This window comes from Psychrobacter nivimaris (assembly GCF_043419765.1).
Lineage (GTDB): Bacteria > Pseudomonadota > Gammaproteobacteria > Pseudomonadales > Moraxellaceae > Psychrobacter.
In genome coordinates, this window is record NZ_JBHOFX010000002.1 from 288,356 (window position 1) to 403,698 (window position 115,343).

92 protein-coding genes (2 of these 92 running past the window's edge) are annotated in these 115,343 nt (G+C 43.6%); 48 read left to right on the forward strand and 44 right to left on the reverse strand.

Annotation, left to right across the window (positions count from 1 at the left end; genetic code table 11):
* From ACHEVO_RS04605 to ACHEVO_RS04615, 3 genes are all read left to right on the forward strand, one after another.
* Positions 1–2,284 carry the 3' portion of a membrane-bound PQQ-dependent dehydrogenase, glucose/quinate/shikimate family gene (locus tag ACHEVO_RS04605; protein WP_394124108.1) on the forward strand. Its footprint begins 251 nt before the window's first position, so 2,284 of the gene's 2,535 nt are visible here — the last part of the coding sequence; its start codon lies beyond the left edge, outside the window; the stop codon is at positions 2,282–2,284.
* 347 nt (positions 2,285–2,631) lie between these two features.
* The gene (locus ACHEVO_RS04610; protein ID WP_394124109.1) at positions 2,632–3,633 is read left to right on the forward strand and encodes an LLM class flavin-dependent oxidoreductase; all 1,002 of its coding nucleotides are present in this window, start codon (positions 2,632–2,634) and stop codon (positions 3,631–3,633) included.
* Between the two features lie 48 nt (positions 3,634–3,681).
* Positions 3,682–3,846: a hypothetical protein gene (locus ACHEVO_RS04615; RefSeq protein ID WP_160021934.1), complete on the forward strand. Its 165-nt coding sequence runs from the start codon at positions 3,682–3,684 to the stop codon at positions 3,844–3,846.
* A 110-nt stretch (positions 3,847–3,956) separates the two neighbouring features.
* Here ACHEVO_RS04615 and ACHEVO_RS04620 read toward each other — a convergent pair whose 3' ends face one another.
* The 5 genes from ACHEVO_RS04620 to ispF form a co-directional block, all read right to left on the reverse strand.
* Positions 3,957–4,916 carry an AEC family transporter gene (locus ACHEVO_RS04620; RefSeq protein WP_290175859.1) on the reverse strand — a complete coding sequence of 320 codons (960 nt, stop codon included), beginning with the start codon at positions 4,914–4,916 and terminating at the stop codon, positions 3,957–3,959.
* 239 nt (positions 4,917–5,155) lie between these two features.
* On the reverse strand, positions 5,156–7,051 hold the full coding sequence (mnmG, locus tag ACHEVO_RS04625; protein WP_179797299.1) for a tRNA uridine-5-carboxymethylaminomethyl(34) synthesis enzyme MnmG: 1,896 nt from the start codon (positions 7,049–7,051) through the stop codon (positions 5,156–5,158).
* 259 nt (positions 7,052–7,310) lie between these two features.
* The gene (locus ACHEVO_RS04630) at positions 7,311–7,850 is read right to left on the reverse strand and encodes a hypothetical protein (protein ID WP_394124110.1); all 540 of its coding nucleotides are present in this window, start codon (positions 7,848–7,850) and stop codon (positions 7,311–7,313) included.
* Positions 7,851–8,116: 266 nt separating this feature from the next.
* Positions 8,117–8,467 (reverse strand): Grx4 family monothiol glutaredoxin, encoded by a 351-nt coding sequence (gene grxD, locus ACHEVO_RS04635; RefSeq protein ID WP_394124111.1) that lies wholly within the window; start codon positions 8,465–8,467, stop codon positions 8,117–8,119.
* A 117-nt stretch (positions 8,468–8,584) separates the two neighbouring features.
* Positions 8,585–9,088 carry a 2-C-methyl-D-erythritol 2,4-cyclodiphosphate synthase gene (gene ispF, locus ACHEVO_RS04640; protein WP_394124112.1) on the reverse strand — a complete coding sequence of 168 codons (504 nt, stop codon included), beginning with the start codon at positions 9,086–9,088 and terminating at the stop codon, positions 8,585–8,587.
* Positions 9,089–9,462: 374 nt separating this feature from the next.
* Between ispF and mnmA the strand changes: the two genes are divergently transcribed.
* Both mnmA and purB read left to right on the forward strand, forming a co-directional pair.
* The gene (gene mnmA / locus ACHEVO_RS04645) at positions 9,463–10,575 is read left to right on the forward strand and encodes a tRNA 2-thiouridine(34) synthase MnmA (RefSeq protein ID WP_449301499.1); all 1,113 of its coding nucleotides are present in this window, start codon (positions 9,463–9,465) and stop codon (positions 10,573–10,575) included.
* A 212-nt stretch (positions 10,576–10,787) separates the two neighbouring features.
* Positions 10,788–12,179, forward strand: coding sequence for an adenylosuccinate lyase (gene purB, locus ACHEVO_RS04650; protein ID WP_394124114.1), 1,392 nt, complete (start codon positions 10,788–10,790; stop codon positions 12,177–12,179).
* Between the two features lie 212 nt (positions 12,180–12,391).
* On the opposite strand, the gene ACHEVO_RS04655 is transcribed toward purB, so the two are convergent.
* The gene (locus ACHEVO_RS04655) at positions 12,392–12,577 is read right to left on the reverse strand and encodes an NF038104 family lipoprotein (RefSeq protein WP_057759633.1); all 186 of its coding nucleotides are present in this window, start codon (positions 12,575–12,577) and stop codon (positions 12,392–12,394) included.
* Between the two features lie 190 nt (positions 12,578–12,767).
* Between ACHEVO_RS04655 and ACHEVO_RS04660 the strand changes: the two genes are divergently transcribed.
* Entirely contained in the window at positions 12,768–13,940 is a 1,173-nt protein-coding gene (locus tag ACHEVO_RS04660) for a JmjC domain-containing protein (RefSeq protein WP_394124115.1), read from the forward strand.
* Between the two features lie 191 nt (positions 13,941–14,131).
* Here ACHEVO_RS04660 and ACHEVO_RS04665 read toward each other — a convergent pair whose 3' ends face one another.
* From ACHEVO_RS04665 to ACHEVO_RS04675, 3 genes are all read right to left on the reverse strand, one after another.
* A complete protein-coding gene (locus ACHEVO_RS04665; protein WP_394124116.1) occupies positions 14,132–14,824 on the reverse strand; it encodes a 1-pyrroline-5-carboxylate dehydrogenase in 693 nt (230 codons plus the stop codon).
* A gap of 11 nt (positions 14,825–14,835) precedes the next feature.
* Positions 14,836–18,099, reverse strand: a complete 3,264-nt coding sequence (gene putA, locus ACHEVO_RS04670; RefSeq protein ID WP_394124117.1) for a bifunctional proline dehydrogenase/L-glutamate gamma-semialdehyde dehydrogenase PutA — start codon at positions 18,097–18,099, stop codon at positions 14,836–14,838.
* A 738-nt stretch (positions 18,100–18,837) separates the two neighbouring features.
* Complete coding sequence (locus ACHEVO_RS04675; protein WP_101204806.1) at positions 18,838–20,133, reverse strand: NCS2 family permease; 1,296 nt, start codon at positions 20,131–20,133, stop codon at positions 18,838–18,840.
* A 628-nt stretch (positions 20,134–20,761) separates the two neighbouring features.
* On the opposite strand from ACHEVO_RS04675, the gene tolQ reads away from it, so the two are divergent.
* The 5 genes from tolQ (at position 20,762) to ACHEVO_RS04700 (ending at position 26,381) form a co-directional block, all read left to right on the forward strand.
* Positions 20,762–21,484: a protein TolQ gene (tolQ, locus tag ACHEVO_RS04680; RefSeq protein WP_057759620.1), complete on the forward strand. Its 723-nt coding sequence runs from the start codon at positions 20,762–20,764 to the stop codon at positions 21,482–21,484.
* A complete protein-coding gene (gene tolR, locus ACHEVO_RS04685) occupies positions 21,481–21,939 on the forward strand; it encodes a protein TolR (protein ID WP_191115155.1) in 459 nt (152 codons plus the stop codon). Before tolQ ends, tolR begins: the two co-directional genes overlap by 4 nt.
* 73 nt (positions 21,940–22,012) lie before the next feature.
* Positions 22,013–23,035, forward strand: a complete 1,023-nt coding sequence (locus ACHEVO_RS04690) for a cell envelope integrity protein TolA (RefSeq protein ID WP_394124118.1) — start codon at positions 22,013–22,015, stop codon at positions 23,033–23,035.
* A gap of 136 nt (positions 23,036–23,171) precedes the next feature.
* Positions 23,172–24,464: a translocation protein TolB gene (locus tag ACHEVO_RS04695; RefSeq protein WP_394124119.1), complete on the forward strand. Its 1,293-nt coding sequence runs from the start codon at positions 23,172–23,174 to the stop codon at positions 24,462–24,464.
* A gap of 510 nt (positions 24,465–24,974) precedes the next feature.
* Positions 24,975–26,381, forward strand: a complete 1,407-nt coding sequence (locus tag ACHEVO_RS04700; protein ID WP_394124120.1) for a nucleobase:cation symporter-2 family protein — start codon at positions 24,975–24,977, stop codon at positions 26,379–26,381.
* A 158-nt stretch (positions 26,382–26,539) separates the two neighbouring features.
* Here ACHEVO_RS04700 and ACHEVO_RS04705 read toward each other — a convergent pair whose 3' ends face one another.
* Positions 26,540–27,205, reverse strand: coding sequence for a TetR family transcriptional regulator C-terminal domain-containing protein (locus tag ACHEVO_RS04705; protein WP_298807721.1), 666 nt, complete (start codon positions 27,203–27,205; stop codon positions 26,540–26,542).
* A gap of 523 nt (positions 27,206–27,728) precedes the next feature.
* On the opposite strand from ACHEVO_RS04705, the gene uraD reads away from it, so the two are divergent.
* From uraD to ACHEVO_RS04740, 7 genes are all read left to right on the forward strand, one after another.
* The gene (gene uraD, locus ACHEVO_RS04710; protein ID WP_394124121.1) at positions 27,729–28,262 is read left to right on the forward strand and encodes a 2-oxo-4-hydroxy-4-carboxy-5-ureidoimidazoline decarboxylase; all 534 of its coding nucleotides are present in this window, start codon (positions 27,729–27,731) and stop codon (positions 28,260–28,262) included.
* 65 nt (positions 28,263–28,327) lie between these two features.
* Positions 28,328–28,696, forward strand: coding sequence for a hydroxyisourate hydrolase (uraH, locus tag ACHEVO_RS04715; RefSeq protein ID WP_394124122.1), 369 nt, complete (start codon positions 28,328–28,330; stop codon positions 28,694–28,696).
* A gap of 100 nt (positions 28,697–28,796) precedes the next feature.
* Positions 28,797–30,164, forward strand: coding sequence for a urate hydroxylase PuuD (locus ACHEVO_RS04720; protein ID WP_394124123.1), 1,368 nt, complete (start codon positions 28,797–28,799; stop codon positions 30,162–30,164).
* An 81-nt stretch (positions 30,165–30,245) separates the two neighbouring features.
* Positions 30,246–31,226: an allantoinase PuuE gene (gene puuE, locus ACHEVO_RS04725; protein ID WP_394124124.1), complete on the forward strand. Its 981-nt coding sequence runs from the start codon at positions 30,246–30,248 to the stop codon at positions 31,224–31,226.
* Positions 31,227–31,376: 150 nt separating this feature from the next.
* Positions 31,377–32,477: an allantoicase gene (gene alc, locus ACHEVO_RS04730; RefSeq protein WP_394124391.1), complete on the forward strand. Its 1,101-nt coding sequence runs from the start codon at positions 31,377–31,379 to the stop codon at positions 32,475–32,477.
* Positions 32,477–33,007 (forward strand): ureidoglycolate lyase, encoded by a 531-nt coding sequence (locus tag ACHEVO_RS04735; RefSeq protein ID WP_341609056.1) that lies wholly within the window; start codon positions 32,477–32,479, stop codon positions 33,005–33,007. The genes alc and ACHEVO_RS04735 overlap by 1 nt, the downstream gene beginning before the upstream one ends.
* A 613-nt stretch (positions 33,008–33,620) precedes the next feature.
* Entirely contained in the window at positions 33,621–34,301 is a 681-nt protein-coding gene (locus ACHEVO_RS04740; RefSeq protein ID WP_394124125.1) for a DUF5020 family protein, read from the forward strand.
* 125 nt (positions 34,302–34,426) lie between these two features.
* Here ACHEVO_RS04740 and guaD read toward each other — a convergent pair whose 3' ends face one another.
* From guaD to ACHEVO_RS04765, 5 genes are all read right to left on the reverse strand, one after another.
* Positions 34,427–35,833, reverse strand: coding sequence for a guanine deaminase (guaD, locus tag ACHEVO_RS04745; protein WP_394124126.1), 1,407 nt, complete (start codon positions 35,831–35,833; stop codon positions 34,427–34,429).
* A gap of 104 nt (positions 35,834–35,937) precedes the next feature.
* The gene (locus ACHEVO_RS04750) at positions 35,938–36,909 is read right to left on the reverse strand and encodes an XdhC family protein (protein WP_394124127.1); all 972 of its coding nucleotides are present in this window, start codon (positions 36,907–36,909) and stop codon (positions 35,938–35,940) included.
* A complete protein-coding gene (gene xdhB, locus ACHEVO_RS04755) occupies positions 36,902–39,475 on the reverse strand; it encodes a xanthine dehydrogenase molybdopterin binding subunit (RefSeq protein ID WP_394124128.1) in 2,574 nt (857 codons plus the stop codon). Before xdhB ends, ACHEVO_RS04750 begins: the two co-directional genes overlap by 8 nt.
* Before the next feature lie 95 nt (positions 39,476–39,570).
* The gene (locus ACHEVO_RS04760; RefSeq protein ID WP_394124129.1) at positions 39,571–41,289 is read right to left on the reverse strand and encodes a xanthine dehydrogenase small subunit; all 1,719 of its coding nucleotides are present in this window, start codon (positions 41,287–41,289) and stop codon (positions 39,571–39,573) included.
* Positions 41,290–42,198: 909 nt separating this feature from the next.
* Positions 42,199–42,816 (reverse strand): flavodoxin family protein, encoded by a 618-nt coding sequence (locus ACHEVO_RS04765; protein WP_394124130.1) that lies wholly within the window; start codon positions 42,814–42,816, stop codon positions 42,199–42,201.
* 719 nt (positions 42,817–43,535) lie between these two features.
* Here ACHEVO_RS04765 and ACHEVO_RS04770 point away from each other — a divergent pair.
* Positions 43,536–44,789, forward strand: coding sequence for a YeeE/YedE family protein (locus ACHEVO_RS04770; RefSeq protein WP_394124131.1), 1,254 nt, complete (start codon positions 43,536–43,538; stop codon positions 44,787–44,789).
* Positions 44,790–45,022: 233 nt separating this feature from the next.
* On the opposite strand, the gene ACHEVO_RS04775 is transcribed toward ACHEVO_RS04770, so the two are convergent.
* Together ACHEVO_RS04775 and ACHEVO_RS04780 are read right to left on the reverse strand one after the other, a co-directional pair.
* Positions 45,023–45,901: a polyphenol oxidase family protein gene (locus tag ACHEVO_RS04775; RefSeq protein ID WP_394124132.1), complete on the reverse strand. Its 879-nt coding sequence runs from the start codon at positions 45,899–45,901 to the stop codon at positions 45,023–45,025.
* Positions 45,902–45,941: 40 nt separating this feature from the next.
* The gene (locus ACHEVO_RS04780; RefSeq protein ID WP_394124133.1) at positions 45,942–47,165 is read right to left on the reverse strand and encodes an RluA family pseudouridine synthase; all 1,224 of its coding nucleotides are present in this window, start codon (positions 47,163–47,165) and stop codon (positions 45,942–45,944) included.
* A gap of 742 nt (positions 47,166–47,907) precedes the next feature.
* Here ACHEVO_RS04780 and ACHEVO_RS04785 point away from each other — a divergent pair.
* From ACHEVO_RS04785 to ACHEVO_RS04815, 7 genes are all read left to right on the forward strand, one after another.
* Complete coding sequence (locus tag ACHEVO_RS04785; RefSeq protein ID WP_102094802.1) at positions 47,908–49,089, forward strand: outer membrane protein assembly factor BamD; 1,182 nt, start codon at positions 47,908–47,910, stop codon at positions 49,087–49,089.
* 139 nt (positions 49,090–49,228) lie between these two features.
* Positions 49,229–51,436: a DNA primase gene (locus tag ACHEVO_RS04790; RefSeq protein WP_394124134.1), complete on the forward strand. Its 2,208-nt coding sequence runs from the start codon at positions 49,229–49,231 to the stop codon at positions 51,434–51,436.
* Between the two features lie 530 nt (positions 51,437–51,966).
* The gene (gene rpoD / locus ACHEVO_RS04795; RefSeq protein ID WP_394124135.1) at positions 51,967–53,889 is read left to right on the forward strand and encodes an RNA polymerase sigma factor RpoD; all 1,923 of its coding nucleotides are present in this window, start codon (positions 51,967–51,969) and stop codon (positions 53,887–53,889) included.
* Positions 53,890–54,270: 381 nt separating this feature from the next.
* A complete protein-coding gene (locus ACHEVO_RS04800; RefSeq protein ID WP_394124136.1) occupies positions 54,271–54,714 on the forward strand; it encodes a MarR family winged helix-turn-helix transcriptional regulator in 444 nt (147 codons plus the stop codon).
* Between the two features lie 16 nt (positions 54,715–54,730).
* Complete coding sequence (locus ACHEVO_RS04805) at positions 54,731–55,525, forward strand: siderophore-interacting protein (RefSeq protein ID WP_394124137.1); 795 nt, start codon at positions 54,731–54,733, stop codon at positions 55,523–55,525.
* A gap of 33 nt (positions 55,526–55,558) precedes the next feature.
* The gene (locus tag ACHEVO_RS04810; protein ID WP_394124138.1) at positions 55,559–56,089 is read left to right on the forward strand and encodes a DUF2798 domain-containing protein; all 531 of its coding nucleotides are present in this window, start codon (positions 55,559–55,561) and stop codon (positions 56,087–56,089) included.
* 542 nt (positions 56,090–56,631) lie between these two features.
* Positions 56,632–56,940: an ArsR/SmtB family transcription factor gene (locus tag ACHEVO_RS04815; protein ID WP_101204781.1), complete on the forward strand. Its 309-nt coding sequence runs from the start codon at positions 56,632–56,634 to the stop codon at positions 56,938–56,940.
* Between the two features lie 275 nt (positions 56,941–57,215).
* Here ACHEVO_RS04815 and ACHEVO_RS04820 read toward each other — a convergent pair whose 3' ends face one another.
* A complete protein-coding gene (locus ACHEVO_RS04820) occupies positions 57,216–58,715 on the reverse strand; it encodes a SulP family inorganic anion transporter (protein ID WP_394124139.1) in 1,500 nt (499 codons plus the stop codon).
* Between the two features lie 705 nt (positions 58,716–59,420).
* Between ACHEVO_RS04820 and ACHEVO_RS04825 the strand changes: the two genes are divergently transcribed.
* From ACHEVO_RS04825 to yfaE, 7 genes are all read left to right on the forward strand, one after another.
* On the forward strand, positions 59,421–60,380 hold the full coding sequence (locus tag ACHEVO_RS04825) for a bestrophin family protein (RefSeq protein ID WP_394124140.1): 960 nt from the start codon (positions 59,421–59,423) through the stop codon (positions 60,378–60,380).
* 537 nt (positions 60,381–60,917) lie between these two features.
* A complete protein-coding gene (locus ACHEVO_RS04830; protein ID WP_057762424.1) occupies positions 60,918–61,208 on the forward strand; it encodes a YbeD family protein in 291 nt (96 codons plus the stop codon).
* A gap of 490 nt (positions 61,209–61,698) precedes the next feature.
* Positions 61,699–63,975 carry a class 1a ribonucleoside-diphosphate reductase subunit alpha gene (gene nrdA, locus ACHEVO_RS04835; protein ID WP_102090443.1) on the forward strand — a complete coding sequence of 759 codons (2,277 nt, stop codon included), beginning with the start codon at positions 61,699–61,701 and terminating at the stop codon, positions 63,973–63,975.
* Positions 63,976–64,177: 202 nt separating this feature from the next.
* Entirely contained in the window at positions 64,178–64,903 is a 726-nt protein-coding gene (locus ACHEVO_RS04840) for a hypothetical protein (protein WP_394124141.1), read from the forward strand.
* Positions 64,904–65,468: 565 nt separating this feature from the next.
* Positions 65,469–65,840: a hypothetical protein gene (locus ACHEVO_RS04845; RefSeq protein ID WP_394124142.1), complete on the forward strand. Its 372-nt coding sequence runs from the start codon at positions 65,469–65,471 to the stop codon at positions 65,838–65,840.
* Positions 65,841–65,937: 97 nt separating this feature from the next.
* Positions 65,938–67,071, forward strand: a complete 1,134-nt coding sequence (gene nrdB / locus ACHEVO_RS04850) for a class Ia ribonucleoside-diphosphate reductase subunit beta (protein WP_057759544.1) — start codon at positions 65,938–65,940, stop codon at positions 67,069–67,071.
* A 170-nt stretch (positions 67,072–67,241) separates the two neighbouring features.
* Positions 67,242–67,511: a class I ribonucleotide reductase maintenance protein YfaE gene (gene yfaE, locus ACHEVO_RS04855; RefSeq protein WP_057759542.1), complete on the forward strand. Its 270-nt coding sequence runs from the start codon at positions 67,242–67,244 to the stop codon at positions 67,509–67,511.
* 169 nt (positions 67,512–67,680) lie between these two features.
* Here yfaE and ACHEVO_RS04860 read toward each other — a convergent pair whose 3' ends face one another.
* Positions 67,681–69,006: a S1C family serine protease gene (locus tag ACHEVO_RS04860; protein ID WP_394124143.1), complete on the reverse strand. Its 1,326-nt coding sequence runs from the start codon at positions 69,004–69,006 to the stop codon at positions 67,681–67,683.
* A gap of 380 nt (positions 69,007–69,386) precedes the next feature.
* Between ACHEVO_RS04860 and ACHEVO_RS04865 the strand changes: the two genes are divergently transcribed.
* Complete coding sequence (locus tag ACHEVO_RS04865; protein WP_394124144.1) at positions 69,387–70,211, forward strand: Nif3-like dinuclear metal center hexameric protein; 825 nt, start codon at positions 69,387–69,389, stop codon at positions 70,209–70,211.
* Positions 70,212–71,291: 1,080 nt separating this feature from the next.
* Positions 71,292–72,500 carry a transglycosylase SLT domain-containing protein gene (locus ACHEVO_RS04870; protein WP_102094788.1) on the forward strand — a complete coding sequence of 403 codons (1,209 nt, stop codon included), beginning with the start codon at positions 71,292–71,294 and terminating at the stop codon, positions 72,498–72,500.
* Between the two features lie 164 nt (positions 72,501–72,664).
* Here ACHEVO_RS04870 and ACHEVO_RS04875 read toward each other — a convergent pair whose 3' ends face one another.
* The 3 genes from ACHEVO_RS04875 to ACHEVO_RS04885 form a co-directional block, all read right to left on the reverse strand.
* Complete coding sequence (locus tag ACHEVO_RS04875; protein WP_394124145.1) at positions 72,665–75,655, reverse strand: LysM peptidoglycan-binding domain-containing protein; 2,991 nt, start codon at positions 75,653–75,655, stop codon at positions 72,665–72,667.
* A 245-nt stretch (positions 75,656–75,900) separates the two neighbouring features.
* A complete protein-coding gene (locus tag ACHEVO_RS04880; protein WP_394124146.1) occupies positions 75,901–76,395 on the reverse strand; it encodes a hypothetical protein in 495 nt (164 codons plus the stop codon).
* Positions 76,396–76,769: 374 nt separating this feature from the next.
* Positions 76,770–78,068, reverse strand: a complete 1,299-nt coding sequence (locus ACHEVO_RS04885; protein WP_165597340.1) for a CNNM domain-containing protein — start codon at positions 78,066–78,068, stop codon at positions 76,770–76,772.
* Between the two features lie 547 nt (positions 78,069–78,615).
* On the opposite strand from ACHEVO_RS04885, the gene yajC reads away from it, so the two are divergent.
* From yajC to ACHEVO_RS04915, 6 genes are all read left to right on the forward strand, one after another.
* Positions 78,616–78,945: a preprotein translocase subunit YajC gene (gene yajC / locus ACHEVO_RS04890; RefSeq protein WP_057759529.1), complete on the forward strand. Its 330-nt coding sequence runs from the start codon at positions 78,616–78,618 to the stop codon at positions 78,943–78,945.
* Between the two features lie 392 nt (positions 78,946–79,337).
* A complete protein-coding gene (gene secD / locus ACHEVO_RS04895; RefSeq protein WP_394124147.1) occupies positions 79,338–81,215 on the forward strand; it encodes a protein translocase subunit SecD in 1,878 nt (625 codons plus the stop codon).
* A 9-nt stretch (positions 81,216–81,224) separates the two neighbouring features.
* A complete protein-coding gene (secF, locus tag ACHEVO_RS04900; RefSeq protein WP_394124148.1) occupies positions 81,225–82,487 on the forward strand; it encodes a protein translocase subunit SecF in 1,263 nt (420 codons plus the stop codon).
* 231 nt (positions 82,488–82,718) lie between these two features.
* Positions 82,719–84,125, forward strand: coding sequence for an MATE family efflux transporter (locus tag ACHEVO_RS04905; protein ID WP_394124149.1), 1,407 nt, complete (start codon positions 82,719–82,721; stop codon positions 84,123–84,125).
* Between the two features lie 118 nt (positions 84,126–84,243).
* Positions 84,244–84,975, forward strand: a complete 732-nt coding sequence (locus tag ACHEVO_RS04910; protein WP_394124150.1) for an AzlC family ABC transporter permease — start codon at positions 84,244–84,246, stop codon at positions 84,973–84,975.
* Positions 84,965–85,324: an AzlD domain-containing protein gene (locus tag ACHEVO_RS04915; protein ID WP_394124151.1), complete on the forward strand. Its 360-nt coding sequence runs from the start codon at positions 84,965–84,967 to the stop codon at positions 85,322–85,324. Before ACHEVO_RS04910 ends, ACHEVO_RS04915 begins: the two co-directional genes overlap by 11 nt.
* 118 nt (positions 85,325–85,442) lie before the next feature.
* Here the strand turns inward: ACHEVO_RS04915 and purF are convergent, their stop codons facing one another.
* The 11 genes from purF to ACHEVO_RS04970 form a co-directional block, all read right to left on the reverse strand.
* A complete protein-coding gene (gene purF / locus ACHEVO_RS04920) occupies positions 85,443–86,978 on the reverse strand; it encodes an amidophosphoribosyltransferase (RefSeq protein WP_102094783.1) in 1,536 nt (511 codons plus the stop codon).
* 236 nt (positions 86,979–87,214) lie between these two features.
* Positions 87,215–87,712 carry a CvpA family protein gene (locus ACHEVO_RS04925; RefSeq protein WP_102090972.1) on the reverse strand — a complete coding sequence of 166 codons (498 nt, stop codon included), beginning with the start codon at positions 87,710–87,712 and terminating at the stop codon, positions 87,215–87,217.
* A 30-nt stretch (positions 87,713–87,742) separates the two neighbouring features.
* Positions 87,743–88,777, reverse strand: coding sequence for a quinone-dependent dihydroorotate dehydrogenase (locus ACHEVO_RS04930; RefSeq protein ID WP_114700991.1), 1,035 nt, complete (start codon positions 88,775–88,777; stop codon positions 87,743–87,745).
* Between the two features lie 214 nt (positions 88,778–88,991).
* Positions 88,992–89,393: a DUF4870 family protein gene (locus ACHEVO_RS04935; protein ID WP_228707043.1), complete on the reverse strand. Its 402-nt coding sequence runs from the start codon at positions 89,391–89,393 to the stop codon at positions 88,992–88,994.
* Positions 89,394–89,595: 202 nt separating this feature from the next.
* Complete coding sequence (gspM, locus tag ACHEVO_RS04940) at positions 89,596–90,165, reverse strand: type II secretion system protein GspM (RefSeq protein ID WP_394124152.1); 570 nt, start codon at positions 90,163–90,165, stop codon at positions 89,596–89,598.
* A 32-nt stretch (positions 90,166–90,197) separates the two neighbouring features.
* A complete protein-coding gene (gene gspL, locus ACHEVO_RS04945; protein ID WP_394124153.1) occupies positions 90,198–91,469 on the reverse strand; it encodes a type II secretion system protein GspL in 1,272 nt (423 codons plus the stop codon).
* 189 nt (positions 91,470–91,658) lie between these two features.
* Entirely contained in the window at positions 91,659–92,117 is a 459-nt protein-coding gene (locus tag ACHEVO_RS04950) for a SixA phosphatase family protein (protein ID WP_165597312.1), read from the reverse strand.
* A gap of 57 nt (positions 92,118–92,174) precedes the next feature.
* Positions 92,175–93,467 carry an NAD(P)H-dependent glycerol-3-phosphate dehydrogenase gene (locus ACHEVO_RS04955; protein ID WP_290177809.1) on the reverse strand — a complete coding sequence of 431 codons (1,293 nt, stop codon included), beginning with the start codon at positions 93,465–93,467 and terminating at the stop codon, positions 92,175–92,177.
* Between the two features lie 126 nt (positions 93,468–93,593).
* Complete coding sequence (locus tag ACHEVO_RS04960) at positions 93,594–94,262, reverse strand: nitroreductase family protein (RefSeq protein ID WP_394124154.1); 669 nt, start codon at positions 94,260–94,262, stop codon at positions 93,594–93,596.
* Positions 94,263–94,384: 122 nt separating this feature from the next.
* On the reverse strand, positions 94,385–95,485 hold the full coding sequence (gene zapE / locus ACHEVO_RS04965) for a cell division protein ZapE (protein ID WP_394124155.1): 1,101 nt from the start codon (positions 95,483–95,485) through the stop codon (positions 94,385–94,387).
* 134 nt (positions 95,486–95,619) lie between these two features.
* Positions 95,620–96,279 carry an alpha/beta hydrolase gene (locus ACHEVO_RS04970; protein ID WP_114700983.1) on the reverse strand — a complete coding sequence of 220 codons (660 nt, stop codon included), beginning with the start codon at positions 96,277–96,279 and terminating at the stop codon, positions 95,620–95,622.
* 302 nt (positions 96,280–96,581) lie between these two features.
* On the opposite strand from ACHEVO_RS04970, the gene ACHEVO_RS04975 reads away from it, so the two are divergent.
* The 3 genes from ACHEVO_RS04975 (at position 96,582) to xseB (ending at position 99,157) form a co-directional block, all read left to right on the forward strand.
* Positions 96,582–96,950 (forward strand): hypothetical protein, encoded by a 369-nt coding sequence (locus tag ACHEVO_RS04975; RefSeq protein WP_394124156.1) that lies wholly within the window; start codon positions 96,582–96,584, stop codon positions 96,948–96,950.
* Positions 96,951–97,320: 370 nt separating this feature from the next.
* Positions 97,321–98,853 (forward strand): exodeoxyribonuclease VII large subunit, encoded by a 1,533-nt coding sequence (gene xseA / locus ACHEVO_RS04980; protein ID WP_394124157.1) that lies wholly within the window; start codon positions 97,321–97,323, stop codon positions 98,851–98,853.
* Positions 98,854–98,911: 58 nt separating this feature from the next.
* Entirely contained in the window at positions 98,912–99,157 is a 246-nt protein-coding gene (gene xseB, locus ACHEVO_RS04985; protein WP_296210982.1) for an exodeoxyribonuclease VII small subunit, read from the forward strand.
* 82 nt (positions 99,158–99,239) lie between these two features.
* Here xseB and pncB read toward each other — a convergent pair whose 3' ends face one another.
* The 4 genes from pncB to ACHEVO_RS05005 all read right to left on the reverse strand — a co-directional run bounded on the left by pncB (position 99,240) and on the right by ACHEVO_RS05005 (position 105,542).
* The gene (gene pncB, locus ACHEVO_RS04990; protein ID WP_394124158.1) at positions 99,240–100,466 is read right to left on the reverse strand and encodes a nicotinate phosphoribosyltransferase; all 1,227 of its coding nucleotides are present in this window, start codon (positions 100,464–100,466) and stop codon (positions 99,240–99,242) included.
* Positions 100,467–100,738: 272 nt separating this feature from the next.
* The gene (locus tag ACHEVO_RS04995; protein ID WP_394124159.1) at positions 100,739–101,650 is read right to left on the reverse strand and encodes an ATP-binding cassette domain-containing protein; all 912 of its coding nucleotides are present in this window, start codon (positions 101,648–101,650) and stop codon (positions 100,739–100,741) included.
* Between the two features lie 85 nt (positions 101,651–101,735).
* Positions 101,736–103,664, reverse strand: coding sequence for a glycine betaine ABC transporter substrate-binding protein (locus ACHEVO_RS05000; RefSeq protein WP_394124160.1), 1,929 nt, complete (start codon positions 103,662–103,664; stop codon positions 101,736–101,738).
* Positions 103,665–104,057: 393 nt separating this feature from the next.
* The gene (locus ACHEVO_RS05005; RefSeq protein WP_394124161.1) at positions 104,058–105,542 is read right to left on the reverse strand and encodes a coniferyl aldehyde dehydrogenase; all 1,485 of its coding nucleotides are present in this window, start codon (positions 105,540–105,542) and stop codon (positions 104,058–104,060) included.
* Between the two features lie 406 nt (positions 105,543–105,948).
* Between ACHEVO_RS05005 and lipB the strand changes: the two genes are divergently transcribed.
* From lipB to ACHEVO_RS05020, 3 genes are all read left to right on the forward strand, one after another.
* Positions 105,949–106,788: a lipoyl(octanoyl) transferase LipB gene (gene lipB / locus ACHEVO_RS05010; protein ID WP_394124162.1), complete on the forward strand. Its 840-nt coding sequence runs from the start codon at positions 105,949–105,951 to the stop codon at positions 106,786–106,788.
* Positions 106,789–106,982: 194 nt separating this feature from the next.
* Positions 106,983–107,513, forward strand: a complete 531-nt coding sequence (locus tag ACHEVO_RS05015) for an inorganic diphosphatase (RefSeq protein ID WP_057759479.1) — start codon at positions 106,983–106,985, stop codon at positions 107,511–107,513.
* A 157-nt stretch (positions 107,514–107,670) separates the two neighbouring features.
* Positions 107,671–108,135, forward strand: coding sequence for a hypothetical protein (locus ACHEVO_RS05020; protein WP_101205393.1), 465 nt, complete (start codon positions 107,671–107,673; stop codon positions 108,133–108,135).
* A 145-nt stretch (positions 108,136–108,280) separates the two neighbouring features.
* Here the strand turns inward: ACHEVO_RS05020 and ACHEVO_RS05025 are convergent, their stop codons facing one another.
* From ACHEVO_RS05025 to ACHEVO_RS05045, 5 genes are all read right to left on the reverse strand, one after another.
* On the reverse strand, positions 108,281–109,096 hold the full coding sequence (locus ACHEVO_RS05025; RefSeq protein WP_394124163.1) for a sulfite exporter TauE/SafE family protein: 816 nt from the start codon (positions 109,094–109,096) through the stop codon (positions 108,281–108,283).
* A gap of 127 nt (positions 109,097–109,223) precedes the next feature.
* Entirely contained in the window at positions 109,224–109,739 is a 516-nt protein-coding gene (locus ACHEVO_RS05030; RefSeq protein WP_394124164.1) for a flavin reductase, read from the reverse strand.
* 105 nt (positions 109,740–109,844) lie between these two features.
* Positions 109,845–110,873 (reverse strand): methionine synthase, encoded by a 1,029-nt coding sequence (locus ACHEVO_RS05035; protein ID WP_102090954.1) that lies wholly within the window; start codon positions 110,871–110,873, stop codon positions 109,845–109,847.
* A gap of 54 nt (positions 110,874–110,927) precedes the next feature.
* A complete protein-coding gene (locus tag ACHEVO_RS05040) occupies positions 110,928–111,965 on the reverse strand; it encodes a DUF1852 domain-containing protein (protein ID WP_394124165.1) in 1,038 nt (345 codons plus the stop codon).
* A 309-nt stretch (positions 111,966–112,274) separates the two neighbouring features.
* Positions 112,275–113,162: an SDR family NAD(P)-dependent oxidoreductase gene (locus ACHEVO_RS05045; RefSeq protein ID WP_057759469.1), complete on the reverse strand. Its 888-nt coding sequence runs from the start codon at positions 113,160–113,162 to the stop codon at positions 112,275–112,277.
* 217 nt (positions 113,163–113,379) lie between these two features.
* Here ACHEVO_RS05045 and ACHEVO_RS05050 point away from each other — a divergent pair, with 217 nt between their 5' ends.
* Positions 113,380–113,781: a DUF1622 domain-containing protein gene (locus ACHEVO_RS05050; RefSeq protein ID WP_298807801.1), complete on the forward strand. Its 402-nt coding sequence runs from the start codon at positions 113,380–113,382 to the stop codon at positions 113,779–113,781.
* Positions 113,782–113,883: 102 nt separating this feature from the next.
* Here ACHEVO_RS05050 and dusB read toward each other — a convergent pair whose 3' ends face one another.
* Both dusB and ACHEVO_RS05060 read right to left on the reverse strand, forming a co-directional pair.
* A complete protein-coding gene (dusB, locus tag ACHEVO_RS05055; protein ID WP_394124166.1) occupies positions 113,884–114,915 on the reverse strand; it encodes a tRNA dihydrouridine synthase DusB in 1,032 nt (343 codons plus the stop codon).
* Between the two features lie 120 nt (positions 114,916–115,035).
* On the reverse strand, positions 115,036–115,343 hold the 3' portion of the coding sequence (locus ACHEVO_RS05060; RefSeq protein ID WP_394124167.1) for a BCCT family transporter. 1,738 nt of this gene lie beyond the right edge of the window; 308 of the gene's 2,046 nt are visible here — the last part of the coding sequence; its start codon lies beyond the right edge, outside the window; it ends in the stop codon at positions 115,036–115,038.

A 115,343-nucleotide genomic window follows, 5' to 3' on the forward strand; every position in this document is an offset into this window, starting at 1 on the left:
CTTCCCGCTCATCTTCGGTTTGCTCATGCTATTGCCATGGGTATCCAACAAAATGCGTGGGCCTAAAACTCAAGTAGCTTCAAATAGCACACCAACCACAAGCAATGTTAAGAAAAGCCCTCTGTATTATTGGGGTCTGCTCGTAAGCGTAATCGTAGGTGCACTACTCTCTTTTGGTAGTCTAGCCAATAATGCCACTGACAAACTCGGTGAGCTTGATTTGACTGCTGCAAATGATGACGAGCAAAACGTCAGCTCAGATGAGACCTCAGCTAACCTTGGTGACCCATTATCAAACGGTCAGCAAACGCCAGATGGCGAGTGGAGCGCGTATGGTCGTACTGATTATGGTCAGCGCTACTCGCCTCTAGATAAAATCAATACTGATAATGTCAAAGATCTAGAGCTAGCATGGCAAATCCAAACAGGTGATGTCAAAGGGCCTAACGATGTCGGTGAGACCACTTATCAGGCAACGCCATTAAAAATCGGTAACGGTTTATACCTATGTACCCCTCACAACTGGGTACTAGCGCTAGATGCCGACTCTGGTGAGACGCTGTGGAAGTTTGATCCTCAAGTAGAGGAAAACTTACAACGTCAGCACCAAACCTGTCGCGGTGTGTCTTATTATGCTGGTCAAGCAACCAGTCCTGACCCTATCTCTACCGCTGCTAATAATTCAGCAGAGAATAGCAACAGTACAGCTAGCCCCGTGCAAGTACAGAAAATTGCTGGCAATACCTTTGAAAACGCATCTAAGCAATGCGATGCCAAGATATTTATCCCAACTTCTGATGCGAAACTATATGCACTCGATCCAAATACTGGGCAACGCTGCCAAGATTTTGGTGATGATGGTGCACTAGACTTGATGCATAACATGCCGTTCAATCAAGCAGGTTACTATTATTCTACGTCACCACCAGTTATCGCGGGTGATACCATTATCGTCGCTGGTGCTGTCAATGATAACTATGATGTTAACTCGCCATCTGGTGTGATCCGTGCGTATGATGTCAATACTGGTGAGCTTCTTTGGAACTGGGACTCAGGCGATCCTGATAATACAGCGCCTTTCGATGTCAATGATCCAACCCAAACTTATAAGACCAGTTCGCCAAATTCATGGTCAGTCGCTACTGCCGACGAAGAGCTTGGATTGGCATATTTCCCTATGGGTAACCGTACGCCGGATCAGCTAGGCAGTTATCGAAATGCCGCTGAAGAAAAATATGCAACGTCTGTTGTCGCTCTAGATATCGAGACTGGTGAAGCACGCTGGGTTCAGCAGTTTGTCCATCATGACCTTTGGGACATGGACACGCCTGCTCAGCCAACCTTACTTGATCTAGATACGGCCGACGGTGTACAGCCTGCGCTGGTTGTACCAACCAAACAAGGCGATGTATACGTCTTGAACCGCGCAACGGGTGAGCCTATTGTACCGATTAAGGAGCGTCCTGCACCGCAAGGCTATCTCATAGCAGGAGAGCACGCAGCGCCAACTCAGCCTTATTCTGGCTTGAGCTTTGAGCCTGAACCACTGACTGAAAAAGACATGTGGGGTGCCAGTCTCGTTGATCAAATGATGTGCCGTATTGAGTTCAATCAGCTCAACTATGATGGTCGTTATACTCCACCATCAACCAATGGTAGCTTGGTCTATCCTGGTAACTTTGGTACCTTTAATTGGGGTGGTATCGCAGTCGATCCTGAGAATGGCGTGATGTTCGGTATGCCAACATATTTGGCATTTACCTCAAAACTCATTCCTAGAGACACGTTGGGCGATGCAGAGACCAATAAAGGCGAGCAAGGCGTCAACGCCAATGAAGGTGCAGATTATGCAGTAGAATTGGGGCCCTTCTTGTCACCATTAGGCGTACCTTGTCAGCAGCCACCATGGGGCACAATCGCTGGTGCTGACCTAGCCACAGGTGATATCGCTTATCAACGCAAAAATGGTACGGTACAAGACTTGTCTCCTATTCCTATCAAACTGGAATTGGGCGTACCTGGTATCGGTGGACCTATCATCACTAAAGGCGGCGTCGCGTTCTTGTCAGCGGCGACAGAAAACAATTTCCGAGCTTATGACTTGAAAAATGGCGACGTACTATGGAATGTCCGTATTCCAGCAGGTGGTCAAGCCACGCCAATGACTTACTTAAACTCTAAAGGTGAGCAAATGGTCGTATTGGTCGCAGGTGGTCATGGTTCAGTTGGAACAACCATTGGTGATTATGTCTTAGCTTATAAGCTTGGTGACCAAGATAAATAATGTTGCACTTGGTGCTTAAGATAATGATAAATTAAATAACCATTATCTTATAATCGACTAATTAGACAAGCAGGTAACCTAGGTTGCCTGCTTTTTTTAATGCCATCTTTTTTTAATGCCATAGTGTAATGCTGCTAAATCCTTTTATGACCTCACTTATGGTTTATTTATCGCTTATTTTGACCAACGACAACCTTTATAAATACACCTTAATAATTGTTAAGCGAGTTTAAAAACAGAGTTAGCTGGCTTTGTTATGATTCATTAACAGTGACTAGCGGCACTTGAAACTACCACTGTCTATAAGCATATCAGTAGAAAATAACTCACACACTACTGGAAAATTTATGAGTAACAAAATCCCTTTATCTTTTTTAGATCTTGCGCCTGTACCTCAAGGCAAAACCATCGCTGAAGGCATCGCCCAAACGGTGGAAACCGCGCAGCAAGCAGAAAAATCAGGCTTAAATCGCTACTGGATGGCAGAGCATCACAATATGCCCGGTATCGCCAGTGCAGCCACTTCAGTACTACTATCGCATATCGGTAGTCAAACCAGCCGTATCCGTATTGGTGCTGGCGGCGTTATGCTACCTAACCATGCTCCTCTTGTGATTGCTGAGCAGTTTGGTACTTTGCAGGCCCTATATGGCGACCGTGTAGACTTAGGGTTAGGACGCGCACCTGGCACTGATGGCGCTACATTTCAGGCACTGCGCCGCCAGATGAAAGACGCCGAGCGTTTTCCACAAGATGTACAAGAGCTGATGTACTTCTTGGGCAATGATACAGATGGCAGCCCTGTACAGGCATTTCCTGGCGCAAAATCAGGCATACCGATTTGGATATTAGGATCTTCTCTATTTGGTGCGACTTTAGCTGCACATTTAGGACTACCTTATGTGTTTGCCTCTCACTTTGCCCCGCAAATGCTTGGGCAAGCAATTGAGGCTTACCGTGAGCAATTTAAACCGTCTGTCTATCTAGATAAGCCTTATGTGATGTTGGCTGCAAACTTATTGCTGGCTGATGATGATGCGACCGCTCAATATCACTTTACCTCAGCACAGCAAAGCTTTGTACGTCTGCGCCGTGGCGAAACAGGTCAAATGCCTAAGCCTACCCACGATATGGACAGTATCTGGAGTCAAGCAGAGAAAATGATGGTAGATAACGCATTGTCAGTATCATTCATTGGCTCAGTCGAAACGGTCAAACCAAGACTCGCTGCGTTTTTGGCAACTTATCAGCCAGATGAGCTGATTGTGACGGCCAATATTTATGACCAAGCCGCCCGTATCCGTTCACTTGAACTTACACCGGAGCTAAACTTATTTACTTTACAATGAAATGAGACACTTGCATAATTATTGATGAACCTTAACTGGATTTTTGACATGGAAGCAACTCCCATTATCGGTGCATCGCTCATGATTGGCTCGTCAATATTTATGTATATCATTGCCTTTCTTGCAGTTATGGCTATCGGTGGTTATTTAACCTACCGTACTAGCCCAAAGCGCAAGCAGCGCCGTGAAGACAAGCGTAATAGTGAACGCTAGATTAATACCAAAAGCCCTCTTTTCTTATTTGAAAAGAGGGCTTTTTTAAGGCTATCAAAGTTAGATAAAGCGAAAGTACTTACTTATTTAAAAATAGTACAAAATCTGCATTACATTAACCCAAGTGCACGTAACGACGCTGCCCCAATCGCCATACCAAACATGCCGACAACGGTAGTAAAGGCAAGTATATTGGCAGCGAGTACATCATTGCCACCCATTGCTTTTGCCATGACATAGCTGGCTGCAGCTGTTGGTGATGCGACCATCAAAAACAACACCCCCATATGCACGCCTGATAGCCCAAATCCGAGCCCAACAGCGATAGCAATTAATGGTGCAATGACAATTCGTCCAATACTCGCCTGCATGGATAAGCCCGAAGGATGCAACATAGATTTTAGGTTAATACTAGCACCCGCACAGATCAGTGCTAGCGGCAGAGCCACCGCTGCCAGTAAGTCGCCAGTCGTATGAATCACCCCAGTAAGCGGTGGTAGCGGCAATGCTTTATAGACGAATGCCCCAACCAATGCCAAAATTAAAGGATTGGTCAGTAACTTTTTCACAATCATCGTGCCGCGACTAACCCATGTGTCATCCACGCTTTTGGATACACGACTCAAGGTAATGACCGCTAAGATATTAAACAGTATCGTCACCACGCCCATATAGACAGCACCGATACTTAACCCTTGCGCGCCGTAAGCGTTGGCCACGGTTGCAAGGCCAATGATGGCCATGTTGCTACGGAATACGCCTTGTACAAACACACCTTGGTCTTCAGGACGCTTGACGAAGCGTTTGGCATAAAACTCTGCACCAATAAATAATATAAACGTCACCAAGATACCAACAAGGATAAGCGTAATTTGCTTACCATAATCGACGTCGCTATCGACCACGCTAAAAAATAATAAACACGGCAAGCAATAATTAAAGACAAAACTTGATGCCTGGTCGATAAAAGTTTGGCTTGCTTCACCACGTCGTTGCATAAAAAAACCCAACCACATTAAGGCAAGGTTGGGTAAGACAATGGTAATAGCAAAAACAATAGCATCAATCATAAGTAGACTCAGTTCGGTGACAAGCCCATGAATATATGGACATCAGCGAGACAAATTAACAAGTAGTAAGAAAATTTACTGACCTAGTATAGAGACAAAGTAGCAAGTAGGACAAGGTTACATGTGATTTTCTTTTAAAACTGACTGTTTTTTTGACAAACAAAAGCCCGTAAAGAAATATCGTTACGGGCTTTTTATACTATAAGTGCTTTATAATAAAAGGCTTTATTGCATAGCTATTATGAGTCCAATGCAGCTTTTGCTTTTTTATGCTTTTTAACAGTCATTGCCAACAACTGAATAGCAGCAGGGGTTACACCGCTTACGCGTCCCGCTTGGGCTAGCGTCGCAGGACGAACTTGCGTAAGTTTTTGTACTATCTCGTTCGATAGACCTGACACGATACTATAATCAAAATCTAACGGTAGCGCTGTATTTTCTAGTCGCTTCATTTGATCGATATCTTCTTGTTGACGATCGATATAGCCAGCATATTTAACAGAAATCTCTATCTGCTCGCCCACTTGCGCATCAACGGTTGAGTCCGTGATAGCGGCGATATCAGCAAAATGTATTTGCGGACGCTTTAGCAAATCAAAGGCAGTCGACTCTTTAGACAGCACTTCACCTGTTTGCTCGGTCACTTGCTTACCTAATGCATTAGCAGGCGTGGCCCACATATCTTTTAGGCGTGAAGTTTCTGTGGCGATGGCTTCCATTTTTTCTTGATAGGCCTGCCAGCGTACATCGTCTACTAGACCCAGCTTACGACCAGTCTCCGTCAAACGCTGATCTGCATTGTCTTCACGTAAGAGCAAGCGATATTCTGCACGGCTCGTAAACATACGATACGGCTCGGTAGTACCGTGGGTAATCAAGTCATCGACAAGCACACCAAGATACGCTTCATCGCGGCGCGGGGTCCACGTGTCAAACTCGCTATTGTTAGTAGTGACCAATGCCGCATTGGTACCTGCAAGCAAGCCTTGTACACCCGCTTCTTCATAGCCTGTCGTACCATTAATCTGACCCGCAAAGTACAGACGATCAATCGACTTGGTTTCAAGAGTTGGCTTTAGGTTTTGTGGATCGAAGTAATCATACTCAATCGCATAACCTGGACGAGTAATATGGGCGTTTTCTAAGCCTTTCATACTATGAATAAAGTCTAACTGCACATCGAATGGCAAACTGGTTGAGATACCATTCGGATATAGCTCATGTGTGGTCAGACCTTCTGGCTCGATGAAGATCTGATGGCTGTCTTTATCCGCAAAACGATGAATCTTATCTTCGATAGATGGGCAATAACGTGGGCCTACGCCTTCGATTTTCCCAGAGAACATTGGTGAACGGTCAAGATTTTCACGAATGATGTCATGAGTACGCGCATTGGTATGGGTGATATAGCAATTGACTTGCTCAGGATGCATAGAGACATCACCCATATAGCTCATCACTGGCAATGGCGTATCGCCCGGCTGTACCGTCATTACACTAAAGTCAACACTACGCGCATCGATACGTGCTGGCGTACCTGTCTTTAGACGACCAACTGGCAGCTTAAGCTCACGTAGACGATCTGCCAACTTGATAGAAGGCTGATCCCCTGCACGGCCACCCTTTGAGTTCTCTAAACCAATATGAATGACACCGCCCAAGAAAGTTCCTGAGGTCAATACCACTGTTTCGGTCTTAAAGACAATACCTGTAGAAGTCACAACAGCCGTTGCGCGGCCATTTTCGACTAAGATATCATCAGCAGCTTGCTGGAATATATCTAGGTTTGGCTGGTTTTCTAGCGTATGGCGGATAGCTGCTTTATACAAGATGCGATCTGCTTGCGCACGCGTGGCACGAACGGCAGCCCCTTTACGGCTGTTCAATACGCGGAACTGGATACCTGCTTTATCCGTTGCCAATGCCATTGCACCGCCCAACGCATCAATCTCACGTACTAGATGCGATTTACCGATACCGCCAATCGCAGGGTTACAACTCATCTGCCCGAGCGTCTCAATATTATGCGTCAACAATAAGGTCTGTGCGCCCATACGTGCAGCCGCCAGAGCAGCTTCTGTACCAGCATGACCACCGCCGATCACTATCACGTCGTAATGTTTTGGGTATTGCATGTGTGCCTCACTTGACTCATAACGCTGCTGATTGCCATATCTTATGTTCAAATAAGAAAACAGTCAGCAAATAAACGTCAGTCGAATTTATAAAAAGATAACGACTTAGATAAGTCGTTCATAATTGGTTGAATAACCTATCATTATAACAATTTTTTCACGCTTAAAAAACGCTAGGACAAAAACTATTATAATTAAGCGCAAAGATATTTATGCCCTCATCACTTTGGTTGCTAGCTTTTGAGTTCGTGATGATGTCTTAGTTATTACTGTTTCCACGGCTAAGCGGTACGATCTGATCTGATTGACCACTAGACAGCATATGATGGCTACCATACCCTTCTGGATTGATCTGTAGATAGGCGTTCATTTGACCAATTGCCTCACCATCATCACTGGCCAAAATCTGCTCTTTGATAAGCTCAACCGGCGGTAATGGTAAGTTTTTAAGCAATGCCAAGCGTTGATGGTTATCACCCTTGTTGACTACCAACTCGATAAGCTGACGAGCATCAATTGGCAAATCTGGTGTGTTCTGTGCTAAAAGTGCCAAATGATAGGCACCCGCAGGATCTTGGTCTACAACGATGCGCTGCTCGATAGCCACATATGTCGCTTCAGTTGCACCGCCTGCCACACTAAGCTGATGAATACATTTAAGTGCTGAGTATGACTCATTATTAGCAATCTCAATAATGCGTGTCGATTCATTTTTTAAACGTTCACGGCGTTTTTCAATCGCCGCCTGCTCAGCCGCTTCTCTTTGCTCATTTAACTGTTCGCTGGTTTGGTTATTCATAAAGCTCTCTTACTCATCTGATAATTGTTATTTATATCGCTGGTATCTTGGACACTATATGGGGGTAAATCCTATAAAAACAATGAAGTCTAATAACATAGGCGCATGGAAATACTAATGGAAACAACAATAAATACAGTACTAGTAACACTAATAGCGACAATAAAAAAACCCAAATAGCCATTAATGACTACTTGGGTTTGCTATGCTCGTATCTTGCAAAGGCTAATTGGACATTAAAGACATCCAATTCACACTTTTAAGTATTAAGCAGCAGGGCTGTTTGCTTCAACCAATGGCTTTAGCTCGCCTGATTGATACATTTGCAAGATGATGTCTGATCCACCCATCAACTCGCCATCAATCCATAATTGCGGGAACGTTGGCCAGTTAGCGATTTTTGGCAACGTTGCACGGATTTCTGGATTTTCTAAAATGTTTACAAACGCAAATGGACGACCAATCTGAGTCAACACTTCGATAGAGCGCGCTGAAAAGCCACACTGTGGAAATTGCGGTGTGCCTTTCATGTAGATAATAACTTTATTGTCACGGATTTGATCACGGATCAATTGTTCAACGTCGTTTGCAGCAGTGTTTGGGTTTTGCTCACTCATAAAAGCTCCTATTGATAAAGCGGTTCATTAAAATGATTATTTATATAAAATAATTGTGTAAAGACGTGGCTAATACATGGGGCGACTGCCGCTGTATTACAAGCACGAATTTTCGATCTATGTAGGTTCGACAGCATTAGGGACTAATAATACCACGGCATTGGCCATGATGCCCTCTTGACGACCCGTAAATCCCAATTTTTCAGTCGTGGTGGCTTTCACACTGATATTGCTAATATCCGTTTGCAGGTCACTAGCGATATTGGCGCGCATGGCTAGATTATGCGGCGCTAACTTTGGACGTTCACACATCACCGTAATATCAGCGTTGCCTAGGCTATAACCAGCCTCTTGCACTTTACTATAAACATAACGCAGCAATACTCGTGAATCCAATCCAGCATGTGCCGCATCGGTATCGGGAAAATGCTGCCCGATATCACCAAATGCCAATGCACCAAGTAGCGCATCAGCCAATGCATGCAAGACCACGTCCCCATCAGAGTGTGCGAGCAAACTGTGAGTATGCTCAATAGGCACGCCCGCTAGAATGACATATTGCTGCTGCTGACCATTATTATGAAAAGCGTGAACGTCGATACCTTGACCAATTTTTATCATTATTATTCCAAGATGAGTTAAAGGTGATTAAAATAATTCAAAACCACTATCTGAATTTTCAAAGTGGTTTTACTAGTAGCCAGACACCATCGGTCGCCACCAGTTTCAATTAACTGGTATAATATGATGTTTATTTTATCATAATACCAGATCCAAAAGACAAGCTGATGTTGTTGTGCTGAGACTACGTATTGTAGTTATTGCATGATACTTGGCGTCGGCATGTACTTTGGATAACGTATAAATAGTTGAGCCGTTTTATGTCAGCCATACAAAATACCTCAAGCACAATCGTTTCTGAGTCTTTTAATGCTCATCGCCCTTTAACACTTGCTGATGTCGAAAATCCTAGCACCAAGCATGTAATCGTCGGTATGTCAGGTGGGGTCGATTCTTCTGTATCAGCCGTATTACTTCAGCAGGCAGGCTTCAAAGTCGAAGGCTTGTTTATGAAGAACTGGGAAGAAGATGACGGCACCGAATACTGTACGGCGATGGATGATCTAGCAGACGCGCAAGCCGTATGTGACAAAATCGGTATGAAGCTGCACACGGCTAACTTTGCTATGGAATATTGGGATCGCGTATTCGAGCACTTTTTGGCGGAATATAAAGCAGGACGCACCCCAAACCCTGATATCTTGTGCAACAAAGAAATTAAGTTTAAGGCGTTTTTGGACTATGCGTTGACCCTTGGTGCAGATTATATCGCTACAGGTCACTATACGCGTCGCAGTGTGAACTATACCAATGCCGAAGGTGATGAGGTTGCACAGCTCTTACGCGGTCTTGATAATAATAAAGACCAAAGCTATTTCTTGCATGCGGTTGGCGGTGACAAAATCGCCAAAACGCTATTCCCAGTTGGTGAGCTTGAAAAGCCAGTGGTACGTCAGATCGCTGAAGAGCATGACCTAGCGACGGCTAAAAAGAAAGACTCTACGGGTATTTGCTTTATTGGTGAGCGCCGTTTTAAAGACTTCTTGCAGCAATATCTGCCTGCTCAAAAAGGCGAGATACTTACTGATGATAATAAAGTCATCGGTACTCATGATGGCCTCATGTATTACACGTTAGGTCAACGCGGCGGCATCGGCATTGGCGGTGTTAAAGACCGTGTAGAGGCACCGTGGTTTGTATTGGCAAAAGACTTAGAGAAAAACCGTTTAATCGTCGGTCAAGGGCATGAACATCCCATGCTAATGAGCAACGAGCTAAAAGCCTATAAGCTTGATTGGATTGATGGTTTACCACCTGCGGATGTGTTTAGCGACGAAGGTCTAACCTGTATGGAAAAGTCTCGCTATCGCCAGCCAGATCAAGCGTGTCGCGTATTTGCGACCAATGCTGATGGCAGCGAAGTGCGCGTGGTATTTGATGAGCCACAGCGCGCCGTCACCCCTGGTCAGTCAGCAGTATTTTATATCGATGAAGTATGTCTGGGCGGTGGCGTTATTGAATCTATTGATGCACCTTGCGGATTTTAATTACTTCTTAAGACCCAACCTAAAGCACAGATGTTGACGCAGTGAATAGATTGATTTTAACGAGCTCCAACATCGCTTTATTTGCATAGACCGCTTTTTTAATATCATATTTCTGCTATATTACGCGCAACGATTTTGACGTCGTTTTTTATATGGTAATTTTTTATCTAGACTCTTGCAGTTTTTTATTTCATAACTACTGAGGCATAACCATGACCCCACTTACCGCTCTCTCTCCAATTGATGGTCGTTACGCATCAAAGGCTGACAGCTTACGTCCTTATTTATCTGAATTTGGTCTAATCAAAGCCCGCGTTACGGTAGAGATTCGCTGGTTGCAGTCTTTAGCTGACAACAGCGCAATTGGTGAATTAGCAGCATTTGATGACCAGACTAACGCTTTTTTGAATGCAATCGTTGATGACTTTAGCGAAGCAGATGCTCAAGCTATCAAAGACATTGAAGCGACGACCAATCATGATGTAAAAGCGGTTGAGTACTTTATCAAAGACAAGTTCCGTGGTCAGGATGCCTTGATTGACTCACTTGAGTTTATTCACTTTGCCTGTACCAGTGAAGACATCAATAACTTATCGTATGCATTGATGCTCAAAGACAGCCGCGAGCTAGTCGTTGCCAAAATGCAGCAAGTGACTGATAGCATCGTCGACTTATCTATTGCTCACGCTGATCAGCCAATGCTATCACGTACCCACGGTCAGACAGCCAGTCCAACGACATTGGGTAAAGAGATGGCCAACGTAGCCTACCGCCTAGCCCGTCAAATCAAGCAAATCAATCAAGTAGAGCTATTAGGTAAAATCAACGGCGCAGTCGGTAACTATAATGCGCATTTTTCAGCGTACCCTGATGTCGACTGGCAGAGCCATGCTGAAGCGTTTATCAATCAGCGTTTAGAGCTAACATTTAACCCTTACACCACTCAAATTGAGCCACACGACTATATCGCTGAATTGTTTGATGCCGTTAAGCGCTTCAACACAATCTTGATCGATTTTAACCGTGATATTTGGCAATATATTAGCTTAGGCTATTTCAAACAGCGCCTAAAAGACGGTGAAGTTGGCTCTTCTACCATGCCGCATAAAGTTAATCCAATTGACTTTGAAAACTCTGAAGGTAACTTGGGCGTTGCCAATGCGATGCTGGCCCATTTGGGTGAGAAGTTACCAATTTCACGTATGCAGCGTGATCTATCGGACTCAACGGTGCTGCGTAATATCGGTGTTGGCCTAGCACAGAGCATGATTGCGTTTGATGCTTGTCTAAAAGGCGTGGGTAAACTTGAGCTAAATGCACAGCGTTTAAATGATGATTTGAATCAAGCGCAAGAAGTGTTGGCAGAGCCCATTCAAACGGTCATGCGTCGCTACCGTGTTGAAAACCCGTATGAGAAACTAAAAGCCTTGACTCGTGGTAATGCCATGACTCGTGAAGCCATGCTAACGTTTGTCGAAAGCGATGAGCTATCGGCAGTTAGTGATGCGGACAAAGAACGCCTACGTGCATTGACGCCTGCTACTTATATCGGTAATGCCACTGAGCAAGCACGCGCTATTAAAGAATGGATTGCCAAGCTTTAATAACTGATAAGAGCATACTGATAATAAGATCGGACTAGAAAGGTAGGAGCGCTTAGTATTATTTACTCGCTCCTACTTGATAGTATTTTTATCTTATTCAGTTGTTATCTTAATAGCTATTATCTGAATAAACAGTAACCTTACTTTGAACGCTATGATTGGTTTTGATTCGATTGCTTTTGATTCAAAACCCATAGTCGATAAGTAAGGTTTTATTTTTTATCATCATCGTCATCACTGTCGCCCGGTATGATGGCTTTACCTACAGCAACGGTTCCTTTGACCACGCCTTTGGTAGTTTTATAAGCGATTTTTGCGGGTACTGTGACGATTTTATGGACACAGGCTTGTAGCAAAAACACGCTAGCGATGATGACAACAAAATGCAGCTTTTTCATAACGTTCCTACGATTGAGTGGATGCTCTGCTGACAGCTATTATTTTGATAATCGTTATTGCTTATATGTACTATATAAACGTCACCAAAATAATAGACATCAAATAGATGACAATCTTAAACTATTAAAACCTTCCTATAAAGCATCCCTTATTATTAATCTTGTACACCGCCAAAATATGGATTTATCAATGACTTCTATTCCTCTTTGTTTACCCGACTCTATCACGCCTGAGCAATTCCTAACTGAATACTGGCAAAAGAAGCCACTGCTTATCAAGCAAGGGTTGCCACAGCTAGTTAATATGTTTGAGCCAGATGACATGATTGGTCTTGCGCTTGAAGAAGATGCTAGCGCAAGACTGCTGACTCAAGCAGCCAGTAAAAAAGAAGGTCAGGCACAGTGGCAACTCAAAAAAAGCCCACTGAATGAAACGGATTTTGAAAACTTACCAGAGCAATGGACCGTACTGGTGCAGAATCTTGAACAATGGTCGCCAGAGCTTGGCCAGTTGTGGCAAGCATTTGACTTTATTCCGCAATGGCAGCGCGACGATATCATGGTCTCTTATGCGCCAGCAGGTGGATCGGTCGGTAAGCATTATGACGACTACGATGTATTTTTGGCACAAGGCTACGGCTCTAGACGTTGGCAGTTAGGCAAATTCTGTGATGACCAGACAGAGTTTGTTGCTGATGAGCCGCTTCGTTTATTTGACGACATGGGCGAGCTTATTTTTGATGAGATACTAGAAGCGGGTGATGTCCTTTATGTACCGCCGAAATTATCACATTTCGGTGTGGCACAAAATGACTGTTTGACTTTCTCGTTTGGTTGCCGCCGTCCAAACCTGATGCAAATCATCGATAGTGTGGCCGATATTGCGACTAACGACAGCAAGCTGTTTATCCCGATGCTACTACCGCAAGCGCTACAAGCGTCAGGTGAATTGCAAGTAGATAGTATTGCGGCTATCAAGGCGCAATTGCTAGAGATGCTACAATCTGATCGCGGTGATGATATGATTCGCCAAGCAGTTTCTGAAGTGGTTAGTAAACGCCAATATGATGCGCTGATGCCAGAAGAGACGTTAGATACTGATGAGCTTATGCAAGCGCTATCAGAAGGGGCCACATTACAGGCGGACTATAGCAACCGCCTACTCTATAGCCAGACCACTGATGGCACCGTGCTGTATGCCAATGGTCAACGTATCGACGGGCTTGATGAAGCGGCGATAGTAGTACTAGTACGCTTGGCCAATGGTGAAGCATTACAACATAGCGACGTCACCGATGTTGATGCAGATGATTTGAGCGAATGGCTAGAGAACGGTTGGGTATGGGTGGATGTGGCTGAATAAAATCTCATAATCAAACTTCAGCCAAACAACGCAAACAAAAAAACCGCTATCTGATAATTACGCAGATAGCGGTTTTTTCTTATACATCTTATGCAATCACTAGTTTGGTAGTTATAGCGCTACCAAACACCGCTTAGCCTTTATAAAAGTTAATATAAAAGCTAAGCAGATTCGTAATTACTGCATTGACTCTACTCTGTACCAAGCTCAAGCAAGCTCGCGTTACCACCGATTGCTGTGGTATTGATAGTCTTGACTCGCTCAGTGACAAAACGATGCAGATAATCAGGTGTTAGCATTTCTGACAAGCCTTCCATATCAGTGACACTGATAACCTGTGTCAAAATACCGTCAGTATTGGCAAGCTCTTGACTGATAGCTTGCACCTCGCTGCGGCTACCAGAGACAGCCACTTGTGCTAGACGATCGATGTATAAAAGCGTGACCGTTTGCGAATCGTTAGCCACACTTAATACATCTTCGCTGATACCTGTGTCGTGCAGTATCTTAGCAGCTTCATTACACATCTCATCTTGGCTTGGACAATGCAATATAACTTCATTACCTGTTAGTAGTGCCGCGATAAGCTGACCTAATACTGCCATGGCTCTAGCAGTTTCGCCACCGACGACCATGGTTTTACCACGACCAGTCACATACAAGTCATTAGACTCGCCTGTTGCTCCTGTCATACGATGCATCTCATCCAAGCTAGGCGCAGCGCTCAACAAATGGTTGAATAAACGCTTTGCTTTATTGGCATCACCAGTGAGCAATGCCAGTTTTGGAATGGCTGCTTGTAGATACGTTGCGCGGTTGACTGCGCCGAGTAATCGCCAAGATTCACAAACCTGGGCATGATTTTTTTTGAATTCAGTCGCCATGTTGCTACTCCTTATGCGAGTTCTGTTTGAGTGGTAGTTTGGGTTTCAGTCGCTGTCATATGAGCAGCTGACTGTTCAGCGTTGACTGTTTCTGAGCTAAGTTGCATCAGACGCGCGACATAGTGCGGGCCACCAGCTTTAGGGCCAGTACCTGACAGACCACAACCACCGAATGGCTGTACGTTTACGACCGCGCCGATTTGGTTACGGTTAATGTAAGTGTTACCGACAAATGCACGGCGCTCAATGTGCTCGACAGTATTCTCAATACGGCTATGGATACCTAATGTCAAACCAAAGCCTGTGTTGTTAATGGCATCAATCAGCTTATTCAAATCACGTGCTTGATAACGAAGTACGTGTAGAATTGGGCCAAAGTGCTCACCACCGATCACATCAATGCTCTTTACTTCGATCGCTGTTGGCAGTACAAAAGTAGACTTCTCTTGACTGACGACTGAGCTTGAGCTCATCGGCGTCTGTGCCAAAATAGTAGCAGTCGGCTCAGCACCCATACGTTCGATGTGCGCCTCTAAACCATGCTTAGCATCCGCATCAATTACTGGACCTACATCTGTGGCAGCATATAGAGGATTACCTACAGACAACTCAGCCATATTACCTTGCAATAGCTCGATTAAATCATCCGCCATTTCTTCTTGTACACACAATATGCGACAAGCTGAACAACGCTGACCTGCTGAACCAAATGCTGATAGTACTGCATCTCTAACGACTTGCTCTGGCAATGCTGTTGAGTCAACGATCATCGCGTTTTGACCGCCAGTCTCAGCGATAAATACAGGCAATTCGCCACTGGTTTGTGCATGGTCGTTTAGGCTTTGGTTGATACGTTGGGCTGTTTGAGTCGAACCTGTAAATATCACACCTGCGATATTATCAGCAGCCGTCAAAGCACCACCTACGTCGCCTGCACCAATGACCAATTGCAATGCTTCTGCAGGTATACCCGCTTTATACATCAACTGTGCACCAAAGTGAGCTACCAAACTGGTTTGTTCAGCAGGTTTCGCTACTACCGTGTTACCTGCAGCAAGTGCAGCTACAATCTGTCCCGTATAGATAGCCAATGGGAAGTTCCATGGACTGATACAAACGAAAGTACCGCGTGCTTTATACACTTGACGAGACTGCTTGCCAACCAAGTCTGTGAACTCATGTACGACGTCATCTAGACGCTCTGCTTCGTCAGCATAGAAACGACAGAAATCAACGGCTTCTTTGATTTCATCGATGCCATCTTGCATGGTTTTACCTGCTTCAACTTGGCATAGTGCCATTAGTTCAGCGTAGTTTTCTTCGTATAGCTCAGCAATCTTACGTAATATCTCAGCACGCTTAGCAGCTGGTACATTTTTCCATACATCTTGACCAGCAACAGCAACATCAATCGCTTGGCGAGCCACTTCAGCGTTAGCATAAGTTACTTTACCAGCACTAACTTCGTGGTTCCAAGGCGCAAGTACAGTCTGCGTATCAAGTTGATTCGTTTGACCGTCTACTTCATAGGTATCAACAGCTTTACCATTAATGATAGAGGTTGCTGACCATGTTTTGTGTAGATGGCTATCAATCGCTGATTTGAACGGCAACCATTGTGACTCTATAAAGATATTAGGGCCAAAACTTGCACGACGTTCACCGTAAATCTCTAACGGTAACGGGATGTCTGGATTGTGCAATGTTGCATTACCAAGCAGCTTGTCGTATGGATGCACTGTTAGCTTTTCGATTGGGTAAGACTTGTCTAGCAACTGATGAACAAACGAGCTGTTGGCGCCGTTTTCTAACAAGCGGCGTACCAAGTATGGTAGCAAATCTTTGTGTGCACCTACTGGCGCATAGATACGTACAGGAATCTCATAAGCTTGCAAAATATGATCATAAAGCGCATCGCCCATGCCGTGCAGACGTTGGAATTCAAAGTCTCTATGTGCACTCATGGTCATGATTGATGACAGTGTATGCGCATTATGCGTCGCAAACTGTGGCCAGATTAGCCCGCGCAGATGGTCTGACAATAAGAAGCGCGCACAAGCAAGGTATGCAGTATCCGTACCTTCTTTACGTGTCCAAACGGGATAGCCTGATAGACCTTTTTGCTGAGCAAGTTTGATCTCAGTATCCCAGTAAGCACCTTTTACTAGACGTACTGGAATACGATCACCGACTTCAGTAGACAAACGAGCAAGCCATGCTAATACAGCGATAGCACGTTTAGAGTACCCTTGTACAACGATACCTAAACCATCCCAGTCCGCTGTCAAATTATCACGGTACAAAGACTCAAACAGTTTTAGAGAAATCTCAAGGCGATCTGCTTCTTCAGCATCAATACTGATATCGACATTGACTTCACGTGCCGCTTCAATCAATAGCAGGCAGCGCTGACGCAATAAGCCCATTACTTGTGCTTCTTGCGTAGCTTCATAGCGAGGATGCAGTGCTGATAATTTGATAGACACTGACGGCTTTGGCATGCCTTCTTTAACTTTTACGTTCGCCGTAGCTCTGATCGCATGTAGATAGTCGTTGAAGTATTTTTCCGCATCTTTATGCGTGATCGCCGCTTCGCCTAACATATCAAATGAATAGGTATAGCCTCTATTACGATATGGTTGGCTGTTTTTATTGGCGTCTTCGATGGTTTCGCCCAATACAAACTGATGGCCCATGATACGCATGGCTTTTTGCATCGCACTACGAATGACAGGCTCACCCATCTTCTTAGTCATGCGATCCAAGAAACCTGATGCAGTGGTGCTGCTGTCAATACTGACAACGCGACCAGTCATCATCATGCCCCAAGTAGAGGCATTGACCATAAAGCCATTGTCATTTTTAATGTGCTTTTTCCAGTCAGCCACACTCATTTTGTCATGAATCAATGCATCAGCCGTATAGTTGTCTGGCACACGAATCAAGGCTTCTGCCAAGCTCATTAGCAAGATACCTTCTTGGGTATCAAGGCTATACTCAAGCAATAATGAGTCAACCATCTTGACGGCTTTACCATCATTACGTACGTGCTCGACCAGTTTGCGCGTTTGCTCAGCAGCAGCATCGCGTTCTTCTATACTGGGTTTGGCAAGTGGCAATAACTCAGACAACCAACGTTCTTCATCGGCGCTATATAGCGGCGAAATACGCTTATTTAGCGCTTCTGCTGACTGGGCGAGATACTCAGGCGACAGCATATCAACAGGATTAAACAAGATCGGCTCTTGCGGGGTAAACTGGTCTACTGGGTTCATAATAACTCCATAACTATCGTTTAAAAACCATAATAAATGGTGCTTTAGGAAGTCTGATCGTCCTGTATAACTGCTCATAACCGCTATCAAAAAATAGGGGTTATTGACGGATATTCACAGCAATAATCAAAAGACCAAACGGCGCCATCACAAAACTAAAAATCCAGCATAGGCTGGAGACGGTTAAGTAGGTCGTTCGACTGTTAAACGGGCTACGTTAACAATACAAAGGCAACAACGAAAAGCTAAGCGGCATTAGTGCCTTCTTCTTGTTAGTAGTGAAAGGAGTGTGATGACCAAATATCGCCTTATTGAACCGAAAAATCGCTCTAATAATCACAAATCCGTCATCTTTGGTGATGCTAATTCACTGTAAGAAAAACCTCTACGGCGTTGATTGAGGTGATGCGCTTAACTCGGCTATAATATCACGAAAGTTTTTTTCAAACTAACGAAATTTATTATTTTCATAAATTAATATATATCTAAATAACAATAACTTACAAGCACTTTATTGGACATGACGCTTTGGTTACGTTTTTTTGTTTACTATTGCCCATAGTTTGGCATCACCCTACTTAATACTGGTATCAGAAATACTAAACATTAACCATAAGAATATCGGGATTAAATTAAGACGATAGGCTTATAATGCTGACAAAAAAAAACCTCCTTATCATCAGCTGGTAAGGAGGTTTTTTTGTTTAAGATGCTATTAATGTCTTACTACACGTTGCATTATAAGAAAATAATCTTGAACAACAATATAGCAGTCAAAATCCAGACAGCGATACTGATATCTGCAAACTTGCCTGCAATTGCTTTTACAGCTGTAAAGGTAATAAAACCAAGTGCGATACCGTCAGCGATAGAGTATGTAAGTGGTGTGAATAGCAATACCACGACCACTGGTGCCGCTTCTGTTAAGTCGCTCCAGTTAATGTCCTTTAGGGTACCCATCATAAGTACGGCTACATAAAAGATAGCGCCAGCCGTTGCATAAGCTGGAATCATACCTGCTAGTGGTGAGAAGAAAATACTGAATAGGAATAGCACACCTACCGTAACAGCCATTAAGCCTGTACGGCCACCTGAGGCGATACCAGAGATACTCTCAATATAGCTAGTCGTCGATGAAGTACCCAGTAAAGAACCCGCTACTGTCGCGGTTGAATCAGCGAGTAGTGCTTTGCCCATGTTCGGGATATTGCCATCTTTGTCCGTTAGCTTTGCTTGGCTAGTGGTAGCAATCAAAGTACCAGCAGTATCAAACAAATCGACAAATAAGAAAGCAAAGATAACACTGATCATGCCCACATCAAATGCACCAGCAATGTCTAACTGCATAAGCGTCGGTGCAATAGAAGGCGGTGAAGAGATGATACCTGTGAACTGCGTATAGCCCATTAATAAGCTAATCAGTGCAACCAATAAAATACCAATGGTTACCGCACCTGGGACTCTCTTATAAGACAGGCCAATGATAACAACAAAACCTAATGAAGCCATGACAGGACCAAATGACGTCATGTCACCAAGGCCAACTAGGGTTGCATCATGATTGACGATGATACCTGCGCTTTGCAATGCAATAAACGCCAAGAACGCACCAATACCAGCAACTACGCCGTTTTTGAGAGACGTTGGAATGGCATTAATGATTGCTTCACGAATCTTGAATAGACTCAATAGTACGAAGATACAACCAGACAAGAACACCGCACCTAACGCTGTCTGCCACGCGTAGCCCATACCAAGCACCACACCATAGGTAAAGAAAGCATTAAGCCCCATACCTGGTGCAAGTGCAACTGGTAGTCGGGCGTAGATACCCATGATGAAACAACCTACTGCTGCTGCTATACAGGTCGCTACAAATACGGCCCCCTTATCCATACCCGCATCGGCTAAGACGTTAGGGTTGACAAAGATAATATAGGCCATCGTCAAGAACGTGGTTATACCAGCGATGATTTCTGTTTTGATCGTGGTATTTTCACCATTAATCCCAAAATAGCGTTCAATTGCATTCATAAGTGTCGCCCCCGACTGGCTAATAAAAAGTCATCATTACCTAAAATTAAACATGACCTCAGCGAAAAAATAACGATGCCACAATAAGAATAATGTAGTAACAAAGCGTAACATATTAGACCAGTTATCTTACAAACTCAATCATTGATAATGTCTATCTCGTACAAAATGCGATTTTGAAAGACTTCAAGACTATTGGTCAGAAAAGCCATATGAAAAGCCACATACAGCCATGTTGCCCTACGCTATTCGAAAAACTACTTTCTATTCGTCATTAAGATAATATTCGGTTTGAGTCAATAATTTTAGATGATAAGTATTTGCTCGGTCATTATTCATGTTATCCAACTAACTATTGAATGAATCAGTAGCAGCCCAACTAAATAGTCGTTTAACACATTAATAATGACCTTTCTCTCATTTAGAAGTAAACTAGGGGGTTATTATACCGATACCTAAATCGCGATACTTACTGTTGCAGCATTTTTCTAAGCACAGTTACAAATTTTTAGTGAAGAATCGTGCTGCGTGTTAAATAATAAAAAGTAAATAGTGTTTGTTTAGAGGTTGTCTGGTTCGGATATCACTATTCCAGCCAGCTGTTATCAATTATTCGTGAGTCCATTACATGCCTGAATCATTAAATATTGTCGATCTTATTACCCAAGCCAGTCTATTGGTGCAGATTGTGATGGCACTATTGTTATTAGCCTCTTTACTCAGTTGGGTTATTATTTTTCGCATGAGTGCGCGACTTGGTACAGCCAAAAACTTTGATCAACAGTTTGAGACTTGGTTTTGGTCAGGCGAAGACTTGGCCAAGCTATATCAAGGCATTCAGGGCTCTCCTGACCGTCAGGGACTTGAGCAAATTTTTTATGTAGGCTTTTCAGAATACCTAAGAATGCATAAGAAACGTCAACCTAAAGACGATATTATCGATGGTGTTGAACGCAAGCTACGTGTCGGCCTAGGTCGTCAGCAGCAATTGCTTGAGTCAGGACTGACGACGCTAGCCAGCATTGGCTCCGTTGCTCCGTATATCGGATTGTTCGGTACCGTGTGGGGTATCATGAATGCATTCTTGGGACTGTCTCAAACTGAGCAAGCTACCCTCGCCTCTGTAGCACCCGGTATTGCCGAAGCACTGATTGCTACAGCCATGGGTTTGTTTGCCGCTATCCCTGCAGTATTGGCATACAATCACTTCACAGCAAAATCGAGCCGACTATATGACTCGCGTGCCTTATTTTGTGATGAGATGACGGGCATGCTGCAGCGTGAGACAAGCGTACAAGCGCCTATTAGCAAAGAAACCCAAGTTAATGCAGGTCAGGTGACAGGGCTATGAAACCAAACCCCTACGGCCGTGAAAAAAAAGCCCTTAATGCAGAAATGAACGTCGTACCTTATATTGACGTCATGCTAGTGCTACTGGTGATATTTATGGTCACAGCGCCAATGCTGATTACAGGTGTCGATGTTGATCTGCCAAAAGAACAAACTAATACCATGAGTCAAAGCCAATTACCTGTGATTGTTTCTTTGACTGACAAGGGTGATATTTTCATCAGTTATGAAAGCAATGTCGATGTGCCAGTAAGTGAGCCTGAGCTGATTAATACATTATCTAACCTGCAGTCTCAGAGCGATAATAGTAACACTGAGCCAGTACAGGTAATGATCAATGCCGATCAAAACAATCAGTATGGTGCCATCATGACGCTCATGGCAACTTTGCAACAAGCAGGTATCGAGAAAGTTGGGTTACTGACTGGTGCGCCACTACCCACACCTTCTTTATAGTGATAAGCGTCCTTTAGTAAATGTCTTATATCATAATAGCCAATTCTAGTAGTCAATCTGACAAATCACGTTCATGAGTATCCTTACCATGCATAATGCTCCTGCCGTCTATGTACCTACCGAACCAGAAAGCAACGGGTTAACACTGCCGACGTTGCTAAGCTTACTGGCGCATGGCCTTATCATCGGCATACTGGTTTATAACTATCAAACCACTGAAGTTGAGACTGCTGGTAGTATTGAGACGGTCATGGTATCTCCTGAGCAACTTGCTGAAATGCAAGGACAAATACTGGCCAACCGTGCAGCAGCCAGCGCAATGCAGATGGATAGCAGCACTAGCGATTCGTCCAGTAGTGCTCAGCCAGAAGTGTCTGGTAGTAGCGTCAGTGCACAAAATCCAAGTCAGTCAAGCTCTCAGCGCGTGCCTGTATTTACACGATCTGAGGAGCTAGCTGGTCAACCCATACTGATGAGCGAAGACCATCAACAACGTCTGCTTGAGCAGAATCAAGAGTATGAGCGCAAAATGGCTGAGTGGGCAGCACAACTAGACGAATCAGCTGTGGAAGAGCTCGATCAAGTCGATCAAAGCAAACGCGATCAGATCATAGAAGAACAAAAAAGGCTGGGAGAGTTTCGTCAAAAGCAGAACAATCCACCAAAGATAAAACGTCCTACTGCTACTGATCGCAATATTGAGATTGATACTGCCGGCTCTGGCAATGCAGGCAAAACCTTTAGCCTGTCAGATGGGCAGTCTACTGTGTCTGGTGATACGTCAACCTCTAGTACGTCCAAGGGTAGTAGTCGTTCTGCATCCAGTGGCAGTCGCGGTGCCAGCAACAGCGAAATCATCAATTTAATCAAGCGTAACTATACGCCGCCTACTGCTGCGCGAGGCTCTACTCAACGTGCCACCCTAACCATCACTGTCAATGCAAATGGCGATGTGATCAATGTGACCGCCTCTGGACCTGATAGCACGGTCAACGAAGCGGCAAGACAAGCGGTACTCAATACTGGCAGTCTCCCGATTGATGCTGATGACCCTAAATACCCGACTTTTACCATACAGTTTAAAGGCAGCAATTAATCAGTTGCTAGGTTCTTATAATATTGGTAACGTGACGTTAAGCGGCTTGTCTCGCATAGGTTGCTGCCTCATCTAGATGCTTGTCTCATTAAATAAAAAATGAATATCATACTAATTTTAGGAGCTCCATTTACTCATGCGTACCCACAAAAAATTACTAGTCTCATTACTCGCCAGTACCTCAGCATTGCTGATATCGCAAAGCGTGCTCGCTGCACCTATTGTACTAGAATTGGACTATGAGATTCCTGTTCAGCAAAACCAAGTCGCGTTTGTGCCGTTTGCAGGTGACTCTGTCTTATCACCGATTATATTAAATGACTTGAGTAAAACTGAGCTAAAAGTAACCAATCAAGATCTACCGCAGCAGCCGCACAGTAGTAAAGAGCTGACAGGTACATTACCTGTTTGGCAAAGCATGGGCATACCGTATCTGGTCGTCGGTAGCACGCGTACCAATCGTGGCAAAATAATCACTGATTATGAAGTCATCGATGTCAAATCTGGTCGCGTGATAGAAGGCAAGCAAAGCCTAACCGTTGACAACAATAGAGAAAGTATGCGTTATGCCGGTCATGTCATCGCAGACAAAGTATACGAGCTGATTACTGGTATTCCAGGAGACTTCTCAGGGCGCATTGCTTATATTGAAGAAACAGGAACAGGCAAGCAAAAGATCTCGCGTCTCAAAGTGATGGATGCTGATGGCGAAAATGCTAGAACCATTACTGAAGTCGCAGGCTCTATCTTCTCACCAGCGTGGTCACCTGATGGCAACCGTATCGCCTACTCAGTACAACGTGAAAAATCGTATCCTGTCATTTACGTGCAAAACGTCAGTGGCGGCGGCGCAACTGCCCTGACGCCTTTTTCAGGTAGCAACCTAAGCCCCTCGTTCTCTCCTGATGGCAGCAAGATATTATTCTCTAGTAGTTTTGAAGGCAGTGCTGATATCTATGAGATGAGCGCCAGCGGCGGTACGCCTAGAAGGCTCACCAACTTACCAAGCAGTGAAGTGCAGCCAAGCTATGCACCAGACGGCAAATCTTTTGTGTTTGTCAGTGATAAAACTGGCTTTAACAAGCCGCAAGTCTATCGCTACGAGTTTGCCACAGGACAAACGACTAAAGTGTCAAACGGTGGTTATGCAACCAGCCCGCAGTTTAGCAGTGACGGTACACAAATTGCCTTTTTGAGTGGACGCTCAGCAGCTATTATGAATAGCAATGGCGCTATCACTACCAATCTTGGCAATACGGGTATCGATGAAGCACCAAGCTTCTCACCAAACGGTAAACGCGTGGTCTACGCATCGACCCAAGGCGGCAAAGGCGTACTGACCATCAAATCTCTCAACGGTGGCGAAGCGTTTGGTAAATCAGGACAAGGCGTTATCCGCTCACCCGTATGGTCATCAAGCCCAAAATAACTGGTCGTCCACCAAAGTAGTAATTTTGGTTATAGTAGAATAAATATCAACCGTTAAGCAAAATTGAAATGCCCCAATCATAGTCGTTATGGTTGGGCTTTTTTTTGTTTAAAAAACAGCAATAGAGCTGCCGATAGATCTTAGTACTTATTCGTTCTCAATGGTCAGTCAGTACTCCTCGTTTTTTCGATCTACTTTTCAATGTTACCTAACCCTCCCTCCTTCGTAACAAACCTGTAAACGCACTAGTACCAAAAAAAACATTGCAATGACTTGTATTTTACCTATACCCTAAATATACCTGACTAATTGGTCAGGTTGTTCAAATATTAGCCAACATATATTAGCTATTTTCATTATTTATCTTACAGACGGATGCGTACCCCTATTGTTTACATCGATAAAAAACAAGTCAAAGATTGGGTTAAAACTTTGATCTCGTGATTTACCACATTGTCTGATATCTACAGTTAAGCGGGTGCTAAGCAGTTATTTTAGGAGGAAACCACCATGAGTGAAAACGTTCCAGCGAATACCGATTTACTGTATAGACTGCATGACCGTCCTACCCCCATTAAAGCATTTTTAGGTGCTATACAGCACGTACTTGCAGCGTTTGTAGGTATCATCACACCCTCTCTTATCATAGGTGGCACATTAGGTTTAGGAGAGCATATCCCCTACCTTCTCAGTATGTCATTGATAGTATCTGGCGTCGCAACCTTTATTCAGACCCGTAAAGTAGGTCCTGTTGGCTCTGGTCTCATGGCGTTACAAGGTACTAGCTTTGGATTTTTAGCAGCGGTACTGACAGCAGGTTTTGTGGTAAAAAACCGTGGCGGTGGTCCAGAAGAGATTTTATCCGTTATTTTTGGTGTTTCCTTTCTCGGTGCATTTGTTGAGATATTTTTGAGTCAATTTATCACCAAACTCAAATCTTTTATGAGTCCTATTGTTACAGGCTGCGTAATTGTCACGATTGGTTTGTCACTAACCAAGGTAGGTCTGACTGACTTAGCGGGCGGGTTTGGTGCTGAGGATTTTGGTAGTATTCCAAACTTACTCTTGGGCGGTGGTGTGCTGGCAAGTGTCGTACTGATTAGCATCATCAACAATAAAGTCATTCGCTCAAGCGCCATCTTTATCGGTTTGATGCTCGGCCTTATCGCGGCCGTATTTATGGGACGTATCGATTTTTCACTGGTTTCTGAAGCGGCTTTTTTTACGGTGCCAATCCCCTTTAAGTATGGCTTTGGTTTTGATTGGCAGGCTTTTATTCCTATTGCCTTTATGTACATCATTACCAGTATCGAGACCTCAGGCGATTTGACAGCTACCTCGATGATATCGGGTGAACCAATCAAAGGCCCTCTCTATGAGAAACGCATCAAGGGCGGCGTACTAGGAGATGGTGTTAACTCTCTGATTGCTGCAGTATTCAATACCTTCCCTGTGACGACCTTTAGCCAAAACAATGGTGTGATCCAAATGACGGGTATTGCCAGTCGCTATGTGGGTTTCTATGTGGGCGGCATCCTATGCCTGATGGGACTGTTCCCTGTGCTTGGTGCTGTTTTTACGCAATTACCGAAGCCTGTCGTTGGCGGCGTCACGCTACTGATGTTTGCGACTGTGGCGACTGCTGGTATTCGTATCTTATCTACCGTGCAATTTACGCATCGTAATGTCTTAATCATTGCCACTTCACTAGGTCTGGCAACGGGTATCGCCTTCGTCCCTGATGTGCTGTCACAAACGCCGCAGTTCTTTCAGAATATCTTTGGCTCAGCAGTAACGATGGCAGGGATTGTGGCAATCACGCTTGATATGATTTTACCCAAAAACTATGGCATCGAGTTTGATACCAAAGCACAGCATGCTGACGACGGTTTAGAACCAACGCAAGAAGTAGCGTAAAGGTAAGAAAAAGCTAGGGTTAAATATATCGAAGTGTTTCGCCGTAAACGAGGTGCACAGAAAAATAGAAACAATCTGTGCACTTCGCTGATTAAGCACCTGACTTATTAAATAGGCATCCTGTCAAATAGGAACCTTGTCGAATAGCTATCTTGTCATTATTCAAGGCCACAGCCCCTTAGAATAAAAGGCACCAGAAAGTCTGCCGCACGTGCTTCATCTGCTGCGTCATATGCCGTCTTATCCATTAATCCAACGATTTCAATCTCAAATTCAGCATAACGTTGGGTAGTCGCCCAAATCAAAATCAGTAGCTGTAGAGGATCAGTAATCCCAATTTTGCCTTGCTTGTGCCACTCTTTCATTACCTGTGCTTTATCGTGTACCCACTCCTTCATCGTGGTGGACATAAATTCATGCAGATGCGGTGCGCCGCCGATGACTTCAATCGCAAACAGTTTATGGCGACTTGGATTGACAAAGGCTTGATGTAGCTTGGTACGGACGAATTTTTCAATGACCGTTTTTGGGTCGCTATCTACTGTCATGGTTACCAAGCCTTCATTCCATTCTTGAATGATCGAGCGCAGCACTGCCATGTAGAGGTTTTTTTTATTTTTAAAGTAGTAGTGAACATTGGCTTTAGGTAAGCCTGCTCTATCGGCAATGCCCTGCATCGTAGCGCCGCGATAGCTTTGGAGCACAAACTCTTCTTCGGCTGCCGCTAAGATAAGCGCTTGATTCTGTGCGCGAATGGCTTGTTGGCTACGGTGCGAGGGCGTATCAGTCACTGAGGTTTCTTCCTTTTGATTGTTTTGAGTCATAGCAGTGGTATCTCACTCTAAGAGACAGGTTCGACAAAATAGTCGCTATATTTTGCTGTGTATTCTTATATAAACATATAGATTTGATCAGCATAACCTGTTAAATAAAAATATTTCGCATAAAACAGTTGACCAATTAGTCAGGTTTTAGCAAAATGGGAACTGTAAATCAATTACGCCGTCATTAATTACCTTTTGCCAGACGTTTTGGACGGTCAAAATATCAGTGTTTCCTTAGCAAATCTGTTTCATATTGTCAGTTCACTATAACTTGAAATTATGCAAAGCGTATATAAGCGCCAAAGCTCTGACTACGAACACATAGATTATCGACTTTTGATTTTAAGAAAATTAGTAGCGATTAGATTAATCAAATCATCCATAAAGCTGAAGCAACCGCTACTTATCAAAATTACTGCTTGTACCTATAAGTTTATGCAAATAATCATAAGGTATAAACCTCTATCAAACATTTATCACCCAATACAGATAACGGGTTGTCATATTAGAAAAGGATGTCATCGTGAGCTTAACCTTAGCGCAATTCAACGATTTATCACAAGAAGTCGCCATCGCTCAGCTATTGACTTGCTGCACCAGTAAAAGCTGGGCCTATAAACTTGCAGACGCCCGCCCTTTTACAGACGTTGATGCACTGCTAGCAAGTAGCGACGCTATCTGGAACAAAGTAAAAAAAGATGAGGCTAACTTATTAGAAGCATTTGATGGGCATCCGCAAATCGGTAACGTGGCATCTCTAAAAGAAAAATACCGCAACACACAAAGAAGCGCTGCACACGAACAGTCAGGCGCTAACGATGCAGCAGACGAAGTCCTCGAAGCACTTGCCAAAGGCAATCGAGACTATCTTGATAAATTTGGTTTTATTTTTATTGTCTTTGCGACCGGTAAAAGCGCGCAGCAAATGCTGGATCTGTTATTGGCGCGCCTGCCTAATGATCGCGCTACTGAACTAGCTAACGCAGCCGCTGAGCAAAATAAAATTACGCGTCTACGTTTAAACAAATTACTAGGTAATGCTGAGACAGGCAAATAGTAGTCGCAGAGTTAGACTAGCATTTTCACCCTATTTATATTTTTCACGAATACAAAGGAAGCATTATGTCTGCCACCCTATCATCACATATCTTAGACACTCATCTTGGCAAACCTGCCGCTGATGTCTCCGTTACTTTACACCGCGTACAAGACAATGGTGTCGCCACATTACTAGCGCATGGTACAACCAATAGTGATGGCCGTGTCACACCAGACGCTTGGCAGTTTGATACAGCCATCGATAGCACAGAGCGTCAGCTAGATATTGGCCGCTATACCGTAACGTTCGATACTCAGTCTTATTTTGATGCTCAGCAGCTGACAGCATTTTACCCGCAAGTGGTTATCGACTTTGTGGTAAACGACGCCAGTCATTATCACGTGCCACTTCTGCTTAGTGCGCACGGTTATAGCACTTATCGCGGATCATAGCTCTAGCGTTGTTTAGCTCTCTGCTTTGTTATTAGTTTTCAAGAAATACTATCAAAAGACATTTTATTAAGACACTGTCATATTAAAGGACATTTATTACATGGGCGCCTATCTTCTCGAATGGTTGAGTTTATTTTTCCGCTGGTTTCATGTTATCGCTGGAGTAGCATGGATTGGTGCATCGTTTTATTTTGTGTGGCTAGATCTAAGCCTACGCAAGCCGCCACAGTGGAAAACAGACAAAGGCATTTCGGGTGATCTTTGGGCCGTCCATGGCGGCGGGTTTTATGAGATTGCCAAATACAAACTCGAACCAGAAGAGATGCCAAAGACGCTACATTGGTTTAAATGGGAAGCTTATACCACTTGGCTGACGGGTGCGGCGATGATGTCTATCGTCTATTATGCCAATGCAACTGCCTACCTAATTGACCCAAGCAAAGTGCCTTTTACCAGTATCGGTGCCATTGCGACTAGCTTGCTGTTTTTATTTGGTAGTTACTTTATTTATGAAGTCATTGTGCGCAGTCATTTAGGTAAAAATGCCTTTATCTTTAGCACCTTGATTTTTATCTTACTGGTCATCGCGAGCTGGGGCTCTTATCAGCTGTTTAGTGATCGCGCCTCGTTCATTCATATCGGTGCTATCTTGGGCACAGTGATGGTAGGTAATGTCTTTTTCGGTATTATGCCAGCGCAGCGCGCCCTCGTTGATTGTGTGCGGCGCGGTGAAAAGCCGGGTAAAGAAGTTGCTGAATTGGCATTACAAGCCAAAAATCGCTCACTGATGAATAACTACTTTACCCTACCGCTTATCTTTACCATGATCAGCAACCATTACCCAATGATGTATGCTCATGAGAAAGGTTGGTTGGTATTGGTCTTCGTCGGTATCATTACCGCGACTGCGCGTCATTACTTTAACCAAAAGCATTTGGGTCATAAAAAACCACGCTACTTGGTTATTCCAACCATATTGACAGTGTTGTTAATTATTTGGATGCGACCTGAACCGATCGAGCCAGCGCCTGCAACGCCTGCTACTGCCTCAGTAACACCTACGACGACTGATAGCACGCCGCCAGCTACAAGCGCGACTACTGACTCAAGCACTGATACCGTTGCTAATGCTAATAACAGTTCTAATAGCAATGCTAATAATAGTGCTAACAACAGTATTAGCACTGATACTGCCACTGCTCAATCCGTACCCGTGAGCGCATCAGCAGATGACGCTATGATGGATGTTGTGCATACGCGCTGTAGCACCTGTCATGCTGTGCAGCCAACACAGCAAGGCTTCGCCGCACCGCCAGCAGGAATCATTTTGCAAACACCAGAAGACCTAAAAATCCATAAAGCTAAAATCGTCACTGCGGTACAAACTGGCTATATGCCGCTTGGTAATATTACTCAGTTGACAGATGCGGAGCGCCAACAGCTCGTGGCCTATGCATCATCACTTTAATTTTTGATAAAAAATAACTGTCCTTTACGAGCAACATTTTAATAAACATTTAAGGCTCTAAGCGATATAGGAATATAGATAATGAGCAAAAAAATTACCAGTGACTTTGATCTGAGCACATATCCCCGCGACCTAAAAGGCTATGCTGGCAATCCACCAAAAGCGAAATGGCCAGGTGGCGCAAAAATCGCCGTACAGTTTGTATTAAATATCGAAGAAGGGGCAGAAAATAGCGTCATCCATGGCGATGGTCAATCAGAGCGTTTTTTGTCTGATATCTTAGGCACGCCAGAATTTAACAACCGTCACCAGTCTATTGAATCTGCATTCGAATATGGTAGCCGTGTCGGTGTATGGCGTGTGCTAGATGTCTTTAAAGATTATGGTATTCCTATCACCACGTTTACCTGTGCCGCCGCTGCTGAAAAGACCCCGCATATTATCGAGCGTGTATTAGAAGATGGTCATGAAATTGCCAGTCATGGTCTACGCTGGATTACCTATCAGGACATGTACCGTGAAACGGAGCGCGAACACATTCGCTGTGCCACCCAAATATTTAAACGTATGCTAGGCGGCCAACCTCTCGGTTGGTATACAGGACGTGATAGTCCAAATACTCGTGAACTGGTCGCCGAACAAGGTGGCTATACCTATGACTCTGACTCGTACGGTGATGAGTTACCGTATTGGCTCAACGTAAAGGTTCAAGACGGCAATATGATTACGCGCAAACCACATTTGGTTATACCTTATAGCCTCGAGACCAATGACATGCGTTTTTCTTCTAGCCCAGGATTCACCCATGCTGAACCATTTTACCAATATCTAAAAGACAGCTTTGACACCTTATACGAAGAAGGCGCACATACCCCTAAAATGCTGACCATTGGCTTGCATTGCCGCATTATTGGGCGTGCAGGACGCATCAAAGCGCTAAAGCAGTTTTTGCAATATATCACCAATAAGCCCGACGTATGGATATGCCGCCGTGATGATATCGCCAAGCACTGGTACGAAAACCATCCTGCTACGTCAGACAACACGGCTAACTGGATGTAAGCTTAGGCTATCGTCCTAGTACTCGTTATACTTGGCTAAGCGAGTGCGAATTGGCATAGATGAATAAATAAGATAGTACCCACACTATCAACACACACCATTATTAAAAAAGGAATCATTGTGAGTCAAAACACTTCAGAAGTTGGACAAATTATTTCCGCAAACAATCTACCTGATACCCTGCCAGCATTTACCAAAAAATCAAACGTCGCTGACAGTCGCTTGGGGGCAAAATCACTGTTCGCCACCGATGATTTTTTTGCGGATAAAAGCCGTATTCTAAATCCTGATTCACCTATTTTTGTCGTGGGTAAATTCGATGACAACGGTAAGTGGATGGACGGCTGGGAAACTCGTCGCAAGCGCCATTTGGGTTACGATTATTTAGTTATCCAGCTTGCTCGCCCAACCAAAATTTCTGGTCTTGATATTGATACCAGTCACTTTACGGGTAACTTCCCCTCTTCCGCCAGTGTCGATGCTTTATACGCGCCCGAGCTGCTGCAGCAAGATGAAGCTGAACTTACCAGTCTAAGCAAAGAAGACTGGGACAATAAAAACTGGCAGGCGCTAGTAGGTATGACCCCGCTTCAAGGTCACAATCATGAGCTTGTCGAGATTGATCATGAGCAAACGGTCACCCATATTCGTTTGAATATTTATCCAGATGGCGGCGTTGCCCGACTACGTGTCTATGGTGATATCCAACTTGATGCCAGCCTAAACATACAAGGCGAGATGCTTGACTTGGCGGGCGCGTTAAACGGTGGTCGCGCCATTGCCAGTAACGATGCGCACTTTGGTGCAGCTAGTAATTTACTGCTACCAACTAAAGCGCCTAACATGGGCGATGGTTGGGAGACCCGTCGTCGCCGTGAGCCAGGCAATGACTGGTGCATCATCGCGCTAGGTCAAGCAGGTATCGTTGACGCTATCGAGATAGATACTGCCCACTTTAAAGGCAATTACCCTGATAAAGTCTCGATCCAAGCCGTCTACTCACCGAATACACCAGAGCAAACTTTAGTGACTCAAAGTATGTTTTGGGATACCTTGCTTGAGCCGCAAAAAACCAATGCTGACGACGTTCATACTTTTAGTAAAGACAAGCTTCAGATAGACCAGCCTATCACTCATATTCGGGTTAATATTTTTCCAGATGGTGGTATCAGCCGTGTACGCGTGTATGGAAAAATTGCTGAGGCTAATACTGACACTGGTACTGATATTGATAGCAAAGAGGCAAAATAATGAGTGTCACTCTAACGGCCAAGCCTTTGACTAAGGCAAACTTTGCCCCCTATGGCTCGGTCATCCAGCGCTATAGTATTGATGAGCAAACCGCTGACAATACTTATGAGATCAACAATGGCTATGCGGTTCGTCATCATGCACTTGCCGAAAGTAAACTAGACGGTGGCTCAGTTGGCATGAGTATCTTTCGCGCCAAAAAGCGTGAGAATCCGATTGCCCTTTCGGTCATGGAATACCATCCGCTTGGGACACAGGCGTTTGTATCTATGGAAGGCCAAGACTATATCATCGTAGTTGCCAAAGCTGGTGTGCCGCCGCAATCGCCTGATGACCTAGTAGTGTTTTATGCGAAATCTCACCAAGGTGTACAGTACGATGCTAATGTCTGGCATCACCCTCTACTCGCGCTTGGCCGTGACAGTGATTTCTTAGTTATAGATCGTATCAATGGCGAGGGTAATAACTGCCATGAGATTGATATCACAGATTGGCATGTGTCTATTGAGTTAAAAGGCGAATGCAGTTAACTGAATAAAAAATAGTCGCATCCAACAAGTACAAACTTAACGCCAGCTAATGTCTATTAGCTGGCTTTTTTATGTTCATTGAGTTATTAAATCATATGCCTATCAATTGATTAAAGCCTGTCAGACGACCCAATTTGGGGCACATAGATATCCATTTTGGTGCTTTTATGGCGGATCTGATACTTCGAAAAACATTGTTTGCCACATATATATAAATGCACGGAAATTGGCTCTCTCATTTGAGAACAGTTAAAGACTATTTTGCTTATTTCTACCCTAATTAGTGGTTAATAAGACTAAAAGTTATATGACTCTGTAGATGACAGTTCTCTAGGTCATTTGTGGCACAGTTATTGAATGCTCTTTAGTAGTAAGCATTTAAGCGCTATCAACCAACCGTTGTCTAACGAGCATTGGATTAATAATTTGTTTGCTAGCAAATAATAACGATGCAGTTTTGGGGCAATCAACAATCAATTGTACATAAAGGGGTCATATTTTGCGTTTTGATTTATTAACGAGCTTATCCTGTCATACCAATTCATCTAGCCAAAAGCTAGCTTTACTCAAACCATTATCAATAGCAGCTGTTGCTATCGCTGCTTTAGGTAGTATGTCTAGCATCCATGCTAAGACCTTCTTTACTGATACGAGTGTCTCCGTACTTTACGGTGATGACTATGAACTTGTAGAAGACGGAGAGCTGACGACCGTCACATTAGAGCATGCTTCCGCGCATGACTGGGGCGGCGTGTTCTTCTTTGTCGATCGAAACCAAGGTGCCGATGACATTGAAAACAATAGATTTAGAGAAACTTATGGTGAGCTGTCTCCTACATTCAAAATAGCAACTTTTAATGACAGTTTTATCAAGCAGGTTAATTTAGCCGCTACTTATGAATTTGGTTCGAACAGCACTGGCTTTGACCAAGATAATTATCTGGTTGGTATTGGTGCAGATCTCAATGTACCTATTCCAGGAATGAAGTTTGCGTCGGCTACTCTATATCATGCGTTTAATGACAATACTGACGATGATCAGCAAATTACCTTAACCTATGGTTGGGAACGCAATAATTTCGTCGTAGATGGTTTTATTGATTATTCATTTAATAATGATGATATTGAAGATAATATTCATATTAATCCACAAATTAAATACAACTTACAAGAAGTGCTCGGTATTGATAACCGCTTAGAAGTCGGTATGGAGTATAGCTATTGGAAAAATAAATACGGTGTCGATGGTGTGAATCAAAACTCTCCTAGTGCATTGGTAAAATTCCATTTTTAATACTCAATAGAAACTCTCTTGGCAGAAATAAACCCTTGTTCCTATATAGTTGGAACAAGGGTTTATTTTTTATATCTGAAAGCAGTCTCACTTGTTCCTGATTTAGGTACAGCGTTTATTTACGCCTATAAAGTCGATTTACGATAGCGACTCACGCCAGCGATGACTGTCTGATCAATTACTCTATCATCGCCTAGCATCATTAGTACAAACAACTGCTCTTCCAGTGTTTTGGTCTGCGCCATACGTCGCTCAAGCAATTCCGTTGCACCCATATCGATAACCACAAAATCTGCTTCTTTATTGGGCATAAAGTTACCGATTTTATTGTCCAATAATAGCGACTGGGCATTACCCAACGTAATTTGGTACAGCCCTTGATGAGCGGATAGTTGATTGCTTTGTAGTTGTTGGATTTTATACGCTTCTGACAGAGTCGTCAGCATCGACAGACTTGTCCCTGCTCCAACGTCAGTGGCGATACTGACACCAGTATAACTTAACGTCTTGGGTAAATCGAACAATCCACTACCCAAAAACAGGTTGGACGTCGGACAGTGTGATATCTGCGTACCAGTATCGCGTAAGCGTTCATACTCCGATTTTTCAAGGTGAATACCATGTGCCAAAGTGGTGCGGCGACCCAGTAATCCCATCGTATCATAGACGTCTAGATAACCTTTATGATTGGGATACAATTGTTTTACAAAGGCAATCTCATCATGATTTTCTGCCAAATGCGTCTGCAGATAAACATTCTCGTAACTGGCATACAGCTCACCTGCCATTTGTAGTTGCTTGGGTGACGAGGTAATGGCAAATCTTGGCGTAATAGCCACATGTTGGCGGCCGCGCTCATGCCAATTATCAATGATGTTTTGGGTATCTCGAATGCCCTGCTCAGCAGGTACACACAAATTATCAGGCGCATTTTGATCCATCAAGACATTGCCTGTGATCATACGGGTGTTGAGCCTTTGACTTTCCGTAAAAAATGCGTTTACTGATTCAGAGTGGCTGGTAGAAAATACCATGGCGCTCGTCGTACCATTGGCTAGCAACTGCTTTAAAAAGAACTGTGCCGTATCATGTGCTACTTTCGGATCGCCAAAATTGGCCTCGGTGACGAAAGTATAATTATTAAGCCAATCAAGTAATTGCTCACCGTAAGCAGCAATCATATCTATTTGCGGATAATGTACATGAGTGTCAATAAAGCCTGGCATGATTAACTTATCGCGATAGTCATGCACCTTGACTACTAACTGACCTGCTTGCTCAGAGATATTAGTATATTTCGCTAATATTGTCTCATTATGCCCATACTCTACAATGCGCCCTGTCACATCATCTACGACAAGCGCACCATCAGCGATGTATTCAGGATAAACCTGTACACCTTCAATCACTGGTAGTAACGTTACGTCTCGTTCCACAGCTAATGTCTGTGAATGATCAGAGGTTGCACGCTCAGTACGATCGCTTTCGGTCAAGTAGTGCAGCAGTCGAGCTTGATAAATATGTAGGGTCATTCGTAGATCTCACAATGGCTTGGTAGTCCTGAGCGTTTTAATAAATAGTACTGAGCGCTTTAATAATTTGATAAAAAGTATAAAAGTTATATGGAGTGAACCGTTCAAGAAATAGCTTGATGATACTGCTGTAAGAGCTGTGCCACGATAGAAACCGCCACCGCCATCGGCTCTTTCCCACCAACTTGCAATCCGATTGGCATGACCAACTGATTGACCAGTTGCTCACTGTAGCCACGCTGCATCAAGCGATCTCTAAAACGCTTGGCTTTGGTTGCTGAGGCAATGCAGCCTATGTAAGGTGCTGAAATATCTGAACATTGATCCTCAGACGAGCTAGTATCATAAATAGTATCTAATGCCGCCCGCACTAACTCAAAATCAACACTATGGTCATGAGTCATAACCAGAATAAAACGCTGACCACCCTGCTCGATAAATGGGCGCACAAAATCTACAGGCTCATCATCGATATGCGGACGGATATGCGCTGGTAAGTTATAAAGTTTGGATTGATTAGTAGTAGATTCATCAACTAAGTAACGCTTAAACATCTCTGGGCGACTGTCCACCCAATCTACCTGACAAGGTAGCTCAGCGAGGATGGTCATTAGCGCTGATGCTACATGCCCTGCACCAAACACTAGTACTGACATCGGCGGCGTTACATTGAAGCATTCGAACATAACGGTGACGCTACCGCCGCAACACTGTGCCAATTTCGCACCTAGCGGGTAGTGCTTGGTGTAGACAGCATCACGGCGCACTGCTTTAGAAGGTATTAACGTGCTTTCACCGTCAGTTTCAGCGACTTTTGGTTTTACTTCTTTTGATACCGTTGATGCTATTTCACCATTCAATAGCTGCCGTGCCGTGTTGATAACATCGTGCTCTAGACCGCCGCCGCCCAGCGTATCCACGATATTGTCTTGCGTGATGATCATCTTCGCCTGTAGCGCTCGAGGAGCAGATCCATTCACAGCCACGACCGTCGCCAATACGTGAGCAATGCCGCGCTGCTGATATCGCGCTAGACCTTCATACCAGACGACTGGCGGTGTTAACGACTCATTCACTGTGCGCAGGACCTCTTGCCCCTGCTACATTCGGATGCTCTATCGCATTAGGCTGATCATCGGTTTGTTTGCCTTCGACTTCTTTTGGATCGATATCTTTGGCATGACGTACGTCTTGCGGCATTACCTTCTCGTTGTAAAGGTCACTGTTCTCTTCTGCACCTTTGACTAAACTATCAACCGTATCTGTATCTACTTTAGTTGTTAAATCCCACGATGTGCCTTGCATGCGCATGACTGCTTTTAATACCGCTTCTGGCGTCGCAGGCATGGTCAGCTCTGGATTCTTCTTATAATCACCAAGGCTCGCGACCGCATTATTGAGTGCGCACCAAACACTGGCTGCCAACATAAACGGCGGCTCGCCAACGGCTTTAGAGTTATAGATAGTTTGTTCTTCGTTTTTGCGATCGTACAGTTTGACATTCCACTGCTTAGGCAAGTCATGCGCGGTTGGAATTTTATAATTGGCAGGACTGTCGGATGCCAGCTTACCTTTGTCATTCCAGATCAGCTCTTCTGCCGTAAGCCAACCCATACCTTGCACAAAACCACCTTCAATTTGCCCAATATCAATGGCAGGGTTGATCGATTGTCCTGCGTCATGTAACACATCACAGCGTAATACTTTGTACTCACCTGTCAATGTATCAATCTCAACCTCAGCACAAGCTGCACCCAAAGCAAAGTAGAAGAACGGACGTCCCCATGCTTTGGAGCGATCATAGAATATCTTAGGCGTTTTATAGTAGCCAGTAGACGACAGACTGATACGGTTCTGGTACGACAGTTGAATCATCTCAGCAAAAGTCAGTGTTTCTTTATCGCCAATATAGACATGGTTCTTTTCAAAACGTATGTCTTCTTGCGCCACTTCGAAATGCTCAGCGGCAAATTCAAGTATGCGAGATTTAATGCATAGACAAGCGTTCTGTGCCGCCTTACCATTGATATCGGTACCTGATGACGCGGCAGTTGGTGAGGTATTAGGCACTTTGTCGGTACGTGTCGCTGATACTTTGACCGTGTCCAAATCAACATCAAATTCATTGGCAACAATCTGGGCAATTTTAATATACAGTCCTTGCCCCATCTCTGTACCGCCGTGATTGAGATGGATACTGCCATCAGTATAAATATGTACCAATGCACCTGCCTGATTAAGCGTCTGCACCGTAAATGAAATACCGAATTTTACTGGCGTTAGAGCAAGACCCAAGCGTTTGTCACTGCCTTTAGCGGCAGCTTTTTGATTGGCTTCTAGGATTTGTTGACGACGATTGTCATAATCACAATCGTCTGCCAACTTGGTCATGATGGTCGCTAAATCAAAATGCTCAATCGTCTGACCGTAATGGGTACTTTGACCATCTTGATATAAGTTTGCTAAGCGTACTTGCAGCGGATCCTGCCCTAATGTATAGGCAATATGATCCATCATATATTCAGCAGTCATCAAACCTTGTGGACCACCAAATCCTCGATAGGCAGTATTGGATACGGTATGCGTTTTGCAGCGATGACCCGCAACATGGGCAGCTGGATAATAGTAGGCATTATCACAGTGGAACATCGCTCTATCAACGATGGCATCAGACAAATCTGGTGCGTAACCACACAAACCAGCCAGTTGCATGTCCACGCCCAATATACAACCAGACTCGTCTAAACCGACTTCGTAGCGGTTGGCAAACTCATGGCGCTTACCCGTCACCACCATGTCATCTTGGCGATCTAGACGCATACTGACAGGGACGTTATGGCGTTTGGCGATAATACCGCACAGACATGCCCATGCAGCGGCTTGCGTTTCTTTACCACCAAACCCGCCACCCATACGGCGCACGACTGTGTTTACCGCATGAAATGGCAAATCCGTTACTTCAGCGACGAGCTGCTGTACTTCGCTTGGATGCTGTGACGACGTGTATACTTCTAGCCCGCCATCGTCACAAGGCACGACATAAGACACTTGGCCTTCGAGATAAAAGTGCTCTTGCCCGCGCATATGAATATGACCTTCAATGCGAATCGGTGCGTTCTCAAGTGCAGTCGCCGCGTCACCACGCTTCATAAAGTGACTCGGACGTACAAAGAACTCTTGCTCTAACGCTTTATCAATACTAAGTACTGCTGGCAATGGCTCATACTCCACCACTGCCTTGGTAGCCGCTTTTTTGGCAGCGCGATGACTGCTCGCTACTACTACAAATAACGTCTGACCCACATACTCTGTGATGTCATCCACCATCAGTGGCTCACCGTCGAACACCGCACCGATATCCGTCTGCGCAGGCAAATCTTTAAAACTTAAGACATCTACCACCCCATCCGCATCTCTAACAGCGCTTAAATCCATACTCAGTACACGTGCATGAGCATGGCTGCTTTTACCTACTGCCAGATGTAGCGTGCCTTGCGGTTTTGCAATATCATCCACATAAGTCGCCGTCCCCATGACATGACTAATCGCACTATCATGCTTAGCCGAGGTACCAATTTTGTTTTTTGGCGGACGCACGCGGCGGATACTATAACTGTCAAATAAGGACGAATGATGGCTCATGGCGGATCTCTTCTATTAGGACGCTTTAATTAATGCTTTTTTATTTCTGGCAAATATAACGATAAGGCGGTATTAGCAAACAACAACTCTGCTAGTTAAGCGGTCTCGGTCTGTCTACCTGCTACCAATTGCTTACCGCACTTCACCAGTAGACGCTGTACCACATGTGAGCGATATTCACGGCTGGCTCTAACATCAGTCATAGGCGTAACGTCTACAGACAAGACTTGTGCTGCTTGCTCAAAACTCGCAACTTCAGCCGCTTGCCCAATGAGCGCTTGCTGACAGGTTGTGGCTAACAATGGTATGGCAGCCATTCCGCCAAGCCCAAGCTTTGCATTCTCTATCGTCATGCCATCTGCTGATACATCGATTCGCGCAGCCAATAGACACGCTGAAATATCATCTTCGTAGCGTTTGCTAATTTTATGAATAAATAAGTGCTGATTGTCATGCATCAGAGGAATATGAATAGCGACTACGTAACTGCCTGCTTGCAGTTTGGTCTTTTTATAATCTAAGAAAAATTCTGATAAAGGTATGATCTCATCCGTATAAACCGAATCACTATTATCTAAATCGTTACCTGATTCTTCATGATTATCCGCGCAATGACGCAGATGAATTGACGCATCTAACGCTAATAAAATCGGTGGTAAATCACCAATTGGAGAAGCGTTGGCTATATTGCCGCCGATGGTACCCATATTACGAATTTGCGGAGAGGCAATGCGCTCAAATACTTGCGCAAAACTTGGAAAATACTGCTCAAGTACAGGCAACATCTGCTGATAGCTCATGCCAGCACCTAATACTAGTGATTGGCTAGGAGCTTGCTTGTCATCCGACTCTTCATTGCTTGAGTCATACTTTGCGTCAAATAATGACCATGATTTTAATGCCTCAATACCCGAAAGTTGGATAATGACCTCGTGATCAACCAAATGCTGGGTTACACTCAATCCCAAATCCGTACCGCCTGCCCAAATCGTTGCATGCGGATAGGCCGCTAATACTTGGTTAAGCTCATCTAGTGACTTGGGCATATATAATTGTCGCCCAGCATCACTGATTACAGGGGCAATCGCTTTCGACTCTTCATTCTTTAATTCGACGTTATCTAGCACGTTTTCAGATACTGCTGATTCTTTTGTACTACGAATCGCGTCTGTGGCTAGACTGATAGTCAAGTCTTTCACCGCTGAATGCTCTGCTTCTCTCTGCTGACCGATATCACTCATCAGTAGGCCCGCCTCGATAATCGGTCGATAACCTGTACAGCGGCATAGATTGCCAGAGATTGAAGCAACCACTTCATCATAGCTTAGTTGCTTGGCATCGTTCTGACTTGCTGTCTCTTGACTTGTCTGCATACGATTGTTTTCGTAAACACAAGCCAGCGACATCACAAACCCAGGTGTACAAAAACCGCACTGCGATCCGTGACATTCAACCATGGCTTGCTGTGCTGGATGCAGCAAAGCACGTTCTGGGTGATGTTCTGGATTATCTGCTAAATAAGAAGCCGTCATCAGATGATGACCATCCATAAGCGACACTAGCGTAATGCAAGAGTTAATCGTATAGAACGGTGGCGTAGCATTTTTTTCGTCGCCATTTTCATCATTAAGCACTTGCTGGCTAGCGTTAGGCAGGCGCTGAACCATCACAGTACAGGCACCGCAATCACCACTACCACAGCCTTCCTTCGTATCCGTTTGGCCTTCATGCAATCGTAGATACTCAAGCACCGTCGTATTAGGGTTAAGCTGGGTTAGCTCGTGGCGTTTCCCATTTAAGTAAAAACTAATCATAGCAAGACTCGGCTAAAATAAAATAATGAAGATAAGCATAAGGCTTAAGGCTTAAGGAATTTAACGGCTTAAATGCTGAACGTAAGCACTTGGTTTACATCATGCTGCAACCGTTCAAGTACGGTTATTCTGTTTTATAACTTTTAAAGTATTCGCTGTTTTGTTTGCTAACACATTCTTAAGAGATAGAAAAAATCAGCAAGCATCGAACAATATTGTTAGAAAACTCGTACTATAGGATACTTGACTATTTGGTCAGCTTTCAACATATTATCACTATTCTTATTTATAACACAACCCGTTAAAATGCCTATAGATACTATCAAACAGTTGGCGAATAATTGGTGAATAACTTAAATCTAAGTAAATACCTATACGTTTTATAGACTTTATTCACTGCTCAGCCACTCAAAACCAGACACTGTTTTTATAAATATTTCTAATTTTATACATAGTGAATAATAAAGCTGAGCGTTAGATGAGTCATACTATAAACAGCGAGATAGCCTGCGTAAAAACAGTACTGAATACATATATCGCCTTTAAACTGCTATGAACAGCTGATTTTTATATATAATGTCTGCAAATAAGCCCGACTCTTCACTACTATTATTTCTAATGATGGTTAGTCGTGAGATGTCGTTGGGCTAGAATCGTTTTTGAGATATTACTATGAAGTCATTTGCCTTTACCCATTTGCTAGTAGCAACGATGCTGTTAGGAGGTTGTCAATCATTTCAATTCGTTGACAGTCCTATCCCCGTGAAGCCCGCCCCTACTAAGCTTGTTGCTCCATAAAAAGCCTAGCACTTAATAGAACTTACCGCTCAATAAAAATTGGCACAAAAAAAAGCAGACATCAATAATGTCTGCTTTTTTATTCGATCGCTCTGTCGGTTCTAGCTGTTTTTAACGCTTAGCATCAGCTGGTTGATGCTTAATAATCGTTTTGGCCAGATGATCACCAAACCAAATAGCAGTATCAATATCACCCGAACCTGGTGTCTCTTCAGGTGGCCCATCAAGCGACTGAGTCATCAACCCCAAAAAGCTAGACAGACGGTTTAAGTCGTGAGCCTCATGACCTGTCGGCATCAATGGCAGACCAATCCAGTTCATACCATGTTGCATCGCATATAGAGAAATCTGCTGCAATACGGCAAGTTTATCACCGCTCAGGCCGCCCGAATTGGCAAACGCTGCTGCCCATTTACCCTCCCACTTACGATGATACCAACGCTTAGATGTCTCATCCATAAAGGTCTTAAACTCAGCCGTCACGCTACCCATATACACTGCACTACCAAAAACCAGCAAGTCTGCCTGATCTAAATAATCCCAATCAACATCATAAACATCGACAGCTTTGGCTTGTGCTTCTGGCAATTGCTGATGCGCACCTTGTACTATCGCCTCAGCGACACGCTTGGTATGACCATAATTACTATGGAAGATAACAGCGATTGAGACATTAGGCGCGTTATCAGTAGATGTAGAGGTGTTAGACGATTTAGCAGGTGTATTCATACGTACTCTAATAATAAATAATTGGTTGAATATAAAACTTACAAAATATTGGATACTTAGCCACAATCGATAGTTGGTGACTTCACTTTCACTGATAAGTACTTATCGATAGCTCAAACTTTCGAACTATCAGGCGATATAACAGAATCAAGCAACGCTTCTTTGAGTCAATTTAACTGGTAGAAACATCAATAATGATAGAGCAATCGCATAGTCTTTAACTGCACAGTCCTTAATTACATAGTCTCTATACGTCAGCGTATACATACCAGTATATATGCGACGACCTTCATTGAATTCAAGCCCATTGTATCAGACGTATTTTCGTTTTTAAGTTATTTATTAAAGTCTGACTAATCAGATCATATATCCTTTTAATATATTTTGTATAAATGGGTAAGTCGCGTTAACTGATAATATGACACAAACAACTTCCCGATACCTGATAAACCTATAATTATCAGAACTATAGGCAACTATTAATATCAAATAATATATACAGCAGTTTATTTATTCCATATCATCATATACTCATTCTATTTTTTCTAATCTCTCCGTATTTACATTAATGACAATAGGATTATGATGTAACGCTTGTTACTGCTTAACCAAATTAACAGAAATACAGTTTCCAATTCTGCAAACCTGCGCAACTATACTCATATAAATTCTTATAAAAATGATATCTGATAACATCATCGGATAAGGAAGCTATTACCTTGACTACTCTCGTTCAACCTGTAAACGACACAAAAGATCCTATCGTCAGAGATGATCTGGCATTAAATGCACCGCAAAAACCCTTAATTATGGGAGGCGGCATCGTAGGATTGATGGTGCTTGCGTATCTACTAGCCACTCAACATATCTCTCAATCATTGCTGCTTGGGATAGGTCTTTTGTTAGGCTATACCCTTTTTCATGCCCGCTTTGGCTTTACCTCTGCCTTTAGACGTATGATGTCAGTGGGTAACGGTCAGGCGATGCGTTCACACATGCTGATGCTGGCAGTTGCTGTTACGCTATTTGCGCCAATCCTTGCTTATGGCACGACTCTATTTGGCGGTCCTGTCGCAGGTTATGTCGCGCCATTAGGGGTCAGTCTAGTCGTAGGTGCATTTGTATTTGGTATCGGCATGCAACTGGGCGGCGGCTGTGCCTCTGGTACGCTCTATGCAGTAGGCGGTGGACGCTCTGTTATGTTCATCACCTTTATTTTCTTCATAGTAGGTGCCACGATTGGGGCTTATCATTTACCATTCTGGACAGAAGAAATGCCCGCTTATGCGCCTTTCTCTTTAGCAACCTCTACAAGTCTTGGTTATACAGGTGCATGGCTGGTGTCGCTAGCCATATTCGGCATTATCGCATGGGTGACGTTAGTCGTTGAGAAAAAAAGAAACGCACCGAAGATGGCGCCCGTACCTTCTGAGTCTGGTTGGAAACGGATCTTTCGTGGTTCTTGGCCGCTATTTGCTGCTGCAATCGTTTTGGCTTTACTTAACGGTCTGACATTACTCACACGTGGTCAACCGTGGGGTATTACGTCAGCATTCACATTATGGGGCTCTAAAATTGCAAGCGGCTTTGGCATGGATGTGGCTAGTTGGGGCTATTGGCAAGGCGCTAATGCAGCAGCACTTGAGGCCTCTATCTTTGCAGATTCGACCACTGTATTAAATATCGGCATTATCATTGGCGCGTTTATCGCCTCTGCTGCAGGTGGTTTGTTTAAGTTTACTAAGATTACTGCCGGTAACTTTGCAGCATCGGTCATCGGCGGATTGATGATGGGATATGGCGCCCGTCTCGCGTTCGGTTGTAATATCGGCGCTTACTTTGGTGGTATCGCCTCTTTCAGCTTACATGGTTATATCTGGGGCATACTGGCAATGGCAGGTACGTTCTTGGCACTATATTTACGTCCTCTATTTGGCCTATCAGTGCCAAAATCTAGCGACTCCGTTTGTTAATACAGATTTTGTATTAATACAGACCTTATGTTAATACGAATGTAGCTCTCAAATAAAAAACAGCAGAATAATCTGCTGTTTTTTGTTGTTTATCACTTCCTTGCCACTACTCATTATTATATAGCCAAAGAAATCTAAAACAGCTACAAGGCAGCCGACCGTAGATTGTACATATAGTACATCTAGGGAGGGTAACACCGTAGCGGTTTAGTAGTTCGCTGGCTATAAAGCTGCTAAAAACGAACGATGACCAGTGCCATCCGACCTGTTGCAGGCTGGTGCATATGAGTCTGACGGCGATACGAGTAATAGTGAGTATTTGCGTAACTACAGTCAACAGGCAAATCATTCATAACTGTAGCACCAGCAGCTTCTAACTGCATGGCAGCAAGCTTGGGTAAATCCAACTTTATCTTGTCATCATGAGACGATATGGAAAATAGCGACACAAAGTCATCGATATGCTTCTTTGACAACGTCTGGTTGGCTATACACCCAGCCAATAGCTTATCGCGAACGTCTACACTTACTTCATAATTTTCCTGACTGATACAAACGCCTATCCAAGCTTGTATAGGACCTGAATCGGTAAAGCGGTTGACAGCCTCTTGTATCACACCACAGGCCAATCCTTGCCAGCCTGCATGAATCGCTGCGATTTTGCCACTGGTAGGCTGATATAAGACAATCGGTACACAGTCTGCCGTCATGATCGCCAGACCACAACCACTTTGTTGACTGACCATCGCATCAGCAGACATTGGCGCCATATTCAGCGTAGTAGCATCGACATCATGAATATGTTTACCATGAACCTGACTGACCCAATGTAAGCGATTAATGGCCGCATGCTGCTCGTTTTGTGCAGACTTATCTGTCAGCTGCTCATTGATAGCAGCCAATAGATTCATGCGGTTATCTAATACTTGCAGTGCATTATCATTGACATGCAGACCTAAATTCAGCTCGCCGTAATTTGACTGACCCTCAAACCCTGTACGCTGGTTTTTAGCAGCAGAGTCATCAATATCACCATGCACAAAAGCAGCCGTCTGAAAAACAGCCACATCATCAATTTGCGCAATCATTGTCATCGGGAACGTGTTCATCATGGCTGCTCGCTCTCACCTCTCATCTAGTAAACGTTAGCGTTTACTCTTCATAATAACCGTCGCTTAGTACTGCCATGAGTTTTTGCATATCTTCAGGTAGTGGTGTCGTGACTTCAATGTCTTCACCTGTCGTCGGATGCACAAACCCTAGCGTATAGGCATGCAATGCTTGACGTGGGAAATTATTAATTGCTTGGCGCTGAGCTTCTGTCAATCCAGAACGCAACTGACGACGGCCACCATAGACACGGTCACCGACTAGAGGATAAGTAATGTGACTTAAATGCACACGAATTTGATGCGTACGTCCAGTCTCAAGCCCGACATCTAGCAGACAGTAGTTTTCGTTCAATGGTGTGACATTTAGTAGATGCGTTACCGCTTCGCGGCCAGCGGTCATTACCGTCATTTTAGTACGCTGATTGCGATGTCGACCAATCGGCGCATCGATACGACGATGACGAGATAAACTTGCTTGGTCCCCTGCCACCACACACTTATAGTGACGATAAACAGACTTGTCTTTTAGCTGTTCCATCAGTGCCATCTGAGCAGGTTTGGTTTTGCCAATCAATAGCAATCCAGAGGTGTCTTTATCAATACGGTGTACGAGACCTGCACGCGGTAAATGATGCTGCTGAGGATAATGATATAGCAATGCATTGACCAAAGTGCCGTTTTGATTACCCGCGCCTGGGTGAACCACCATACCAACAGGTTTATTAATTACCAATACGTCGTCATCTTCATAGACGACATCGATATCTATGTTTTCTGGTTGGTCTTCGCCATGCTGCTGTAACGTCGTTGATAGATGCAATACGTCATCTGCTTTGACACGGACTTTCGGTTTTTGAACACTGCCGTTATAGAGCAGACTGCCGTCAGTGATCCAGTTTTGTAGTTGTACCCGCGAAAAGTCTGAAAACGCTTGTGAGGCGACCTTGTCAATACGCAGACCAGCCTGATCTTCTGTGACCACATGCGTCATATCTACAATCACTGGTACAGCTTGACCCGCTACTGGGGCTTCATCATCGTCGCCGTCCATATCGCTGTCATCAATATCACTATCATCAATGTCGCTATCGTTCAGATCATTACCATCATCGATGAGCATTTCTTCATTATCAAGCACTTGCTCACTCATCATTGGTTGATTATCAGGTAACTCATTATTGTTCAAAACATCATTTGGCATTGGTGACTCTTGTGCTGATGAATCAGTATCTAGCGATTGATTCGGTGATAAATTGGTAGTCATGGCATCATTATTCATAGCGGATTGATACATTGATACATGGCAAAGTCCCTGACAGTGTTTTGTGAGGTGACTTCGAAGATAGTATTATAAATAGCAGTATAAAAAATTGTCGTTTTTTGCCTATAAATGGCAATAACAACCTTTAAGGTACAAAAAAGCGAAGACAATACCGCTCTAGTGTATCATGTTGCAGGCATAAGCCATATAGAAGCTGCATGCTATCTGTTAATTTTTGAGCATACCTTTGGGCTGTAAGATGCTTCGCTTAACTCTCTAGAACATGACATTGCTGTAATTTACTGTATATTTACTCATGCTAGCGACATTCGATATCGCTCGTGACAGCCGCTCATGTTAAACTGCCTATACAATATAGATGGCGAAAAAATAGACGTAGCAAATGTTATTCTATAAAGTATAGCCATGTTTTGCTGTATGCTATGGCACTGTATGCGAATGCCGTATTTAGATACAGTATGAAAATAGCATTGGGGCTTGTTGACCGTGATTGCCATTTAAACCTTTTGATTATGGCTAAATGCATGTGGTCTATGACAGGCTTACTATACAAGCGCTATGCATCAAACCCAATCTATCAGTACAATACGTCATAACAAAAACTGCATTCGATAAAAAATTTTGCTGGTGGATCGCTGACTATTTAGCGTCGTTTTTTATCACTAACCTTTTATATAGCATGATAGCGCCGCTGCTATTATGCGTCTTGTGTCGGAGAAGAAGTATGCAAGCTGTTGGCAATACGTTTATCAAACTGTCCTCAATAACCCTACTGGCGCTTAGCGTCAATCTAGTGGGTTGCCAGACTTTTAAAAATCTAACTGGCGCCAAAGATGGTGAGGCAGTAGAAACAGCTGAAAAATCAGAGCAAGGGTATTATAACGAGGCCGTCAATCAGATTGACAAAGGTCACTATATCCAAGGTATCGAAGAGCTGACCAATCTGCGCACATTCTACCCAACCGGACAGTACGCTGAACAAGCTTTGCTTGACATGATGTATGCACAATACGAAGGCGACAAGTATGAGATGGCGGCAGCAAGTGCTGAGCAGTTTATCCGTCTGTATCCGTCTAACCCACAAGTCAGCTATGCCTACTATGTGCGCGGCGTTGCCAATATGGAAGGTTCATCTGAGAGCCTAAAGCTCTTTAAACTGAACCAAGCTGAGCGTGATACCGCGTATTTGCGTATTGCCTTTGCCAATTTCCAAGAGCTTATCAATAAATATCCAAACAGCCCGTATGCACCAGATGCCGCTCAGCGTATGACGTTCATCTATAATCAGTTTGCTGAGAGCGAAATGAGCGCCGCAAATTGGTATATCGAGCGTGAAGCTTATGTAGCAGCGGTTAACCGTGCCAAATGGGTATTTCAGTACTACCCGCTGAGTGAGTCAACCCCAGATGCTCTTGCGGTATTAGCTTATAGCCATGAAAAACTTGGTCTAAACGATTTGGCCAATGAGTACAAAACGCTGTTGCAGATCAACTACCCAGAAATGCTAACCAGCAACGGTAGTGTGAAATTAAGCACCAAACGTGACCGTACTTGGCTCAATAAGATTACCTTTGGCAAGCTTGGTCGTTCGAACACGACTGACAAATCAGTCGCATCTGGCGAGTATAATGGCGCAACCAAGACACAAATGATTCGTAATGCAGCCCAGTTGAGACTAGCAGGGACTAACACTACGCCTGCTAATACTCCAGTCGCCAATAATGCTGCTGCGCGTAATGGTATTAGCGTAGGCTTAGGTCTGCCTGAAGCGTCAGCTGAGCGTGTAACCAGTCAATCAAGTACTGGCTCAACTGCAAGAGAAGCCAACGTCGATCCACTAAATACCAATCCGACACGTCGCACTACGTTAAATGACGACAGTGTGAGTGATATGGATAATAATTGATTACGTGAAGTCTTTTAGCCTAGCTAACACAGTCTGTATTCATTGATAATAAGGTCAACATTATGTTGGCCTTATTTTTCTAGCAGTATCTTATTACCTCTGCCCCAATATAATCGACCTATGGTAAACTGTTTTTTGTATGAGCATTCCTAACCATATTCTTGAACAATTAAATAGCCAAGCTGACCTGATCAGCATCATTGGCAAACACACCACGCTCAAACGCGCTGGTAGTGAATATAAAGGCTGTTGCCCTTTTCACGGTGAAAAATCGCCTTCCTTTTATGTCAATCCACAAAAAAACATCTATCACTGCTTTGGCTGTAGCGTCGGTGGCAATGCCATCAGTTTTTTGCGTGATTATGAAAATTTGACATTCATTGAAGCGGTCAATGAACTATCAAAGCAAACAGGCATTGAAGTACCAAAAGAAGAACAGCAAAACGTTAGTTATCAACGTCGCGCACCCAAACCTATTGCACCGCCGCCTGTGCACAATGTGCCTAGCCCAACTGTAGAACATAGCAAAGTAAGCCAAGACGGTACAAATCAAGACAACCATCAAAATAATCGTCAAGACAGTCATCAAAACAATGTCGTCCAAAGTGACCAAAACTACATCGACCAGCCCATTTATGATGACAATCAGGGCTATGAGAATTTCCCGCCGTTAGAGGCGTATGATTCAGCGTCATATTCGATGGACTCCTATTCCTCAGAGCCGTATTTGCCAAACCATTCAGCTGACAGTGGCTATCCGCCAGCATGGCTGACAGATACCGATACTAGCGCTGGTATGCAGGGCGCTCATGACATTGGCCAAAACGATGATAAAGATGGCAATCTATATGAGCTACTAGAGCAAATCCAACAATTCTATCAGCACAACCTAACCACGCATCCCCATGCCAAGCACTACTTTTTATCGCGCGGTATCACTGAAGACATCTTTGAGACCTTCGGTCTTGGCTATGCACCGTTTGGTTGGCAGCATCTTGAGCATCAATTTCCGCAGGATATTGAGGGTCTAAAAGCTTTAGGATTGGTACGTCAGTCAGAGTCTGGCCGCGACTACGATCTATTGCGCGACCGAGTCATCTTCCCAATCCGTGACAATCAAGGCCGCACTATTGGTTTTGGCGGTCGGGCGCTCGATGACGAAGTAAAGCCTAAATATATCAACTCCTCAGACTCGCCCGTCTTTCATAAGCAGCATGTACTATACGGCTATTATGAATCACGTCAGCAGCGCGCAGACAGCTGGCTGGTGGTCGAAGGCTATATGGATGTGATCGCCCTGTATCAAGCAGGTATCTATGGGGCAATCGCCTCGATGGGTACAGCGATTAATGAAAGCCAAATATCGCGTCTACTGACACTTAATCCAACGCTTACTTTGAGCTTTGATGGGGATAGTGCAGGACAAAAAGCCGCTTGGCGTACACTTGAAGTTGCGCTGCCTGTACTGGCCGATGACAAAGAGCTGCGGTTTTTAACCCTGCCTAACAATCATGATCCTGATACTTTTATTAAGAGTCAGGGCAGCGATGCCATGCGTGAGCAAATCGCTAATGCCATGCCGCTATCACAGTATATTTTTGCGTATTTGAGTGAACGTTATGATATGAGTCTGGCTGAAGGCAAAGCCAAGCTCATGTCCCAAGTACGCTCGTTGACGACCGCCTTGCCCAAAGGCAGTAGCTTTCGCTATTTGCTCAACAATGACGTTTATCAAAAGCTTGGCGGTAAACGCAGTCAGAATGTCGAGGCTAAAGATGCGCTGCTAGATTTTGATGGTGATATGACCATCAGTCAGCAATTGCAGCTTTGCTTTTTGTTTCAGCCGCGCGCGTTAATCGACGACCCTATTGAGTCGATTTGGCAACAGTCAGGGATTAATGGTTTACACCTACCTGCTCATATCAAACAAAAAGCATCGCCTGATACGCTACGTCCGCTTGCGTGGGAAGACTTGCAAGATGCTGCTCTGCTAGACATCGTAAGTACTATTAAGCGCTGTCTTAATTACCTACCAAAAGATGTCAATGCAGCGGCGCATTTTATCTTATCAAACGTAAAACCTGCGACCCAAGACATGCTCAGCCGTAATTGGGGCGGCTTCTATAAAGCGCTAACCGCACGCAATATTTTGGGGCTTGATGGCCTAATCGAAGAGCTAGTCAGTCAGCTGCTTGAGCGCAACATGAAGAAAAAAATACAAGAGCTGATACAGAACCCAGATCATATTAAGCTTGCGATCGTCCGTAAACAAACCCAATTATTGAATGATTGGCTACGGGCACAGCAGGCAGAGCAATCCGCACAGATGGTCACGGTGCAGTCTTAATGTTTAATTTCAAATGTTGACCCTTTAAAAGTCTAGCAGCTGCCCCCACTACTAATGATTATGCCCAGTAGCATGAGTCGCTTCTAAATCATTTAGCTGATGGCAAATAATCAGTAAAAAATGGTCGGTAGCTATCACTAGCTCGTGCTTGACGACTGTGGTCTGTGTTAAACTGTGTCGCTGTATATTGACAGCACTGCTTGGTGAATGATTGTGAGCATGCATTGTTAAGCACAAATTTTAGGTATTATTTTTACGTATCAGCTTTTAGATACTATTTTTGAGTATTAAATTTTAAGTACTGTATTTTTTTAAGTACCATATTGAAGTCTTTTTAGCTTTTCTAATTTTTAGCTGTTTATCAGCATTGTTATTGTAGTGTTTTGAGCCTTTATTCATATCAACTCATTTTTGATATTATTGACAACCTCTACGCCATATTTTGATCAATCGATTGATAAGATCAACGCAAAGAGCGAGCGATAGCGAGTCACAATATAAAAATGTCCGATGCAAGTAAGCGAGTATTTATGAACGATAAGTCAGTTTCTAAGTCCACATCTCAACTGGCCACCTTAATCCAAATGGGCAAAGAGCAAGGGTATCTTACCTACGCTGAGGTGAATGACCAGCTGCCCGACTCTATTACCGAAAGCGATCAGATCGAAGACATTGTGCAAATGCTGACCGATGTCGGTATCAAAATCTTTGAATCAGCTCCTGATGCCGATGACATCTTGATGAACGATGATTCAAGCGATGATGATATGGCAGCAGATGAGGCAGCGGCAGTACTCGCCTCTGTTGAAACTGAGCCTGGTCGTACCACTGACCCTGTACGTATGTATATGCGTGAAATGGGTACGGTTGACCTACTGACTCGCGAAGGCGAGATTGCCATTGCTAAGCGTATCGAAGAAGGTATTCGTGATGTGCAGCATGCCATGTCTTACTGGCCTGGTACCGTACAGTTTGTCCTTGACGAGTATCAAAAAGTCCAAGACGGCGAAAAAAAGCTATCTGACGTTATCACTGGTTTCTTAGACCCTGAAACCGAAGAAGACAAAATCGCTGCCCAAGAAGCAAAAGAAGCGGCGAAAGAAGAACGTGAGCGCATTAAAGAAGAAAAAGAAAACCCACCAGTTATCAAAGCCAAGGTCAATGCGAAAGCAGCCGCGCTTGATGATGACGACGAAGACGAAGATGATGTTGAAGACGAAGCTGAAGAAGAAACCAGCGGTCTTGATCCAGAAGAAGTTCGTTTGCGTCTAGAAGAGATCGAGCATCTATTTATCAAAGCTAAGCAAGCATTGATTGATTATGGTCGTGGTAGCGTACAGGCTGATACAGCGTATGCCCTACTTGCTGAACGCTTTATGATGCTAAAGCTAAACAATCGCTTGTCAGACCAAGTCATGGCTATTATGCATGACGTCTACGACGACGTACGTAAGCAAGAGCGTCAAATCATGCGTTTGGTGATTCGCCGTGGTCGTATGCCGCGTGAAGAGTTCCGTAAGACCTTCCCTAGCAATGAAACCAATGTTGATTGGTTGATTGAACGTATCAAAGGTAAGCCTGCATTTGCTGGTACGCTAGAAAAAGTCACTGATGACGTTATTTTACTTCAACGTCGTATTCGTGATTACGAGCAGCAGCTCGACATGAAAATTCACGACATGAAAGATGTGGCACGTCGTATGGCAGTTGGTGAAGCAAAAGCTCGCCGCGCGAAAAAAGAAATGGTTGAAGCTAACCTACGTCTGGTTATCTCTATCGCGAAGAAATATACCAACCGTGGCCTACAGTTCTTGGATCTTATCCAAGAAGGTAACATCGGTCTGATGAAAGCCGTTGATAAGTTTGAATATCGCCGTGGTTATAAGTTCTCGACGTACGCCACATGGTGGATTCGTCAGGCGATTACCCGCTCTATCGCTGACCAAGCGCGCACCATCCGTATTCCTGTGCATATGATTGAGACGATCAACAAGATAAACCGCGTTTCACGTCAATTGCTACAGGAAATGGGTCGCGAGCCAACACCTGAGGAATTAGGCGAACGCTTAGAGATGGACGAAGTTAAAGTCCGTAAAGTGCTGAAAATTGCTAAAGAGCCTATCTCTATGGAAACCCCGATCGGTGATGATGAAGATTCGCATCTAGGTGATTTCATTGAAGATGGTACGATCTCAAGCCCTGTTGATGATGCGACTGCTGCCGGTCTGCAAGAAGCGACGCGTGATGTATTGGGGAACCTGACGGAGCGTGAAGCGCGTGTCCTAAAAATGCGTTTCGGTATCGATATGCCAACCGATCATACTTTGGAAGAAGTCGGTAAGCAGTTCGATGTAACGCGTGAGCGTATTCGTCAGATTGAGGCAAAAGCATTGCGTAAATTGCGTCATCCATCACGTTCTGAGCACTTGCGCTCTTTCCTTGAAAATGACTAATTTCTCAGAGAAATACTGAGCCTAGCTAATAGGCTTTTGATAATCGCCAAAAATAAAAAAGCTGAGTATGTCTCAGCTTTTTTTGTGCCTGCTTTTTAATTCTAGAACTTACTAATCACTGTGTTTATTAATTACAATTTTTTTAATTGCAAAGCTGTTCAATTATAAAGCTCCTTAATTACAAAGCCTCCTAGTCATAAAACCCTTCAATCTAAGAGCTCCTCGTTCAATATATCCCTATTTTCTTGACCCTCTACTCTCTTCTCTTATTCACAACTATCCAAGTTTAGATAGACACACTCCTTCAAAAACCACTTTATAGTTGACACTATCAACCTTATTCTATATAGTTGCTTCTATCAACTATACCAAAGAGTTTTTATGTCTAACAATTCATTGAGCGAAACACTACATCAATTGATGCATACCTATACCAACCTGCTGCTAGAAGGCATTCGTCAGCAAGGTGTCGAGTTGTCCGTGACCAATATTAGAACCTTAAAAGGCGTTTGTTATAACCCGAATAGCACTGCGCTATCTATCTCTAAGCATATGCAGCGAGACAAAGCGCAAATCACCCGTGCCTTAAATGACCTATTGGCGGCTGAGCTAATATTAAAGACAGATAACCCGCTTGATGGTCGCAGCCAATTACTACAGCTGACCCCTAAAGGTGAAGAGGTTATGACAAAGCTTGATGCAGCAGAAGAATGGACAAGACAGCGATTAACGAAAGATTTAAGTCTCGTAGAGCTTGCGTTATTCTTCCGTGTCAGTCGCACCATGATAGACAACGTTAGCAACAGCAAGACTACCGATAAATAAGTAAGGACAGATCCGTATGAATAACACAATAAATCAGAAACCAGTGCGCGAAATCATGACCGTTGCTCACAAGCAAATGATTACTCCGCACTACATCCGTATATACCTCACAGGCCAAGCAGATACTATTGCCAATATCGCGACCATGACAGTTGGCGCAAATAACAAAGTGCTTATTCCTGTCGATAAAGCTCAGCCAATTGACCTAAATGACAATGCTACTTTCATTGTCCGCACGTATACTCATCGCGGCGCTGATGTAGCAAAACAACAGATTTGGATTGATTTTGTCGCTCATGGTGACGAGGCGCCCGCTTCAGGCTGGGCCACTCATGCTGAGGTTGGCGACGAGATTGGTATCTTAATGAAGCCTAAAACCAAAGCGCTTTGTCCCGATGCAGATAACTTCCTACTGATTGGCGATGCCACAGCGATACCAGTGCTCGGCTCAATATTAGAAAGCTTGCCTGCCAGTGCGACTGGTCAATGCATCATCGAAGTGCACGGTGCAGAAGATGAGCAAGAATTGCCGACAGCAGCCAATATCACCATGACATGGTTACATAACCCAAATCCAACGCAAGGCAGTCAATTAATCGACACAGTAAAATCTCTCGATTTGCCAACTGTAGAGCAGAGCCGTTTTGCTTATATCGCTAGCGAATTCTCATCTGTCAAAGCCCTTCGTCATTACCTAAAGGTCGAGCAACAGTGGTCTAAGGATGAGCTATATGCCTTTTCTTACTGGAAAGCAGGTGTTGCAGAAGATCAATCTGTAAGCGATCGACAGGCAGAAAAAAACACCGACTAATTAAACGCTCTTTATGATGATAGGAAAATGACTATGGCTCCAAATACTATGCCGGCAAATACCGAGACCCTGCTCATTGATGGCAATAAAAATAGTGGCGTTAATAATGATGGCACTAAAAAAACACCGTTGCTCTACAAAGTGTTGTTAATACTTGCCTTAATGACTGTCATAGGTGGTCTCTTAACAGGTGTGATGACCTATATGAATGTCGGATACTCCGATACATTTTTTATAGACTGGTCTAGAGCGCTACTGGCAGCGTATGCGATCATGCCGATTGGCTTCTTACTGATGGGTCTGGTCACAAAATTTATTAATCACAAGCTACCTAATACCAAAGCGTACAAGCGTAATCTCATCACAGGCATATTAATGGCTTGCATAATGGAGTCTATGTTGGCCTTTAGTACTGCCTCAAAGACGATTGGTTTTGCCAACCAAACGGCATTTTTAAATGGCTGGTTAGAAGGGTTTCTAGTTGCATTACCAGTAGGATTGACGTTAATGGTCATCGTTTCTATGACTATTAAACCAAAAATTGAGGCATTTCTAAAAAGCTAAAATATCACAACGATGCTTATTAGGTTTTTCGGTACTCTACCGTGATGCTAACTAAATTAATAAAAAAGCTTAATAAAATTTAAGAACATAAAGCATCAAGGGCTTGTTGAATATACAACCCGCCCTTGTCATGTCAGAAGCTTTCTAATACTATTTTACTGCTGGTTTGGCAAAGAACTAACGTGTATTTAATAAGTCAATCGTAACAACGTTTAGTGTTAAGTTCGATTTGAAACAGTCTTTTTTGTCCATCATATATTGTGACTATTCGACAATATTCCGATGACTATACAGTACAACTGTCATAATTAATCTGGTTTTGGCTGTATACTCTACTGTTATAGAAACGTATAGTCAGAATATAAACGCTAGTTATAAGCTGTATGCTACTAGTAGCCGTTTATTTGTATATAGTTGACACATTGGCAGTAAATAGATTCTACTCCGCTTTAGTGTTTATACTCATAATGAGTAAACTAAAAATCTAATGTTCCACTCTGACAGTTGTTGATTATTAACTAGGTATCGATATCACACATTTTATGAATACAGAAAACATAATATCTGCACTTAACAACCCCATGCGTCGTCAAATCATAAAGTGGTTGAAGGACAGGTCGAACTTTCCAGCGTCATTACCAGAGCATGCTAATCTGGATGGTGTATGCGTCAGTTACATTCAAGAAAAAGCTGGATTGTCGCAATCAACCATTTCAAACTATATGGGTGTGTTAAAAAAAGCAGGATTGGTTACGTCCGAACGCCATGGACAATGGACGTTTTATCAGCGTCATGAAGCTAACATCGAAGCATTTCTCAATGAAGTTGAAAAAGAGCTGTTAAAGCTTTAAAAATTTCTCATAATCTTTAGAGCTATTTTGTTTCACTACACAACATCTAAATATTTCAATATAACGATTAACTATCTCAATATCACACCATTTTCTAAATTATCATCCTCTTCTCTTCTAGCTATCTTGTCCCTTCTGATTATCTATTGCCTCCTAAAATATTTATCCATAATAGAATATAGTCTTCTAATCAGTTTTTAATTTGCACAAAAAAAGCCGAGGTACACTCAGCTTTTTTATATTTGTGAATATAATACTATTAATACGTAGCTAAATTAATGCGCGCCTAAACTTTGCTCAGCATCTGGCTTATCATGCACACCGAAATTGTCTATCATCGCTTGGCTCGCCTCGTTCAAACCGATGAGCTCTACTTCAGTGCCTTCACGGCGAAATTTAATGATGACTTTATCTATGGCGGCGACTGCTGTCACGTCCCAAAAATGCGCGCGCGACACGTCAATGACTACTTTAGAGACAGATTCTTTAATATCGAAGGAGTCGATCATACGCTCTGCTGATGAGAAGAATACTTGTCCATCAACTTGATAATGACGCGTTTGCGATGCTTCATCCATGTGACTATGCACACTCATATAGCGCTCAATCTTATTGGCAAAGAACAATGCTGACAGCAATACCCCAATCAATACGCCATAGGCCAAGTTATGAGTTGCGACTACCACAGCGACGGTCGTAATCATGACCACGTTACTTTGCAGCGGCTTGGTTTTTAGCTCTTTAAATGAACCCCAGTTAAAAGTACCGATAGACACCATAATCATCACAGCGACCAATGCGGCCATTGGAATAATCTTTAGCCAATCGCTTAAGAACACAACCATCAATAACAAAAATACGCCTGCCACTAAGGTAGAAAGACGCGTATAGCCGCCTGATTTGACGTTGATGATAGACTGGCCAATCATCGCACAGCCTGCCATCCCGCCAAAAAAACTGCTAACCACATTGGCAATACCTTGGCCTTTGCACTCTTGCGTACGGTCGCCTTTGGTATCAGTTAAATCATCTACGATTGTCATGGTCATCATAGACTCAAGTAAGCCCACTATCGCCAAACTGATAGAGTACGGAAAAATAATAATCAACGTATCTAAGTTCAAGGGGATATCAGGTATCAAAAACATCGGCAGAGTGTCAGGCAGCTGTCCCATATCATTGATGGTTCGCGCCTCTGCACCCAATAAGATGGCTATAGCCGTAACCAGTACAATACTAACCAATGGCGATGGAATCACTTTGCCGATCTTTGGAATATATGGATAGCCATAGATAATAACTAGACCTAGCGCCACAAGTCCGTATACGTGTACTAAATTTGAACCTGCCTGCGGCATCAGCTCAGGAACCTGCGACATAAAAATCAAAATAGCCAAGGCATTGATAAAGCCGAGCACTACGGATTGAGACACATATTTCATCAGATTACCTAGCTTTAAGAAGCCAAAGATAATCTGTATAACACCTGTCAGCACACTAGCTGCTAACAAATACTGCAAGCCATAGTCTTTGACCAGTGTCACCATCAGTAACGCCATCGCACCCGTCGCCGCCGAAATCATCGCTGGACGACCGCCGACAAACGAAATCACTACCGCTATACAAAACGAGGCATAAAGCCCTACTTGAGGATCGACACCAGCAATGATAGAAAACGCAATTGCTTCAGGAATAAGCGCCAAAGCGACGACCATGCCAGCCAAGACATCGCCGCGCGCATTGGATAGCCAATGCTCTTTAATTGTATTTAACATATTTAACTCAGTTTTGGGGAACTGCTGTAGTCTGTCAATAAACGAGGTATCTAATAGTTACTTAGGAAAGCATCTAATTGGAAAGTATCTAAAAAGTAGTTAAAAATCATCTCACATGAAAAGTCTGACACATCTTTATTTAGATCCTTTGCTATCTAGGCACATCTCTGTTTATACCCTTTGATATCCAGACACGTTGCCCATTGCCTATCAAATGATAAATATAAAAATGTGAACGAGCATAGTTATCGAGTTATCGTCATAACTTACTTTTAGTGGGATAATCTTTATGACCCACTAGATATATCGAATAGTGATACAAACGTTAAAGCAGTGCGTGCGCACAAGAAAAAGCGTCAGACGCTTTATGAGAGTAATTGCTATAGGAAGCAATCATTACTGAGGAGAGGGTCAGCTAGGGTGGCGTATTCATCTTTGTGGTGACAGCTTTTATAGAGTTAAAGAGTGATATTCCGCGTCATTTTAACATACATAAAGTAGATTAATAAAAACATCGCCCTTTTGGCGAGCATTTAACTTTTTTGGCTATCTCAATTACCGAGCTTAAGTGATTACCCTACTTCTTAGTTTGAATAAATTTATAGCCTTTTGGGCTTTACAGAACTCGATTCTATATTAGAATCACACGAGACATTGAATAGTGTCTTCATATGTCTCCATATACCTCATCGCTAGGAAACTGACATGATTGTCCGGCAAACACCCAATGCCCTTAAGATATTTTTCACCCTGCGTGGATCAATCATTCCAAAAATCTATCCGCAAATTTTGCTGATTACTATTCTTAGTACGCTTATCACAATTATCCAGCACTGGCTTCCTGACTCGTTTCCCTATTATGGTATGGCAACGTTTACCTTGCTTGGAATCGCCCTATCGTTGTTTCTTGGGTTTCGAAACAATGCCAGTTATCAGCGTTGGTGGGAAGCTCGCGGACTATGGGGTCAGCTAGTATATGATTCTCGTAGCTTAACCCGCCAAGTACTGTCCTTTATAGATAATGACGATGCGAATGGTATAGAAGATAGCGAGGTTCACAATGAGACTGGACGCGATACTCAGCGAACGATGGTATATCTGACCATTGCGTTTGCCCATGCTGTGCGCCACAGATTGCGTGGCACGCCACCTTGGGCGGATATCGAGCCTCTTGTCGCAGCGATACATCATGACCGTATGCACCAAGCGAAAAACGTACCTGATTACATAATGCGCCTAATGGGTAAGCAGCTAGGCGACATTCGGCGTCAAGGACTGGTATCGGAGCAAGTCATACAAAACATGGACGAGCGCCTGACCTCTATGACAATTGTACTGGCAGCGTGCGAGCGCATTCATAATACACCACTGCCATTTGCTTACATGCTGCTGGTACATCGCACGACCTATCTGTATTGTATTATGTTGCCTTTTGGCTTGGTGGCCTCACTTGGTTGGGCGACCCCGTTGATTTGTGCGGTGATTGCTTATACCTTTTTTGGTTTGGATGCGCTTAGTGAAGAGTTAGAAGAGCCTTTTGGCTTGGCGGCTAATCAGTTACCTTTGACTGCCTTGTCACGCACTATCGAGATTAACCTGCGAGAGGCATTGGGAGAGACGGATATTCCACCTGATATCACTCCTATCAACGGCTATTTGCAATAGCTTTTATAATAGTTTCAATAAAAGCCACTTAGCTTACTACTTCAAGATAGAAAGGACTAAATACAGACTTCACTTGAATAATCGTCCATAGACCACTATAAACAGTGCATATATTCTCTGCCTAATATAGCCATTCCACTATAAAAGTATGACAGCGTTAACCTCGTTTGAAGTATCACATGTACATCTACACTCGGTTGCCTTGTACTACTTTTAAATTGAATCGACTATAGCTTGACCGATTTAAATGCCACTTACGACCATACTGAGCCTGTCTCAGATTTTTGCGTTATGATTTCGGTATGATTTGAGCAGATGTTTAACTAACTGAATGTCTATAGCAGCGATTTTCGAATGACTTAATGTTAGTTATTTACTTACTACTAATGACTGATTAACTTTTTCCTATTTACCTATATAAGCGAGGCTCATATCATGAGTGATGATTCAAAAGACAACAATGATAACAATTCAAATAACCCAACTAGCAATCAGCCATCAGTTAAAGTCACTGACCTGACGCCAAATAAAGGCGCATTGGTAGGCAAAAAGACCGATATTCAAAATCCAGAGCTTTGGGAGTTCCCGATGAACTACCCACTAAGCATCATCGGTCATGAAGGCGAGCGTGAGAGTTTGCTTAATGAAGTGAAACTAATTTTGGGTAGCCAGTTCCCTGATTTTGATTTGGCGTCTATCGAAGTTAAGCCGTCTAAAACAGGTCGTTTTCACTCAGCACGGGTCAATTTATACCTAACCGCGGCTGAGCAAGTGAATGCGCTTTATGCGTCACTTGATAATGCAAAAACGGTTCGTATTGTTTTATAAGTCGCATAAAAAACTTTCACGCCTTTTTAGTCCAAATCGTCACTCATACGGGTGGCGATTTTTTGTGGTTTGATGTACAATCTGCGCCCGCATTATTGCCGCCATGACTCCCATTATCAGTCGACAATAACCGAGAGAATGAAAAGTAAATCTCTCGATATTTTTACAAAAATTTTATTATTGACCGCATTTGCGTCTAACCCTTATCCCATCGTCCTTTGCCAAAATTTAGACTGCCTACAACCTTGTAGCAACATAGTTTTATTCTAAAATCAATATAGTATTTTCAAAATTTTCCCGCTATATTGTGTCTACCAATTAACAAACACGCTATATGTAGTACTCAGTGATTTTAACCGTCACTATGAGTAGTGGTAGCTTTTTGCCCAAAAAAACCAGCTAGCACAACCCCACATAATAGCGTTATAAAGAATGTCTGCCGCTGATTCAGCGCGCAACATCACAATAAGCAATCAAAATAGAGGCCAGCATGACACATATTGACAAAATCCAAGTAACCAAACGTGATGGACGTTTAGAGCCTATTGATTTAGACAAAATTCACAAGGTAATAGCGTGGGCAGCTCACGGCTTGGACAACGTGTCTGTGTCTCAAGTTGAGCTAAAGTCGCACATCCAGTTTTATGAAGGTATCAAGACTCGTGACATTCACGAAACCATCATCAAATCTGCCGCCGACCTAATCTCTGAAACCACGCCTGACTATCAATATCTGGCTGCGCGTTTGGCTATTTTCCACTTACGTAAGATTGCTTATAACAAATTTACCCCGCCGCACCTATATGACCATGTCAAAACTTTGACTGATGCTGGCAAATACGATCAGCATATCCTAGCTGACTATAGCCGTGCTGAATTTGATGAGTTAGAAGAGTATCTCGATCACTGGCGCGATATGAACTTGGCTTATGCCGCTGTTGAGCAAATGGCTGGTAAGTACTTGGTACAAGATCGTGTGAGCAAAACTGTTTATGAGAGCCCGCAGTTCTTATACATGCTCGTCGGTATGTGTCTGTTTAGCCAATACGACAAGTCAGACCGTCTTGATTTCGTCAAACGCTTCTATGATGCAACCTCAGAGTTCAAAATCTCACTACCGACGCCTATTATGTCAGGTGTGCGTACGCCATCGCGCCAGTTTAGCTCGTGCGTATTGATCGAATGTGGTGATAGCCTAGACTCTATCAACGCGACCACCAGCGCCATCGTACGCTATGTGTCACAGCGTGCTGGTATCGGCATCAACGCAGGTCGCATCCGTGCCCTTGGTAGCCCTATCCGTGGCGGTGAAGCACAGCATACTGGCTGTATCCCATTCTACAAACTGTTCCAAACGGCTGTGAAATGCTGCTCACAAGGTGGCGTACGTGGCGGTGCTGCGACGTTGTTCTACCCACTATGGCATTTAGAAGTGGAGTCATTACTGGTACTGAAAAACAACCGCGGCGTCGAAGACAACCGTGTCCGTCATATGGATTACGGCGTACAGTTAAATAAGACAATGTACACGCGCCTAATCAAAGGCCAAGACATCTCGCTATTCTCACCAGGTGATACGCCAGGCCTGTATGATGCGTTCTTTGAAGATCAAGACAAGTTCGAAGAGCTATATACCAAGTACGAAAACGATCCTAACGTTCGTAGCCGTCAGATCCCAGCTGCTGATTTGTTCAGCCTAATGATGCAAGAGCGCGCCAGTACGGGTCGTATCTATATCCAAAACGTCGACCATTGCAACACGCATAGCCCATTTGACGCGACGGTTGCCCCGATTCGCCAGTCAAACCTATGTATGGAAATCGCGCTACCGACCAAGCCACTGGATAACATCAATGACGAAGAAGGCGAAATCGCGCTTTGTACGCTATCAGCGGTCAACTTGGGTAAAGTCGAAAACGTCAGCGACATCGAAGAGCCAGCCGAGCTAATCGTCCGTGCACTTGATGCCCTGCTCGACTACCAAGACTATCCAGTAAAAGCGGCTCAAAACGGCAGCATGCGTCGTCGTACGCTCGGTGTGGGCGTGATTAACTATGCTTATTACTTAGCTAAGAATGGCGCACGCTACTCTGACGACAGCGCGCTTGGTCTAACCCATCAGACGTTTGAAGCATTACAGTTCTATCTCTTGAAAGCGTCGAACAAATTAGCCAAAGAGCAAGGCGCGTGTCCTGCGTTCAATGAGACTACATATTCACAAGGTATCTTGCCGATTGATACGTACAAAGCCGACTTGGACAAAATCTGCCAAGAGCCGCTACATCTCGATTGGGAAACGCTACGTGGCGAGATCACTGAGCACGGTCTACGCAACTCTACCCTAACCGCCTTGATGCCGTCTGAGACCTCAAGTCAGATCGCCAACGCGACCAACGGTATCGAGCCACCACGGGGTCTGGTCTCTATCAAAGCGTCAAAAGATGGCATCTTAAAGCAAGTCGTGCCTGAGATTGACAAGCTAAAAGATCAGTACGAGCTACTATGGCAAATGCCAAACAATGACGGTTACCTAAAGCTGGTCGCTATCATGCAGAAGTTCGTCGATCAAAGTATCTCTGCCAATACCAACTATGACCCAGTTCGTTATGCTGGTGGCCGTGTACCGATGAAGATATTGCTAAAAGACTTACTAAACGCTTATAAAATGGGTGTGAAGACGTTGTACTACCATAACACTCGCGATGGTGCGAACGATGCCCAAGCGGATATGGAAGATGATTGTGCTGGCGGTGCGTGCAAGATCTAGGTCTAATTATATTGCCACGGTTTTATTCTTTCTTTTTCAAGCCATTTGTGAATATATATTTACGAATGGCAAGTGTTAATGATTTTATAAATAGAATTTAATAAAAAAGCACTTCACTAAACCTTGAAGATTATAAATTTAGTAAGAGGTTATCAAATATTTATAATTTAGAGCATAAAAATTGATTAGAGAAAAATAAAGTATGAATCAATATTTATTACCTATATTAAGTATAGCTATTCCTACTATTGTAGTAATAGGAGTTGCTATTTATCAAAATAAAATAAAGAAATTGTCTTATGAAATAGTGCTAAACACTCCTTTAGTTAAGGTGAGCTCTAAGGTAAAAGATAAAATTGAAGTATATTATGAAAAAAATAAAGTAGAAAATCCTCAAATATTAATAATTAGATTTCTAAATAATGGAAACCAACCCATTAGTACTTCTGATTTTGAAGAAAGTATTAAACTGGTATTTCATAGTGATGTAAAAATTATTCAATGTGAAAGCACAAATTTAAATCCTGACAGCTTATCATTAAATTTTAACCATGCAAAAAACACAATAACTATTGATCCATTACTTCTAAACTCCAATGAAGGGTTCACTTTGAACTTAATTATTGAAGGTGAAGATAGTAGTTTTACTATTATCGATAGAATCCAAGGTGTCAATGTCAAAAAGTATAAAGAGCCATTCTTTATTGTCAATGACTGGATATATTTACCAATTGCTTTTTTTGCAAGCTTCGTTTGGATGTATTATTTCACACCGATGTTTCAGCGCAGTTATACTGCTGAAGATACTCTATTGAAACTTGCAAACGTACCGATGTATGCATTTCCTACAGGAATTTTATTTATATCAATTATATCGATTCCAAATATCTATAGATTTTTTAGAAAGCGTAGGCTTGAAGATAAATAGATTGTAGGGTGCGCCCAATCAGAAGAGTCGTTAAGCGCGTAGGTTGGGTTGACGAAGGAAACCCAACAATTCTCATTATATAAACATATCATGTTGGGTCTCGTGCCTCGACACCAACCTACTCCAAAAAATTGTAGTTGTAGGATGCGCCCAGCGCACCGATGTTATGGAAACTGTGTTTAAAGCACGTAGGTTGGGTTGACGAAGGAAACCCAACGGTTTGAGTCTTTGTTGGGTCTCGTACCTCGACACCAACCTACTCAAAAGCATATAAAACGGATATTTTGTAGGGTGCGCGAGGCACACCCTGAAAATTATGCCCAATCAGAAGAGTCGTTAAGAAAAAAGAAAGCCGACCTAATAAGGCTTTTTAGCCCCGACTATAGCGGTATCCTGCTGACGACGATGGCGATGCGGTCTGTGTCTGGAAGTGGTATCGAGACAACAGGAATGCGGTCAGACACGATAGACTGCACGCCAGCGACTAAGCAGATACAAGCGGTAGGCGGGATTGGCTACTGTTATAGTGAAAACATACAGACAGAACAAAAACAACGGAGGTCATGTGCAATATACCGCAATCATCAAAGACGGTGGTTTGTTTATCCCAAACGTATTTTCAGACCTAAACGATAGTGGCTCGCATATCGTACAAGTCGAGGTTGATATTGCAGAGGTGCGTCAGCAGTTAGGTGTGGATGAAGCACCAAAGACAACCGTCGCCAAAAAAAGCGTGGCAAAAGCAGCCAAAAAGCCAGTATCGAGAGCGGCTAAAAAAGACTTAAAAATAGCAGCAGAAGAGTCTGATGTGAGTACCCTACGCAAAAGCGCACTTGATGAACTAGAAGCACTCGATGATAGTGAGCTGAGCGAGATATTCAAAGCCTATATGAACGATGGACAAGAGTCGTCACAGATATCACTAGAGAACCTCTAAGCTAAAACGCTATAATCCAAAAACGTGTCATAACCTCAAATCAAAACCAGTCAAACCCCTATAAATTAATAACCGTATCAATTATAAAGGCAGTCCCATGACTTACTCGATTTTTTCTCAAACGCCAAACAATGCGCTAAAAGAGCCGATGTTCTTTGGTCAGCCCGTCAACGTGGCGCGCTATGACCAACAAAAGCACCCTATCTTTGAGCAATTGATTGAAAAGCAGCTATCGTTCTTTTGGCGTCCAGAAGAAGTCGATGTATCACGCGATCGTATCGACTTTAGCAATCTATCCTCACATGAGCAGCACATATTTTTGAGTAACCTCAAGTACCAGACCCTACTCGACTCTATCCAAGGTCGTAGTCCAAACGTAGTGCTACTGCCGCTAGTGTCTATCCCTGAGCTTGAGACGTGGATTGAGACATGGTCGTTCTCTGAGACCATTCACTCACGCAGCTATACGCATATCATCCGTAATATCGTCAATGACCCAAATATTATCTTTGATGACATTATGCAAAACGAGCACATCTTAGGCCGTGCCTCTGATATCGCCCAGTACTATGATGAGCTGTACCGCAACTCGCAGCTATATAGCCTGTACGGTCCAGGTACGCACAACATCAATGGCGAGCAAGTGACGGTTGATTTAAGATCACTGAAAAAGCAAATGTACCTATGCATCATGGCGGTCAACGTCCTAGAAGCCATTCGTTTCTATGTGTCGTTTGCTTGCTCGTTTGCGTTTGCTGAGCGTAAATTGATGGAAGGTAATGCCAAAATCATCAAGTTAATCGCTCGTGATGAAGCGCTGCATTTGACGGGTACGCAGCATATGCTGAACCTGATGCGTAATGGTCGTGACGATCCTGAGATGGTCGAGATTGCCGCAGAGTGCTATGAGGAAAGCATCGAGATTTTCCGCAAGGCTGCCGAGCAAGAAAAAGAATGGGCAGGCTATCTGTTCAAAGATGGCTCAATGATTGGTCTAAACAAAGACATTTTGTGCCAATATATCGAATACATCACTAACTTGCGTATGGAGACCGTCGGCTTGCCAGCGGCGTTCCCGAACTCAAAATCAAACCCAATCCCGTGGATCAACACGTGGTTGTCGTCTGACAATGTGCAAGTAGCCCCGCAAGAGACTGAGATTAGCTCGTACTTGGTTGGTCAGATTGACTCTGACTTATCAGACAGTGATTTTGATGACTTTGAATTGTAAGAGCTTTGCGCTAGAAAAATATAAATTATAAGAGCTGAGTTGTAAGAGATTTGAGCTATAAAGGTTTGAGCGGTAGATATTTGAAGTTATAAAATTTCTACCGCTGTAATCGTCTTATGGGTTAATAGTAGGGATAGCAGTAGCACAGACATATCCCAATAGGATTCACGATGACTTGGGTAATGACCAGTAAAAAGCAGTTCTATCTACATGATGACGAGAGTCTGCTAGATGGACTGCTACGCACCGGACACGATGTAAACTATCAATGCCGCGAAGGCTATTGTGGTAGTTGCCGAGTCAAGCGTATTGCTAGCTCGCATACGGTTGATTATCCATTTGACCCACTGGCGATGATTGAAGAAGATGAGATCCTGCCCTGCTGTTGCCGTGTGCAAGGTGTAATTTATATCAATCATGACCCGATTGAGAAGTTATAGCAGGGTTACATATAAATAAACCTAGCCTTTAAAATTCAAAAAATCAGCCCCCAACAAAAAGCGCGCTCCTTTAGATAAGGAACGCGCTTTTTTATGTTATCAGCCAAATAAAAATGCTGACTCATAATGTATATATGAGTCAGCACATAGTGGTAACAGTAACTACGACTTACTGCGACGCGGTATCTTGCTCAAACAGTTTCATCAGCTCTTCACGCATACGATCACGCTCTGCCTTTGACATCATCGGTGTTTCTTCATCACCTTGAATGTTTGGCTGCTCCATTCCGCCCATGCTCTCATTTTGTAGTACGACAGGACGCTCAAGCGGCTCTTGTGCTGGGCGCTCTTCTAACGTGATTTTCACTTGGGCGTTTTTACCTTGACGCAATATTTGTGCATCCAGTTCAGTATTTGGTGGCTTACGAGCAACATACTGAATCAAGGTATTGGCATCTGTCATCTCGACATCATCGATGGTCAGTACAATATCACCGACACGTAGACCACTTTTTGCCGCTGGACTGTTATCAATGACGTTTAGCACTTCTACGCCTGTTGATGTCTCTAACTGCGTTGGGTCACGTAGCTGTGACTGAATCTCGATACCTAACCAACCACGACTAACGCGCCCATCTTTGATCAAGGCATTCATCACTTGCTCAACCAGTGCCGTTGGAATCGCAAAGCCAATGCCCATCGAGCCACCAGAGCGCGAGAATATGACGGTGTTGATACCAACTAGCTCACCATGAGCATCGACCAGTGCGCCGCCTGAATTACCAGGATTAATTGCCGCATCCGTCTGGATAAAGTCTTCAAACTTATTAACGCCCAGTCCAGTACGTCCAGTCGCTGAGATAATCCCCTGCGTCACTGTCTGACCCACACCGAATGGATTACCAATCGCTAGTGCCAAATCCCCTACACGAATCGGATCTTCGCGGAAGCCAAGTGGTGTCAGCCCTGTCATATCGACCTTAATCACTGCTAAGTCGCTATCAGGATCTGTACCGATGATTCTAGCACGACTCTTACGACCATCATTGAACGCGACTGTGATCTCATCTGCTTTTTCGATTACGTGGGCATTGGTCACGATATAGCCGTCTTCTGATACGATCACACCAGAGCCTAAATTGGTATTGCCCTGCTCTTGTGATGGGCCACCATGATATTCAAAAAATCGGCGCAGTACGGGATCATCCATATAAGGATGCTCGGTCATCGTTTGTGTCGTATAGATATTGACTACAGACTGCGACGCACGCGCAACTGCATTATGATAAGAAGAGATAGGCGCTGGCGTGTCCGACACTGGTTCTGCTGCTTGCTGTTCCGCAGGCGGGGTTCTCGGCGGCTCCCATGTGGCCTCCGACGTTGACTTCATACTCGTGAACAACCAGATAAACGCTGCCAACACTAGCAGCAATAAGACCCAAGGTAACCATTTTAATAAAGACGCCTTGTTATTGGTGTTCCGGGATGACGACATATAAAACCTCTATAAATTTATTGCAAACAGACAGTGAAAAACGATGTGAGATAACGGCGACCGCTTAGCTATTCTTGACTCATCAATTGAATGGTCAAATGCTATACAGCTAGGCAGACTCACGTGTATAAATTATAACCGCAATACCAGTAAATAGTAACGTATCGTGTACCATTTCAGTTATCCAGCTTGTCTGCTTGCTTACAACGGCATGTTAAAATAGCTTTTACGATACTCGACACTTAAGCATCTTGAGAGTTGAATATAAAGTCAAAAGAGCAAAACCAAACACTCTCAAACATGACAGATAATACACAATTTTTGCTTAGTTAATCTACAGCACCTTACGACCTACATTTTATTGATGACAGGAAAACATAATGACTGCAAATCATACGATAGCTGAATCAAATATTCAAAGCATTAGCGTTCAGGCATTGACACAGTTCTGTGACGACTACTTATCTACCAGTGCGTTTAAAGACTATGCGCCAAATGGTCTGCAGGTCGATGGTGGACGCCCGATTCAACGTATCGTTACTGGTGTCACTGCTTGTGAAGCCTTGATAGATGCTGCGATCGCTGACAATGCCGATGCGATTATGGTGCATCATGGATACTTCTGGAAAGGCGAACCTGCTACGCTTACTGGCATGAAAGGTCGACGCGTGCGCAAGCTGATGCAACACGGTATCTCTATGATTGGCTATCATCTACCGCTTGATGCACACCCAATCTCTGGCAACAACGCAAAACTTGCTGACATGCTCGGCCTGACGATTACTGGTGCACTCTATCCTACCGAGTCCCACCCTGTGGGCAATATCGCCACTTGCACACCGCAAACTGCTGACGATCTCATTGCAACCATTACTCAAGCCTTAGGTCGCGCGCCATTACATATTTCAGCTGAATATCATGCAGACGCTTCTGCTCAGACAAATGGTAGGCTGATCAAACGTGTGGGTATATGTACGGGCGGTGCGCAAGATATGATTGAGCAAGCGGCTAGCATAGGCTGTGATGCGTTTATCTCTGGTGAGATATCTGAGCGTACCACGCATAGCGCGCGTGAGCTTGGAATTGACTATTTTGCTTGTGGTCATCACGCAACGGAGCGCGGCGGCATTCAAGCTTTAGGAGAGATAGTCGCTCAAAAATTTGGTCTGCCAGTTACTTTTATCGATATCGAAAATCCAGCATAAGGTAGCCACTTAAATTATCAGTTTAAACGGTTGTCATTTATAGAGAAAAATTTGTAGAGAAAATGATAGTTCGATAGCCAAACTAGACTTGCTAATGCTATAGTCAAACTATAAGCACAAAGTCTAGTTTTACTACTATTTGAACTTTGTTATTCTATTTTTAATTATTATGTACCAAATATCTGGAAAATTAACCGTTTATATCTCAATTGTTAAGTTTTATCGCTTTTTTCTTAACTCCACTTGAATAATGCAATTAGTAACCGCATATTACTACCCGTAAGAAAGAACGTTTTGTCATGAAACTTCCCATTATTACAGCTTCCGGTTATGGCACTAAAATAATGCTGGTAGTTGTTTAAGACTTTATCATGCTATATCAGCGATAAGATTTTAAGCCGCTACCCATTGAAATACTATGTTTGCACTATGTATGTTAGCAGCATGGTATTTTTTTATTTTTGGTGTCGCGATGACGGTATGACATAGTTAGTTTGATAGACAGCTATAAACTATCAATTCTGGTTATTTTGCTTACCCTCATTGCTGGACAAACAACTTTAGTAGCCAGCTATCCTATTACTAGTAACTTAATATTAGTGAGTCAAAGTATAGCCAGCCATCAAAGTTAGCATAGTTAAAACAGATGACTGTATTTGCCTCATTGGCAAAACCTTACATCAATGTTTCAAGCTATGTCTTTGTCTCAATAACTTAATCATGACCTTACCTATGTTTGATATATAGTTGTTTGGCCACTAGCCATATTTAGTTATCGATGAAGGAATCATCTGATTTATATCCTTCGCGTCGTTGTGCGTTCAGTATTTTAAACCAGTACTTATAAACACTGTTTAGAACGCTTTTATGACATATCGATAGCTGGCTGACGACAAACTATCCCACTAACTCTTAGAGAGAGTACGCTAGTGGCGCTATAGTCAAACAAGATAGAGCAGCATTTATCCTATTAAAAATGCCACTCTATTTAAGATACGATATCGATATATGTCAATATTATGCACATATATTTATTCGTGTTTTTGCGGTAAGAAGGATGGCTAAAATCAGGAGACATCCATGCAGCGTATTACTTATCGTGTAAAAGTATCTGCGCAAGGGGCCAAACGCCGTATTTCTTATTTACTGCGTCCATCTAAACGCCTACTAAACACCAAAAGTAACATCGTTTCATCCGTTACCCCTATTGCGTCTAATCGTTTTGCCAGAACCAAGAAGCTGGCACAAATCTCTAGCATCGCTCTACTCTCGTTGCCCGCTGAGAGTTTGACGACCATGAACACATCGGTACCAGCCTATGACAATGTCATGCTGGAAAACACCTTGACCATTGCTGCGGTACCAGGCGATAGCACTTACTTTGCTACCGATGGCTTCCAACATGGTTTTGGGTTTGATCTGGTGCGCACTTATGCCGACGAGCTCGGTGTCGATATCAATCTAAAAGCCTACGCCAGTGAAGAAGCGGCTCTAAAAGCACTAAGAACCGGCAACGCTGACATGGCATTGACTACAGCTAGTACTAAGCTAAAAAGCCAGCTGAACCTATCGTCTATCAATGTCAGCTGTGGTTATGACTCTAGTCTGACTAAGAATGGTCTACATCCTAAGGTAAGTTGGACGTTTAGCTCATCCAATGACCCACTATCAAGAAAGGCCAGTTACTTTTTGTGCGATAGCATCAAGCTAAAAAACACACAAAAACTTGCCGCGTTCTACAATCAAAACTTGCTTAAAGACGCCTATAGTCAGGATCATTTCCAGAGGACGTTGACAGAAAAGTTACCGGACTATCAATCTTCGTTTGAAGAGCAAGCACGTAATTATAATCATGATTGGGAACTACTGGTAGCGATGGGTTATCAAGAGTCACATCTTGATGCCAACGCTGTCTCGCCGACTGGCGTACGCGGGTTAATGATGCTGACCAACAACACTGCAAAAGCGATGGGCGTCTCAGACCGCGTTGATCCTTACCAAAGTATTGGTGGCGGTGCACGCTATCTAGAGCAAGTGAAAGCAGACTTCTCTGATGTGCCAAAAACTGACCGTATTTGGTTTGCCCTTGCAGGTTATAACATGGGTCCCAATGCGGTAAAAAGAATCCAACGCGAACTACGAGCTCAAGGTATCGATGATAAGAGTTGGGCGAATGTCTATGCTTATTTAGCAGACAATAGAGCGTCAAATAGCCGCTATGGTCAAGCCATGCATTATGTCAGTAATATCCGAAGCTATCTTGAGACTATTAAAACTCAGACGGTCTAGTTTGTAGCTATTACTAAACGGTTCGCAAGCTAACTTCTAACAGTAAGTCATTTTTATTGAATAAAAAAAGCTGCTCTTATAAAGAGCAGCTTTTTTGTGCGATACGATTAATGATTAATATTAGTGACGCCTTATATAAACGGTATCCATTAATATCTTATTCATTAACGATTTGGAACTGTCAGACGCTGACCACGCTGCAACATAGTATCAGCGGCGATATTGTTCATATCAGCCAGCTCTTGTGTTGAGACACCATATTTACGTGCTAGACCAATCAAGCTATCGCCCGAGCCAACCGTGTAGCTTACTGTCGCTTTTGGTACTTTAAGCGTTTGGCCGCGTTGTAGCTGAGCATTGGTCGCTAGATCGTTGGTCGCTGCCAAATCCTCTACCGATATGCCAAACTGACGTGCCAAAGCAATCAGACCATCGCCAGATTTAACTTTATAGCTTTCAGTATTACCTAATTTCGTACCACTGCTTGCTGAGCTACTACTGCTGCTACTAGCAGAGCTGTTGCTTTGGCTACTACTAGATACACTTGCCACACTACCGCTAGCAGGGATAGTGATAGTACGGCCCAGTATCAGATTCGAGTTGGTATTTAAGTTATTTGCTGATGCCAAATCACTTAAGCCAATATTGTAACGTCTGGCGACACCCGTTAGCGTATCACCTGATTTTACTTTGTAGCTGACCGCTTTGTCATTTAACTGACGGTCGACCAATTCTTTAGTAGCAGGAACTTTAATCGTTTGACCACGTTGCAAGCGAGCTTTTGCATCAAAATTGCTATTTACCGCAGCAAGTTCCGTTGCACTCACTCCGATGCTATTCGCAATGCCAATCAGCGTATCACCTGATTTTACTTTGTAATTGGTGGTCGCGACCGAGCTTGAGCTGTTATTACTGCTAGCGCTTGTCGTACTTGCAGCATCGAAATCAACACTGGCTGGCACTTTAAGCGTCTGACCAACATATAGCGAACTTGTGCTGTTAATACCGTTGAGACTGGCTAAAGTATCTGTCGACACATTGAATTGACGTGCCAATGCAATTAAGCCGTCTCCTGCTTTTACTTTATAGTTTTTGGTCGCAGTGCTTGATTTACTCGGCTTGGTAGAAGGCGCGGCAGGTGTCGTCGCAGGGGCAGTCACTTTACCCGGTATGAGCCATAATTTTTGACCTCTGAGCAGATCAGCACGGCTGCTCAGGTTGTTATAACTGGCTAGCTGAGTGACCGATAAGCCAAAGCGATTGGCCGTACCGATAAGCGTATCACCGCCTTGTACAACATAACTGTCAGGCTGACTAGCGGCGGCGTTATTAGCAGTGCTTAATGGCTCAATAGTCTTGGCGTCATATAGATATAACGTACTGCCAGAGAGCAAATTCGCACTGGCATCTATTTGGTTCCATTCTGCGATATCACGCCAGCTGACCCCTGCTCGACTCGCAATGTTCGAGAGCGTATCGCCACGTTTTACCGTATAAGTGGTACGAGTGCCTTGTGGTTTTGGTTTACTTACCGAGGTTTTGGCAAAGCTAAGTTTCTTCTCTGCACCGCTCGCTTCTAAGATAGACTGCTGTGTCTGTACGGCTGATAGATTGATGTTGCCATCAGCATTGATAACATTGGTCTCAGAAGTATTTCTACGGATTTGATTGGCAATAAAATCACGTTCTTCTTTGCTAAGCGGTGGCTCTTGGACAATCGTATTGTTCTGAGTAATCTGTGCTGAGGTAGTCGGTAGACTGTTACTGCTCTTAAGCTCAGCATTGATTTTGTTAGTCTCTGCAGTGGTCAGTGGTGGCTCAGTACGAGCTGAGGAATTGCCACTGTATACAGAACTGCTAGTCGGTGTCGCAGATGGTGAGATATAGCTTGTGGTCTGCTGAGGTACACTTGCGCTAGCGGCATAATCAGCCAATGCGCTACCAGTAGATGGCAGTGATGAGGCAGTATATGGTTTATTATTATAGCTTGGCGTAGTCGCTGTCGTACTTGAGCTACTTGCGTTATTTGATGCAAGCACGTTACCTGTACCATTACCTCTGAGCCCACTCAATTTGGCATCGGCATTGAGACTGACGTCGTTTGGAATGATGACACGCTGTGGACCTGAAGAGTCAACACGGCCTGATGTCAGTGCAGTATTTAGACGCTCTAGCTCATCGTAGCTAACGCCAGTTAACTGCGATACTTCTGCCAAGCTCACACCATAGTTAACAGGTACACTGCGGAAATGCTGACGGTTAGCGATAGCGGGTAAATACACACCATACTGTTCAGGCTTGGCGACGATTTCAGCTACAGCTAAGAAACGCGGCACATAGTTCATCGTTTCAGTCGGCAGTTGAAGTGACCAATAGTCTGTTGGTAGTCCGCGCGCTGCGTTGGCATCGATTGCTTTCTGTACACGGCCAGGTCCAGCGTTATAAGCAGCCAATGCTAGCTCCCAACTACCAAACTGGTTGTGCAGTGCTGTCAAGAAATCATAGGCAGCACGTGTCGACTCAATAACATCACGGCGACCATCATAAGTGCTGCTTTGATTCAAGCCATAGATACGGCCCGTACTTGGAATAAACTGCCATAAGCCCGCAGCTGCTGCACTACTCGTACCACTTGGATCGTAAGAGCTTTCGATAACTGGTAACAAGGCAAGTTCTGTTGGGATATTGCGACGCTCTGCCTCTCGTACCGTATGATAGATATAGCGACTGGCACGTGCAGTTAGGCGATTTAGATAATCCTGTCTACTGGTAAACCAGCTTTTTTGACCTTCAATACGCTGATTATAGATTGGCTTACCACCATTCATGCGGTAGCCTGCGCGTAGACGATTCCACAAATCACCATACTGCTGAATAGCAAGCTGGTTACCTTCTACCATGGTCATGTCAGTGGCTTCTAACAAGTCAGCCAACTCATCCAAACTCTCTGCGTCCAAAAACGCAGTTGAGTAGTCTGCACTACCTGTATTAGCCCCTTGATTGGCAGGACTTTTGGTGATGACAGATGAGCTATTGGTCGCACCTTTGTTTTTTACCGCTGATGTATTGCTACACGCACTAATCAGTAAAGTGGATACCGCAAGCGTCAATGGCAACGCAATAAATGAGCGAGAGTGTGATAGCACAGTAGACATGATATTGGAGGTTTCCTAACGACAGAAATTAATAAGATAAAGTTGATGGATAGTATAGTATGCAATGTAAAGCAAAGACTAGCCTAATATAAAAGATAATAATAGACGCTCAAGTAGCCTATAAAACTAAGTAATGACTATTGTTAGCTAGCTAAGACTTTCTATAGGTCGAAATTGCAGCTAGCTCAATCAGCTATTGTTTATGTTACCTATTGTATTTTGAGTCTTGCTTGGTCAATGGCGACTTAATTAATAGCTACCTGTGATACTGCGCGCAAGAGCACTGCATTACCAGTAGACAAGGTTAAGGTCACACGAGATGTGGTAACAAATGATACTTGCTGACCATTTTTTACCCAGCTCTCATTGGTCGTCACATTGGCTTTGGCTTGTGAACCAGTAATCACCACATTATCTACCGAAATATCATAGCGATAATTAGACGTATCATTCCAGCTGTTTTGAAGCAGCTTTAAGTACGCGTCTTTGTCTAGACTGGTAGATTTGTCTTTTCTAGATAAAGAAATAAGCGCGTCATCTGACACAAGGCGCGATACCTGATTGATACTTTGGCTATTCGCTGATGCTTTCATTGCGGCGGCATAGTTCTGTACCAAATCTTCGGTCATAGTTGCCGCTTGTGCATTGATACTGATGGTGCTGGCTACTGCTACGATTGCAGTGATGCTGGCGCTTTTCACCAATAGAGCTAATAGCCTATTTCCCAATAATTTTTTCATGATAATCCTTAGCGATATTTTTTTCGTTAGTGTCATATAGTGACGATTAACGCTCTTTTATCATTTATTTCGGCAGTGTATCTGTATAGATATATCTATATAAGTATACTCATATCATATGCCGAGCCTATCATCGAATTCTCACAGCCATGTGACACCCTGTGTAATTATTGCGAATAGAAACACAAGCTATCAAATCAAATGTTCTTAACATTTTATGCTGTAAATCCTAGCTCAAACGGTTAGATGCTTTGTAGCTCTAGCTTGATAGTCAGCCCATAATGAGCTGACCATTTTTAAACCATCAATCTTTAGAACCATCAATACTTATAGTTAAGCTATTAACGTTAGAGTTTGGCTTCGTTAAGGCATAGTTAGGACTTAGGTTCGCTGTTACTATCTTCATACTGCTCATCATCGCTGAGCTTCATGCCCAAACGCTCTACTCGTCTATCCATCATCTGACGAGCCAAGGCTTGCATGTCTTCGACGCGGTCTATTTCATCAACAATTTCAAGACCTAACAATGTCTCAAATACATCTTCTAACGTGACCAAGCCTTTAACTTCACCATATTCACCGACTGTAATCGCAATATGAATACGGTTTTTTAGCATCAACTCCAACAAATCAAACAGCTTCATCTTAGAGAAGACAAAAGTGATGTCTCGTTGAAATTGCGTCAACGGCTTATGCATAGCATGATTAACTTTAGCCAGTAGCATGTCCGTTTTTAGGACAAAGCCTGTAATGTTGTCCAAGTCACCATCGTAGATTGGCAAGCGAGAAAACGTCAGCTTTGGACGATCAACCAATAGTTCAGCGACGGTCTTATTCTCTTCAAATGCAAGCATCACCGAGCGTGGTGTCATGATATCTTCGACTTTAATCGCGCCAAACGCGAGCAAGTTACGAATGATACGCGACTCTAGTGGGTCGATTTGACCTGACTCTTCACCGATACTAGCAAGAGCAGCAAACTCACGGCGACTAAATGTTTGCGGCTCTTTACCGCGTACCAATAGTTTCGTCAGACGCTCTGAGAACCAGATTAACGGGTATAGCAGCATGATGATGCCACGAACGAAATAAGCAACCAAACCACTTAGTTGACGCCAGTAAACTGTACCCAGTGTTTTTGGAATAATCTCAGATAAGAATAAGATAGCAAGCGTCATGAGGGCCGAAAACAGACCAAACCACGCACTACCAAATACGATCGTGGCCTGTGCACCCGCACCGATAGAGCCAAGTGTATGAGCAACCGTATTTAACGTCAAAATAGCGGCTAGCGACTGATCAATATTGTCCACTTTAAGGCTTTTAAGCATTTCTGCTTTTTTAGGACTGGTCTCTTGTACATCCGCAATAAACGATGGCGTCATGCTCAGCAAAACAGACTCTGCTAATGAACAGACGAAAGAGACACCAATGGCGAGTAAGACAAAAAATATCAATAAAGAAACGCTAAGCGCAGTTGGTGCTGCCGCCTCGCTGGATGTTGATACAGCACCAGCTGCCCACACTGCCTGCGGTAGCATAAGAATTGCTAATGCAGATAGCGCCGAAAAAGAAGTATAACCAAATCGAGAACTAGTAGTCATTCTCGGGGGAGGTTCTGCAGATGCGTCTTTACGATGAGCGCGCGGACGACATAAACGAGGTACAAACATAAAAGTGGTGAACAAGTTAGGTAACCTAAAAAGAGTAAAAGGAAGATAATGTCATGAGTAATTTATATTGATTTTTAGATTATCTTTAACAAAGTAATAAAAGACATCTGTCTATCGTATAAATAGTTACTCAAAGCTGATTTAATAACTATTTCAAAGCCATACTATGCTTTAAAAAGCCGTAATATGGTTCAATATGTAGCATACTAAATACAGGCAATCATTGCCATTTGATAGTAGCATTGATGATACCATTTCACAATAAGTCACCATTTTTAAGTTTTTGTTTTTTGATGACTTTTATTACCCTACTATTAACGGTTGTATGACGAAATCTTTACTAGCCAATTCATGACAGTTATTTAGCCTGAGGCTTTATATGGATTATCTGAATATAGTAAAAACATTGTTGTCCTACCCGTTGGCTGATAGTATGCCTTGCGCTAAGAAAAACACGCTCAGCCTATGATTAACAGTTACCAAGTCTGGGATTTTTTGTTACTATGCGTCTAATTTTATTATTGTCTATGACTTACTGAGAGATATTATGAGCTTATTTATTCAAGCTGCCCATGCTGCGCCAGAGACTGCAGGTGCTGCAGGTCTATTCGGTCAGATTTTACTGCCTGTTGCGTTTTTTGCGATTTTTTACTTCTTGGTCATTCGCCCGCAGTCTAAGCGTACCAAAGAACACCGTGCCATGGTTAACGCATTAACCGTGGGTAGTGAAATTATTTTTGCTGGTGGTTTAATGGGTCGTATCAAAGCAATCGAAGGCGACTATGCCGTTGTGAGCCTAAACAACAATACTGACGTGAAAGTACAACGTGCTTCTGTTATTTCAGTATTGCCTGCTGGCACGATCGAAAGCGTCTAATTAGAATGTTCACTAGCTTTTATTAGTGAAAATTTATTAGTGAACATTCAATAGTCGTTACATTAACGAATGTAATGACTAAAAAATGACCGTATATGATTTACGGTCATTTTTCGCTATTAACACAGTAAGGTAAAATTGCTATATAAATTAGGCTTACTGTTTAGATGTCCTATCTTTATCCAAATCAGCCATATGATTTTTGGTGACCAGATAAACAGACATCTGTATTATTTGCTTTACTGTTTTATGCGTTACTATCATCGCGGATGATCGCAATGGTGCATGATGACGGCTGCTGAACATAGCACTCGACCGTTGCTATCGCTAACTTCCCATCTGCTAACTTGTGGCCTACGTCGCCAGTCGTTTATCAACTTAAAGAAGTGATTATGCAATATCCCGCTTGGAAATACTTACTAATTGCCGTCGTGCTACTCGTTGCCGGTCTATATGCTGCCCCCAACCTTTATCCTGACGAACCTGCTGTGCAGATTACGAGCGCAGCCGCAGGAACTCAGCTATCTGAAGGCATCTTGACTGAGTCTCAAAGCTTACTCGAAGAGGCAGGTCTAGATAACCACGATGGTACGTTTGAGGGCAACAGCGCGCTGGTACGCCTCAACAACCCAGTCGATCAGCTAAAAGCGCAAGAAGTGCTACGTCAAAACTTGGGCGAAGACTATGTCGTTGCCCTTAACCTAGCACAGACTACCCCGCAGTGGCTACGCGATATTGGCGCAAGACCGATGAAGCTTGGTCTCGATTTACGTGGTGGTGTACGCTTTGTACTCGAAGTCGATATGGACAAAGCGCTTGAACAGCGTTTGACCAGCGCCAGTCGTGATATGCGACGTGAGCTACGTGCTGAGCGAGTAGCAATCAAAGGTATCAAAACCGAAGATCGCGGCGTGGTATTGCATTTTGCTGATACTGATACTCGTAACCGTGCCCAGAATGTATTGCAAGGCTCGATGAGCAATACCTTTAACTTGCAGTCTTCTATTGATGATCAAGGTCCTGCATTGGTTTTATCGTATAACGATGCGACACTTGACGAAATCAATAGCTACGCGGTCAATCAGAACTTAACAACCTTACGTAACCGTATTGCTGAGCTGGGTGTGACCGAAGCTTTGGTACAGTCGCAAGGCGCTAGCCGTATTGTCGTTGAGCTACCTGGTGTACAAGATACTGCTGAAGCGAAACGTGTACTTGGTCGTACTGCAAACCTTGAGTTCCGTATGGTGGCAGAAGATGCCGATACCTATACTGGCGGCATACCTCCAACAGGTACAGAGGCATTCCCATTTGAGACACTCGATGGCCCGCCTGTATTGTTAGATCGTCAAGCGATCGTCACCGGGGACAAAGTAACCAACGCACAAACTGGCTTGGATGAAAGTGGTCTACCTGAAGTAAGTATTACCTTGGACAGTGCTGGCGGCAAGCTCATGCAGAACGCCACTCGTACAGCGGTTGGTCAACAAATGGCTGTATTGTTCATTGAAAACAAACAAAGAATTACTTACGAAGAAGATCCAGCGACTGGTGAGACGACTGAAGTACGCACACCTTACGCTGAAACCAAAGTCATCAACCGTGCCAACATTCAAGCGGTATTAGGTTCATCATTCCGTATTACTGGTCTAGATAGTAGTGCTGAAGCAGCTGAGCTTGCGCTATTGCTACGCTCGGGCGCACTTGCTGCACCGATGTACTTCGTAGAAGAGCGCACTATTGGTCCATCACTCGGACAAGAAAACATTGATAAAGGGTTGTTCTCTACGCAGGTCGGCTATCTACTAGTCTTCGCGTTTATGATTATCTTCTATCGTCTGTTTGGTGTGATTGCCAACGTTGCGCTAGCCGTTAACGTTATTATTATCATTGCGATTATGTCAATTTTGGGTTCATCACTTACCCTACCGGGTATCGCAGGTATCGTTTTGACCATCGGTATGGCGGTTGATGCTAACGTACTGATTTTTGAGCGAATACGAGAAGAGATTGCCAATGGTGTCCGGCCAAAATCAGCCATTGTGGCAGGTTTCGATCGCGCATTTAGCAGTATTTTTGATGCCAACATTACAACCTTATTGGTCGCGTTTATCCTATTTGCGATTGGTACTGGTCCGATTAAAGGCTTTGCGATTACGCTAGCTATTGGTATTGTCAGCTCGCTATTCACTGCAATTTTGGTGACACGTGCACTGGTACAAATTGCTTATGGTAAGCGTAAATCCATCAAAAGTCTGAGCATCGGTTAGGAGAATATTATGGCGATCGATAATAACAACCCTTTAGAACAGCAGAATAATCCTGATCGAAATGGCTCAAACGGTGAGACGACCAATGCAAGTACGCGTCGCCGTAACAAACCGCGTCGTGATGGTAAAGGTAGCAATACTAAAACCAATAACCCTACTACCGCAAAGTTAGGCAAAAGCCCTAGTCGTCGCGGTGGTAACGGTCAAAATGCCAAAGACAGTCAAGCACTGTCTACCGCTGTTGATTCTGACGTAATATCAGGTGACGCCGCTGACGATGCCGCAGCTGTCGCTGAAGGTGGCATCAAGGCAGTTGGCAACCAGCGTATCATTCCATTTATGAAGATAGAAAAGCCGATGGCACTACTATCTTTATTTATGGTGATCGGTAGTATCATTGCTATCGCGGTAAATGGTCTGAACTTAGGTCTTGATTTTACTGGTGGTGTCTCTGCTGATGTGCGCTATGAGCAGCCTGTCGAGCAAGTTGCTGTTGTACAAGCACTGGCAGACAATGGCTTTGATGATGCGGTTGTACAGTATCTAGGTACTCGTGAAGAGCTATTGGTACGTCTACCTCCTCAGTCTGATAACGTCGATGGGCTAAGCGCAAATCTAACGCAAGCATTGGCACTACCTAGCAACACCGCTACGATTAGCAACGTTAATATCATCGGTAGCCAAGTTGGTAATGAGGTTTATCTAAACTCAGTCATGGCATTGGTATTGGCACTGGTTTGTATGCTTGGCTATGTTGCCCTACGCTTTCAGTTCAAACTGTCTCTAGGTGCAGTACTGTCACTATTCCATGATGCCGTCGTAACCATCGGTGTATTTGCACTATTCGGTTTCCCATTTGACTTAACAGTCTTGGCTGCAGTATTGGCATTGATTGGTTATTCATTGAACGATACCATCGTTGTCTATGACCGTATCCGTGAAAACTTCCGCCGTGTTCGCGGAATTACGCCTGAACAGACGATTGATTTGTCATTGACCGAGACGCTACGCCGTACGATTATGACCATTTCAACTGTTTTATTGGTCGTACTAGCCATGCTCTTCTTGGGCGGTGATGGATTATACTGGTTCTCAGTAGCTCTGTTTATTGGTTTGCTTGCGGGTACTTACTCATCGACTTATATTGCCAGCTCGATTCCGCTGCGCATGGGGCTGTCGCGTGATGACTTTATCGTAAAAGTAAAACCAGAGTTTGAAGAAGAAATCGTTACTTTCAACGATCCAAAAATGTTTGAGCAAGACAACGTTTAGTAAGGTATATTAGATGGATTGATACGTTGAACTAGCGTGTTATCAATCTTTATAGACCTACTGAGTGCACAGCTACAACGTTTAAATAAGAGCACCTGACTCATGAATAATGAGTCTAGGTGCTTTTGTCTTTATAGCTATTTTGTCTCTTATATTAAATGTACTGCCTTACGAGTCTATTATCATTTAACGAACACACCTCTTTATCGTTCACGTATAAACGAGTTACCCATGTCAGCTAATTCCGCAACTTCTCAGGCGATGCCACCTATTGACACAAGCTATAAGCGTATTATCGCGATTGCGCTGCCTGTGCTACTCGCCAATTTGGCTATGCCATTGCAGAGCGTTATTGATACGGCCATTGTAGGCAATATGAATGACACGGCGAAACTTGCTGGTATGGGTCTAGCCATACAACTGCTGTCGCTATTGCTTGTTAGCTTTAACTTTTTGCAGTATGCATCATCTGGGCTTGCTGCGCAGGCATTGGGACAACTGGCGAATAATACTAGCAATACATCGGCCGTATCAGTGCCCACGCCTTTGCTGTCTATCTTACAACGCGCTTTACTATTGGCATTTGTTATCGGAGCAATATTACTACTCGCAAAACCATGGCTGATTGATTTTGGCTTACAAGCCCTATCAGCAAATCCTGAAAGTGGACGCGCGGCGAAAACCTACTTAGACGTACGCTTTTGGGGCGTGATTGCGGAGCTGATGAATTTTGCATTTATCGGTTGGTTTGCAGGACAGGGTAAGACCCGTTATATGCTTTACCAGCAAGGCTTTATTGCTGTACTTAATATTGTACTGACTCTGTTTTTTGTATTTGCAATGCAAATGGGATTGGCTGGTGTTGCACTGGGAACGACTATTGCATTTTGGTTTGGAATACTGATGGCCCTGTGGTTGAGCCGCCAACATTTAAAAATATCGTGGTCTGTATTATTTAAAGCGGATCGTCAGTATTTTACGAAAGAAAAGATGCTTAGGCTATTTTCTTTAAATAAAGATATCTTTGTACGTACCCTTATTTTAACGCTAAGCTTTGCTTGGATTACTCGACTATCTGCTCAAAGCGGTGATGTCATACTGGCTGCCAATGCTATTTTATTGCAAGTATTAAGCATATCTGCCTTCGCTTTAGATGGCGTCGCTGTCTCTGCTGAAACGTTAAGTGGACAAGCTGCAGGACGTCGCGATTGGCCACGTTTTCGTATTATTGTGAATCGTACAGGCGTGGTTAGTTATGGCCTTGCTATCATGTTGAGCGCCATTTGGTGGCTTGCAATGCCTACATATTTAGGATTTATGACCAATATTGAGTCGGTGTTTGCCCTCGCCTATGACTACCATTTATATGCCGTGTTATTGCCTCTTGTCGGCGTTGGTGCCTATTGGCTAGATGGGATATTTTTCGGCTTGACGGCTGGTAGCGTGATTCGTAATGCGGCGCTGATACTGGCTGCTATTTTCTTCCCGTTAAGCTGGTTGCTCTATCAGCAATGGGATATGACAGGTATTTGGCTTAGCGTTTGGTGTCTATTACTATTAAGACTAGTCATTCTAGGCGGGTTTTTGTACCGTGCCAATCAGACTGGCAGTTATGAGAAACTACAACCTGAAGCTTAGTTAATTTTATATAGTGTTTGCTCTATCAATTTTTAATTTTGCAGCAATACCGTTTGAATCAATAATTTTTATATCGATAGATTTATAAAAATATCATAAGAAAAATTTAGGATGTCATGTGAATACTCATTCAAATGAATTAAGCCACCAACATAAGAGTCACTACCACTGGGCTGAGGGCTTTAAAAAAAGCTTGCCAGTTGCTATGGGATATCTGCCTGCCGGTATTGCCTTTGGTGTACTCGCACAGGTAGCAGGTATCCCGATATGGGCAACGATTATGCTCAGTATCGTTCTCTATGCTGGTGCAGCTCAGTATGCTTGTTTGCCAATGCTGAGCGCAGGCCTGCCGATTGGCAATATCGCCACCAATATTGCCGCGATTAATCTACGCCATGTATTCTACGGTATGCCGTTATTACAGTATTTACCAAAAAATAAGCTAGCCAAGACGTATTGTTTATTTGCTTTGACCGACGAGACTTTTTCGATCATGACAAGCTTACCAAATGAGTCGCGACGAGCGCTGATACTTCCTATCAGCCTATTTAACCAAAGCTGGTGGGTACTTGCGAGTACGGTTGGCGTCATGATTGGCAGTACGCTCAGTGATTTGGTGCCAAATTTGGATTTTGCGTTGGTTTGTCTGTTTGCAATTCTCGCTTATGAGCAGTTTCAAAGCATCAAACGCTACTTCCCGATTGGTATTGCGGTGCTTGGCTTAATCATTGCTTCGCTATTTACCAGTGACTGGTTGCTACTAGTAGCCATCACTATCTGTATGTTTATGATTTTGGTACGTGGGTTTTGGATAGAGCGTCAAAAGACGGGAGACTCTTATGACCAGTAGTTATCTTATTTTTGCTACGCTTGCCATGGCAGCAGTGACCTTTATCACTCGTGCGCTACCCGCACTGATACCTAGAAAGCTACTAGATACACCTTGGCTACACCGATTAAATGAGAGTTTACCATTATCAGTGATGGTGCTTCTAATTGTGACTAGCCTCTCCTATCAAGACCTATCGACGACTGTTGCTTTAAGCGACACCGAGTTGCATCTATTAATGGCACAAATCGGCGCACTTATTTTGGTATTGTTTATTTATCATATCAGCCGTCAGCTTTTGGTCAGTATGGTTGTCGGTATCGCAGCAATCAATGGTCTATTTTGGTTATTTAACAGTTTTCTAGGCTAAAACTGTTTCGACCATTTATATAAACGTCAGTACCCTTAGCGATATTTTAAACATAAAAAAGCTAGATTCCATTCAGAATCTAGCTTTTCTTATTTCAGAATAATGGTTTTAATACGACTTAAAGCTCTTCTACACCCATCATATCGACTGGGGTATCAGCCACTATTTGTACGCCTTTTTTACCGGTTTTAGCCGTATCATTACGCTGCTCTTGCAGATGATCAAGATACGCTTCATTGATCTGGCCAGTGATGTAGCAGCCGTTAAATACCGCACAATCAAAGCCTTCAACTCGGCTATGCTTGGTATCTTTTACTGCGTCGATCAAATCATCCAAATCTTGGAAGATCAAACGATCTGCGCCGATAATATCACGTACTTCTTCAACGCTATTACCCGAAGCAATAAGCTCGCTACGTACTGGCATATCAATGCCGTATACGTTTGGAAATTTCACTGGTGGCGCAGCACTGGCAAAAAACACCTTGTTAGCACCAGCATCTCGTGCCATTTGAATGATTTCATGACAGGTCGTACCACGAACGATAGAATCATCAACCAATAGGACGTTCTTGCCTTTGAACTCTAGCGGTACAGCGCTGAGTTTCTGGCGAACTGATTTTTTGCGCTGCTGCTGACCTGGCATAATAAATGTACGACCGATGTAGCGGTTTTTCATAAACCCTTCACGGTACTTGACGTTCATTTTTAGCGCCAGCTCCATCGCTGAAGTACGCGACGTGTCTGGAATTGGAATGACCACATCGATATCATGATCGTCACCCCATTCAGCAAGGATTTTATCTGCCAGTTTCTCACCCATACGTAGGCGAGATTTATAAACTGAGATATTGTCCATAATCGAATCTGGACGAGCAAAGTACACATATTCAAAGATACAAGGCGTGTATTCTTTTTGCTCGACGCACTGATGCGTATGCAGTTTATGGTTCAAATCAATAAAAATTGCTTCGCCTGGTTTTACATCACGAACGATAGTAAAGCCAGAACCTGTCAATGCAACTGATTCAGAGGCAACCATATACTCAGTGCCGCCATTCGGTGCCATACGCTTACCAAAGATAAGTGGACGGATACCGTTTGGATCGCGGAATGCAAGTAAACCATGACCCGTGATCAAAGCGACAACGCCATAAGCGCCTTCACAGCGTTTATAGACAGCTTTTACCGCTTCAAAGATATCATCAGCCGTTGGATGGGTTTTGCCTAGATTCTGCATCTCATGTGCCAGTACGTTTAACAGCACTTCAGAATCTGAGTCAGTATTAAGATGGCGACGATCTTCGATATACAAAGATTTGGCCAAACTCTCAGCATTGGTCAAGTTACCATTATGCGCAAGGGTAATACCATAAGGCGAGTTGACATAAAATGGCTGCGCTTCAGCGCTGCTAGAAGTACCCGCTGTCGGGTAACGAACGTGACCGATACCGAACTTACCAACCAGTTTCATCATATGACGATTCATAAATACGTCACGTACCATGCCATTTTCTTTACGTAGATAGAGTCGCCCATCTTGCAAAGTGACAATACCTGCTGCATCTTGCCCGCGATGCTGTAGCATCGTCAAACCGTCATAAAGAATCTGATTGACTGGTTCGTGAGCTGCAACTCCAATGACTCCACACATAATAGCTATATCCTATTTTGACTCATACATTAGTACGACAATAACGGCAAACTTAGCGACAGTATATTGCTAAAATCACTCACTGTCGCACGCCGCTAACCTGATGATATTGTAAGAAACTTAACGAGATTTTTCGATAATCTATGTTTGATTATCAGTGACACGTGCAAACATTTAGAAGTATAAAAAGAAGTAAAATAATGGACAGTTAGATAAAATAATAGGCAATTCAACAATTACGACTGATTGACCTGATCCCAAGCCATGCCTAGTACATCTGATACTAGAGCCTTGCCCATCGGTGCATACGGCATTAGCTCAGGCGCTAGTACTGAGGTTTGCCACTGCGGCATCTGTACTAGCAATGGCGCACTGACGCTCAGTACAACCAAAACCATTAATACATTTTTGGCAGCACCCAGTACGCCGCCCGCCATTTTATCCAAGACGCCCAAACGTAAGGTTTTGAGCACGCCTGAGAACACAAAAGCCATCAGATGCATGACTGCCAATATGGCAATCACTACCAATAAAAAAGCCATGGCCATCTGTAGTACAGGGTTTTGTACGATACCCGTTAATTGGGGCGACACTACTCCTGCCAACCTAGTAGCAGCGATAAGGGCGATAAACCAACCTACCAAGCCTATTGCTGTTTTAATCAGTCCTACTTGAAAGCCGCGCCATAAGCCAATCAAGACAACGATAGCAATCACAATATCTAAACCACTCATGCTTTACGCCTTATTATCTTATTTATTGGATTAGCTTTCCATGGCATCGTAATAGCCACCGATTGCCTGAATGCAAGACTGCACCAGCCCAGGACCACGATAAATAAGCCCCGTATAGAGCTGTACCATGTCTGCGCCTGCTTCGATTTTCTTGACGGCTTTGGCACCGCTATCGATACCGCCTACGCCTATCAAAGCGACTTTACCATCTAACTGATCAGAGAATTGTTGCAAAATCTGAGTACTAATATGACTCACAGGACGACCAGATAAGCCGCCCATTTGGTCACCATCACGCAAATCTTCGACACCTACGCGGCTCAATGTCGTATTGGTCGCAATCAAACCATCAATCTCAAAGTCTATTAATTGCTGCGAGATATAATCAACTTGTAATGGTTCTAAATCTGGAGCAACCTTAAGCACTAATGGGACATAAAAACCATATTCAGTAGCCAACTGACTGTGACGGTTTTTAATCGTATCCATCAACTGAGTCAGCGCTTCACCACTTTGCAAATCACGTAAATTTTTAGTGTTTGGCGATGAGATGTTGACCGTAATGTATGAGGCATGCGGATACACACGCTCTAAACAATATACATAATCATCGGCGGCCTGCTCTACTGGTGTATCAGCATTTTTACCAATATTGATACCGATATTGCCTTTATATTTACAGCGTTTGACATTGTCGATTAGATAATCAACGCCTTCATTGTTAAAGCCCATACGATTGATAATCGCGTCTGCTTGCTTGATTCTAAACAGCCTTGGCTTATCGTTGCCTACCTGTGGTCTTGGCGTAACGGTTCCTACTTCTATAAAACCAAACCCTAGCTCAGCCAGCGCGTCAATATAATCGCCGTTTTTGTCCATGCCTGCTGCCAGACCAACTGGGTTAGAAAACTGCAAACCCATACAATCTGTTGGTTGCATTGACTGACCATACGCCAAGCCTAAAACACGCGCTTTATGCGCTTTATCCAATAAAGATAGCGTCATCTCATGGGCGTGTTCGGGATCCATATTAAACAAAAAAGGACGAAGTAAGGCATAAGACATAGTGATGGCAGACCCTGCTTGGAAGAAATAGTGAATAAAAAATGCGAATGAAATCGGGCGCAGCGATTATATCAGCTTAACAGAAATAAGAGCAAAGTTTCAGTCGCTAAATTTCTACATTTAAGCAGTAACCAATACTGATGAATCTCTACTAAATAACAATAAATTGCCGTTTTCTAAGCTAAAGACATAGCACAAAGGTACTCTTAAACATCTACGGTACTGGACGTCCATCAGTCAACGCAATCCAACCACGTATAATGCGATATAAATGCCAGATAAAGGTAAAGGTCATAATCAGCAAACCAAGCCCAGCCAATAATATTGAGCCAATAGCGATATTGCCACTATCCGCCAATACGCTAACGCCAAAGCCGCCTAATGCAAAGGTAATCAAAATAATGCCAATGACGAACCAAACGATACTGTACCAAAAGGTCTTGATTTGCCAGTCAAAATGCGTGGCCAACCATGACCCACTAGCATCATGGCGCTTAGCATAGTTCATGACAATCGGCACAATCCACAGTAAACCCGCAGTAAAGTAGCTGATCACATATAAGAAATAAGTGATATGGTTATAAGTAATTAAAGAACGGCGCTTATCGTTGCTCATACTGTCCCGCATTATGTGAGGTTTTCCTTACTGGTAATATTTTTGTTCGATAGTCATATGGTTAACTATTTAATGGAGCCGGATAAATGGCTTTTCAATGATGCCAACGATAAAGCATCGTTTTGCTGTCTAGGATCGAGTGTCGAGTACTAAGCATACAGTGATATAAGTATCTAAAATTTCTATCACAGTCTGACGCGTTTTAAGAAGTGACCGTTGCTTGTACCTGAATAGATTTATTGGTCAGATCTTGCTGCATAGATAACTGTGTAAACTGCCAGCCTTGCTGTTCAAGCTTACCCAGTGCAGTGCTGACGACCGCTTGACTAGGATGCGTAAAGCTCAATTGCACTGCATCTCCAGTCGCAACCACCTGAGCACCTGCTATACCTGAGTTATTGAGCAGCGCATTGATACGACTAGTGGGTGGCATATCAGCCTCTCCAGTAGCGTTATTCCCAGTATTCAATGCATTACTATCAATATTACCTGCTTGAGCACGCAACCAAAAATAATCTGCCACTTGCTCCTGATAGTCGTTTTTACTATCGCTTGCTGCTTGATGAACGCTATAGCCACCATAGCCGCCAATAAATAACAGTAAAAATATAGACAATATAGCTAGCGCTAGTTGATCACGGGGAGGTAATGCTTGCCAGCGCGTCGTTAGTACATTTTGATAATTATTCATACGCTCTGACAATACATGAGCCTTAGTACTGGTTGCAGAGACCGCTGCATTACGTTTGGTACGGCGTTGTAATCGTTTCATGTTTTGACCTTTATTACCAATACCTTGATGAGTTACGACGCTGCCGCATTGTTTGCCATGTCGCTGTTTTCTGCAATATTGTTTTCTACTACGTTGACAGTGACTTGACCACTAAACTGACCTTGCTCATTACTATTCACTTGTGCAAGTTTAGCATTTAAGCCTTGTGCTACCAGCGTGCTCGTAAATTTATCAAGACTACCGCGATCTGGGGCAATCAAGGTAAAGCTGAGCGCCGACGGTTGCATTACTAGCGACTGTGCATGCAATGAAGACTGCTTAATTAATGGTGATATGCGTGACAGTGCGGCCATATGCGATGCAGGTGCTTGGCTATCGCTACGCAGTTTTGGTTGCAGCTGTACTTGCAGTTTGGTGCGCGTACTTAGGGGCTCATCGGCGAACCAAGATTGATACTGTGCTGCAATTGCAGCCTTGGTTGCGGCGGTCGCTTCATTATATTTATACCACTGCACACCATCGGTTGCCATTTGCAGCACTAACGCTGATAGCGCAACCATCATCGCCACTCGCAAATATGGTGATAATTGTGAGTCAGTAGATTTCATAAAGAAATTAAGCGCGTGACGTTCGGGACTGTCAATTGGCTTAGGTACTGTAGGCAGGATCGTCAGTAGCAGCTGATGATCGGTGATCAGCGCTTTAGTTTGCGCTATAAAATCCATGGGTGATGATGAATCTAGTGAGTCAAGCGATACGTCAATAGGTGCCTCAATAGACGGCTGTACCATTACCTCACTCAAATGTGGGAAACGCTCAAACATTAGCGGTAAGTAGCTGACGGCCATACCCTGACGCAATGATTGGCGCAGCAGCATAGTCTGCGAATCTTGATAAAGGGTCACTTGCTGACCTGCGCCCTCTTCTGGCGGTGGCAACAATAAAAAATCTGGCAGTAACGCCACTATATTCATACCGGCTAGCTGCGCGCTTTGTTGCCAGGACTCAATGTCGTTTTGTGCCAGTGCGTACAGTTGCGTCGTATCAGCATGGCTCAATTGACGGATGTTCAATTGCTCAATAGGCGTTAATGAGGTTTCTTCAAATAAGTACTGCTTACCACTATTACCAAGCTGTTTAAGCTGAGCAGCATTGAGCACCGTGTCCACTTGCAACGCATGACTTGAGGGAAAATATAAACAAAGCGCCTTTTGGCTACTGGACTTATAGTTACCATAGATTGTTTGCAGCTGTTGCCAACCGTCAACCATTTGCCATTGCTGTACATCTTCATGCCAGACAGCTAGCGGGCTATGCTGCGCTCGTAACCAAACATGTAACACTAAACGTGTCCTCAATTATTGCTGCTGTTATCAAAATATCGTTAAGGATTGATGCGGTTTTTGAAAGCATTGGATGACTTTATACGATTAATAACTGGCATGCTTCTCGCAAATACCACTTCAAATCCGTTATATTCAATCAACTATGCTCTAACAAGTTACATATAAGCAAGATATTAGAAGTCTAGTCTAATAAGGCTGATCAGGAACAAAACGATCAACTTCCGTTGCCATGCCAGTCATCACAAATTCCATATCAAACACTCTGGCTTCCGCTAGAGAGAACGACTCTGGATAATCGCCTGTAAGCAATCCCGCGATATAGGCGACGATCGACATATGACAAACAACGACCAAACACTCAGCTTCAATATTGGCAATATCTATCAGAGCTTGGCGCGCATCATCAGAGGGCGTGATATTGTCCTGCACAGATGAGGCGACTTGCGGCGCTCGCGACTGGAACGCAGATAATGTCTGCCGCGCTCTCGTATAAGGGCTGACCACAAAACGATCTGGGCTATAGTGAGTGGTCACATATTCTGCCGTTTGTGCTGCCTGCTGCTGACCAAAGTCCGTCAGCTGACGCGCGCTATCTGGACGTGTTTCGTCTTCTGCTTGACCATGACGTACTAATATAATTTTCATAACCTTCCTTGGAGCGCTAAGTTCGACTCTCTCAATACTGATTTTTAACGGTGTGTCTTACTTATCAGCATCGCTGTCTTTGCTTTTGGTATTGCTACCAGAGGTTTTCATATGAGCGGTAAGTGCTGCATTGCTATGATCATGCGCCATGACAAACTCAACATCGCTACGGAACCCAGCTTCCATTAGATGTAGCGCAACGCCTAGAGCGGCCTTGTCCTCATAAATAACTGCATAGAGCGCATGAGTAATTGGCATATAGATACCCGCTTTGGTCGCCTTTTCATGTACTTGCTGAATGGTATTTACCCCTTCAGCGGTCTGGCCAAGCTTTTTGACCGCGGCATCAATACTCATACCGCGACCGAGCATATTACCGATACGATAGTTACGACTCAGCTCTGAGCTACAAGTGGCGTACAAATCACCTACCCCTGATAAGCCCAAGAAAGTGAGCGGATTGGCGCCTTCCTCAACGCCAAAACGACTCATTTCTGCCAAAGCACGAGTAAGAATCATCGCTTTAGTATTCTCACCTACTTCATAAGCTGCCGCCATCCCCATAGCAATTGCATAGATGTTTTTTAGCGCGCCGCCAAGCTCGACGCCGCGTATATCATCACTAGCAAATACTCTAAAGAAGGCACTATGTAATGCTGCTTGTACGGCATGACGTAATGGCTCTGACTCACTTGCGATAACCGTGGCAGACGGCATATTTTTCATGATTTCGATAGCAAGGTTCGGCCCTGACATGACACCAAAGTTCACTTCTGGCAGCACTTCTTTGATGATATCGCTCATCATCGCAAAGGTGTCTTTTTCCATACCTTTGGTCAACGATACAATGGACTGACCACTGATAAAAGGTGCGATGTTTTTTAGCGTCTCGCGAAAGGCCAAACCTGGCACAGCGATAAAAATAATGTCTTTATCTTTGACGCTTGCCGCCAAATCATGGCTGTATTTCAGTCGATCATCAAGCTTATAGCCTGGTAGATACTTTTTATTGGTTTGTGTTTTTGCCATCGCTTTTACGGTACGCTTATTACGTACCCACAGCGTAGTATCACAGCCATTACGTGCGGCTAAATTTGCCATTGCCGTACCAAAGCTACCACCACCTAAAAACGCCAAACGCAGCTTGGTTGGATTGCTATGAATGTCGGCCATATCCTTTGCCACAGCCGATTCAACAGGGCTAGGATTTGACTTTTTACGGCCGAGACCTGACTTGGTTGCTCGCTCAAAAATACCTGCAAGCATACCGTTCTGTTTTTCAGACGACTCTTTGTCCGTTTCATTATTAGCACTGGTGTTGTTTTTATTACTATTGTTAGGGCTTGTCATGTTCTTTTATCCGTGTTGACTGACGTATTATCAATAGAATCTATCGTGCTCAGCTACTGGCCTCATTATCTTTAAATTACAACTTTGTGAAATTATAATCTTATTAATAGACAGTACTGAGCTACATTACGACTCGAAGCGAACTAACGATTCGATATCAATAGGTTTGCGTTTGGACTCATCCTTGGGACTTGTGCCAGTATAAACAAAAGCGGTCACATAATCATCTGCGCCTACGCCGAAATACGCTTTTACTGCAGGCTCATTGCATAGCAGCCCAGTGCGCCAAACCGTACTAAACCCTTGAGCTTTTAATGCCAAGATTAGATTTTGCACAGCAGCGCCCGCACTGAGCATCTGCTCAAAAGGTGGTACTTTTTTGTGTTCTTGCATTTGAGTCACAGCCGTTATGATCAGCGGCGCTCGCAATGGCATATTTTGAGTTTTAGTGATGGTTTTTTCAGACAACTCTTCGCCATCTTGTAGCGCTTTTGCTTGGACAGCTTCGAGCAAGGCACGGCCTAATTCATGGCGCGCCTCACCTTGCGTCACGATAAACCGCCACGGACGCAATTTTTTATGATCTGGCGCAGTTGCCGCACATTCAATGGCAGATTCAATCTGCGCACGCGTCGGTGCTGGCTCATCTAGATTGCCCATACTGCGTCTTGAATTAATCCAACCTATCAGCTCGTCACTGGTAGATGAGATATCATTCGCTGCTACGTTCTTCACAGACAGTTTTTTGTCTTCTATTTTTTGGCTTTCATTATCAACTTTGTCAGTTGTAGTCATTGTTTTGTCCTTAATTTATTATTATCTATCACTACTTATTATTTATAATATCATTTTCTTATTTTTTAACAGCTATAGAGCAGTTGAGAACTACACATAGGCAGTCTCAACTCAGCGATAAACTACGCAACATCTTCGACTCGGTGGTCCATGCGTAGGTAGTCCTCTGACTGCATCTCAAGCAGACGTGAGCGAGTACGCTCAATCTCAAACGCCAACTTCTCTCCTTGATACAGTTCTAGAATCGGCTGCTCTGCCCGTACCAATAATTTTACACGGCGATCATAAAACTCATCGACAAGATAAATAAAGCGGCGCGTTGGATCACGCAAGTCGTCATCTAGTGCTGGCACAGAGTCAACTAAAACGGTGCTAAAGCGTTTGGCAAGCTCAATAAAATCAGCGGCTGATCGCGGCGCCATACAAAGATGACGGAAGTCACAGAATAAGATATCTTCGGTACAAGCGTTGATTTTTACTTCTCGTCCATTGATAATAATGGGCTCTTTACTGATTTTCTGATTATTTGACAAGCTCGCAAAACGGTTGGCTAACCAATGGTAGTTCGCCTTAGTAAGCGGCGCTTCGTATAATTCAGCTTGCTGCAATACGCGCAGACGATAATCAATTCCCGAGTCAATATTCATGACCGTCGTATGACGCTCAACTTCCGCAATGGCAGGCATAAAACGGTCACGATGTAAGCCATCTTTATACAATCCAGCTGGTTCAATGTTTGAAGTAGCAACCAAAGTAATACCGCGATTGAACAGCATAGTGAACAAATCGCCCAATATCATGGCATCAGAGACGTTAGAAACAAAAAACTCATCAAAACAGATGATAACCGCTTCTTTATAAATAATATCAGCGACTTTTTCGAGTGGATCGCTCTCACCTTGTAGTTTGTTAAGCTCTCTATGGACACGCTGCATAAAATGATGGAAATGTAGACGCATCTTACGCTCGATGGTCAACGAGTCATAAAACATATCCATCATCCACGTTTTACCGCGGCCCACCCCGCCCCACATATAAAGGCCTGTTGGCGCGACAGGTTTAGATTTTAAAAAGCCAAAAAAACCTTTCTTTTTCGGTGCGCTATTGATGAGCTGATGGTATATCTCATCAAGATAGCTCATGGCCTGAAATTGCTGCTCATCCCGAGTAAACTCATCTGTACTGACGGCTTTCTCGTAACGTTGCAATGGAGATAAACTCATAATACGACTCATCGTTGAATTAAATAAATATCAAAATAGTAGGGCAATTTAGCATAATGCTGGTGCTACCAAACAAAACATCTCAAAACATCTCAAAACGAAAACTATGAAGCTAAGCTAGGTAACAAATAAATCTAGCTGTCCTGCCCAAAGCTATGCTTGTCTAATAAACCTTTGAGCTCTGATAAGCGACCATGGAAGAAATGACCCGCGCCATCAACCACGCTGACTTCAATGCCTAATCGGTCTGCAAATGCCTGCATATTGTCAGGTTCAATCACTTCATCGGCATTACCATAAATCTCAAAAGTTCTATCCGCAGGCAAACTAATATCAGTACTGTCGTTTTTTTCGACTGATGGTGCGATAAGGGCGATTTTCGTCACTTCAAAGTCACCCAATCCCCATATATGTGCGGCCTCAAGCACTTGTTCAGCCACGCGTGCCGTGACATAACCACCAAAAGAAAAACCACCTAGCCATAGCTTTCGAGCATTGGTTTGTTCAGCAATCCATTGTAGCACGGTCATTGCATCGACCACTTCACCTTCCGCATAATCATGCTCGCCTGTCGATTGACCAACGCCGCGAAAGTTAAAGCGCACTACATGCATACCATTATCACGGGCAAAGCGATACATAGTGGTGACCACCTTGTTATTCATCGTACCATCAAACAACGGATTGGGATGGCACAGCAGCGCCACCGTGTCTGTATTTGGATCATTAGGATTATCATTTTGCCACAGTGCGTCAACCTCGAGCACGCCAGCAGGAGCAGGAATTAATTGCATAGTATTACTTATTAATAAAAAATGAATGGCTCAATTATCCTAGATACAATTTATATTTCAAGTGATTTGCTGTGTACGGATGCGACTTGTTTTATTTTTGGTCAATAACGGTTGTCTACAGTTTTGCAATATTGCTGTTCTTAAGATATTAAACTGGTTTATATCTAGTGCATGGTTCATCGGCAATATACCCGTAATACAGCACACAATAACTGTCTAGACAGGTAATATCTAGATAAGCTACATTCATAAAGCTTTGCCTATAGCTAAGACGTTCTGCTTATATAAATCAGGAATTATTTATGAATACTTTTAATAAAACTGCCAGTTTGACGGCTACGTTAGTGGCTGCACTTGCTTTGGGCGCCTGTCAGAGTACGCCTTCTTCACCCGTGATTCAGCGTGCCAACTCTATCTATGAGACAACAGGTATCGCTGATACCAAGGTCAAAGCACAACAAAATGCGATCGATAGTGCTCAAAAAACCTGTCGAAGCAAGCAAGTGATTATCGTTGATGATAATGTAAAATATAATGGCATCTTAAACGAGCGTACTGGTCGTATGGTTGGCCAAGTAGGTGCTGTCGTTGGTTCGATATTTGGCACGGGTACACCAGATTTGTCACGTAGCGATGATTACGAATACACCATTAACTTCCGTTGCCAATAAATATCTTCAATACCATATAAATCAGATACAGTGTCAGGCTCACTCAGCCTACTATTTGTAGCACTTTCACTTGCCCTCCTTGTATCTGAATTATCTTGGACCGACTATCTCTAGCTAAAAATATCCATCTACTTTTCTCTACACGACAATCTCTTTTAGACGCAAACAGGTTTACGATCTAACCGCTAACATTAAGTGACATACAATCCTTCTCTGATTAAACAGCCAACAAACTGCGATATAGATAATATATCAATCAAAGCTTGTTGGCTTCGCTTTTTGTGTGCGCGCTTTTACGTTAAACTATCCGCTATCGTATTCAGCACGTCCTCGTCAGTCTTTATATTTTCATTATCTTTGGTCTAATATTATGCGCAAACCCAATCTTTCAAATATTAAACAGGCCAAAGTATTAGCACCTGCCAAAGATTTGGCCACTCTAGAGGCAGAACTCGCTGAGCAGGAAGATCATTTAGAGGATACGGTCCTACGCCTAAGTGATTATTTATCAGCGGTTGAAATGGTCATCAAACAAACTTTTGACCACCGTGTCTGGGTAAAAGCTGAAATCCGTAATCTGTCGAGTAAAGGTGGTCATTACTACTTTGAACTGGCAGAAAAAGATGACGATGGCAAAGTGGTCGCCAGCTGCCGTGGCAATCTCTGGCGCTTTAAGGCTGCGCGTGTATTAGCCAAGTTTGAACGTGCAACTGGTATGCCGCTTGAGCGTGATTTGACCGTACTTCTTAAAGTATCGGCAGGGTTCCATGCTCAGTACGGCTTTTCAATCACCATTGAAGATATTGATCCTAGCTATACGCTAGGCGACTTGGCACGGCAGTATGCAGAAATGGTTGACCGCTTAACAGGTGAAGGGCTATTACATCTTAATCAGCAGCTACCTGCTCCTTTTGATATCGAGCATGTGCTAGTCATCGCTCCTGAAAAGGCGGCTGGACTAGGAGATTTTCAAGCAGATGCCGATCGCTTAGCCAGTACAGGTGCGTGTCAGTTCCACTACCATAATGCAACCTTTCAGGGCAATCATGCACCCGCTGAAATCCGTCAAGCCATCGTTAGCGCCCAGCAGCAGTTTTACGATACTTATCAACGCCTACCAGACTTACTAGTCATCATTCGCGGCGGCGGTGCGGTTGGTGATTTGGCTTATCTCAATGATTATGAGTTGGCAGCTTTGGTTGCTGAGCAGCCTGTCCCTGTCTGGGTGGGTATCGGTCATGAACGTGACAAAGTCATCTTAGATGAAGTCGCTCATACTAGCTTTGATACACCCTCAAAGGTGATTGCTGCTATCCATAGCCATTTGGCTCAGCTCGTCACTCAGACGCTACAATATCAAGCACAAATTAAGCAAGCGGCTCAGCGTCAATTGAATACTGCTGAGCAACAAACCGCACGCCAGTTAAGCCAAATACAGTCGCAAACGATTGGCCAACTGACCGCTCTACGAAAAGACAGTGACTATGCATGGCGCAGTATTCAACAAAGTGCCCAGCGCCAAGTAAAGCAAGCAGTCAGACTGACGGCTGAGCGATACACACAAACGCAAACCTTGGCGCGTCAACAGCTCGCAAAAGCCGCTACCAATAGCAAAAGTTATCAAGAGTCAATCATGCAGAACGCGCAGCAGAAAATTGTGCAAGCACAGCGCGATAGCGAACATCTACGTGACGTCGTGCTATTACATCGCCCGTCTCGCGTGCTCAAGCAGGGCTATACCATGCTCACGGATGCTCAAAACAAGCAGACTCTCACTAGTAGTACCCAACTGTATCCTGAGCAAACCGTTAATATCATTTTAAAAGATGGCAACGCAAAAGCGCAGATTATAGATGTCAATATGGATAAAGAAGCGACGGAAACTTCAGGCACTCCAACTTGACCACATAATAATATCTAACGATTACTCATCTACTTACCTTTAAAAACTAGGAAAATTTATGACAACCCCTACTCGCCGACGCAAAAAAGCCGCCCCAAAAACCTTTAAGGCGGCTTACGATATCTTAAAAACCAATGCGGCTGAACTACAGCAACAGGACGAGCCTGATATTGATAATCTTATGACAACGGTCGAAGAATCTATTGCCGCTTATCGCGTTTGCGAGACTCGTATCAATGCTGTACAGCAAGCACTAGATGTGGCCTTTGCCGAAGAAAAATCTACCAGCAGTGTTGATAGTTAAAAAGACAGCCACTAAATAGCAGCTGATTAGTCAAACCAAGCGCATCAAGCTCATTTGGCAACGCAACAGTTTGATATTCTGTTTACTCTGGTTCGTCGACCTCAAAGACTTGGCGCAGATAGGCAAGATACGTGTCATTATTGATCATGGTCTTGCCTGGGCTGTCGGATAGCTTAGCAACTGGCTGACCATTGCACTCTACCAATTTAAGCACAATATTAATCGGCGTAATGCCCATATCATTGGTCAAATTGGTGCCGATGCCGAAACTGGTTCTAATGCGACCTTTAAAGTATTGATGCAGCTCCCACGCCTTCTCTAAATCCAACCCATCGCTAAAGGTCAAAATCTTGGTTTTTGGGTCTATTTTTAACTTCTCATAATGGGCAATTGCCTTATCACCCCAAATATATGGGTCGCCGCTATCATGACGCAGACCGTCGAATAGCTTAGCAAAATACAAATCAAAATCACGTAAGAACGCATCCATTCCGACTACGTCTGTTAATGCAATACCTAAGTCGCCACGATACTCATGCACCCACGCTTCAAGCGCAGCCTTTTGTGAGTCGCGCAGACGCACATCTAATGCCTGAAACGCCTGCATAAACTCATGCGCCATGGTGCCTATTGGCGTCATTCCTAATTGTTTGGCCAAATACACGTTAGATGTACCACCGACTATCTTTGGCTCAGCTTTATGTAGTGTTTCCACTACATGTGCTTGCCAACGTCGACTAAAGCGTCTACGCGTGCCAAAATCCGCAACGATAAATGGCGGCGTCTCCTGACCGTACTGAGCTTGCTTTTCAGCATACTGATGTAATAGCGCTACTTTTGCATCAAGGCGACGTTGCCCTTCTTTAATCACGCTGTCATTAGATAGCGCATTAAAATACAGCTCATTGACAATGGCTAGTACAAATACTTCAAAGAACATCGCTTGAATCATTGGTCCTTCGATATCGATAAACAGGCGACCTTTATCGTCTGTACTTACCGTAATAAAACGGCGTTTTAGCTTAAACAGCTCTAGGTAGTCAACGAAATCTGAGCGAATAAAGCGTAAGCTACGTAAGTACTCTAGCTCATCTGGTAAAAAGCGCAATTCGCATAAGCTGTCTAGTTGCTGCTCTAGATCTTTTTGGATATCAGCCAATGGATAGGCGGCATCTTTGTTATTACGACAGCGAAAGCGATAAACACCATGGGTTTGCGGAAACTGATGCAGCATGGCTTGTAACATCGTAAATTTGTACAAATCATTATCAAGCAATGAAGTAATAATAGGTGCATAAGAAACGGTCATGCTATGGCCTTAAAAGTGCAAAATAAGAAACAAACGTCATTTGATAGACAAAGCGACATCATATGTGGACGATAAACAATACACGCTCATTCATTATGAGCCATCGATAAACCGTTCAGTATAACGAAGTTTGGTATTTATTTCAGAGTTCACTTTTGATTGCAGCAAAATGATAGTGAAAAGCCAGTAAAATGATTGCGATTATTTAAACCATTTATAAAAACATCGTATAAGTCTATCCAGACAATCCATTCATAAATGGTTATCATAGCTTACGCTTTTGCACTCATAAACTGCTCGACATAGTCATCAGCAGGATTGTACCGCAACTCGCTTGGCGTCCCCGTTTGTATGAGTCGACCACCATTTAGCATACTGATACGCTGACCTACTTTGACAGCTTCATCGATATCATGGGTAATAAATACAATGGTTTTGTTCAATCGATCTTGTAATTCGAGTAGTTGGTCTTGCAGCTGAGCGCGAATGAGCGGATCAAGCGCAGAGAACGCTTCATCCATTAGCAAAATTGGGTTGTCCGTCGCTAAAGCACGAGCTAGCCCGACGCGCTGCTGCATACCGCCTGATAGCTCATCAGGGTAGCTATTTTCCAAACTATATAGACCGACTTCATTCAGCCAATGTCGAGCCGTTTCGTGTCGCTCGTTTACGCTCATTTTTCGAACACGCAGCCCATAAGCGACGTTTTGTATGACCGTCATGTGCGGCACTAAGCCGAAATGCTGAAAAACCATACTGACGGTCTGCTGACGATAATGCTGCAACTGCTTATCATTGAGCGCTAAAATATTAATAGCCGTAGCAGAGCTTTCTTCTACTGCCTTACTCATATTATCTATCACTGATTGCCTATCAGCTGTTGTGTGAGTCGCATGTTCTCTATTCAGAGCAGTATCTACCCATATCTCACCACTGGTTGGATCGATCAAGCGATTAATATGGCGTATCAGCGTTGACTTACCCGATCCTGATAAACCCATGATGCAATGCAACTCGCCTGCCTTGATATCTAGATTGATATCATAAAGACCAACTGAATAGCCCGTTTGCTCTTTTACTTTGATGCTATCCATACCCTCAGCCAGCAATGCCAATGCAGACTGTGCTTGCGTGCTACTGGCATTATAAATCTTACTGATATTTTTTAATTGGATATGATTCATCGGTGCTCTCACTATTCACGTGGTTTTTATCATTAGGGCTTCGGTCGATTACCATGGATTCAATCGTATACCACTAGATAATTTTTTATCCAATCGGACGTCTGCCTGCTTCGATGGTTTTTTGACGGGTACGCTTACCTTGACCGAATGCTTGCGTGATACGGTCAATGATAATGGCAACGATAACGATGGCCGTACCTGCTTGTAGGCCCTGACCGATATTGAGCGTTTGGATAGACTGCAATACATCTTCACCAAGCCCAGGAGCACCAATCATTGAGGCCAATACCACCATGGCAAGTGACATCATCACAGCCTGATTGATACCTGCCATAATACTGGGCAATGCTTGTGGCAATTTAATCCAGAGAAGTAGCTGTAAATGCGTACTACCAAAAGAGCGCCCTGCCTCGACCATTTCATGATTGACTTGCGTAATCCCCAATGTCGTCAAACGAATCAAGGGTGGCAAAGCATAAATCACGGTCGCGAATAACGCAGGCACTTTACCAATACCAAACAACATCAGCACTGGTATGAGATATACAAAACTCGGCATCGTCTGCATGATATCTAGCACTGGCGTCACAATCTTGCGTAGCAGTTTGCTACCTGACATAGCGATACCAATAGGAATACCAATCACCACCGTGACCAGTACCGATACGATAAGCAGCGCTAAAGTATCGATCAGTGCGCCCCATAAGCCAAAAGCACCTATCAAAAACAGCCCTGCACCACATGCCAGCGCAAACCAAATCTTGCGGACACCAAACCAGCCAAGCACAGTCACAAATGCAATAATCAACCAAGGCGGGATAACCGTTAATAATCGTTCAATAGGTAGTAGCAGATAAGTAAGGGCCATCGTGCTAATAGTACGAAATACATCGCCATAGTTTTGAACAACGTTTGCTAAAGCGTTATTGAGCGGGGTCTCAAGCGACCATGAAGGAAAGCTTGATGCGAGCGCTGACGCATTGATACTAGATGCAGTTGCTTCTGTAGAGATAGCACCCGTTGAGCTAAGACCTAACTTGGTAGCGAGATTGGTAGCAGCCTCATCGGATAACCATGCTTGCCAAACCTCTGGGTTGTCAAGCAAAAACACCATGGCTTGCTCATCGCCAGTACGTTTACTTTCGCTCATTTCCAAGATAGCACCGTTTAGCTCATCAGAGGTAAATTGCACCTTTTCAAAGACATTCGCTAGTTCAGGATTGGATTCGACAAACGGGGTAGAAACGGCAATACCTAACGGTGATACTGGGAATCCTGACACGCAATCCATCTTACCATCAGCGAGCAAAAGACTTTGCCAACAAGCATCCTCATAAGCTGGGAACTCTAGTGGCGCAAGGTCATATTTGGCCATTAGCCCAGTGGGTTGCCAGTAGTAAAATAACAGTGGCTTATGCTGTTCAAAAGCGGAGGCAATTTCGGCATCGAGAGCAGCACCCGTACCAGGGTGTGCGTTGTTAAAAAGACTGTCTAGGCCGGTGGTTTCTAGCAAACGTGTGTTAAAAATCTCACACGTCCAACCAGAGGGACAGTTCATAAAGCGTGATCTACCAGGATCTTCAGGGTCTTTAAATAGCTCAGTATATTTAGGCAAATCTTGATAGCTGCGTAGTCTTGGGTTCTCTTCCAATACATATCTTGGGACATACCAGCCTTGAGTTGCACCACCTTTTAGCGTATCGCCAATGATGGCCACTTTATTTTGCTCAATGGCTTTTTCCATGATTGGCGAGCGACCAACCCACTGTTCCCCGATGACCTGAATGTCATTCTGTGATAGCGCCGTATCAAGTGCAGGCCCTGCTCCTGGTACTTCCTCTACTGTACAACCGTATCCATCTTCTACGATATGTCTGAGTACGCCAGAGGTAAACTGCCCACTCTCCCAAGTTAGCGCCCCAAATTTAATCGGTGATTCACACGCCGCTGACGCCGTTACAGGCAGTAGTATCGCGCTCATCCACAGTAAGCTTAATGCAATCCATTGGCGCATGCTCTTTCCTATTATTATGTTGTATCGGCATGAAATCACTATTAAAACAATAGAGCTAAAAAAATCTGAACGTCGCTATAACAAGTTTACCAATGCTAGCCATAGACCATTCAGCTACTATCTACTGTTGTTTAGACTTACTACAAAGTGTAGCGATTTATAGAAGTGATGACAAACGCTTATTTGTCGATTAACGCATTAGATAAATTTACGATAGTTTTGATAAAGCTCTTAAGATAAGTCACTCTTAATTTTAGAAATCTATGCTTATAAATTCATATTTTAGACAAAAAAATAGCACCTATTTGGATAGGTGCTATTGGTTGTGATATCGATTGAAAAAGGTCACTATTAATTTCTATAGCTACTATAAAATGTCTAACTAAAGAATTGTTATTTTAAAAACAGCGCCATCGCCTTTTTAAACAGTCCACCATAAGGCGGCAATAATAAATTCAGACCATTGAGCTTGGTTTGTACAAAAATCGGCTTCATATGGCTTAGACGTTCAAAGCCAGCCTTACCATGGTACGCACCAGTACCAGAGTCACCCACGCCACCAAACGGCAAGTCGTGCTGAGCCACATGTATCAAAACTTCGTTGATACATAAGCCACCCGAGACCGTATTGTTACGCACATTTTCGATACTGCTGTAGTTATCACTAAACACATATAGCGCCAATGGACGTGGGCGTGAGTTCACAAAATAAATGGCATCATCAAGCGTCTCATAATGCATCAGCGGCAAAATCGGGGCAAAAATCTCATTTTGCATAAGGTCGCTGTCAGGCGCAGGCTCGCTGACGATGACTGGCGGCATAAGACGGGTTTCTATATTAGGCTCAACGGCGGTTAACGCATGTACCTCGCCACCTGTTAGTGCATCTAGATAGCCTTTTACCCGTTTGAACTGCTCACCATTAATAATGCGAGAATAATCTGGGTTTTCTTCAATATTAGGATAATGCTTGGTCATCCACTCTTTTGCGAGTTGGATAAACTGATCATGGTATTGGCGCTGAATCAAGACATAATCTGGCGCAATACACGTCTGTCCAGCATTTAGTGTCTTACCCATCATCACTCGATTGACGACAGACTCTAGATTGACATCATCCAGTACAATCACTGGTGATTTACCACCAAGCTCAAGCGTCACTGGCGTTAGATTTGGTGCAGCGGCAGCCATGACTTTTTTGCCCACCGCAGTCGATCCGGTATATAGCAGATGGTCAAATGGTAGCTCACTAAAGGCGGCAGCAATCTCAACTTCACCGAGCACCACACAGATCATATCTGGCGAAAAATAACGAGCAATAGCGTCAGCAAACGTCTGAGCAAATTGCGGCGCGGCCTCACTCATTTTGACCATAATGCGGTTACCCGCGGTGAGTGCATCAATCATCGGGCCAATTGCTAAAAATAACGGATAGTTCCAAGGCACCATGATACCGACCACACCCAATGGCTGCGGCTGAATTTCATTATGGGCTGGCATGTATAGCGCTGAAATAGGCGCACGATGTGCTTTCATCCATTTTTTGCCGTGTTTTTTGGCATGGCTGATACCGGTAAAGCTAGGAAACAACTCAGCGAACTGAGTCTCTGACTGGCTACGATAGCCAAAATCTGCACTAATCGCCTTTGCAAAACTCTCTTGGTTATCGCTAAGCATCACTTCTAGATTGTCTAGCTGCATCGTACGAGTGCCCCAATCGTTGATTGGCTGGGTACGGCTTAACATTTGCAAGCGTGAGAATTGCGCTTTCATCTCATCGATAGTCGTCGCCGTACTTAGGGCTTCAGGCACACGCTGCAGCGCAAAACCTGTCTCGGTCACTGCCTGCTCATGGGCGCTTCGGTTGCTATCTGTCATTTGTCTTCCTTGTCATAATCATAGTAATAGTCATAAGGTTTGTAGTCACTACATTATATTGGGTTAGAGGCTCTATCTTTCTAGTCAGGTGCACTCTTTTATAACCTACTCTGACTATAAATTTCATCAGATTCCATTCATCATACTTTAATGTAGCGCATCGACTGAGCAATGAACAGCACCTTTGGTTGACTACTGCGTCTGTACTAGCAGCACCGCTATGAACCACTTGCTACTGTTCTATACCTATTATTTCGTCAGCCATTGTTAACTGTTTATTATTAGCATTTATGCCACTTACAGACATTGCACCAGTATATATCTTTGGGTGATAGTCACCAAAACTGCTACACTACCGATGAGCATTATTTATTTTAAACTTGATAATAATAAGACAGATACTCTCATGCAAAATGACACACAACCCCTTAATGATACGCTTGTCAGCAAATCTCTATCAGCCGCCGATTATGTCCCTACTCTCGATGCGATGCTGGCACGCACCCTCGAACGTATCGATCTAAAAAAGCAACAAGGACTGCGTACGCCTGATGAATTATGGATTGTCGATCATAACGATGTCTATACGCTTGGACAGGCAGGCAAAGAAGAGCACATATTACAGCGTACTGATACACCTATTATCAAGACCGATCGCGGTGGTCAGGTGACATGGCATGGTCATGGGCAGCTGGTTATCTATTGGTTGTTTGACTTGGACAGCCTCAAATGGAGTGTGCGCAATCTTGTCTCCCATGCTGAGCAAGCGATAGAAGACGTCATCAATGACTGCTTGCGTAGCTCACCATCTAGTAGCGACAATATCAGTGCTCGTGCACGCCGCGATGCCCCAGGTGTCTACTTATATGCAGATACTGCTGCAACAGATGACCGCACCGCTACAGATGACAACTCTCTTGATAATAAGATTATGCTTGGCAAAATGGCCTCGCTAGGCTTTAAGATTAAGCATGGCTTTAGCTACCATGGTATTGCGATTAATTTAAATTGTGACCTGTCCTCATTTAACGCCATCAATCCTTGTGGCTATGCCGGCATGCAGATGTTGCGACTGTCTGACTTTGTAGCCATGCAGACAGATTCAGAGCAAACAGAGCCAGAGGCGCAAACTGAACAGCAAATGAGCGATTCATTCAGCTATGAGACAGTCACTCAAAAACTTATTGATAACATCGCCAAGCGCCATGCTGGTCTGATTGAGTTACGAGCTATCGCGCCCAAGTAAGTTTTGAGCCTATTTTTGCATAATCTTTTTTTGCATAATATCTTGCACGCTTAGACTTAAGCATTAAGAGAAAATTCAGTACAAACTTGCTATAATCGCATGCAGTACAAATCGGACGCAGTAACTATCCTTGCTGTATCCCTAGCTCAACCCCTTATTCAAACATCTAAAACAAAAGCAAATTGGAGCATTTTATGGCAGATTTTAACAAAATTTTGGACGCAGGCGACGTAGACGGCGGCATCATCAACGTAGTAGTAGAGATCCCAGCTGGTAGCAGCCATAAAATTGAGTGGAATCGCGAATTAGCAGTATTTGAGCTTGACCGTATTGACCCACAGATTTTTGCCAAACCTTGTAACTATGGTTTCATCCCACAAACACTTGACGAAGACGGCGATGAGCTTGACGTATTGCTATTGACTGAGCAGCCACTACCGACTGGTATTTTCTTAAAAGCAAAAGTTATCGGCGTGATGAAGTTTGTTGATGATGGCGAAGTAGATGACAAAATCGTTGTTGTCCCTGCTGACGACCGTGACACAGGCAATGCTTACAACAGCTTAGAAGACCTACCAAAGCAGTTGATCAACCAATTAGAGTTCCATTTCAGTCATTATAAAGACCTGAAAAAAGCTGGTACGACGGTTGTTGAATCTTGGGGTGATGTTGCAGAAGCGAAAGAAGTTATCAAAGAGTCTATCCAACGTTGGAAAGATCTATAATTATCAAATATTGGCAAAAATGCCAATAACGATAAATAATAAAATACCGCAGTCACCATAGTGGCCGCGGTATTTTTTTGCTTGAACATTGCTTATCTAACATGGTTATAATGAGCATATTACTCATTCACACTTATACGCCGTAATAAGGACAGTCATGTTTAACCCCGACCCTAGCGCAAAACCGGTCAATACCAAGTTGCCAAGAGACGTCATTATGATGGTCGAAAAAAACAACCTAGTAATGGCCATTAAAACTTTGGCGGCAGACGAAAACATCAGTATGGATGAAGCCAAAAGTAGAATTGATGCTTATGAGACCCAGCTAAAGGTAAAGCAACAACAGAAGCTCAATACTATCGCTAGTAAACAAGGCATTCCAAATCAAGCCATTAGCTTTGATAGAGAACAAGAGGAAGACGAGCCTGGGCCATTGGTGAAAAATCGTGTCAAAACCACCAAACAGAGTCAAGGGTTTAAGGGGCTGCAAGACGGTGTCGATAGTCAGCTAAATGACTTAGGCTATAAGAAACCTCTACTGCCTTATTGGCTAAAACGACTACTCGTGATCGCTGTTTTGATGATAGGAATATTTTGGATATTGTGGCGAGTATTTGGTTAAGTGTTTAGCTAAATAAGAAACTGGCTCGACATATTCCCCATACAGCCACATACCGACTAGCTATAATTTAAGAATGTAGCTAGTCGAATAGTTTATTGAAAACCTGCCCTTGAATCCTTTTAAGCGTCCATTAATCTCAAATTACTTAGAGCAATCCTTTATATAAGAAGTAACAGCCTACGACGGTCAATAGTACTGCAAAGCATTTTTTCAGCAACTGCGGCGATAATGAGTGAGCGACTTTTGCGCCTAGCTTGGCGGTAAAAAAGCTCATGATACTAATACCTAAAAAAGCATAGATATGAACAAAGCCAAGCGTATTGGGCACGTCGACTTGAGCTTGCATGCCAAAGAACATAAACCCTAGCGCGCCTGCAATGGCGATCGGCAATCCACATGCGGCTGAGGTTCCAACGGCTTTTTGCATAACCACACCGTAACGCGTGAGATAAGGTACGGTTAAGCTACCACCGCCAATCCCAAAAATAGCAGAAGCGATACCGATACCCGCCCCTGCTGCTAGCTGCTTAGGTTTTGAAGGCAAAGCTATATGAACATTACCAGCATCGTTATTTGCTTTCTTTTTACCACCCATAAACATTTTATAAGCGACCCAAAGCAAAAACACACCAACAATCAACTGCAGATATAAACCAGATATCTGTCCTGCGATCCCTGCTCCTAAAAAGCACCCTATCGCCAAACCTGGCGTCAGATTTTTAAAGACAGGCCACATGACTGCGCCTTTTTTGTTATGCGCCATGAGCGAGCTTATGGACGTGACAATAATAGTCGCTAGTGAAGTACCCAAGGCCAAGTGCATAATACTGTCAGGACTGTAACCCATTTGCGTAAAGACAATAAATAGCAGCGGTACGATAATAGTGCCACCGCCTACTCCAAATAGCCCCGCAGCAAATCCTGCTAGCGCCCCTATTATTAAAAAAGTTATTAATTCCACAGGATAGTTACTTCTTATTTAGATTTAATGAAATGATAATTATAGTTAAACGACTGCTTAATGTTGGACGAGCAATAGCCCATAGGCTTAGGTGTTGGATTATAGATGTTGGATTATAAATACTGGATTAAATAAGCTCCACTTGCCCAACTCTAGAATAGGCACGGTTAAAGTAAACCAACCCTTCATCAGTTCCGCCTTGTGGCTCAGCCTGATTGATAGCGACAACGCGGCACATAAAGACGCTATGCGTGCCGACTTCTTGAATTTGTTCAATCTCACAATCAAAGCTGACCAAGGCATCCACCAGTACAGGAGCGCCTGTTTGTAATTGTGTCCAAGAACCATATTCAAACCGTTCTTCTGAACACAGTTTAGAGGCAAAAGCATTTGACAGTTGCTCATGTTGCGCGCCCAATACATTGACACTTAAAACCTTATTTTCAAGAAAGTAGCTATGTGACCGAGACGTTTGATTCATACAGACAAGCAAGGTCGGCGGTGTGTCTGTGACACTACATACTGCCGATGCTGTAAACCCATGTACGCCCGTTGCCCCTGCTGTGGTCACCACATTGACCGCAGTCGTTAGCAAAGACATAGCATCTCTAAAGTCGGTCGCGTCAATCTTATCTTTAATCATTGCTTCAATCCTGAGAAACGTTAAGAAATAACGTTAAAAAATTGTGCTTCAATTTTAGTTTTGCAAGGGAAATTCTTTAAATAGAATTTCCTAAACGGCTAAACTCTAAGCAGTCAGTTCTTGACGAACGATTTGAGCACCAGCGCTTAATGCTGCGAGCTTACCACGGGCGACTTGGCGAGACAAAGGTGCCATGCCGCAATTGGTCGCAGGATACAGCTTATCAGCATCGACAAATTGTAGCGCTTTGCGTAGCGTATCGGCCACCTCTTCTGGTGTCTCGATAGTGTTGGTTGCCACATCAATGGCACCGACCATCACTTTTTTACCACGAATCAATTCAATCAGATCCATAGGTACACGTGAGTTTTGACACTCCAGTGAGATGATATCGATTTTCGACTGTTGCAGTTTAGGGAACGCTTTTTCGTATTCGCGCCACTCTGAGCCCAGTGTCTTTTTCCAATCGGTATTGGCTTTGATGCCATAGCCGTAGCAAATATGAACAGCTGTCTCACACTTTAGACCTTCAATGGCGCGCTCTAAAGTCGCAATACCCCAGTCGTTCACATCATCAAAGAATACATTGAATGCAGGCTCATCAAACTGGATAATATCGACGCCAGCCGCTTCTAATTCTTTTGCCTCTTGATTCAGGATTTTAGCAAATTCCCAAGCCAATTTTTCACGGCTTTTATAATGCCCGTCATATAACGTATCAATCATCGTCATCGGCCCTGGCAACGCCCATTTGATTGGCTGATCGGTTTGCTGACGTAAAAACTTGGCATCATCAACGAATACGGACTTTGGACGGCTCACCGCACCAACGACTGAGGGCACGCTCGCATCATAGCGATTGCGGATTTTGACCGTTTCACGCTTCTCAAAGTCAACACCATCAAGGTGCTCGATGAACGTAGTCACAAAATGCTGACGGGTCTGCTCGCCATCACTGACAATATCAATCCCTGCATGCTGCTGCTCTTGCAATGATACACGCAGCGCATCTTGCTTGGCTTCAAGCAACTGCTCGCCCTCTAACGCCCAAGGTGACCAAATTTTCTCTGGTTCTGCTAGCCAAGAAGGTTTTGGTAAGCTGCCAGCGGTAGACGTCGGTAATAGTAGTTTCATACGATTTATCTTCTGATTAATTTATTTTTTATTATGTTGATGAGTGATGCTCAGTTAAGCGGCTTGCTTCCTAGCCGTTTTTTTATCAGCAGCTTCTTTTTGAGCAGTATCGCCTGTTACATCATAGCTTGTAGCCCATTCCTCAAGGATTGTTTGATACGGCTTAATAAAATGTGTCTCAGTAAATCTGCCTTGGGTCACTGCCATCTGACTACGTTCGGCACGGTCATAGACCACTTGAGTCAATGAATAGTCTTGGTAGTTCAGGCTAGGTTGATACACTTGTCCAGCGCTTGAGTTGGCGTTGTAAATCTCAGGACGGTAGATCTTCTGAAAGGTCTCCATGGTGCTAATCGCACTAATCAGCTCAAGATCGGTGTAATCACTGAGCAAGTCCCCTGCAAAATAAAATGCTAATGGCGCGGCGCTGCCTTCAGGCTTAAAATAACGTACCGTTAAGCCCATTTTATGAAAGTAGTCGTCGGTCAACGAGTATTCATCTTGTTTGTATTCAATGCCCAATACAGGGTGCTGATTGACAGTACGATAGTAAGTCTTGCTGGTTGACACGCTCAGGCAAATCACTGGTTTTTTGTGAAAATGAGCGTTGTAAGCCTCTGAATTTAATAAATACTGAAACAATTTGCCATGCAACTCACCAAAATTATCTGGCGTTATGGATGCTAGGTTTTTGTCACGATGCTCTGGTAACACAATACTAAAGTCATAATCACGCACATAAGATGAGAAACTGTTGCCAACCATCCCGTCGATACGCTTGTTTTCTTTGTGATCCACAATCGTTGTTTTTAGCGTTTCGATAATAGGAAACGTCTGACCATTGCCTTTAACATCTAGATCGACAGAGATGATATCAACTTCAACAGAATAACGATCTGCTGTCAGATTGTCCCAATGCGCCAATGCATTAAAGCGGTTATTGATCATGGTTAACGTTTTGCGTAAGTTCTCTTGGCGGTGCTCGCCGCGTGCCAAATTTGCAAAGTTAGTCGTCAAACGCGTGCTATCTGCAGGCTGATAGTTTTCGTCAAAACGAATGTGCTTGATTGAACAATTGAATTCTTTACTCATGGTGATCCGCTACCTTATTTATCTGAGATAAAACCAAATCTGTGTATGAGGTGAATCATACCGAAATCTAAACATGAATAAAAATGATACAATTTAAACATAAGATGAATTTTATTCACCTTCCTGAAAATTAGATATATAAAGGAAACTTAACAGAGGAAGTTTTAAAGGTTTATTTAACGTATAACTAAGTCTTTCACATATAAACGGAGAAGAAGGCTTTTATACTGATTAAGAGTATTTGAGGCATAAAAAAAGGATACCGTAGTATCCTTTCTCATCATATTCGAAGCTAATAACAAATTTATTCTAGTGATGCTCACCAGGTAGAATTTTGGCAAAGGCGCGCTGAGCAAGGTTAGGCTTGCTATCAGTCGTTTGTGCAGCAGTCGAACTTGGGAAAATACGATAACCAATGGACTGGACACCAACGTTAAAGGCTGGTACCAGTGAATAAGTCGCCGAGGCAAATTTACCCATATTACTCGCAATGCTATTTGGCTTATGAACGATGGCTTTTGCGACCATCATCGCGGCTTCGTCAGGCATCAATGCTGGCATATAGCGATATAGCTTGGTTGGCGCAATCATCGGGGTACGCACAAGTGGCATAAAGATATTGGTTACTTTGATATTATCGCCTTTGACTTCAGCAGCCAAACAGCGACTAAATGCGTCTAAGGCAGCTTTTGACGCGACATACGCTGAAAAGCGCGGACTGTTTGCCAATACCCCAATTGAAGATATGTTCACGATTTGACCGGTCTGGCGACCAATCATCGTTGGCAAGAAACCAAGAATGATTTTGACCGCGCCAAAATAATTAATCTCCATGGTACGTTCAAAATCATGAAAACGGTTGACCGACTCATGCACTGAACGGCGAATCGAACGACCCGCATTATTGACTAGTACATCGACATGTTTAAAGTCAGCCAAAATCTTTTCACTGGTTTTTTCAATCTCATCCATATTGGTCAGATCGCATGGATAGTAACTGGCCGCGCCGCCAAGCGTTTCAATATTTTCCTTGACCATTTTTAGCTTATCTTCAGTACGGGCCAGCAAAATAACATGCGCGCCACATTCACTGAGCAAAAAAGCCGTACGCTCGCCGATACCACTTGATGCGCCTGTGATGATAATATTCTTGCCTTTGACGGCTTTGGTAATTGCTTTTTTCGAGAGATTGGCCATAAAAAGTCCTTTTCGTTTATTCTATAGTTATTGGTATTCGGTTATAGCATAGCAAAAAATGTCGTATGGAGTGAACAAAACCATAGTAGGCATTAGCTAACGGGACTTTTACAAATTTCGTCGACATAAATATTTATAAATACATTTTTAGCTTGTTGTTAATTACTAAGTACTAAGTGTTAAGCTTTTTTCTGATCAATTATGAGGAGTACCTGCTTTGATAGACACACTAACTCACTATATCGACTTAATTGCCAAAATGATCGAAGTCATTGGCGTCCTCATTATGTTTTTTGGGCTATTTCTTGCTTTATATAGAGCTTTTCGAGCGTCGGGGCATTTTAATAATGATACTTATGTTGAAATCAGACAGACCGTAGGCAAGTCTATATTGTTAGGGTTAGAGGTGCTAATCGCCGCTGATATCGTGGCTACTGTCGTCACCGAGCCATCGCTACGCAGCGTACTGGTGCTAGGTTTTATCGTACTGATTCGAACCTTTTTAAGCTTATCGCTACAGGTTGAATTAGAAGGTCGATTCCCTTGGCAAAATAGAAAACCTGCGCCTGACAAACAGCCTGATACTGACAATCATACTGTGCCAATTGATAAAGCATAGCTGTTGGACAAAAATGCCATCAAGAAACGATGCATAGACATGATTAGCACGAGTTTATAAAACAAGTTAGCACTGATTTATAAAACAAGATTTAAGCAATTGCTACTCATGCGCCTGCAAAAAAGTCTCGACCACTTTGAATTGCCCAGCCGTGCTTTCTTCGCCATACATCGCCTGTCTAAAGGCGTTAGAATTTGGAATGCCTGTCGTATACCAAGCAATATGTTTGCGAGCGATACGGCAGCCTGAGTACTCCCCATAGAAATCATAAAGCTCTTGCAAATGGGCCAGTACGATCTCTTTTATTTCACTAACGCTCGGTGCCTCTAGACGCTCGCCAGTACGCAAGAAATGCTCAATATCGCGAAATATCCACGGTTGCCCTTGTGCAGCACGCCCAATCATCACCGCATCACAGCCTGTCATCTCATAGACGTGTTGGGCTTTTTGTGCGCTATCGATATCGCCATTGGCTATAACAGGAATACTGATGCTTTCTTTGACTTCGCGTATTAGCTCATAGCGTGCATTGCCTGTGTACATGTCTTCACGCGTACGTCCATGAATAGCAATCGCTGCAATACCTGCCTGCTCAGCACGCTTGGCGACTCGTAAGATATTTTCACGACCATTCTCAAAACCTAGACGTGTCTTTAGCGTGACAGGTGCATCCACCGCATTGACCGTGGCATCTAGCAAGCGCGCGACCAAATCTTCGTCTTGCAACAATGCAGAGCCTGCCAGCTTACGACAGACCTTTTTAGCCGGACAGCCCATGTTGATATCGATAATCTGTGCGCCATTATCAATCTGATATCGTGCCGCTTCAGCCAGTTTGTCCGGCTCAGCACCTGCTATCTGTGCCGAAATAGGCGCAATCTCATTGTCAAAATTAGCACGGTACAAGGATTTCTTGCGTGCATAAAGGGCCGTATCAGCGATGATCATCTCGCTGACCGCATGACCTGCGCCAAATGATTTGCACAATCGACGAAAAGGATTGTCCGTCACGCCTGCCATCGGTGCGACCATCAAACGATTTTCAATCGTCAGGCCACCTATGTTCAATGGCTGCAACAATGGATGATCAGACAAAGTCGAGGATAAAGGTAAAATGGGAGAATCAATAGACATAAAAAACGGCTTGATTTGTAAAGAAAACAAGCCGTTATTCTAAGGATTCCTGCGTTTATTGCAAGCGATTAACGTGAATAGCTTGCATAAGCATTGGTCATTTTTGATACATTTTATGCATTATTTATCAAGCACACTGCCCTGCTCTAGCGTGATGTCATCATCATGCTCTTGCATGCGCCACGGTAGGCTATCAGGCGATACATTGAGGAAATGTAAATACTTCTCAAACTGATCAATGATGTCATTAATCACTGATTCAGATTTGTAGCCGTATAAGTCATAGGTCTGACCACCACGGCGTAGATACACCTCAGCGCGATGATGATGCTCTTGTGGCAAGGTATCTGCGCTGTCTTCAGTATAATAATCAGGCGCATCATGTTCAGATAAGCGAACTTCATACCAAAACTCGACATCGTCACCAC

Bases quoted from the DNA above. Each gene is read 5' to 3' on its own strand.
- ACHEVO_RS04610 (WP_394124109.1), top strand. From the start codon at position 2,632: ATGAGTAACAAAATCCCTTTATCTTTTTTAGATCTTGCGCCTGTACCT.
- ACHEVO_RS04615 (WP_160021934.1), top strand. From the start codon at position 3,682: ATGGAAGCAACTCCCATTATCGGTGCATCGCTCATGATTGGCTCGTCA.
- ACHEVO_RS04620 (WP_290175859.1), bottom strand. From the start codon at position 4,916: ATGATTGATGCTATTGTTTTTGCTATTACCATTGTCTTACCCAACCTT.
- mnmG (WP_179797299.1), bottom strand. From the start codon at position 7,051: ATGCAATACCCAAAACATTACGACGTGATAGTGATCGGCGGTGGTCAT.
- ACHEVO_RS04630 (WP_394124110.1), bottom strand. From the start codon at position 7,850: ATGAATAACCAAACCAGCGAACAGTTAAATGAGCAAAGAGAAGCGGCT.
- grxD (WP_394124111.1), bottom strand. From the start codon at position 8,467: ATGAGTGAGCAAAACCCAAACACTGCTGCAAACGACGTTGAACAATTG.
- ispF (WP_394124112.1), bottom strand. From the start codon at position 9,088: ATGATAAAAATTGGTCAAGGTATCGACGTTCACGCTTTTCATAATAAT.
- mnmA (WP_449301499.1), top strand. From the start codon at position 9,463: ATGTCAGGTGGGGTCGATTCTTCTGTATCAGCCGTATTACTTCAGCAG.
- purB (WP_394124114.1), top strand. From the start codon at position 10,788: ATGACCCCACTTACCGCTCTCTCTCCAATTGATGGTCGTTACGCATCA.
- ACHEVO_RS04655 (WP_057759633.1), bottom strand. From the start codon at position 12,577: ATGAAAAAGCTGCATTTTGTTGTCATCATCGCTAGCGTGTTTTTGCTA.
- ACHEVO_RS04660 (WP_394124115.1), top strand. From the start codon at position 12,768: ATGACTTCTATTCCTCTTTGTTTACCCGACTCTATCACGCCTGAGCAA.
- ACHEVO_RS04665 (WP_394124116.1), bottom strand. From the start codon at position 14,824: ATGGCGACTGAATTCAAAAAAAATCATGCCCAGGTTTGTGAATCTTGG.
- putA (WP_394124117.1), bottom strand. From the start codon at position 18,099: ATGAACCCAGTAGACCAGTTTACCCCGCAAGAGCCGATCTTGTTTAAT.
- ACHEVO_RS04675 (WP_101204806.1), bottom strand. From the start codon at position 20,133: ATGAATGCAATTGAACGCTATTTTGGGATTAATGGTGAAAATACCACG.
- tolQ (WP_057759620.1), top strand. From the start codon at position 20,762: ATGCCTGAATCATTAAATATTGTCGATCTTATTACCCAAGCCAGTCTA.
- tolR (WP_191115155.1), top strand. From the start codon at position 21,481: ATGAAACCAAACCCCTACGGCCGTGAAAAAAAAGCCCTTAATGCAGAA.
- ACHEVO_RS04690 (WP_394124118.1), top strand. From the start codon at position 22,013: ATGAGTATCCTTACCATGCATAATGCTCCTGCCGTCTATGTACCTACC.
- ACHEVO_RS04695 (WP_394124119.1), top strand. From the start codon at position 23,172: ATGCGTACCCACAAAAAATTACTAGTCTCATTACTCGCCAGTACCTCA.
- ACHEVO_RS04700 (WP_394124120.1), top strand. From the start codon at position 24,975: ATGAGTGAAAACGTTCCAGCGAATACCGATTTACTGTATAGACTGCAT.
- ACHEVO_RS04705 (WP_298807721.1), bottom strand. From the start codon at position 27,205: ATGACTCAAAACAATCAAAAGGAAGAAACCTCAGTGACTGATACGCCC.
- uraH (WP_394124122.1), top strand. From the start codon at position 28,328: ATGTCTGCCACCCTATCATCACATATCTTAGACACTCATCTTGGCAAA.
- ACHEVO_RS04720 (WP_394124123.1), top strand. From the start codon at position 28,797: ATGGGCGCCTATCTTCTCGAATGGTTGAGTTTATTTTTCCGCTGGTTT.
- puuE (WP_394124124.1), top strand. From the start codon at position 30,246: ATGAGCAAAAAAATTACCAGTGACTTTGATCTGAGCACATATCCCCGC.
- ACHEVO_RS04735 (WP_341609056.1), top strand. From the start codon at position 32,477: ATGAGTGTCACTCTAACGGCCAAGCCTTTGACTAAGGCAAACTTTGCC.
- ACHEVO_RS04740 (WP_394124125.1), top strand. From the start codon at position 33,621: ATGTCTAGCATCCATGCTAAGACCTTCTTTACTGATACGAGTGTCTCC.
- guaD (WP_394124126.1), bottom strand. From the start codon at position 35,833: ATGACCCTACATATTTATCAAGCTCGACTGCTGCACTACTTGACCGAA.
- xdhB (WP_394124128.1), bottom strand. From the start codon at position 39,475: ATGAGCCATCATTCGTCCTTATTTGACAGTTATAGTATCCGCCGCGTG.
- ACHEVO_RS04760 (WP_394124129.1), bottom strand. From the start codon at position 41,289: ATGATTAGTTTTTACTTAAATGGGAAACGCCACGAGCTAACCCAGCTT.
- ACHEVO_RS04765 (WP_394124130.1), bottom strand. From the start codon at position 42,816: ATGAATACACCTGCTAAATCGTCTAACACCTCTACATCTACTGATAAC.
- ACHEVO_RS04775 (WP_394124132.1), bottom strand. From the start codon at position 45,901: ATGATGAACACGTTCCCGATGACAATGATTGCGCAAATTGATGATGTG.
- ACHEVO_RS04780 (WP_394124133.1), bottom strand. From the start codon at position 47,165: ATGACTACCAATTTATCACCGAATCAATCGCTAGATACTGATTCATCA.
- ACHEVO_RS04785 (WP_102094802.1), top strand. From the start codon at position 47,908: ATGCAAGCTGTTGGCAATACGTTTATCAAACTGTCCTCAATAACCCTA.
- ACHEVO_RS04790 (WP_394124134.1), top strand. From the start codon at position 49,229: ATGAGCATTCCTAACCATATTCTTGAACAATTAAATAGCCAAGCTGAC.
- rpoD (WP_394124135.1), top strand. From the start codon at position 51,967: ATGAACGATAAGTCAGTTTCTAAGTCCACATCTCAACTGGCCACCTTA.
- ACHEVO_RS04800 (WP_394124136.1), top strand. From the start codon at position 54,271: ATGTCTAACAATTCATTGAGCGAAACACTACATCAATTGATGCATACC.
- ACHEVO_RS04805 (WP_394124137.1), top strand. From the start codon at position 54,731: ATGAATAACACAATAAATCAGAAACCAGTGCGCGAAATCATGACCGTT.
- ACHEVO_RS04810 (WP_394124138.1), top strand. From the start codon at position 55,559: ATGGCTCCAAATACTATGCCGGCAAATACCGAGACCCTGCTCATTGAT.
- ACHEVO_RS04815 (WP_101204781.1), top strand. From the start codon at position 56,632: ATGAATACAGAAAACATAATATCTGCACTTAACAACCCCATGCGTCGT.
- ACHEVO_RS04820 (WP_394124139.1), bottom strand. From the start codon at position 58,715: ATGTTAAATACAATTAAAGAGCATTGGCTATCCAATGCGCGCGGCGAT.
- ACHEVO_RS04825 (WP_394124140.1), top strand. From the start codon at position 59,421: ATGATTGTCCGGCAAACACCCAATGCCCTTAAGATATTTTTCACCCTG.
- nrdA (WP_102090443.1), top strand. From the start codon at position 61,699: ATGACACATATTGACAAAATCCAAGTAACCAAACGTGATGGACGTTTA.
- ACHEVO_RS04840 (WP_394124141.1), top strand. From the start codon at position 64,178: ATGAATCAATATTTATTACCTATATTAAGTATAGCTATTCCTACTATT.
- nrdB (WP_057759544.1), top strand. From the start codon at position 65,938: ATGACTTACTCGATTTTTTCTCAAACGCCAAACAATGCGCTAAAAGAG.
- yfaE (WP_057759542.1), top strand. From the start codon at position 67,242: ATGACTTGGGTAATGACCAGTAAAAAGCAGTTCTATCTACATGATGAC.
- ACHEVO_RS04860 (WP_394124143.1), bottom strand. From the start codon at position 69,006: ATGTCGTCATCCCGGAACACCAATAACAAGGCGTCTTTATTAAAATGG.
- ACHEVO_RS04865 (WP_394124144.1), top strand. From the start codon at position 69,387: ATGACTGCAAATCATACGATAGCTGAATCAAATATTCAAAGCATTAGC.
- ACHEVO_RS04870 (WP_102094788.1), top strand. From the start codon at position 71,292: ATGCAGCGTATTACTTATCGTGTAAAAGTATCTGCGCAAGGGGCCAAA.
- ACHEVO_RS04875 (WP_394124145.1), bottom strand. From the start codon at position 75,655: ATGTCTACTGTGCTATCACACTCTCGCTCATTTATTGCGTTGCCATTG.
- ACHEVO_RS04880 (WP_394124146.1), bottom strand. From the start codon at position 76,395: ATGAAAAAATTATTGGGAAATAGGCTATTAGCTCTATTGGTGAAAAGC.
- ACHEVO_RS04885 (WP_165597340.1), bottom strand. From the start codon at position 78,068: ATGTTTGTACCTCGTTTATGTCGTCCGCGCGCTCATCGTAAAGACGCA.
- yajC (WP_057759529.1), top strand. From the start codon at position 78,616: ATGAGCTTATTTATTCAAGCTGCCCATGCTGCGCCAGAGACTGCAGGT.
- secD (WP_394124147.1), top strand. From the start codon at position 79,338: ATGCAATATCCCGCTTGGAAATACTTACTAATTGCCGTCGTGCTACTC.
- secF (WP_394124148.1), top strand. From the start codon at position 81,225: ATGGCGATCGATAATAACAACCCTTTAGAACAGCAGAATAATCCTGAT.
- ACHEVO_RS04905 (WP_394124149.1), top strand. From the start codon at position 82,719: ATGTCAGCTAATTCCGCAACTTCTCAGGCGATGCCACCTATTGACACA.
- ACHEVO_RS04915 (WP_394124151.1), top strand. From the start codon at position 84,965: ATGACCAGTAGTTATCTTATTTTTGCTACGCTTGCCATGGCAGCAGTG.
- purF (WP_102094783.1), bottom strand. From the start codon at position 86,978: ATGTGTGGAGTCATTGGAGTTGCAGCTCACGAACCAGTCAATCAGATT.
- ACHEVO_RS04925 (WP_102090972.1), bottom strand. From the start codon at position 87,712: ATGAGTGGTTTAGATATTGTGATTGCTATCGTTGTCTTGATTGGCTTA.
- ACHEVO_RS04930 (WP_114700991.1), bottom strand. From the start codon at position 88,777: ATGTCTTATGCCTTACTTCGTCCTTTTTTGTTTAATATGGATCCCGAA.
- ACHEVO_RS04935 (WP_228707043.1), bottom strand. From the start codon at position 89,393: ATGAGCAACGATAAGCGCCGTTCTTTAATTACTTATAACCATATCACT.
- gspM (WP_394124152.1), bottom strand. From the start codon at position 90,165: ATGAAACGATTACAACGCCGTACCAAACGTAATGCAGCGGTCTCTGCA.
- ACHEVO_RS04950 (WP_165597312.1), bottom strand. From the start codon at position 92,117: ATGAAAATTATATTAGTACGTCATGGTCAAGCAGAAGACGAAACACGT.
- ACHEVO_RS04955 (WP_290177809.1), bottom strand. From the start codon at position 93,467: ATGACAAGCCCTAACAATAGTAATAAAAACAACACCAGTGCTAATAAT.
- ACHEVO_RS04960 (WP_394124154.1), bottom strand. From the start codon at position 94,262: ATGACTACAACTGACAAAGTTGATAATGAAAGCCAAAAAATAGAAGAC.
- zapE (WP_394124155.1), bottom strand. From the start codon at position 95,485: ATGAGTTTATCTCCATTGCAACGTTACGAGAAAGCCGTCAGTACAGAT.
- ACHEVO_RS04970 (WP_114700983.1), bottom strand. From the start codon at position 96,279: ATGCAATTAATTCCTGCTCCTGCTGGCGTGCTCGAGGTTGACGCACTG.
- ACHEVO_RS04975 (WP_394124156.1), top strand. From the start codon at position 96,582: ATGAATACTTTTAATAAAACTGCCAGTTTGACGGCTACGTTAGTGGCT.
- xseA (WP_394124157.1), top strand. From the start codon at position 97,321: ATGCGCAAACCCAATCTTTCAAATATTAAACAGGCCAAAGTATTAGCA.
- xseB (WP_296210982.1), top strand. From the start codon at position 98,912: ATGACAACCCCTACTCGCCGACGCAAAAAAGCCGCCCCAAAAACCTTT.
- pncB (WP_394124158.1), bottom strand. From the start codon at position 100,466: ATGACCGTTTCTTATGCACCTATTATTACTTCATTGCTTGATAATGAT.
- ACHEVO_RS04995 (WP_394124159.1), bottom strand. From the start codon at position 101,650: ATGAATCATATCCAATTAAAAAATATCAGTAAGATTTATAATGCCAGT.
- ACHEVO_RS05000 (WP_394124160.1), bottom strand. From the start codon at position 103,664: ATGCGCCAATGGATTGCATTAAGCTTACTGTGGATGAGCGCGATACTA.
- ACHEVO_RS05005 (WP_394124161.1), bottom strand. From the start codon at position 105,542: ATGACAGATAGCAACCGAAGCGCCCATGAGCAGGCAGTGACCGAGACA.
- lipB (WP_394124162.1), top strand. From the start codon at position 105,949: ATGCAAAATGACACACAACCCCTTAATGATACGCTTGTCAGCAAATCT.
- ACHEVO_RS05015 (WP_057759479.1), top strand. From the start codon at position 106,983: ATGGCAGATTTTAACAAAATTTTGGACGCAGGCGACGTAGACGGCGGC.
- ACHEVO_RS05020 (WP_101205393.1), top strand. From the start codon at position 107,671: ATGTTTAACCCCGACCCTAGCGCAAAACCGGTCAATACCAAGTTGCCA.
- ACHEVO_RS05030 (WP_394124164.1), bottom strand. From the start codon at position 109,739: ATGATTAAAGATAAGATTGACGCGACCGACTTTAGAGATGCTATGTCT.
- ACHEVO_RS05035 (WP_102090954.1), bottom strand. From the start codon at position 110,873: ATGAAACTACTATTACCGACGTCTACCGCTGGCAGCTTACCAAAACCT.
- ACHEVO_RS05040 (WP_394124165.1), bottom strand. From the start codon at position 111,965: ATGAGTAAAGAATTCAATTGTTCAATCAAGCACATTCGTTTTGACGAA.
- ACHEVO_RS05045 (WP_057759469.1), bottom strand. From the start codon at position 113,162: ATGGCCAATCTCTCGAAAAAAGCAATTACCAAAGCCGTCAAAGGCAAG.
- dusB (WP_394124166.1), bottom strand. From the start codon at position 114,915: ATGTCTATTGATTCTCCCATTTTACCTTTATCCTCGACTTTGTCTGAT.